The sequence below is a fragment of the Sinomonas cellulolyticus genome (assembly GCF_014656475.1).
In the GTDB taxonomy this organism is placed as follows: Bacteria; Actinomycetota; Actinomycetes; order Actinomycetales; family Micrococcaceae; genus Sinomonas; species Sinomonas cellulolyticus.
Map to the genome: position 1 here is coordinate 1 of NZ_BNCM01000015.1, position 91,169 is coordinate 91,169.

The window sequence follows — 91,169 nt, forward strand, 5'->3', positions numbered from 1 at the left end:
ACCCACCCGGACGTGGACGCCATCTCGTTCGTCGGCTCGACCCCGATCGCGAAGTACGTCCACGAGACCGCCACCGCGCACGGCAAGCGCGTCCAGGCCCTGGGCGGGGCGAAGAACCACGCGATCATCCTCCCGGACGCGGACATGGACAACGCCGCGGACCACCTCTCCGCGGCCGCGTTCGGCTCCGCGGGGGAGCGGTGCATGGCCATCTCGGTCGCCGTCGCGGTCGGGGAGGCCGCCGACGCGATCGTGGGCAGGGTCGCCGAGCGGGCGCAGGCGGTCAAGGTCGCCGAGGGCACCGACCCGGACGCGGAGATGGGCCCGATCATCACCGCCGCCTCCAAGGAGCGGATGAAGGGCATCGTGACCGCAGCCGCCGAGGCCGGGGCGGAGCTGGTCGTGGACGGGCGGGAGTTCACCGTGGCCGGGAAGGAGGGCGGGAACTGGTTCGGGCCCACCGTGATCGACCAGGTCGGCACCGGCATGGACGCCTACACCGAGGAGATCTTCGGCCCCGTCCTCTCCGTGGTCCGGGTCGAAACCGTGGAGGAGGCCATCGAGCTGATCAACTCCAACCCCTACGGCAACGGCACCGCGATCTTCACCTCCTCCGGCTCCAACGCGCGCAAGTTCCACCGCGGGGTGCACGTGGGCATGATCGGGGTCAACGTCCCCATCCCCGTCCCCGTCGCCTACCACTCCTTCGGCGGCTGGAAGAACTCCCTCTTCGGCGACAAGCACATCTACGGCGAAGAAGGCGTCGCGTTCTACACCCGCGCCAAGGTCATCACCCAGCGCTGGCCCGAACCCACCCACGCCTCCGGCGCCTCCTACAACTTCCCCTCCAACTGAGCGCAGCCACACGGAGCAGAGACATGACTGAGAACAAGCTCATCATCGGCACGGCCCCCGACTCGTGGGGCGTCTGGTTCGCCGACGACCCGAAGCAGACCCCGTGGGAGCGCTTCCTCGACGAGGTGGTCGAGTCGGGCTACAAGTGGATCGAGCTCGGCCCCTACGGCTACCTCCCCACCGACCCGTCCCGCCTCGCCGACGAGCTCGCGGCCCGTGACCTCAAGGTCTCGGCAGGCACGGTGTTCACCGCGTTCCACCGCGGCGGACGGCCGGGCGACGCGGCGTTCGAGGAGGCCTGGGAGCCGGCCCGGCGCGTGGCCGAGCTGACTGCGGCGATCGGTGGCGAGCACATCGTCGTCATCCCCGCCATGTGGCGCGACGACGTCACGGGGGAGGCCCTCGAGAACCAGGTCCTCTCCTCCGAGCAGTGGGACTCGCTCTTCACTGGCCATGACGAGCTGGGACGCCGGCTGTCGGAGCAGTTCGGGCTCGCGCAGCAGTTCCACTCGCACGCCGACTCGCACGTGCTCACGCAGGACGACATCGAGACGCTGCTGAAGAACACCGACCCGGCGCTGCTGAACCTGTGCCTCGACACGGGCCACGCCGAGTACGGCGGCGCGAGCAGCGTGGACCTCATCCGCAAGTATCCCGAGCGCATCGGCTACCTGCACCTCAAGCAGGTCGACCCGGGCGTCATGGAGCGCGTGCGCGCCGAGAACCTCACCTTCGCCGCCGCCAACACGGCCGGCGTCATGACCGAACCCCCCGGCGGCCTGCCGGACCTGCGCGAGGTCATCGAGGAGGTCGAGAAGCTCGCCCGCCCGATCTTCGGCATCGTCGAGCAGGACATGTACCCCGTCGCGTTCGACGTGCCGATGCCGATCGCCAAGCGCACCCGCAACTACCTCCTCTCGTGCGGCTCCCGCACGCGCGTCTCCTGACGCGAGCACTCCCGAAAGGAACCCTCCATGGCTGAGAACCTGCGCGTCGCCGTCATCGGCGCCGGCCGCATGGGCGCGGACCACATCCAGCGCCTCCACACGCGCATCCACGGCGCCGAGGTGGCCGCCGTCATCGACATCGACTTGGACCGGGCCAAGGCAGCGATCGCGGACATCCCCGGCGCTCAGGCGTTCGCGACCGCCGCCGAGGCCTACCGCGCCGGCGGCATCAACGCCGCCGTGATCGCGACCCCCGGCTTCCTCCACGAGCAGGCGCTCCTCGAGGCCCTCGAGCTCGACCTCCCGATCCTGTGCGAGAAGCCGCTCACTCCCGACGCGGCGTCGGCCTGGAAGGTCGTCGAGGCGGAGCAGAAGCTGGGCCGCAAGCGCATCCAGGTGGGGTTCATGCGCCGGTTCGACGCCGAGTATGCGCAGCTGGGCGGGCTGGTCCGTTCGGGCGAGCTCGGCGAGCTGCTCATGCTGCACTGCCGGCACCGCAATCCGGACACCCCAGCGGGCTTCACGAACGAGATGCTCATCAACGACTCCGTGGTCCACGAGTTCGACGTGATCCGTTACCTCACCGGCGAGGAGATCACCTCCGTACAGGTCCGCCTCGGCAAGGCCTCCTCGAAGGCCCCGGCGGGCCAGCACGATCCGCAGCACGTCCTCATCCAGACCGAGTCCGGGGTTCTCGCCGACGTGGAGATCTTCGTCAACGCGCAGTTCGGCTACGAGGTCGCGACGCAGGCGGCGTTCGAGGACGGCATTGTGGACATCGGCCGCGACGCCGGCGCCTACCTGCGGCGCGCCGGCCGGTGGGGGGGCGCCGTGACGCCGAGCTTCATCGAGCGCTTCGGCGCGGCGTACGACGTCGAGGTCCAGACCTGGGTCGACGCCGCCCTCCGCGGCGAGATCGGCGGCCCCTCGGCCTGGGACGGCTACGCGACGGCGGCGTGCTGCGAGGCCGGCGTCGAGGCGCAGAAGACCGGGGAGAAGGTCGCGGTGGCCCTGAACGAGAAGCCCGCACTGTACGGCGCTGCGGCCGGGGGAGCGGCACAGTGAAGCTCGCCCTGGACCCCACCCCGTTCCACTCGACCCACTCGCTGCTCGAGTTCCCGGCGCTCGCCGCGGAGCTCGGGTACGGGTACCTCCAGCTGACCCCGCACCGGGACATGATCCCGTTCTTCACGCACCCCAAGGCCGACGACGAGCTCGTGCGCGAGTTCCGCAAGGCGTGCGCGGACGCGGGAGTGGAGGTCGCCTCGGTGCTGCCCGTGCTCCGCTGGTCCGGGCCGGACGAGGCGGCCCGCGAGGCCGCCGTGCGGTACTGGAAGCGCGCCATCCAGATCACGGTGGACCTCGGCTGCGCCCAGATGAACACGGAGTTCTCGGGCAGGCCGGAGCAGCCGGAGGAGTCCGAGGCCTGCTTCTACAAGTCCATGGAGGAGCTCCTGCCGATCATCGAGCGCGAGGGCATCCACGTCGCGATCGATCCGCACCCCGACGACTTCGTCGAGGAGGGCCTCGCAGCGCTGCGGGTGATCCGCGGCCTCAACTCGCCCAATGTCGGCATGGTCTACGTCGCCTCGCACACCTTCCACATGAAGGACTCGCCGCTGGAGATCATGCGGGCCGCGGGGGAGCGGATCCGCGTGGTCCACGTCTCCGACACGATGGACCACCATGCCTCCCACGGGCTGCGGTACATCACCAACCCGCCCGGCAACGCCGTCCGCGTGCACCAGCACCTCAAGATCGGGGACGGCGACGTGAACTTCGACGAGTTCTTCGCCGGCCTCGGTGAGATCGGCTTCCTCGACCGCGACGACACCGTCATGGTCTCTTCGGTCTTCGCCGAGGATGAGAACGCGACCGAGGCCTCCCGCTACCAGCTCGAGCAGATGAAGGACCGTACCGAGAAGGTCCGGGGGGCGGCCGGCGCCTGAGCCGTCGCGGTTCCCCCGCCACACGACGTACACCGACGAGCCGCCAGACCTCACGGGTCTGGCGGCTCGCTGTGTTGCACCTTGGACACGGTGAGGACTGCTCCGGTTGGCCCGGCAGGGGGCGGGGTATGCCTCCGGGTGACGCAGCGCGCGTCGGACGGAGGATGAGATGGACACCAGGAAACTACTCGGCGTAGGTATGGCGGGAACCGCCGCACTTGTGCTGGCGGCGTGCTCGGGCGGCAGCAGTTCGCCGTCGGCGTCGCCCAGCGGCTCAGCGAGCGGATCGGCCAGCGCGAGCGCCAAGGTCTACTCGGACAATGACCTGCGCAGCATGGTCTCGGGCCTGAAGGACTCTGACGGCAACGAGCTGAAGCTGTACTCGAAGGAGCAGGTGAACCAGGGCAAGGACCTCGGCAAGATCCTGCTCGGCACGGCCACCGTGGACCCGAGCGACTGCAAGTCCATCGCGACGGCTGGGCTCGTGGACAGCGTGGACAGCGGCTCGGTGGCAGTGGCGATCTCGGACAGCCAGAAGCCGCGCACGGTCTCGGCGCAGTCAGGCTCCCAGGGCCCCGACTCACAGCAGGTCCTGAAGAACATCGAGAGCAAGATGAGCAGCTGCTCGAAGTTCACCGTCTCGGTGCTCGGGCAGAAGGTGACCGTGGAGAGCAAGCAGCTCCAGGCCAAGACCGATGCTGCCGAGACCTTCGGCACAACCAGCACCCGCGGCGGCAACAGCTCGGACATGCTCATGCAGGTCTCGGGTGCCCAGGGCCGCCTGCTCGTGGTGGCGACCAAGAGCGGCGGCAACCTCGGCGACAGCGACCAGTCCGAACTCGAGGGCCTCGTGAACGACGTGCTGCACAAGGCCAGCGGCTCCTCGTCCACGAGCACGTCCTCCGGGACCTCGAGCCCGTCGTCGACGTCCAGCTCCACGTCGTCGATGTCCAGCTCGACCTCGTCGAGCACTTCGGGCTCGTCCACCGGCTCGGGATCCTCGGGCATGTCCAGCTCGACCGCGTCGTCGAGCGCGAGCTCCTCGGGCTACTAGGCCGTGAAGGGCAGGCGTGGGTCGACCTGCTGGGAGTCCCACGTCGAACGGATCCAGCCGTGGTGCGGGTCGTCGCTGATCAGCCACTCCCGCACCCGGCCGGCCCCGGCCATGACGTTCAGGTAGTACAGGTCGTAGCCGGGGGCCGCCATGGCGGGGCCGTGCCAGCCATACGGTACGAGCACGACGTCGCCCGTGCGCACCTCGGCATTGACGTCGATGGGCCGGGTGTCCGAGGCGTATACCCGGGCGTACCCGACCGGGTCCTGGCCCGCGGGAGCCCCGGCCGCCTCGACCGGCGAGCCGGGCGCGAGCCGGGTCTCGAAGTAGTAGATCTCCTCGAGGGAGGTCTCGCCCTCCTTCTCCTCGTCGTGCTTGTGGGGCGGGTACGAGGACCAGTTGCCGGCGGGCGTGATGACCTCGCACACGATGAACCGGTCCGCCTCCAGCGCCGCCGGCGTGCCGAAGTTGTGCACCTGGCGCGAGCAGCTCCCCGCCCCCCGCAGCTCCACCGGGGTCTCCTCGGCCCGGACCAGCCGCGTGGGGTACGAGGCCTTGGCCGGGGCGAGGGCGACGGCGACCCGGCCGCCGTCGCGCGTGCGGATCTCCACCGCGTGGCCCATACCCGTGTACAGCACGTCGCTCGGGCCCGCGAAGACCGAGGCGCGGCCGCGCAGGGAGTGGGACTCGCCGTCGACCGTCACCTCGAAGGCGCCCTCCAGCGGGACGATGATGCGCTCCTCGTGCGCAGCGTCGAGCGAGACCGAGGCGCCCGGGGCGAGCTCGGCGACCTTGAGCCCCGTGTGCGCCCAGCCCTCGACCGCGAGGCTGCTGTCGTGCGCGCCGAGGGAGACCTGCCAGTCCCCGTCCTCGGCCGAACCGAGGGGGTAGACCCAATCCGTCATGCTATTCCTTTCGTCGGGGCGGTCAGCGCTGGCCGTGCCTAGCGCTGGACCAACGTCATCTCGAAGCTGTACGAGTCGGCGCGGTACACGTGCCGGCCGGTCTCGACGCTGCGGCCGGTATCGTCGACGGCCGTGCGCTCCATGGTCACGAGCGCCGACCCGGGCGCGACCCCGAGCAGGTCGGCCTGGTACTCGTCCGCCACCGCGGCGCCGATGCGCTGGTTGGCGAGACGGAAGTTGACCCCGGCGTCGCGCAGCATCTGGTACATTCCGTGCTCCTTCAGCCCGCCTTCGGTGAGCTCTGCGACGTCGTCGCGCACCCAGTTCTCCATGAGCGCGAGTGGCTTCTCGTCCACCGAGCGGAGGCGGGTAAAGTGGTAGATCCCGACGCCGGAAGGAAGCTGGAGCGTCTCCGCTATGTCCGGCTCGGCGGGGCCGTGACGGAAGTTGAGCACCTGGGTGGTCGGCTTCTTGCCGCCGCTCGCGAGGTCGTCGAAGAGGCTGGAGAGCTCGAGGTGACGGCGCACCTGGCTCGCCACCACCTGCGTGCCCACGCCTCGCTTGCGGACGAGCAGGCCCGCGCGGACGAGCTCGTCCATGGCCTTGCGCATGGTGGGTCGGGACAGGTTCAGCTGGGCGGCGAGGTCGATCTCGTTCTCGAGCTTCGAGCCGGGCTCGAGGGCGCCGCTGCGGATCATCGCCTCGATGCCCTGCACCACCTGGTGGTACAGGGGGACCGGGGACGAACGGTCGATCGCGATGTTGAGGGTTGCTGCCATGACCCCTCCTTGGGTCCAGGCTTCCGGGGCGCTGCGCGGGGCCCTGTCCGCATGTTTGTTTGATAGGACAAAATCTCCGTCTTGATCGTAGCACTGCCTGCCGCACGATGTCAGCCTTCTTCCGCGGCAGTCCGGTCCAAGGTGTATGTCATGGAGGCGTGACAAATAGCGCGTGCCGTCCGCAAGGTGCGAGGCAATTAGTGCTTATGTGTAGACAAACTATTGACATGTGTGAAGTGAATCACCCAAGATCAAGCCAAGGCCCACGAGCCGCGGCGGAACGTCAGCGGCAGGGCCACGGATCGAAGGAGATTCCCCGTGACGAAGTACTCGTGGCGCCGCGCAGCAGTCGCAGCGCTCGCCGTCCCGATGCTCGCCCTCGCCGCGTGCTCCGCCGGCGGCAAGCAGGCCACTGACACCAGCGCCGGCGGCGGCCAGGCTGTCTCGACGCCGAGAATCAAGGTTGCGCTCATCACCCACGCCGCGGCGGGCGACACGTTCTGGGACATCGTGCGCAAGGGCGCCGAGGAGGCCGCGGCCAAGGACAACGTCGACCTCCAGTACCTCAATGACCCCGAGGCCGGTCGTCAGGCCCAGCTCGTCCAGCAGGCCATCGACCAGAAGGTGGACGGCATCGCCGTCACGCTCGCGACGCCGGACGCCCTCAAGGACGTCGTCAAGAAGGCCACCGATGCGGGCATTCCGGTGGTGAGCCTCAATGCCGGCGAGGACGTCTCCGCTCAGCTGGGCGCCTTCACCCACTTCGGCTCCAACGAGAAGCTCGCCGGCGAGGCCGTCGGCTCCAAGCTCGCCTCGGGCGGCTTCAAGCACCCCATCTGCGTCATCCAGCAGCAGGGCCACGTTGGCCTCGAGAACCGCTGCGCGGGCGTCAAGGAGAAGGTCCCCGGCACCGAGGTGCTCTACGTCAACGGCCAGGACATGACCTCGGTGCAGTCGACCGCGACCGCCAAGCTGCAGGCCACCAAGGACGCCGACGTCATCATCGGCCTCGGCGCCCCGATCACGATCACGCTGCTCAAGTCGGTCTCCGATGCCGGCAGCGCCGCTAAGGTCGCGTCCTTCGACCTGAATGCCGAGCTCGCCCAGGACATCGTGGACGGCAAGGTCATCTTCACGGTCGACCAGCAGCCGTGGCTCCAGGGCTACATGTCCGTGGATGCGCTCTGGCAGAACAAGCGGGGTGGATTCAAGCTGGGTGGTGGGCAGCCCGTCCTGACGGGTCCGACCATCGTCGACAAGTCCAACGCGTCCGATGTCCTCAAGTTCGCCCAGCAGGGCGTTCGCTAGGCCGCAGCGGTACCGGGCCGCGCGGCGTCGCCCGCCGCGCGGCCCATCTACCAAGGAGCATTCCTCATGGCAACTGCAACATTGCCTTCGGCCCCGGCGCCGATCGCGGACGAGAGGGTCGGGCGTCGTGGTCCGTTCCAGAAGCTTCTCGGGCGTCCCGAGGTGGGCGCCCTTGTGGGCGCGATCGTCCTGTTCATCTTCTTCTCCGCCGTCTCGAGCACGTTCCTGCAGCCGAGCGCGTTCGCGACGGTGCTGTACGGGTCCTCGACCATCGGGATCATGGCGGTGGGCGTGTCCCTGCTGATGATCGGCGGGGAGTTCGACCTCTCCGCCGGTGTCGCGGTGATCTCCTCGGCCCTGAGCGCGTCCCTGTTCTCGTGGAACTTCGGCCTGAACGTCTGGGTCGGTGTCGTGCTGGCGCTGGCCGTCTCGCTCGGCATCGGGTTCGTCAACGGGTGGATCCAGGCCAAGACCAAGCTGCCCTCGTTCATCGTGACCCTCGCGACGTTCCTGATGCTCACGGGCCTGAACCTGGCCTTGACCCGTGCGATCGGGGGTGCGGTCTCCTCCCCGTCGATCGCGCAGATGGACGGCTTCGCCGCGGCGAAGGCCGTCTTCGCCTCCTCGGTGACCATCGCAGGGGTCGATGTGAAGATCACGGTCTTCTACTGGATCGTGCTGGTGGTGATCGCCTCGTGGATCCTGCTGCGCACTCGGGTAGGGAACTGGATCTTCTCTGTGGGCGGGGACGCCAACGCTGCCCGCGCCGTGGGCGTGCCGGTGACGGCCACGAAGATCGGGCTGTTCATGGGCGTCGGGTTCTGCGGCTGGCTGCTGGGCATGCACAACCTCTTCGCCTTCGACTCGGTCCAGTCGGGCGAGGGCGTGGGCAACGAGTTCCTCTACATCATCGCCGCGGTGATCGGCGGGTGCCTGCTCACCGGCGGGTACGGGTCCGCGGTGGGCGGGGCGATCGGCGCGTTCATCTTCGGCATGGCCAACAAGGGCATCGTGTACGCGCAGTGGAACCCGGACTGGTTCAAGTTCTTCCTGGGCCTGATGCTCCTGCTGGCCACGATCGTGAACCTCATCGTCAAGAAGCGCGCGGAACTGAAGTAGGGACGGGACGTGACCACCATGGCAGAAGTCGTCAGCAACAAGGACCTCCTGGCTGCGGCCGGGGAGACCGATCCCCTCACCGACCGGCCCGTGCACCTGCTGCGCCTGGACGGCGTGGGCAAGCACTACGGGAATGTCATCGCCCTGCGGGACGTGACCATGGCCGTGGACAACGGCCGCGTGACCTGCGTCCTGGGCGACAACGGCGCGGGCAAGTCGACGCTGATCAAGATCATCGCCGGCCTGCACCAGCACGATGCGGGAAAATTCACCATCCTGGGCGAGGAGCGGAAGCTGAGCAGCCCGCGGGAGGCCCTGGACGCGGGCATCGCCGCGGTCTACCAGGACCTCGCCGTCGTCTCGCTCATGCCCATCTGGCGCAACTTCTTCCTCGGCTCCGAGCTGACCACCGGGTGGGGCCCGTTCAAGCGCATGGACGTGGCCAGAATGAAGGAGATCACCAAGAAGGAGCTCGCCGACATGGGCATCGACCTGCGCGATGTCGAGCAGCCCATCGGCCAGCTCTCCGGCGGCGAGCGCCAGTGCGTGGCCATCGCCCGGGCGGTGTACTTCGGGGCCAAGGTCCTGATCCTGGATGAGCCCACCGCGGCCTTGGGCGTGAAGCAGTCCGGGGTTGTGCTGCGCTACATCCTCCAGGCCAGGGACCGCGGGCTGGGGGTCATCTTCATCACCCACAACCCGCACCACGCCTTCCCCGTCGGGGACCGGTTCCTGCTCCTGAAGCGGGGCCGCTCGATCGGCTACTACGACAAGAAGGACATCACCCTCGAGGAACTCACCGCCCAGATGGCCGGCGGCGCCGAGCTTGCCGAGCTTGCCCACGAGCTCGAACAGCTCGGCGGCCACAACCAGGCCCTCCAGGAGGTCAAGGCGGAAGCCGCCGCCGTCGAGGCGGAGGCCCCCAAGGCCTGACGTCACGTGTGAGGGACGCACGACGGCGCGGCGCGGCACCCGGCCGACCGCGCCGTCGTCGTGCGTCGCCCGGCCCGCCCCGCAGCCATCAGCGGTCAGGGCTTGACAGGACAAAGTGTGGACGCCTTAGATGGTCTGGACACTATCTTGGAACGTTCCACTACCCCGGAGAAGAGACTTCATGACCATCAGAGTGGGCGTCATCGGCGCCGGAATCATGGGCGCCGACCACGTGCGCAACCTTGCGGGCGCGGTCAGTGGCGCGGCCGTCTCGCTCGTCGCGGACCTCGACGCCGGCCGCGCGGCTGCCGCTGCCGGTCCCGCTGGCGCTCGCAGCACCACGGACCCGAAGGCGCTCATCAAGGACCGGGACGTCGACGCCGTCGTCATCGCCTCGCACGACTCGACCCATGCCGACCTGCTCCTCGCGTGCCTCGACGCGCGCAAGCCCGTCCTGTGCGAGAAGCCGCTCGCGCCGACGGTCGAGGAGGGGCGCACCGTCGTCCAGGCGGAGGAGGCCGTCGCCGAGGAACTCGGCCGCAGCCTCGTCTCGCTGGGCTTCATGCGCCGCTTCGATCCGGCCCACACGGAGCTCAAGCGGCGGCTCGAGGCCGGGGAATTCGGCGACGTCCTCACGGCGCACTGCGTGAGCCGCAACGTGCGCTCCGCCCCGGACGCGACCAACGTCTCCGCCATCACCAACTCCACTATCCACGAGCTCGACTCGATGCCGTGGCTCCTCGGTACCTCCGTGGCCGAGGTCGCGTGGGTCTCCGGGCGCAAGACGTCCGCGCTCGCGCCGGCCGGCCTCCAGGACCCCGCTTTCATGCTCCTGCGCATGGCGGACGGCACGCTCGTGACGCTCGAGCTGTTCCTCAACGCCGAGTACGGCTACTCGACGCGCCTCGAGGTCGTGGGGGAACGCGGGACTGCGAGCTTCACCGAGTCGCCGCTCCTCGAGGTCAACCTCGACCGGCGCCGCGCGACCGAGTACCCCGCGGACTGGCGCCCGCGCTTCGCCGACGCCTACCGGATCGAGCTCAAGGCGTGGATCGACTCCCTGGCGACCGGCGCGCCGTCGCCCCTCGCGACCGCCCGGGACGGCCTCCGTGCGTCCGAGATCGGCGCCGCGCTCGTGGCTTCGATCGACGCCGGCGGCGCGTTCGTGCCGGTGGTGCACGGGTGAGCGCGTTCCAGTTCCCGCAGACCCGCGTCCCCGACGCGGCCGAGGCGCCGAGCCTGCGGTGGGGGATCGCCGGGCCGGGCTGGATCGCCGAGCGGTTCGCGGACTCCCTCCGCCTCCACGGCACACAGCGCGTGACGGCCGTCGGCTCCCGCTCGACTGACCGCGCCGAGACCTTCGCCGCGCCTCGCGGGCTGCGCGCGCACGGCTCGTACGAGGCGCTCGCCTCGGACCCCGAGGTCGACGTCGTCTACGTCGCCACGCCCCACACGGCCCACCTCGAGGTGGCCCTCGCCGCCCTCGAGGCCGGCAAGCACGTGCTCGTCGAGAAGCCCCTCGGCGTCAGCGCCGCGGAGGCACAGAAGATCGCAGACGCCGCGGGGTCCCGGGGGCTGTTCGCCGCCGAGGCTCTCTGGACCGCCTTCCTGCCCTCGTACGACGTCGCGCGGCAGCTCATCCGCGGCGGGCACTTGGGCGAGCTGACCGCCGTCGTGGGCGACTACGGCGAGTACCTTCCGTCGAGCCACCGCGCGCACGACCCGGCGCTCGCCGGCGGCCCGCTCCTCGACCTCGGCGTCTACCTGCTCGCCCTCGCCACGGACATCCTCGGCGAGCCGGAGCGCGTCCTGGGGCTGGGGACGCCGCTGGGGAATGGCGTGAACGGGCAGCTGTCCGCCCTCCTCGGCTTCCCGGGTGGGGCGCAGGCCACCCTCACCACGACGATGCTCGGGTTCACGCCCGCGCGGCTCACCGTGGTCGGCACGGAGGCCGCCCTGACGTTTGACGGGCCGTTCAACGCGCCCGGCGGCTTGACGGTCCGCACGGCCGACGGCGGGACCCACCGCTGGGACGGCGCGCCCGGTTCGCACGTGGATGGGCTGCACTTCCAGGCCGCCGCCGCGGCTAGGGCCATCGCGGCGGGTCTGACGGAGGTGGCCGAGCGCCCGCTCGAGGCGAGCATCCTCGCGCTGGGCGTCGCGGACGAGCTGCGGCGGCAGGTCGGGATCGTGTACCCGGGGGAGTAGCGGCACCCCCGCGTCTGACCGTCAGACGGTGGGGGCGGATCGGCGGGGCGGGGCCGTCGAGCCCCGAACCACGAGGTCCGGCGCGAGGAGCTCGCGGAGCGGGGGAGCGTCGGGGGCGTCGAGCCGGTCCAGGAGCGCCCGCGCCGCCGCCGCCCCGACGTCTCGCGAGTGGCCGTCCACGCTCGTGAGGGCGAGGTACCGGTACGAGGCAAGCGGCGAGTCGTCGTGGCCCACCACGGAGACGTCGCCGGGCACGGACAGTCCCCGTTCCCGCAGCGCGGCGAGGGATCCCACTGCCATGACGTCGTTGCCCGCGACGATTCCCGTGACGTCGGGGTGCGCGTCGAGGAGGGCGCACGCGGCCGCGTACCCGTCGGCCTCCGATGTCCCTCCGCTGCCGGCCACGAGCGCCACGAGCCCGGCCTCCTCCATGGTGGCCTCGTATCCGCGGCGGCGTTCGGCGCCCGGCCCGCTGCCGCCGGCAAGGTGCCCGATCTTCCGGTGGCCCAGCCCGATCAGATGCTCGGTCGCGAGCCGCGACCCGAGCGCGTCGTCGCCTGCGACGACGTCGGCGGCCAATCCGCCGTCGGCCCCCGCGCCGCCCGCTGTGCCGAGATCCCGGGTGCCGGCGACGACGATCGGCGCGGCCACGCCGTCGAGCGTCCCGGGCGCGGGGTCCGCGGCGAGGACGAGGGCGTCGACGTGCATCGCGAGGAAGCCGTCCACGGGGTTGCGGCCCGAGGCGGACTCGAGTGCGAGGTCCGCGACACTCGCCGTGTACCCTGCCGGGTCGAGGACGGAGCGGAGGCCCGCGAGGAGTTCGACGAACCACGGGTTGTGGAAGTCGTCGATGAGGACGCCGACCGTGCGCGTCCGCTGGCTCGCGAGGACGCTCGCGGCCCGGGACGGCCGGTAGCCGAGCTCCTCGATCGCCGCAAGCACGGCCTCCCGGCGCGCATCGCTCACGTGCGGGGCGTCGCGCAGGACGAGGGAAACCAGGGACTTGGACACGCCGGCCCGCTGGGCCACGTCGTAGATCGTGGGGCGAGGGGCAGCATCGGTCGGCACGGGTCCATCATGGCACCAGCAGCCGCATTTCGACTGCCATTGACAGGACAAAGTATCCGGCCTTACGCTCTTTTGGAGCGCTCCAAATTGCGCTTCCACGGCTGCCGGCCGCGCTGGACCCCCTCGAAGGAGAGAGACATGAGCAAGCCCCTCGGCGTCGCCGTCATCGGCGCAGGCATGGCCGGCAAGGCCCACGCCGCCGCCTACCGCACCGCCAGCACCCTCTACAACCCCACCCTCCCCGAGATCCGCCTCGTCTCGATCGGGGACGTCAACGCCGAGTTCGGGCGCGCCGCCGCGACCCGCTTCAGCTACGAGCGCCACGACTCGAGCTGGCAGGCCATCGCCGAGGCGGACGACATCGACGTGGTCTCCGTGGTCATCGCGAACTCGCTCCACCGCGAGGTCGTCGAGGGCCTCCTGGCCGCCGGCAAGCACGTCCTGTGCGAGAAGCCGCTCTCCGACACCCTCGCCGACGCCCGCGCGATGGCCAGCGCCGCGCGCGCTGCCGAGGAGCGAGGCGTCCTCGGCCGCATCGGCTTCACGTACCGCCGCACGCCCGGCATTGCTGCGGTCCGCGAGCTCATCCAGGACGGCACCCTCGGCCGCCCGCTCCACTTCTCCGGCCGCTACTGGACCGACTACGGCTGCAGCGCGCAGGCGCCCATGAGCTGGCGCTACAAGGGCGGACCGGGCTCGGGCGCGCTCGCCGACGTCGGCTCCCACCTCGCCTACGTGGGCGAGTTCCTCTGCGGAGACATCCAGACCGTCTCGGGCGGGCAGCTCTCCACCGCAATCACGCAGCGCCCGCTCCCGCTCGGCGCCGTCATGGGCCATGACCACGCCGCTGTCTCGGACACCTTCGAGCCGGTGGAGAACGACGACGTTGCGTCCTTCTCGGCCGAGTTCTCCTCGTGCATCGGCTCGCTCTCGGTCTCCCGCGTCGCCGCCGGCCACGCAAACTCGCTCATGTTCGAGGTGTTCTGCGAGAACGGCGCGGCCGTCTTCGACCAGCGCCGCCCGTCCGAGATCGGCCTCTTCCTCAACGAGGGCCCCTCCGCGCAGAACGGCTACCGCCAGGTGATCCTCGGCCCCGACCACCCGTACATCGCAGGTGGCCTGGCCATGGACGCCCCCAGCGTCGGCTTCGGCCAGAACGACGCCTTCGGCTACCAGGCGCGCGCGTTCCTCGAGGAGGTCGCGGGCCTGTCCGAGGCCGAGTCCCTTCCGCGGAATGCGACGTTCGATGAGGGCGTGCGCAACATGGAGATCCTCGACGCCGTTGCCGCCTCGGCCGCCGCTTCCGGCCGCCGCGTCGAGGTGCCGTCCGCGCAGAAGCCCGCGCCCGCCGTCGTGCGCTGACCCAGCGCCCCCACGAGAACCCAAGGAGACCACCATGAAGCTCGGCGTCTACAACGCAATCCTGCACGACCGCCCCCTGCCCGAGGCCCTCGAGGTCATCGCCGGCCTCGGCCTGACGGGGATCGAGATCAACACCGGCGGCTTCCTGCCCGCCGTCCACGTCCCCACGTTTGACGACATCCTCGTCAGCGACGCCGCCCGCGACGACTACCTCGGGATCTTCGAAGGCACCGGGGTCGGCATCGCCGGCCTGAACTGCAACGGCAACCCGCTGCACCCCAAGGCCGAGATCGCGCAGAAGCACGCCGAGGACATCCGCCGCTCGATCCGCCTCGCCGAGCGCCTCGGCCAGAACCGCGTCGTGACCATGTCCGGTCTGCCCGGTGGAGAGCCCGGCGCGACCGTGACGAACTGGGTCGTCAACGCGTGGAACTCGGCGGCGCTGGACGTGCTGGACTACCAGTGGGGCATCGCCGCCGACTTCTGGCGCGAGACGGACCGGCTCGCCGCGGACCACGGCGTCAAGGTCGCGCTCGAGCTGCACCCGCAGAACATCGTGTTCAACACCGCGGACGTGTACAAGCTCGTCGAGCTGACGGGCGCCACGCACGTCGGTGTCGAGCTGGACGCGTCTCACCTGTTCTGGCAGCAGATGGACCCCGTCGCGGTGGTCCGCGAGCTCGGCCCGCTCGTGTTCCACGCCGCCGCGAAGGACGTGCGGGTCAACCCGGAGAACGCCAAGCTCTACGGCGTCCTGGACAACCGCTTCCGCCGGCTCTCCGCGGACGAGCCCCGCACCAACCTCGGCGGGGACGAGTGGGCCAACGAGTGGCCCAAGGACTCCGCGTGGGACTTCGTCGCGCTGGGCCGCGGGCACGACGCCGCCTACTGGGCCGAGTTCCTGTCCGCCCTGCGCGACGTGGACGCCGAGATGATGGTCAACATCGAGCACGAGGACGTCTCCCTCGGCCGGATCGAGGGACTCGAGGTCGCCGCCGGGGTCCTGCTCGAGGCCGCCCGGATGATCGGAGAGGACACTCCGGCGCGCGCCTGAGCTCCGTGCGCCGCCCGTACCCGAGGTCTGCCTACCTTCAGGCCAGGAAGCGCGCCGGCCAGTCGGGCCGGATCACCGCGGGCGGCGGCGCGGTGCTCGACCTCACCGTGAGCGACGGGGGGACCAAGACGTGCTCGTGCCGCCCCTCGAGTGCCTCGGCGGCCGCGCGGACCGCCGCCGCCGCGAGGGCGTCGGGGTCCTGGCGCACGCTCGTGAGGCCCACATGCGCAAGGGCCGCCAGATGGGAGTCGTCGTAGCCGACGACGGAGAGGTCCTCGGGCACGCGGAGGCCGGCGGCCCGCAGCACGTGGACGACGCCGAGCGCGCCCTCGTCGTTGAAGACGACGGCCGCGGTGGGTGCCTCGTGCCGGCGGGCGGCGGCGAGGGCGAGGAGCATCCTGGCCGCATGCATGCCGTCAGCGTCATGCGGCCCTCCCGGGACGACGATGGCGTCCCGGCCGGCCAGGAGTCGGAACGCGTCACGGCGCGCGGCGGCGCCCACGGCCGAGCCGCCGTCGATGTGCGCGATCCGGCCGTGCCCCAGGCCCCTGAGGTGCGCGACGGCGAGCTCGACGCCGGCGGACTCGTCCGTCGCGACGCTCGAGACGGTACGGGGCGCCTGCGGCTCGAGGAGAGAGACCACCGGGAGCGGGAGGGCCGAGAGCGCGTCTGGCGTGCTGTCCGGGGCCAGGACGAGGATGGCCTCGACGCCGAGATCCAGAAGGGACTGGAGCGCCTCGTCCTCAGAGCGCCGCGGCCCGCGCGCGGACAGGGCGAGATCGAACCCGGCCACGGCGGCCGCGGGGTAGAGGGCCTCAACGAGCTCGCCGTGGAACGCGCCGTCGAGCGCGAAGACGACGCCGAGCAGCCGGCTCCGTGCACTGCGCAGGAGGCGGGCGCGGGTGTCGGGTCGGTAGCCGAGGCGCTCCGCAGCGGCGAGGACACGTTCGCGGGTGGCATCGCTCGCGCCCGGGACGCCGCGGAAGACGATCGAGACGAGCGCACGGGAGACGCTGGCTTCGGCCGCGACGTCTGCCATGGTGGGGCGCTTGGCCACGGGTCCTCCTCTGCCGCCGGGATGCTTCCCCACACTGTACTAGATCGATCTAGACAGCGATGGGAAGTCATGCCACACTGGCCGGAACTAGATCGATCTAGATCACCGTTCTCAACCTTGGGAGGACCCCATGAGCTACCAGACCGTCGACTCGTCGCGGACCCCGCCCGTGCGCATCGGACTCATCGGCGCCGGCTGGATGGGGGCGTTCCACGCCCGCAGCCTCGCACAGTGGATCCCGGGGGCGACGCTCGCGGCGATCGCCGACCCCGCTGTTGAGGCCGCCACGAAGCTCGCGGCAGAGCTCGGCGTCGAGAAGGTCACCGCGGAGGCAGCCGACCTCTTCGCGGACCCCGAGATCGACGCAGTCGTCATCGCCGGCCCATCCGGTTCCACGCGCCGCTCTCGATTGCCGCCGCCCGCGCGGGCAAGCACGTGTTCTGCGAGAAGCCCGGTTCGACGACGCTCGAGGAGCTCGGAGAGGTCGAAGCCGCGGTCGCCGAGGCGGGCGTGCACTGGCAGATTGGCTTCAACCGCCGCTATGGCTCCGATTTCCTCGCCGCCCGCCGCGACCTCGCCGCCGGCGTCATCGGCACGCCCCAGCTCCTCCGGTCCCTCACGCGGGACCCGGGCACCGGCTCGATCCCGAACGCCGCCCGCGTCCCGCAGTGGACCATGTTCCTCGAAACGCTCATCCACGACTTCGACGCCCTCAACTGGATGAACCCCGGCGCCGAACCGCTCACCGTCCACGTCCTCGCGGATGCCCTCGTGGAGCCCTTGTTCAAGCCCGCGGGCTTCATCGACACGGCGGTCGTCACGATCCGGTACAGCAACGGAGCCATCGCCGTTGCCGAGGCCAGCTTCTCCGCGCTCTACGGCTACGACGTGCGCGGGGAGACCTTCGGCTCGGCCGGGATGGTCCAGGCAGGTCGTCCGACGGAGACCGCAGCCCGCCGCTACACCGCCGCGGGCTTGGGTGCCGAGACCCCGCGTTTGAACATCGAGCTCTTTGCCGACGCCTACCGCGACGAGCTCGCCGACTTTGCTGTCCACGTCGCCGCGCGTCGGGACGGCGCGGAGTCGCCCGACCACGGCGTGCCGCTCACGCCAGGCCTCGCCGACGCGAGGCGAGCACTCGCCGTCGCCCGCGCGTGCATCGAGTCGGTGCAGAGCGGGGCGCCGGCCGACGTGGTCGGTTCGACGCTCGACGCTGCGCCGGAAGGCGCGCAGGCCGTCGCCGGGGCGGCGCCGTGAGGCTCGCCGTCTGTGCCGAGATGGTCTTCACGGGCCTGCCGTTCGCCGAGCGGGTCCGGCGGATCCACGAGGCCGGGTTCGACGTCGAGATGTGGGACTCCCGTACCAAGGACATCGCGGAGCTCAAGGCCACCGGTGCCCGCTTCTCGTCGATGACGGGCTATGTGTCCGGGTCACTCGTGGAGCCGGACACCGCCGACCAGGTGGTGAGCACCGCGGAAGGCCTCATCCCCACGGCACTCCAGCTCGGCGTCGAACGCCTCGTGGTGCACCCAGCCGAGCTCGTGGACGGGCAGGCCGCGCGGCCCCACTGGCGCTCGGACGCGGCCATGTGGCTCACGGCCGCCAAGGCGCTCGAGCGGCTCGGCGAGCTCGGTGCGAGGCACGGCCTCACGTTCTGCCTCGAGAACCTCAACACCGTCCTCGACCACCCGGGCATCCCACTCGCGCGGGCCAAGGACACGCTCGCGCTCGTGAAGGCCGTGGACCACCCGAACGTGAGGCTCATGCTCGACCTCTACCATGCCCAGATCGGGGAGGGGAACCTCATCGAACTCGTGCGCGAGGCCCTGCCGTGGATCGGCGAGATCCAGGTCGCGGACGTGCCCGGCCGCTGCGAGCCAGGCACGGGTGAGATCAACTACGCGGCCGTGCACCGCGCGCTCGCGGGGGCCGGATATGACGGGACGGTCGGGATGGAGGCCTACGCCGCCGCTGATCCGGACGACGCCCTGAAGGCCTTCGGGACGGCGTTCGAGCGATAGGCCTGCCAGACTGCATAACTCGGCCCGCGACGCGGCCGGATTCGACCGATACGGGAGCTGAGTTGTGCAGTTCGGTGCACCACTCCCACGTCTGAGGGCCGGGCGGTCGACCCGGCCCGCGGTGGGTGGAAGACTGGCGGCATGACCCTGCACATCACAGGCGACGCCGACGCCGACCGCCTGCTCACCGAGGATCCCCTCGCGCTGCTGATCGGGATGCTCCTGGACCAACAGGTCCCCATGGAGACCGCGTTCGCGGGTCCGCTCAAGATCGCGGACCGGGCCGGCACCCTCGACGCGGCCGCCCTCGCGCACATGAACCCCGACGAGTTCGCGGCGCTGTTCAAGGAGACCCCCGCCGTGCACCGCTTCCCCGGCTCGATGGCGGCCCGGGTGCAAGCGCTGTGCGCAGCGGTCGAGGGGGAGTGGGGCGACGACGCGTCGGCGATCTGGACCCAGGGCGGCCCGGACGGGGCCGAGACGCTCAAGCGGCTCAAGAAGCTCCCGGGATTCGGCGAGCAGAAGGCCAAGATCTTCCTCGCGCTGCTCGGCAAGCAGTACGGCTACGAGGGCGCCGGCTGGCGGGAGGCCTGCGCCCCGTACGGCGAGGAGGGCTCGTACCGCAGCGTGGCGGACATCGTCTCGCCGGAGTCGCTCGGGAAGGTCCGTGAACACAAACGGGCCATGAAGGCGGCGGCGAAGGCGAAGTCCTCGTAGGACGCGCCCCACGGCCCCAGCACAGTACCGCGTGGCCGGCTCAGCCCCCGGCGTGCCCGGGGGCGCCCCCTCCTCCGGCCGCCCCGGCGTCCGCGTGCCGCGGGCTGGCCGGGTTGAGGAGCGAGTGCCGGCGTGAGTAGCCGAAGTAGATGGCAAGGCCGATCACGAGCCAGACCCCGAACCGCACCCAGGTCTCCCACGGCAGGGAGATGATGAGCCAGAGCGAGAAGAGGACGCCTACGGCTGGCACCACTGGCATCCACGGGGTCCTGAAGGAGCGGGGGATCTCGGGGCTGCGGTAGCGCAGCGCGATGACCGCGATGCACACCACCACGAAGGCGGAGAGGATGCCGATGTTGGTCAGCTCGGCGACCGTGTTGATGGGCAGCACGCCCGCCAGCAGGGCCGAGCCGATGCCGACGATCCATGTGACGCGGGTGGGGACGTGGCGCTTGGGGTCGGTCCTGGCGAACCACTTGGGGAGCAGCCCGTCGCGGCTCATGGAGAACCAGACGCGCGTCACGCCGAGCATGAACGTGAGCATGACCGTGAGGATCGAGATGATTGCCCCGACGGCGATGATGTCCGCGACCCCGCCGAGGCCCACCGAGGCGAACGCCGTTGCGAAGCCTGACTTGGGGTCGATCTGGGTGTAGTTCTGCATGCCCGTGAGCACGAGCGTGGCGAGGACGTACAGGGCCATCGCGATGACGAGCGAGTAGATGATCGCCTTGGGCATGTGCTTCGTGGCGTCCCTCGACTCCTCGGCGGCGGTGCTCATGGCGTCGTAGCCGAACACCGCGAAGAACACCGTGGCCGCGCCGGTCATGACCCCCCCGAACCCGAACGGGAAGTACGGGTGGTAGTTGGCGCTGTTGATGTGGAACACGCCGAGCACCACGATGACCACCACGAGGAGTACCTTCAGCGCCACGACGAACAGCTCGAACCGGCCCGTGCTCTGGATGCCACGCGTCAGGATCCAGGCCGTGAGCAGGCACAGGATGATCGCGAAGAGGTCGACGACGTGGCCCTCCCCGGTGCCGGGGGCGCCGAGCATCCACGCCGGCAGGTCGACGCCCAGCTGGCCCACCAGGAACCCGAAGTACCCGGAGATGCCGATTGCGACGACGGCGACGATGGCCGTGTACTCGAGCAGGAGGTCCCAGCCGATGAACCAGCCCACCACCTCGCCGAGAGACGCGTACCCGTAGGTGTAGGCGGAGCCAGCCTTGGGGATCATTCCGGCGAACTCGGCGTAGGAGAGCGCCGCGGCGGCACTCGCGACGCCCGCGATGAGGAAGGAGATGAGCACGGCGGGTCCGGCGGTCTTGTGGGCCACTGCGCCCGCGAGCGAGAAGATGCCCGCACCGATGATCCCGCCCACGCCGATCGCGGTCAGCTGCCACAGCCCCAGGGACTTGGAGAGATGGCCGATGCCCTGCTCCTCCTCGATCTCGCCGATTGGCTTGCGGCGGAGTATGGAATGGTTCGCCTGGCTCGATTCCGGCCGTTTGGATTCCGACATCGCGACGCTCCTCTTCGCGTGCTGTGGTGCTCGACCCTCCGCACGCTACTCCGGGTTCTGGGGCACGTCAGCGGTTGGCTGCGCGATCCGGTTGGTTCACGATGTCCGGCCCACGGCGTCGGGCGGCGGCGCCGTGCTGGTGCGCACCTTGAGCTCCGGCTCGAGGAGCACGACGGCGGGGGGAGCCGCCGCGCTCCCCGTTCCCTCCTCCGCCTGCGCCGGGCCTGCCGCGCGAACCCGTGGCCCACGGCCGACGCGCTCCGCGAGGAGCCGCGCCGCTACCCGTCCCGCCTCGCGGCTTGCGTTGTCCACGCTCGTGAGGCCGACGGCCCGCAGCCTCGAGGCCGGCGTGTCGTCGTAGCCCGCGAGCGAGAGGTCCCCGGGGACGCGGAGCCCGAGCTCCTCTGCCGCGGAGAGCGCACCGAAGGCGGCCATGTCGTTGACGGCGAACAGCGCCGTCGGCCGAGGACCTGTGCTGAGCGCGGCCAGGGCGGCCCGCCGGCCCGCCTCCTCGGTCAGGCCTGCCTGGACGGCGACTGCCTCGAGTCCGGCGAGTCGGGACTCGTCTTCGAATCCGGTCCGACGCGCCTCGCCCACGGCCGTGCCGGGGGCCGAGAGGTGCGCGATCCTGCGGTGCCCCAGCGCGGCGAGGTGGCGGACCACGCGGCGGGCGCCCTCGGCGTCGTCATTCGTCACCACGGAGGCGCCGGCGACCTGGGCGCTCGCGGCGCCGACCTGGATCACGGGGACGGTGCCGTGCTCGGGGAGGGCGACCGCGCCGTCGAGGGTCCCGACGAGGATCAGGCCCTCGACGCGCAGCTCGAGGAACCGCTCCGCGAGTGCCGCGCCCTCAAGCCGCCAGTCGCCCAGCAGCGGGCTGAGCCCAGCCTCGTGGAGGCCCTCCGAGAGCCCCTCGACGGCCGGGACGAACCAGGGGTTGCGGAGGTCGTCGAGGATGAGGCCTACGATTCCGCTGCGCGCCGAGCCCATGGCCCGCGCTGCGGCGTTGGGGCGGTAGCCGAGATCCGCCGCGGCCGCGAGGACGGCCTGCCGCTTGGCGTCGCTCACGTAGCCGGTGCCGCGCAGGGCCAGCGACGCCGCGGATTTCGAGACACCTGCCCGCGCGGCGACGTCCAGGATCGTGACCGACTTCGCCATCCGGCACCTCCATCTGGTCGACGACTTGTCAGGACAAACCTTGACCGGAAGTCCCGGTCCTGTGCATACTCTAGTGCAGGATATTGGAACGTTCCCATAGGCGTTCCGGAGCGACAAAGGAGTGTCCATGGCCCAGCCCACCACGCCCATCAGAACAGTGGCCCTCGGCCTCGTAGGAGTCGGCCGGATCGGAGTCATGCACGCGAGGAACATCGCCGCCCTCGTCCCGGCATTCGCCAAGCGTGGGATCGACCTGCGCCTCGCGCTCACGGACGTCGCCGAGGAGCACGCGCGCGGCGTGGCCGCCGAGGTCGGGGCGGAGTTCGTGCCGGGCGGGGCCCCGGGCCTGATTGCCCGCGGGGTCGACGGGCTCGTCATCGCCACCGGCACGCAGACCCACCCCGAGCTCATCCGGGCCGGCGTCGACGCCGGCGTCCCGGTGTTCTGCGAGAAGCCGGTGGCCGGGTCCGTGGCGGATTCGCTGCCGATCCTCGCGTACATCGTGGACAAGGGCGGAACGGTGCAGATCGGCCACCAGCGCCGCTTCGACGCCGGCTACCTCGAGGCCAAGCGGAGCTTCGACGCCGGCGAGATCGGCTGGATCCACTCCCTCCGCGCCATGACGGGAGACATGTTCCCGCCCTCGATCGAGTTCCTCGCGACTTCGGGCGGCCTCTTCCGTGACTGCTCGGTCCACGACTTCGACATCCTCCGGTGGCTCACGGGCCGCGAGATCGTGGAGGTCTATGCACGTGGCTCCAACAACGGCGACCCGGCCATCGGGGAGATCGGCGACGTCGACACGGCGCTCGCCGTCGTGACCTTCGACGACGGGACGGTCGGCACCGTGTCCGCGACCCGCTACAACGGCGCCGGGCACGACGTCCGCCTCGAGGTCCAGGGTTCGAAGTCCTCGGTGATGGTGGGCCTGGACGAGAAGACCGCGCTCCGGTCCACGGAGCCGGACGTGGCCTTTCCCGCGGGCGAAACGCACGAGACGTTCGCCGAGCGCTTCGACGCCGCCTACCGGGCCGAGCTCGGCGCGTTCGTCGAGCTCGTGCTGGGCGAGCGCGAGAACCCCTGCACTCCCGAGGACGCCGTCGCGGCCTCCCGCGTGGCCGACGCCGCGCAGGAGTCCCTCGAGACCGGAGCCCCGGTGAGGGTTGCGGTGGCCGCGCGCGCGTGAGCGCCGCAGCCGGCGACGACGACGTCGGCGGGCCGCCTCCCGAGAGGCGACCCGCCGGCGTCGTTGCTTCTTCTGGCGCTACTTGGAGCCGAGGAAGATCGGGTTCGTCAGCGCGGCCATCGGCCCGAGCGGGAGGTTCGGGCCCATCTCGGTGCCGCTGCCCGAGGTGCCGTCGCCCTTCGGGTGGCGGACCTCGACGCGGAGGTAGGCGGCCAGCTGCGGCGTCGTGACCCAGGTGACCGTACCCTGGCCCGAGGCGGGGAGCGTCACCTGCTGCGTCTGGCCCTCGTCGGTGATGAAGCGGACCACGCCGTTGGGGACCCCGCCGACCTTTGCCGTCACCGTGACCGGGGCGTCCGGGGCCACATCGAGGCGTTCGCCGATGCCTGCGGTCTTTCCGCCTGACTTCACGGTGAGGTCGAGGGTGATGTCCGCCGACTGCGCGATCCACGAGCGCCCGCTGCGGATCCCCTCCAGGATCGCGTCGTGCGAGAGTGCCGCGGCGTTGACCACGTTGTGCGGCCAGCCGATGACCTGCGGGGAGCTGTGCGCGTCGCTGTTGCCCATGGCCGGCAGCCAGCGGCCGTTGGTCCGGACGGAGTGGACGAGCATCGAGTCCCACGTGCTGATCGACATCTCGTCGTCGTGGGTCCAGGGGCCCGTCCAGACCTCGACGGCGTCGGCGTCGTCGTAGCCGAACTTCCACCGGCACGCGACGTAGGGGCAGTACGGGTGGGCCGGGACCACGAGCCCGCCCCGGGAGTGGATGAGCTGGGCGGCGTCCTCGAAGCCCTTGTCTCGGGCGCGGTAGCGCCAGTCGATCCAGTCCCCGGGCGGCAGCCCGAGCGCGAGGTAGTGGCCGTTGCGGGTGGTGACCTCCTCGCCGGTCAGGATGAGGAGGTCATTGCCGGCGAGCGGGCCCCACACCCCGTGGGAGGCGGGCGTGTTGTGGTCAGTGGAGATCATGAAGTCGAGCCGGGCGGCCCGGGCGCCGGCGGCCACCTCGTCCGGGGTCCGCTTGCCGTCCGAGTAGACGGTGTGCAGGTGGGCGTCGCCACGGTACCAGCCCGCGCCCTTGCCGGCCACAGCCTGCGCCGGGTACTTCGGCTGGAAGGGAGCGCCGTCCGGGCCGTAGTCGAGGGTGACGGTGACCGAGTAGTCGAGTCCGGCCTCGGCGACCTGGTACGGCCCGAGGGCGATGTTCCAGGTGCCCTTGCCGATCGGTCCGGGCAGGTAGCCAGGTGTGGCCTCTTCGGCGCTGATGAAGAACTCGGTCCGGAAGCCGCCGGACCAGCCGCGGAAGCCCTTGCCCTGGAGGCGCGTGCCCTGCTCATCGAAGATGCCGATGTCGCAGGAGTTGGAGAGCAGGCCCGGGGCCACCGCGGGCTTGCTGTAGGTGTAGGAGACGCTGATCTTGTTCACGCCCGCGGGGACTTCCACGGGCAGGTAGACGAAGTCGGCCGCGCCCGGATCCAGGTGGCCGGTGATCGTCTTGGTCTTCTGCGTTCCGCTGTCCGCGGCCGCGAAGCTCATGGGTGCCAGGGTCAGAGCCGCGCCGGTGAGCGCGGCCGCCAGGAAGCCCCGGCGTGAGGGGGACAGGAGGGCAGGGGTGTCGCCGCTGTGGGCCTTGCAGGGAGATGTCACCCGCGACATCGTGGTGGCCGCTACTTAACGGTAGGCAACGCTGGGAGGGCCGGGGCCTGAACGCCGTGGGTGGATAGTCTGGCCCCATGAACACCACGCCCGCCCTGAGTCCGATGCCTCGGACGCTCGAGGTCGAGTCGCTCGAGCACTTCGACGAGGTGGCGGCCCACGCGGACGGGACGATGGCCGGGTGGCACGTTCAGTCCGTGGACCTGACGGAGCGCTCCGCCGTGCTGAAGTCCCTCGACCCGTCCGGCGCCATGTTCCTCGGCTGCCTCCTCCAGGAGGGGATGGAGCAGTCCCTCCGCGTACGGGGTGCGCTCGTGTTCCCCATCATCCCCGGCCTGCCGTTCGACCCCTACCGGCCCACCCTCTACACCGGCCCTGAACTCTATGCGGGGGTCGAGGCGCGTCCCTATGAGCAGACCCCCGACGCCCTCATCTACGCCTGGACCAAGCGGCAGGGGCCATCGGGCGTCGAGTCGGCGATCAGCGTGGCCCTCCACGACCACCACATCGGGGAGGCGCTCCACGACACCCTCGAGGGGCCCTTCGCGGGACGGAGCATCGTCGGCGTCATGGGAGGCCATGCCGCCGGGCGCGGCACCGACGCGTATGACGACGCCGCGCGCCTCGGGCGCGGGATCGCGGCGGCCGGGCACGTGGTCGCCACCGGAGGCGGTCCGGGGGCGATGGAGGCGGCGAACCTCGGGGCCTACCTGTCGGCGTTCCGGGAGCGGGACTTCCAAGCGGCGCTGCGGGAGATCGCCGTCGTGCCCGGGTTCCGCCCGTCGGTGAGTGCATGGGCGCGGGCGGCGCTCGCGGTGCTGGGCCGGTTCCCGGGCGGCACCGAGAATCTCGGCGTGCCCACGTGGTTCTACGGACACGAGCCGCCGAACATGTTCGCGACGCACATCGCGAAGTACTTCGCGAACTCGGTACGGGAGGCGGTGCTGCTCGAGAAGTGCACCGGCGGGGTGGTGTTCCTCCCCGGCGCCGCGGGCACCGTCCAGGAGGTGTTCCAGGACGCGTGCGAGAACTACTACGGCGCCCCCGAGACGATCACCCCGATGGTGCTCGTGGGCGCGAGGTACTGGACGGAGCAGCTCCCGGCATGGCCGCTGCTGAAGGGCCTCGCCGAGGGGCGGGGGATGGCCAGCCGCCTCCGCCTTGTCGACTCGGTCGAGGAGGCCGTCGCGGTCCTCGGGTGACCCCACCCGGCGTTGAGGGGTCACTTCCCAAACGGTGAGGGGTCACCTCCCTGCCCGCACGCCGCCTCGCGCACGAGGGAAGTGACCCCTCACCCAGGATCCCGGGTGAGGGGTCACATCCCTGCGTTGAGGGGTCACTTCCCTGCGGTGAGGGGTCACTTCCTTGCCGTCGAAAAGGGTCAGTCGATCTCGCGGCGCGTGCCCTCGGACGTGGACATCACGGCCACGAGCGCCAGGCCCAGGATCGCGATCCAGAAGGCCGCCACCGGCCACAGCGCGCCGCCTGCGGCGAGGATGAGGCCCGTGATGATCATCGGGGTGAAGCCTGCGCCCAGCATCGACGCCGTGTGGTAGGCCAGCGAGGCGCCGGTGTAGCGGTGGCGCGTGGGGAACTGCTCGGCCACGTAAGCCGCGATCGGTCCGTACAGCACGCCCTGCACGAGGCCGTTGCCGATGAAGATCGCGAGGCCGAAACCCCAGAGGGTGCCGTTGGTCATGAGCAGGATCGTCGGGTACGCCGCGACGATGCCGAGGAGCGCGCCGAAGCCGAGCACGCGGCGTCGTCCGAGCCGGTCCGAGAGGCGCGCCGAGACGAAGCACATGATGAGCGTCAGGACGGCGGCACCGGCCTTGATGTTGAGGACGCCGTTCTTGTCGGCACCGGCTTCGACGGCCACAGAGACCCCCCACACGGTCGTCATGGCCTGGCAGACGTAGAACGCGGTCGTGGCGGCAAGGCCCAGCAGCACGGCTCGCTTGGAGTGCCGCAGCACGTCCACGATCGGCACGCGGCGCTTCTCGCTCGCGGCCTGGAGGCGCTGGAAGGCCGGAGTCTCCGAGACCTTGAGGCGGATCACGAGGCCCACAGCGATCAGGAGCGCCGAGAGCAGGAAGGGAACACGCCAGCCCCACACGAGGAACTGGCTGCCTGAGAGGGCCGCGAAGAGCGAGAGGGCCAGCGTGCCGAGGATGGCACCGGCGGGGCCGCCGGCGTTGGCGAAGGACGCCGCGAAGCCGCGGTGCTTCGTGGGGGCGTGCTCAATGGCCATGAGAGCTGCGCCGCCCCACTCGCCGCCCACCGCGACGCCCTGGAGGAGGCGAAGCAGCACGAGCGTGACGGGAGCGGCCATGCCGATCTGCGCCGTGGTCGGCAGGAGGCCGATCGCAATGGTGCCCGCGCCCATGACGACCATGGAGAGCACAAGCATCTTCTTGCGGCCAATCAGGTCGCCGAAGTGGCCGAAGACGAGGCCGCCGAGGGGGCGGGCCACGTAGCCGACCGCGAGCGTGACGAACGAGGCGAACAGGGCGAAGCCCGGGCCGAGGTTGGCGAAGAACACCTTGTCGAACACGAGCGACGCGGCAGTCGCGTACAGCATGAAGTCGTAGTACTCGATCGCGCTGCCGGCGAAGGACGAGGCCAGGATGCGGCGCATGTCCTTCGTGTTGAGCGTCTCGGCGTGCGCGGTCTGCTGGGCTGGCATGGTCTTTGACGTGGTCACAGTGCGGTCCTTTTCCAATGGTGGACTCAGGCGGGGCGGCTGTCAGCGCTGACGGCCGAAGGGGATGACATCAAGGTCGCGGGGGAGCACGAAGCGGCCCGTGAAGTTCTCGGCGGCTTCGGCCCAGACCGAGTCGGGCGCGTGGCCCGGGACGAGGTGGTGCAGGGCCAGGGTGGCGGCGCCTGCCGCCTCGGCGGCCTTGGCCGCCTCGCGGACGCTCGTGTGGGACTTGTAGTGGTGGTCCCGGGCGGCGCGCGAGGCTTCGTCGGTCTTGCTCGCGTAGAGGGATTCGACCCAGTCGAAGTCGATGGCCTCGTGCAGGAGCAGGTCGGTGCCCTGGGCGAGGGTGATGAGGTTGGGCGTGTAGCACGTGTCGCCGGAGATCGTCACGGAGCCCTCGGCGGTGTCGAAGCGGAAGGCGAACGCCGGGGCGACGGGCGGGTGCTCGACGAGGATCGCGGTCACGGTCACGAGCTCGTCGCGGTAGACCTCGAACGGGTCCATCTCGGGGGTCTGGTTGTCGTTGGGGTGGTAGCCGATTCCCGCGGGGATCTCGATGTCCTCGGCGCGGAACACGTCCAGCGGGCTGGGCTTGAGCGAGTCGAGGATGCGGTCGTTGAGGTCGGTGGCGTGTGCGGCCATGAGCGTCTCGAACATCTCGCGGGTGCCGGGGGTGAGGCTCTGCGGCGCGAGGGGCTCGGGACGCACGACGGCGCGGGGGGACACCGGGGGCAGCTCGCCGCGGTTGCCAGGTCCGATGATCCGCACGGGGTCGGTGCCGGCGCGGTCCTGCAGCGCGTAGAGGCCGAAGATGCCCAGGCCTGCGAGGTCGTAGACGTGGTCGGAGTGGAGGTGCGTGATGAAGAGGGCGCGGAGGTCCTTCAGGTCGAGGCCCGACTGGGCGATGCGGCGTCCGGCACCCTGGCCGAGGTCGACGAGGTAGAACGCGTCCCCGACCACCACGGCGGTCGCGATCCCGGTGCGTTCGCCGGAGTCGGCCGCCGCCCACCAGCGGGGGCCACCGGCGGTTCCGAGGGTGACGATGTGGGGCGCGAGATCTGCTGCCATCTTCAGCTGTGCTCCTTGTCCTGAGTGGTCCTGCAGTCCAGTGTGGTGCGGACCACAGCATTTGTATAATCAATCAATCTGTATGAATCGATAAGGAGCGCTGATGCCAGAGTTCACCCTCCGTCAGCTCGAATACTTCGTGGCCGTGCTCGACGCCGGCTCGGTCACTGACGCCGCCAGGCGCAGCAATGTCTCCCAGGCCGCGGCGTCGATGGCGATCGGCCAGCTCGAGCGGGCTCTCGGAGTCGACCTCTTCATCCGTTCGCGGTCCAAACGGCTCGTTCCCACCCAAGCGGGGGCCGCCTTGGGCGCCCGTGCCCGGCGGATCCTGGCCGACGCGGCGGAGGTCCCCGGCGCGGTGAGGTCCGGCTGGGAGGAGCTCAAGGGCAGCGTCCGGATCGGGTGCATGATCGCCATCAGTCCGCGGCTTATCCCACCGCTCCTGGCCGACATCGGCCGCAGGTGGCCGGAGATCGAGCTCTCGTTCGTCGAGGGGGCCGCCGAGGAGCTGCAGCGCGCGGTGATGGATGGCGAGCTCGACGCCGCGTTCGTCTACTCGCTCCAGACGATCCCCGGCGTCGACCCCGTGACCATCGCCGAGTCGCGGCCGCAGATCATGCTCGCCGAGTCGCATCCCCTCGCGCAGAGGAGCTCCCTCCGCTTCGCCGACCTCGCCGAGGAGGACGCCGTCCTCTTCGACGTTCCTCCGAGTGTGGAGCGCGTGCAGGCGATGTTCCAGTCCATCGGGGTCGAGCCGCGCGTGCGCTGGAAGAGCGTGGTCGCGGAGAACATCCGCGGGATCGTGTCCAGTGGCCGGGCGTATTCGGTGACCAACGTGTGGAAGGGCATGGAGGAGCATTTCGCCGCCGCCGGAGTGGTCACGGTCCCCGTCAGCGATCCGACGCCGCCCAACTACGTGGTCGCCGCCGTCCCACCGGGCCTGCGTCGGCCGCGGCGAGTGGAGGCCGTCCTCGACGCTGCCCGTTCGATCGCCACCGGCGCCCCCGACGACGTTCCCCCGGACGGCGGTCCTGTGGGACTCCCATGACCCGCCCGCGCTGAGCGGGCCTCCAGGGAAAAGGGGCGTCAGAGGTCCGGCCGGCAGGGCGCCGCGGAGATCTCGGCGAGGCCGGCACGGTCGCCGGGCCCGAGGTCGAGCTGCCCGGTGTTGCTCTCGGCCATCAGCTCCCCTGCAGCGCTCACGTGCCCCAGCCCCATCACGTGCCCGAACTCGTGCAGGACGATCGCTTCTGCGAGGGCCGCCCCGCCCGGACGGGCAAGAACCGAGCTGAGGTCCGGCGCGTCCAGGACGATGGCCCCGGTGACGAGCGCGGGCTCCGTCCCAGGCCGCTCGATGGCGGCGCTGCCGCCGAGCCCCGCCGTCTTGCCGGCGAGGCGAGGGGTCTGCTCGGGCGTCGAGAACCCGACGACGACCGGCGCCCAACGGTCCCCGTACCGCTTGGGCTGGTAGGCCGGCCGGTCGAACGACGCCGTCTCATCGGTCGGGCTGTCCCGGCGGAGCAGGAATCCGCTAGCAGCCGCGATCCGGGAGGCTGCCCGGTCCACGAGCTCGACGGCGCCCGGCGGAGCCCCCGCCGGGTTCACGGTGTAGTGGAGGGGCCTGCAGGGGGAATACCCCGCGGGGCCATCGTCGGAACGCGTCACCAGGAACGTGTGCGGACCATCCTCGCGGGGCATGGCCACCACCTGCACCGGCCTTGGGCCTTCCTCGAATCCGGGCGTCGGTCCATCGGGATGCACGCCCATCAGCGAGCCGATCGAGTCGCTGCCGATAGCCGGTGCGTGGCCCGGCAGGACCCAGCGGAGCCACAGCGAAGAGGACAGGAGCCCGGTGAGGACGGCCAGTACGACGACGGTCCTCGCCATGCCGCCGCGTCCGGCAATCAGCCTCCGCCTGCGCCTCGGGGGCTTGGCGGCTCGCACGAGGTCGCGGGGAAGGCCCCGGTCCAAGCCCGCGAGCACCCGACGGGCCTCCTCGTCGATGGCCCATTGCGGAATGTGCCCGTCACTGGCCCGCGGAAGCGGCCGGTCGTCGTCGTCCATCTGTCCCCCCTCGCCGCCGATGCACGGCGGATACGAGGGACAGCCTAGGCGAACGCGGCTTCGGCGCTGAGGCCGCACGCGGGAACAGGACGTGCAGTGCGGGCTCAGCCGCGCGGCGTCGTCCGCGGCCCGACCGGCTAGCCGAGGGAGACGCCGAACAGGTAGCCGAGCACGTACGTCACGGCGGCGGCGCCGAAGCCGATCGCGAGCTGGCGCAGCGCGCGCGTGAGCGGCGAGGCACCCGCGAGCAGCCCGACCACGGCGCCCGTGCCGAGCAGCGCGAGGCCGACGAGGGCACCCGCCACGATGAGCGCCGGGACGCCGATCATGCCGAACAGGAACGGGATGATCGGAATGATCGCCCCCGAGGCGAAGAAGCAGAAGCTCGCACCTGCGGCGCCCCAGGCGGAGCCGATGGCCTCGTGCTCGTCGGCCTCCTCCTCGATTTCGGGGTGGAGGGAGAGGCTCGGATCGCAGTCGCAGCTGAAATGCCCGAGCCGCTCGGCGGCGCGGTGCTCGGCGGCCTCCTGGCTCATCCCGCGTGCCTTGTACACGAGCACGAGCTCGTTCGCCGTGAGGTCCAAGTCCGGTGCGGCGGCGAGCGTGACCTGTGTGGGGCGCGACGCCGAGAGCAGCTCGCGCTGGGAGCGCACCGAGATGAACTCGCCCGCGCCCATCGAGAGCGCTCCTGCGAGGAGTCCGGCGACCCCGGAGAGCAGCACCACGTGGCTTGCCACGCCGGAGGCGGCCATGCCGGCCACGAGCGACAGGTTGCTCACGAGGCCGTCGTTGGCACCGAACACCGCAGCACGGAACATGCCCGAGAGGCGCGTGCGGCCGCGGATGGCAAGCCCGCGCACCACTTCCTCGTGGATGCGCTCGTCCGCCGCCATGGCCGGGGTTGCGAAGGGATCCGTCGCGTAGGGGGATCGGCTCTCGGCGCGCTGGGCCATCGCGAGGACGAACACGCTGCCGAAATGGCGGGCGAGGAACCCCAGCAGCTGGCTCCGCAGGGACGCTGGTCGGGGCTTGCCCGCGTGCTCTCCGAGCAGCGCCACCCAATGCGCCTCATGCCGGCGCTCGGCCTCGGCGAGCCCGAGGAGGATGTCCCGTTCCTCGCCCTCTCGCCGGGAGGCGAGGGCGCGGTAGATTGCAGCCTCGGCCTTCTCGTCGGCGAGGTACTGGCGCCAGCGGCGAAGGTCGGCGGGTGTGGGTTCCGGGTGTCCGGGCGAAGGGGAAAGGCTCTTCTGCATGTGTGGCTCCTGCGGCGATGGGTACGGTGCGCGGCCCCATCGCCCCGGCCACTGTAGACCTATTCGCGGCGCATTTTCGCCCGGCACACCCTCGCTCGAGAGTTAGGCGCGCCTGAATTCCGGTGCCTTCTTGGGCCTCACGTCGAGGTGCCTGCGGGTGTGAGCCGGGCATGCATGGGTCGTTTCACCGGGACGCTTCCAGAACTCTGCAAGGTGGTGTCTGGAAGGCAACAGCTGTTGTCCTTTAGGCTAAGTTGTGATGCTTCCAACAGATGCGGCGGCCGCCGCGATGGCGGTAGCCCGACGGAAAGAGGTCGCGTGAAAGCACTGCCCATCGAACCGAGCAACGCGCCGGTGGCGATCGGTTCGCGCATCCGCGCCGCCCGGCAGTCCCAGCGTATGACCATCGAGCAGGTGGCCGACGCCACCGGCCTCACCAAGGGCTTCCTCTCACGGGTCGAGCGGGACCTGACCTCACCCTCGGTTGCGTCACTCGTGACCCTGTGCCAAGTGCTCTCGATCGCCATCGGCGACCTCTTCGCCGTGCCGGAGACCTACCTCACGCGTGCCGGGGACGCCCCGCGCATCTCGCTCGGCGGCGAGGGGATCGTGGAGAGGCTCCTCACCTCCCGCTCCGAACGGCGGGTCCAGGTGCTCCAAGCGGACATCGCACCCCATGGGACGGGGGAGTCCGAGCTGTACGCGGTGGACTGCGATGTGGACGTGCTCCACGTGGTCCGAGGCCAGCTCACCCTCATCATGACCAACGAGCGCTACACCCTCCGCGCGGGGGACACGCTCACCTTCCCCGGGCGCGAGCCCCACTCCTGGGTCAACCCGTCCGCCGAGCCGACGACGGTCCTCTGGGTACTGGTGCCCGCTGCATCCCGCTGAGCCCGGGCCGCGGTGCGCCCCCTGGGTCGCAGCCCGGGTTCTCGCGGGGCTCAGCATGCCGCCGGCCCGTGCCGTCCCGCCCATGTCTCCCGGCTGAAGCCGCCGACGCGCCGGAAAGGAAGCTCCGCACCCGGAAGACGTGGGCGGGAACGTACGCTCGGTCTGCCAGCGACCCCTCAATTCTTCGGCACTCTGAGGCGCCCGGTCAGGACCGCCTCTACCTCCGAGGCGAGGCGATCAGGCTCGCGCCAGACGACCTCGGGCACGTATCGGAGCCGGGCGTACCCGAGGAGCGAGGCCGTGTTGTCCCTCGCCCGATCCCGCCGGACCGAGTCGCGGCTCGAGTGGAAGGCCACGCCGTCGATCTCGACGATCAGCCACCCTGCGACGAGGAAATCCACCCTCCCGAGGCCCGGGATCATCGCCTGGGCGACGACGGAGACGCCGAGCCGCCGGGCGAGCGCGAGGAGGATGACCCAGGCCTCGGCTTCCGGCTCGGACTCCACCAGAGTGTTCACGAGTCGGAATGCCTTGAGCGCGGGCCCCAGGCGGCGCGCCCTCAGTTCGTGCTCGATCTGCTCAGCGCTCAGTCCACGTGCCAAGGCAGAAGTGGCGATCGGCACGGACTGTGAGGCCGGCAGGCATATCAGCGCATGGATCACCGTGTCGGCGAGGGATGCGATGGGAAGTCTGGCCTGCGCCGGGAAGCGGAGCCCGCGGTGCCGGACCGCACTGCTGGGTTCATGGCCGTGGTTCGCCGCCAGATGGGGGACGGCGGGACTCATCCGCAGCCAGAGCCCGTACTCCTCTGCGGCCGAGGCGCAGGTCAGGACTGCGTTGGCCATGATGGCCTTGAAGTAGCCGGGATGGCAGCCCTCGGCGGCATAGACTCCTCGTTTCGGCTGCCGCACGCTGCTGGGGAACCGACGAAGCTCGCGCCGGGAAATGCCAGCATCCAGAAGCGCGCTCGTTCTGGCCACGCCGCCGAAGGACTGGAGGATATCGAGGGGATTCACCGTCCCAGCTGGCCACACGGGTCGGCGACGCCAGTCAGGGGGAGCGGCCCATGTGGATGACGCGCCCAGGCGGCGTCCTGTGGAGGACGACCGCCGCCTGATCGGGCCGGACGCTCCCGCCCGTTTCTGACCTCCGCCTCCGGCAGACGCGCCGGCGCGTGGGCGGTCGCCGCCTTAAAAGTGGGCAGGAGCGCACGGCGCGCCGCCGGCACCCCCAGAGGCACGCGCGCGCCAGTGAAGGGCAGCCCCAAGGCACGCCCAGCCTGGCTCAGCCGACGTGCACCCAGGGCCTCTCCGTGACCAGGGGCTCGGCCTCGCGGAGCACCTCGCGGGTTACGGGGGCAATCTCGCCCTCGCCGAAGAACAGGAACTTGGTGAGGTTCGTGACCGGGTTCCCCTCGGTCCACCGGAAGTAGATGTGGGGCATGAGCCCGGTGACGTTGCGCAGGTGCAGGAGCACGGCCGCGAGGGTGTTGGGCACGTTCGAGGAGTGCACCTCGAGGACCTTGAAGCCGTGCCGCCGGAATCCGCGGACGTCGAGCTCCTGCTCGAACTCGGAGGAGTCGTCCACCACCACCTCGATGAAGAAGATGTCGGCATCCTCCGGCAGGTGGTTGGCTGCCCGCGCGTGGTCCAGCTTGGCCCGGTACCGCTCGGAGTCGAGGCGCTTCGGCTCGTGGGCGATGAGCCTGATGGGCCCCTGCTCCACGTCGGTGAGGAACTCGAGCGCCTGCTCGTCGAGCCGGACGTGCGTGGCCCTCAGCTCGAAGGACCGGCGCACGCGCGAGGCGAACGAGACGACGATGATCCCCACGATGAACAGCGCGGCGATGCGGATGCCATCCGGCCGCTCCACCACGTTGGCTACGGTCGTGTACACGAACACGGCGCTCACGATCCCGAACGCCCACATCTTGAGGGTCTCTTTCTTGTGCCGCGCCGAAAGGGTCACGGCGACGGCGGCGGAGGTCATCAGCACGAGGACACCCGTGGCGTAGGCGCCACCCTGGGCGTCGACGCTGGCATTGAAGATCCACGTGATGAGGAAGCCGATGGCGGTGAAGACCAGGACGAGCGGCCGCACTGCCCGGGTCCAGGCCGGCGCCATGCCGTACCGCGGGAGGTACCGGGGCACGAGGTTGAGCAGGCCGGCCATCGCGGACGCCCCGGCGAACCACAGGATCGCGATGGTCGAGAGGTCGTAGACGGTCCCGAACCCGTCGCCGAAGAACTGGTGGGCGAGGTACGCGAGCGCGCGCCCGTTGGCCTTGCCGCCGTCCTCGAATTCGGCGGCGGGGATGAGCACCGTGGTGGCGAAGCTCGAGGTGATGAGGAACGCGGACATGATGAGCGCCGCCGTGGTCAGCAGGCGGTGCGTTCCGCGGATGCGGCCCGCGGGGTTCTCGTCGGTGTCGCTCGGGTCTCCCTTGACCTGCGGCATCACGGCCACACCGGTCTCGAATCCGGAGAGGCCGAGGGCGAGCTTCGGGAACACGAGGAGGGCGATGCCCACCATGATTGCCGGATTGCTGTGCTGGGTGGTGAGGGTGCTCCACCAGTCGGTCACCATCGACCCCTCGGTGGCCACGTGCACGATCGCGGTCACCACCACCACGGCGTTGAGGGCCAGGTACACGCCCACGAGCACCACGGCGACGTTGATGGCCTCCTTGAACCCGCGCAGGAAGACGATCGCAAGGGCCGCGATGAGCACGAGCGTGATCGTGATCTGCTGTCCCTGCAGTGCCGCGGGGGCGTAGGGGTTCTCGATCAGGTGGGCGCTCGCGTCGGCTGCCGAGAGGGTCATGGTGATCATGAAGTCGGTTGCGGCGAAGCCGAGGAGTGCGAGCACGAACAGTTTGCCGGTCCAGCGGCCCATGAGGCGTTCGAGCATGGCGATTGATCCCTCGCCGCGGTGGCTCTCCCGCGCCACTCTCCGGTAGACGGGAAGCGCGCCGGCGAGGGTCACGATCACGAGGATGATCGTGGCCATCGGTGCCAGCAGCCCCGCGGCGAGTGCGGCGATGGCGGGCTGGTAGCCGAGCGTGGAGAAGTAGTCGACGCCCGTGAGGCACATGACGCGCCACCAGGACGAGGGCTTGTGGTCCTCGTGGGGGACCCCGTGCGGGCCCTGCCGCTTGCCCGCCGGCTCGGGCATGCCCTCGAGGAGCCATTGGCGGAAGCCGCCGCGGGGTCGGTGGGGGTGCTTCCCCCGAGGGGAGGGCTCGGCCGGCGGCCGCGTGAGAGTGGTCATGGCTCCTGCTGTCTTCTCGTGTACAGCTTGGAGGGTAGGCCGGGGCGCGGGCGGCACCGGCCGCTTTTATGGAACCTTAACGCCGGTGTGACGCACGACGCCGCCCCGTCGCTCCCGCTTCCCGGGGTCACGATCCGCTCACGGTCACCCCAGTGAAGCCCGCCGGGTCACCGCTATATCTCTTTTCGATGGAGTTATCCTCTCGGCCCTATCGTGCCCCTTCCCCTGGTGGGACCGTGAGGAGGCGGGCAATCCCGCGATCCACCACGCCCCATCTATCGCACACACCGCACACACCCCAGGGACCAGTCATGACAACCACCGTCGTCTCCCCCCGACTCACGGCGCTCTCCTGCGCCGCACTCGCGCTCGGCCTGGCGCTCACTGGCTGCGGCTCGCCAGCCGCTCCGAATGCCGAGGCCAGCTCGCAGTCCGTCACCATGTCGCCTTCCGCGACAACGGCGTCGCCGTCCTCCGCATCGACGGCCTCCTCGACCTCGACGACCGCTCCGGCCGCCGACCTCGCAACCTTCGCGTTCACGAGCCAGAAGCTGTCCCTGCGCTATCCCAAGGCCTGGACGGTGAACCCCTCGTCCCACCCCGCCCAAGGGGGTGCGGTCGAGTCGGCGGCGTTCACGGACCCGTCGGGCAAGCTGCTCTTCACCGTGATCCTCAATTTCACGGGCTACGACGTCGGCACGCCGGTGCAGCGCACCGTCATCGAGTCGGGGCCTCTCCCCGGGCTTGCCAGCGGCGCGTGGACCCCGCCCTTGCAGTACGCGTTCTTTGCCGAGGTTCCGACGGGTGGGCCGGGCGCGACGGGTGCCGCTGGCGGCGCGGCGACCGCAGGAGCGATCTGCACGCTCAAGGTGGTCAACGAAGTGCCGCCGGATGGCCCCGGCACCCTGCGCGGGCTGCCTCCCCAGGGCCCGCCGCAGCCCGGCGTGCCCCCGACCGGCCCGTCCCAGTACGGCCCTGGCTGGAATGGCCCGTACTTCCTCTCCGTGGAGCTCGGGCCGCAGGTCGAAACGTGCGGGACGGCGGACGCCGCCCGGTCCTGGTGGGCTTCGCCGGAGGGCCAGCAGATCAAGGCGGCGGTGACGAGCCTCGCGGCAGGCTAGGGCGCGGGGGCACCTTCACGGCCACTGTTCACGTGGTGCTGCGCATGCGAGAGTGGTGCCCGGGCGTGCAGCACCCGTGAGCGCCCAGGGGGACGGCATTGATGCACCCAGCACCAGGTCCTAGGCGCCTGCGGCGTGCAGCGGGCCACACTGTCGTGGCGCTGCTCGCCGCGGGCGCTCTCGCCGCCTGCTCGGCCGCTGCGCCGGCGGATGAAGCGCAGCCGGAGCGGACGACGTCGGGCGCGGCCCCGCCGTCGTCCGCGGCAACCGGTTCCAGAGCACCGACGGCAACGGCGCCGGCCGCCCTGAAGATCCACCGGTTCACGACCCACACCCTCTCGTTCCGCTATCCGGCGGAATGGTCTGTCGGAGCCGAGGTGGTCCCGATGGGCGTGCAGGGCGTCCAGCGCGAGACCGCGACGGTCCGGGACCCCTCGGGCCGCGTGGTCCTGTCCGTGTTCGTGAACTGGTCGCCGCAGGATGTGGGGACGGCCGTCACGCGGGCGGTGCTCGACGCCGAGGCCATCCCGGGGCTCGGGTCGGCCGCCGTCAGCCCCGGCTACTACGCGTTCTACGCCGAGACGGCCGAGGGGAGCGGTGCGGTGTCCTACGCCATGACGATCACGCCCGGGCGCCCGGTCGACGGCCCGGGGCAGAGCAGGGGAGGCCCCTCGGATGCCGTGGTGCGCATCGGGGACCAGTATGCGGTCGCCGCGGACGTGAGCCCCGAGATCATGCAGTTCCCGCACCCCGTGGATGCGCGCACGTGGCTCGCGTCCGAGGAGGCGCAGAAGCTCAAGACGATCCTCCTGAGCCTGACCGTGTTCTGAGGCCGGGGCACCATCAGGTAAACAGGGGGTGCATGTGAGGCAACTTTTCCTGTAGTGTGGGTCACAGACAGCCCACACCTACGGAGGTCACCTTGCACGAGCTGCGCATCGAGGAGAACGGCAACCTCGGCCCCATCGATTCCTCGCGGATCCCGCGCTTCGCGGGGGCCGCGACCTACGCACGTCTGCCCCGCCTGGACCAGGTGGAGCGCGCGGACGTGAAGGTCGTCGGGGTCCCGTTCGACGCCGGTGTGTCCTACCGCCCCGGAGCCCGCTTCGGTGCGAACCACGTCCGCGAGGCCAGCCGGCTGCTGCGCCCCTACAACCCGGCCCTAGACGCCTCGCCGTTCGCGAACGCCCAGGTCGCAGACGCGGGGGACATGGCGGTGAACCCCTTCAACATCCACGAGGCCATCGAGACCATCCAGCAGAACGCGCTGGACCTCACGGCCGACGGCGCGCGCCTCCTCTCGATCGGCGGTGACCACACCATCGCCCTGCCGCTGCTCCGCGCGGCATCTGAGCGGGCAGGCGGCCCGGTGGCGCTGCTGCACTTCGACGCGCACCTGGACACGTGGGACACGTACTTCGGGGCCGAGTACACGCACGGCACCCCGTTCCGCCGCGCCTTCGAGGAGGGCATCCTCGACACGGACGCGCTCTCGCACGTTGGCACCCGCGGACCCCTCTACGGCAAGAGGGACCTCGAGGATGACCGCCGCTTCGGCTTCGGCATCGTGACCTCCTCGGACGTCTACTACCAGGGCGTGCGGGAGACTGTCGCGAAGCTGCGCGACCGCATCGGCACCCGGCCGCTCTACATCTCGGTGGACATCGACGTCCTCGACCCCGCGCACGCCCCGGGCACGGGAACGCCCGAGGCCGGCGGCATCACGAGCCGAGAGCTCCTCGAGATCCTCCGCGGGCTCCGCGGCGCGAACATCGTCGGCGCCGACGTTGTGGAGGTCTCCCCGGCCTACGACCACGCCGAGATCACCGGGGTTGCCGCGAGCCACGTCGCCTACGACCTCGTCACCCTCATGAGCGAGCTGCCCACCGCGCGCAGCGGGCGTGAGGACGCGGCGCGCACGACGGCGGGTGCCCAGTGAGCACGCCCGAGTCGCCATGGTCGGGGGACGCCGCAGCGGCGGGTGCCCAGACCGCCGTCGGACGTCCTGAGGCGCACCTGCGCAACGGCGGCGACCTCGTCGTCGAGACGCTCGAGGCCCTCGGCGCGAGGACCGTCTTCGGGATCCCAGGCCAGCACGCGCTCGGACTGTTCGACGCGATGGGCCGCGGGAACCTGCACTTCGTCTCGAGCCGGGTCGAGAACAACTCCGCCTTCGCCGCCGACGGCTACTCCCGGGCAACAGGGGAGGTCGGCGTCCTGTTCCTCTCCACGGGACCGGGCGCGCTGACCTCGCTCGCCGGCCTGCAGGAGGCGTACGCCACGGGTGTGCCGATGGTCGTGATCGCGAGCCAGATCCCCCTCGAGGGCCTCGGTGCACGGCGCAAGGGCATGCTCCACCAGCTCGACGACCAAAAGGCCTCCGCGGCGAACGTCACGAAGAGCCAGCGGCTCATCCAGCACGCCTCCGGCATTCCGAGCGCCATCCAGGACGCCTGGACGGACGCGATCTCCTCGCCGCAGGGGCCCGTGTGGGTGGAGATCCCGCAGAACGTGCTGCTGGAGCCCATCATGGTGCCCCCGGTCGAGGACGCGCTGGCCCAGGCTGCGGACAATCCGCCGCGTGTGGAGCTCGTGCGCGAGGCGGTGAAGTGGCTGCGCGACGCGAGGCGTCCCGCGATCATCGCCGGCGGCGGCACGCGCCGCGGCCGCGCAGAGAAGGCGCTCCTCCACCTCGCCGAGCAGCTGCGCGCCCCCGTGATCTGCACCCCCGGCGGCAACGGCGCGTTCCCGTGGGAGCACCCGCTCTCGCTGCAGTCCTGGATCGAGGACCGGCATATGACCGACCTCCTCGAGGACGCCGACGTGCTCGTGGTCATCGGGTCCTCGCTCGGCGAGGTCACCTCGAACTACTTCACCTTCGAGCCCCGCGGGCGGATCATCCAGATCGATGCCGAGCCGCGCGTCCTGGAGTCCAACAGGCCAGGCCTCGGCATCCGCGCCGACGCCGGGCAGGCGCTGGATGCGCTCAACGACGCCCTCGATGCCGCCCTCGCAGCGCAGGACGGCAGGCCCGCGCCGGACTGGCACGGCTCCTCGGCCGAGCAGACCGTGGCCGACGCGCTGCGGAAGGTCCGCGAACGGCTCGCCTCGCAGGATCTCGGCAAGGAGCTCGCGTTCATGGCGGACATCCGCGCCGCAGTGCCGGACGACATGCAGACCTTCTGGGACATGACCATCTCGGCGTACTGGGCGTGGAGCTGCTGGGACTCGCGGCAAGGCCAGTTCCACTCGGCCCAGGGTGCTGGCGGCCTCGGCTTCGGCTTCCCGGCCGCGATCGGCGGGGCCGTGGGGCTTGCGACCATGGGAAGGCCCTCGCGCGTGCTGGCCGTCTCCGGCGATGGCTCGGCCATGTACTCGATCTCCGAGCTCGCCACGGCGAAGCAGCACAACGTGCCGGTCACGTGGCTCATCGTGGACGACGGCGGGTACGGGATCCTCCGCGAGTACATGGTGGGCGCCTTCGGGAAGGCGACTGCGACCGAGCTCGCCCGCCCGGACTTCGTGGCGCTGGCCGAGGCCTTCGGCGTTCCGGCACGCCGCGTAGCCCCGGAGGATGTCCGGGAGGCGCTCGAGGAGAGCTTCGCCGCGGACGGGCCCAACGTCGTCGTGGTCGAGACGCTCCTGAAGATGTTCGCCCCGACCCACCTGGAGTAGGGACGTTCCTCCCGGGGGTTTGGCCCCCTCCGGGGTGGCGCGGCCGTCCGTCCCCGGAGGGCGTGGCGTTCGTCGGGGACATGACCGTCCCTCGAGTGCATGACCGTCGGACGGAGGCGACGGTCATTCCGCACCGCGACGGCCTCGCCCGGCAGCGAGCGTGAATCGCGCACGACGACGGCGCCCCGGCCTCTGTTGCCAAGGTCACCTAACGGATTAGTTTGCACAAGCAACTACTAGCTGTATAGTTGTTGCAAGCAATCAATTCAAGGGGGGCCATGCCTGTCGATCCCGGCACCGCACGCGAACTCATCCATGGCGTCTTCGACCTGCAGCGGGTGATCCGCTGCCTCTCCGCCACCGAGCTGAAGCACGGTGATCTGGGGGTCGCCTCCCAGGGCGTGCTGCGCATGATCGCCGAGCACGGCGGCCGCGCGGTCGACCTCGCGGGGCAGCTCGGCGTGAGCGCCCCGGTCCTCAGCCGGCACCTCGCCGAGCTCGAGGGGCTCGGCTTCGTCGCCCGCCACAGGGACCCCGACGACAGGCGAGCCCAGCGGGTCGCCCTCACGGACGCCGGCGCGACGGTGCTGAAGGAGATCGAGGAGCACCGTATCGGCCGGCTCCAGAGCTACCTGGCCGGCTGGGATGAGGAGCAGGCAGGCCAGGCGGTCCTCGCGATCGGCCAGCTCTCCGACGCCCTCCGCGTGGGCGCGTGTCGCATGCGCCCCGCCCCCGCGCCGGATCCCGCAGCAGCATCAGACCCTGCGCCGCCCCCAAGCGATGAATCACCCCAGAACCCCGCGCGCCACCACGGCGCCACCACCACCCCGCAGACCACCCCGATACAGGAGGAAGCCCTTGCAGCCCGCTGAGGCCGCGGCTCCGCAGATGAGCCACAAACAGATCCTGGAGGCCCTCACCGGCCTCCTTGCAGCATTCTTCACGGCGATCCTGTCCTCGACGATCGTCGCGAACGCGCTGCCCACCATCATGGCGGACCTCAAGGGCACCCAGACCGACTTCGCCTGGGTCATCACGGCGGCCCTCCTCGCGAACGCCGTCACCACCCCCATCTGGGGCAAGCTCTCGGACCTGTTCGACAAGAAGTTCCTCACCCAGCTGAACATCGTGGTGTTCGTGGCAGGCTCGGTCCTGGCCGGGTTCGCGCAGAACATCCCGTGGCTCATCGGCGCCCGCGTCATCCAGGGCGTGGCGATGGGCGGCCTCACGGCAATGGCCATGGCGATCATCGGCACGATGATCCCGCCCCGCGACCGGGGCAAGTACAACGGCTACATGGGCGCGGTCATGGCGGTCGGCACGGCCGGCGGCCCGCTCCTGGGCGGCTTCATCGTGGACTCGCCGCTGGGCTGGCGCTGGACGTTCTTCGTGTGCGTCCCGCTCGCCGTCGTGGCGCTGATCCTCATCCAGGTCACGCTGAAGATCAAGCACGTCAAGCGCGTGGCGAAGATCGACTGGCTCGGCTCGATCCTGCTCACCGCCTCCGTCTCCACGCTCCTCATCTGGGTCTCGTTCGCCGGCAAGGCGGACTACTACGACTGGTGGAGCTGGCAGACCGCCGCGATGGTGGGCGGTTCGGTCCTGGGCCTGATCCTCCTCGTCATCGTCGAGTCGCGGGTCGCGATGCCGATCATCCCGCTCAAGATCGTCGCCAACCGGACCACGGCTCTGAGCATCGTGGCGTCCGGCGCGGTCGGTGTGGCGATGTTCGCCTCGTCCTCCTACCTCGGCCAGTACTTCCAGGTGGCCCGCGGTGCGACCCCAACAGAGGCCGGGCTCCTGACCCTGCCGATGATCGCGGGCAACTTCCTCGGATCGGTCGTCTCGGGCCAGCTCATTTCCCGCTACGGCAAGTGGAAGCGGTTCCTGATCCTCGGCGCGGTCCTGACCATCGTGGGCCTGGGCATGCTCGGCACGATCGACCACTCCACCGACCTGTTGCTCGCGGGCGTGTACACGTTCGTGCTCGGCACGGGCCTCGGCATGACCATGCAGAACCTCGTGCTCGGCGTGCAGAACACGGTCCGCGCCTCTGACATCGGGACGGCCAGCTCCACTGTCGCGTTCTTCCGCTCGGTCTTCGGCGCGATCGGGGTCTCGGTGCTCGGCGCCGTCCTGAGCAACCGCTCGAGCGACCTCGTGGTGCAGGGCCTCGCCGACCACGGCATCAAGGCCCCCGCGGGGTCGGCCGGCGGCAGCATGGACCTCAAGGACATGCCGGCTCCGATTGCGGACATCGTCCGCGGCGCGTTCGGCGATGCGACGGCAGAGGTGTTCCTCATCGCCGCGGTGATCGCGGTGGCGTCGCTGCTGGCGGTCCTGTTCATCAAGGAGGTCCCACTGCGCCGCACGGTGGACATCGTCAAGCCCGCCCAGGAGGCGGCCGGCGCGGCTCCCGTTGCTGCGGCTCCTGCCGCTGTGGCGGCTCCCGTGGCCCAGCTCGCCGCGGAGCCTCCCGCGCACGACGGCGCGTCCTCGCCTGAGGCGAGCGGCTCGCCGTCGTCCGCTCCGAGTCAGGCAGCGCTGCGCCACGCGGCGATCCGCGAGGCCCTCGCCGGCCCTGAGCACGGTTCCGAGCTGGACAGCGAGCTCCAGCTGCTGCTGGCGGACGCCGAGTCCCGGCAGGCAGCCGCGCCGGTCGAGGCGCCCAGCCTCGCCGTCCTCCAGGAGACGCAGCGGCTCCTGGCCGCGCAGCAGGTCCAGCTGGGCCAGCTGTTCTCCCGGGTCGCCGACCAGCTCGAGGTGCAGCAGCGGATCGCCGCGGAGCAGAGCCGGACGGCCAAGGCCCAGGCTGAGACGGCCGCGGGACTCGCCGCGATCCAGGCCGAGCTCGCGGCGGAGCGGGAACTCCAGAAGGAGGCGGCGCTGTACCTCGCGACGCGCGGCCGCCACACCGCGAGCTGACTCCGGCGGGCGCCCCGGCGGCGCCCCGCCGGAACGACTGAGCGCACCTTCCGGGAGCCTGCGGACACAGCGTGTCCGCAGGCTCCCGATTAGTCCTCAAGACTGATGCCGCCCGCGGGGGCCCGGGCCTACGCTTGACACGGCCCTCCGGCATCCCGGGGGCCCAGGACGAAGGACTTCGATGCTCCTCACACTCATCAGGCGCTACAGCGCCCGCTACTGGCCATGGATCCTCGCCGTGGTCGTCTTCCAACTCGCCACCACCATCGCGACGCTGTACCTGCCGAGCATCAACGCCCAGATCATCGACCAGGGCGTCGCCAAGGGCGACACGGACTACATCTGGCGCCAGGGCGGCCTTATGCTCGGCATCGCCCTCCTCCAGGTGGCCACCGCGATCGCCGCCGTCTACTTCGGCTCGAAGACCGCGATGGCGTTCGGCCGGGACCTGCGCCAGGGCGTGTTCCGCAAGGTCACCTCGTTCTCCGCGCAGGACCTCCAGCGCTTCGGCGCCCCCACGCTCATCACGCGCGGCACCAATGACGTCCAGCAGGTCCAGATGGTCATGCTCATGGGCCTGAACTTCATGGTCTCCGCGCCCATCATGTGCGTGGGCGGCATCATCATGGCCCTCAACGAGGACGCCGGGCTCTCGTGGCTCGTCTGGGTCTCGGTGGGCGTGCTGTTCGCTGTGGTCGGCTTCCTCGTGTACCTGCTCATGCCGCTGTTCCGGAAGATGCAGGGCCGGATCGACAGCATCAACGGCGTGCTGCGCGAGCAGATCATCGGCATCCGCGTGGTCCGCGCGTTCGTGCGGGAGCACTTCGAAGAGGAGCGCTTCGCCGAGGCGAACAGGTCCCTCACGGACATCTCGCTGAAGGTCGGGCAGATCTTCGTGCTCATGTTCCCGATCATCATGCTCCTGCTGCAGGCCGCCACCGCCGCCGTGCTGTTCTTCGGCGGCCACCGCGTGGACAGCGGCGACATGCAGATCGGCTCCCTGACCGCCTTCATGCAGTACCTCCTGCAGATCCTCATGGCCGTCATGATGGGCACCTTCATGGCGATGATGATCCCGCGCGCGTCCGTGTGTGCCGACCGCATCGGCGAGGTGTTCGCGGCCGAGGACTCGATGCACGATACGGACCAGCCCGTGGTTCCCGAGAGGTCCGAGGGCGTCGTGGAGTTCCGCAACGTCTCCTTCGCCTACCCGGGCGCGGAGGAGCCGGTGCTCACCGGCATTTCGTTCACCGCGCGGCCTGGGCAGACGGTCGCGATCGTCGGCTCGACCGGGTCGGGCAAGACGACGCTGCTCAATCTCGTCCCGCGCCTCTACGATGCCGCGGAGGGCGAGGTGCTGCTCGACGGCGTGCCGGTCGCCCGGATGCCCCGGAGCGAGATCACCTCGCGCGTGTCCATGGTGCCCCAGCGCCCCTACCTGTTCTCCGGGACCGTGGCGCACAACCTCCGTTTCGGAGACGAGTCCGCGTCCGACTCCCGGCTGTGGCAGGCCCTCGAGGTCGCCCAGGGCGCCGAGTTCGTCCGCGCCAAGGAGGAGGGACTGGAATCGCCCATCTCGCAGGGCGGGACGAACGTCTCGGGCGGCCAGCGGCAGCGCCTCTGCATCGCGCGGGCCGTCGTCGCCGATCCGAAGGTGTACCTGTTCGATGATTCGTTCTCCGCACTCGATGTCGAGACCGAGGCGCGGCTCCGCCGCGCCCTCCGGGAGCACACGCGCGAGGCGACCGTGATCGTCGTCGCCCAGCGCGTCTCCACGATCATGGGCGCCGACCAGATCCTGGTCCTCGACGACGGCAAGATCGTGGACCGCGGCACCCATGCCGAACTCCTCGAGACCTCGCCGACCTACCAGGAGATCGTCCAGTCGCAGATCAGCGCCGAAGAGGTCGCCAGCGCCGCGGGCGCGGGAACGGGGGAGACGGCATGAGCCGGGACAAGGCACAGGCGGCGGACAAGGCACAGGCGGCGGACAAGGCACACGCACCCGCGGCTCCGGACGAGGAGGCCGAGGAGACCGAGACGCCCCGCTCGGGCGGCGGGTTCGGGCAGCAGATGCCTGCCCGGAAGGCGAAGAACTTCCGCGCGAGCGCGGTGCGGCTCGCCGGGCTGATCCGGCCCGAGATGGGCTGGATGGCTGTGGTCGTCGCGTTCATCATCGTCTCGGTGGTCCTGTCCGTGATCGCCCCGAAGATCATGGGCCGCGCGATGGACATCATCTTCGCGGGCGTGATCGGCAAGCAGATGCCGGCCGGCGTCACGAAGGACCAGGTCATCGCGGGCCTGCGCGCCCAGGGCCAGAACAACTTCGCGGACATGCTCTCGGCCATGAACCTCGTGCCCGGGCAGGGCATCGACTTCAACGAGCTGACGTTCATCATCGCCGTCATCCTCGTCATGTACTCCGTGGCGAGCCTGTTCATGTGGGCCCAGGGCTTCATCCTCAACCGCGTGGTCATGCGGGTCGTCTACGGTCTCCGGCGCGAGGTGGAGGAGAAGCTCAACCGGCTCCCTCTCGGCTACTTCGACACACGCCAGCGCGGGGACCTGCTCTCCCGGGTCACCAACGACGTGGACAACGTCCAGCAGGCCCTCCAGCAGGCGTTCTCCCAGCTGCTGTCCTCGATCCTGCAGGTGCTCGGCATCATCGTCATGATGTTCATCGTCTCGTGGGAGCTTGCCCTCATCGCGCTCGTCGCGCTGCCCCTCTCCGCGCTGGTGACCGGCGTGATCGGCGCCCGGAGCCAGAAGCTCTTCCAGGCGCAGTGGCGGGACACGGGCATCCTGAACGGTCACATCGAGGAGTCCTTCTCCGGGCACGAGCTCGCGATCCTCTTCGGCCGCCGTGAGGAGATGGTGGACGGCTTCGACCGCAAGAACGAGGAGCTCTACAAGGCCTCGTTCGGCGCCCAGTTCGTCTCGGGCATGATGTTCCCGATCATGAACTGGATCAGCTACCTGGCCTACGTGGGCATCGCGGTCGTCGGCGGGCTCCGCGTCGCCGGCGGCCAGATGACCCTCGGCGACGCGACCGCGTTCATCCAGTACTCGCGGCAGTTCACCCAGCCGCTGGGCCAGATTGCCGGCATGGCCAACATGCTCCAGTCCGGCGTCGCCTCTGCCGAGCGCGTGTTCGAGCTATTGGACGCCGACGAGCAGGAGCCCGAGACCGCCACGTCACACCTGCCGGCGGTCACGGACGGCCACGTTGACTTCGAGCATGTGACGTTCTCCTACTCCGAGGACAAGCCGCTCATCGAGGACCTGTCGCTCACGGCGGAGCCAGGCCAGACGGTCGCGATCGTGGGCCCGACCGGCGCCGGCAAGACGACGCTGGTGAACCTCGTGATGCGGTTCTACGAGATCCAGTCCGGGCGGATCCTCCTGGACGGCGTGGACATCCGCGACCTGTCGCGCGCCGAGCTGCGCTCGAAGGTGGGAATGGTCCTCCAGGACGCGTGGCTGTTCGGCGGGACGATCTACGACAACATCCGCTACGGCAACCTCGATGCGACCGAGGAGGAGGTCATGGCCGCGGCCAAGGCCACCTACGTGGACCGCTTTGTCCGCTCGCTCCCGGACGGCTACCAGACCGTCATCGACGAGGAGGGAACGAACATCGCCGCCGGCGAGAAGCAGCTCATCACCATCGCACGGGCGTTCGTCTCCAACCCCTCCCTGCTGATCCTCGACGAGGCGACCTCGTCCGTGGACACCCGGACCGAGCTGCTGGTGCAGAAGGCGATGGCCGCGCTGCGGACGGACCGGACCTCGTTCGTGATCGCCCACCGGCTTTCCACGATCCGGGACGCCGACACCATCCTGGTCATGGAGAACGGCCGGATCGTCGAGCAGGGCCAGCACGGCGACCTCCTCGAACGCGGCGGCGCCTACCACCGGCTCTACATGAGCCAGTTCGCGGGAGGCATCGACTTCGAGGCGGAGGAGGCGGCGGCCTCCGCCGGCGCGGCACCTCGCACCTAGGCCGCGGCCCTCGACGCGCTAGGGGGCCGCCACTCACCCTCCGTCGGAGCTATCCCTCGGGGGCGAGCTCCACGCGGATGCCGTCCAAGGCGGCGTCGTGCTCGATCTGGCACGAGAGGCGCGAGCCGCACTCGCGGAACCCCTCGGCGTCGGCCAAGAGCTCGGCCTCGTCCTCGCTGCGGTCGCCGAGCCCCGCGGCGACGGGCTCCTCGAGGAACACGTGGCACGTCGCGCACGAGGCGGTGCCCCCGCACGAGGCCAGGACTGGCAGGTCGTTGTCCCGGAGGACCTCCATGAGGGTCTGGTCCTCATCCCAGATCAGGGAGTGCTGGGTGCCGTCGCGGTCGACGGCGGTAATGGTCGTGGGCATGTCAGTGGCCTTTCGGTGTGTTCGGGAGGGGAGGGCGTGCCCGGGAAGGCGGCCGCTCAGAGGACGGGCTCGAGGGACTCCTCGGCGAGGACAGCGGCCTGGTCGAGGGGGAGGGCAGGGTCGGCGGCGAGGTTCGCGTCGAGGACGGCGCGCCGGGCCACGAGCCGCTTGCCGGCGTTGAAGTCGGCGAGCGAGCCGACTGTGTCGACGGCGGCGATCCGCCCCGCCCGCAGGTAGACGACCGAGAACTTCCCGCTCTCGGGGTCGCCTCGCAGGATCACCTCGTCGTCCGGGTGCCGGACGCCTGCGGTCTGCAGCCGGACGCCGTGCTGGACGGTCCAGAACCACGGCACCTCAGGCGCCGGCGGCTCGTGGCCGGTGATGTCCGCGGCGATGGCCTCGGCCTGGGCCCGCGCGTTCTGGATGCACTCGAGGCGCTGGCTCGCGCCGTCGTACAGGCTCGCGAACCGGGTGGCGTCGCCGGCTGCGTAGATGTCCGGGTCGGAGGTCCGGCCGGCGGTGTCGACGAGGATTCCGTCCGAGACCTCCAGCCCGGCCCCGGCCGCGAGACCCTGCTCGGGGACCACCCCGATCCCGGCGATGACGACGTCGGCGCGGTGCCGCGCGCCGTCGGCGGTCACGACCCACTCGACGCGGCCGGTGCCGTCGGAGGAAGTGGGGCCCTCGATCGCGGTGACGGCGGCTCCGAAGCGGAACTCGACGCCGGCCGCGCGATGCCGGTCCTCGAAGAAGCGCGAGACGGGCGCGCTCGTCACGCGGCTCATGACCCGGTCCTGGAACTCGAGCACCGTGACCGAGCAGCCGCGCTTCGCCGCCGCGGCGGCGACCTCGAGCCCGATGTACCCCGCGCCGATGACGACGACGTGCCGCGCCGCGGCCTCGGTGGCCGGGGCCGGCGCGAGCTCGGCCGCGAGGCGTCGGGCGTCCGGGAGGGTCTTGAGCATGAGGACGCCGTCGAGGTCGGAGCCGGGAACGGTGAGTCGGCGCGGCGTCGAGCCGGTGGCGAGGACGAGCTTCGCGTAGGGCAGCGCCCGGCCGTCCGCGAGCCGCACCTCGCGGCGGCCGCGGTCGATCGAGGCGGCGGTCCCCTGGACCCGCTCGATCCCGCGGGACTCGAACCACGAGGCCTTGCGCATCGGCACGGGCTCGGCCGGCGCGCCGGGAGCGAGGAGGTCTTTCGAGAGCGGCGGGCGCTCGTAGGGCAGCTGCCCCTCGGCGTCGACCAGGACGATTCTGCCTTCCCATCCGCGCGACCGCAGGCCCGCGGCGACGCCCACGCCGGCATGGCCGGATCCGACGATGACCACGGCGGGTCCTGTGGGCTGTGCGGTCTCACTCATGGTGTCCCTCCGGGGTGTTGCGGGCCGCGAGCGTCACGACGAGGCGCTCGGGTCCCGAGTTGGTCAGGTTGTTGCCGCGCACGTACTCGATCTCGTGCGCGGGGTCCAGCGCGGCGTGCGCGAGGCGGCGGCCCAGGAGCTCAGCTGTCACGCGCGTCTCGAGCCGCGCGAGCGGCGCGCCGAGGCACGCGTGCACGCCGTGGCCGAACCCGAGGTGGCCGGTGGTGTCGCGGTCGATGTCGAACACGCCGGGGTTCGGGTACTTCGCGGCGTCGTGGTTGGCGGCGGCGGGCATGAGGCGCACGATTGCGCCCTTCGGAAGGGTCACCCCCGCGACCTCGACCTCCTCGGTCGTGATCCGAGAGACCCGCTGCACGGTGCCGCGGTAGCGGGCAAGCTCCTCGACGAATGCCTCGGCGTCCGCGGGCTCGGCGTGGAGGCGGTCAAGGAGGTCCGGCTGCTCGGCGACGACGCGGAACGCGTTGGCGAGCAGGATCGTCGTCGTGTCGTGCCCGGCGATGAACACGAACGCGCACAGCTCCTTGGCCTCCTTCTCGGAGAGCTGCCCCTCCTTCCACATGCGTGCGATGTGCCCGCCCACGGACTCGTTGCCCTCCGCGTGGAGGCGCTCCATCGTGTCCTTGAGGTACGCGAAGAACGCGTGCGCGCTCTCCTCGTCCGTGCCGGTGCCCGGGGCGTTGCGCGCCAGACGGCCGAAGTAGCTGAACGTCTCGTCGGACCAGAACTTCATCTTCTCGAAGTCCTCGGCCGGCACGTCGAGCAGGGCGCTGATCGTGGACATGCTCAGCGGGATCGCGTAGTCCTCGACGACGTCCCCGCCGCCGCGCGCGATGAGCCCGTCGAGGAGCTGCTCCGCCGTTTCCCGGATGCGGCCCTCGAAGAGGCTGATCGCCTTGGGCGTGAACGCCTTCGCCACAATCTGGCGCAGCCGTCCGTGGTCCGGCGAGTCCATGAGCGTCAGGAACGTGAGCGGGACCGGCTTGACCACATCAGAGGAGAAGACCTTCGGCGCCCGGAGCGCCTTGCGGACGTCTTCGAAGCGGGAGATGAACCACACGTCGGAGACCGGCGACGCCGCCCGCAGCACCGGCGCGTTCTCGAGCATCCAGCGGTAATGCGCGTACGGGTCGCCCTGGCTGCCGTCATCGACGACCTTGAAGGGCTCGAGGCCCGCGGGCCACTCGAGCTCGTGGGAGTAGGGCGGCAGCTGGGGCGCTTCGGTGCGCACGACGCCGTTCTGGCCGCCAGCGCTGGGGGCGTCACCGGCGGCGTCGGCCGCCACTCCGGTGAAGGGGCAGGTTATGGTCATGATGACCTCCTTCCGGCCGCAGGCGTGCGGCATTGCACGCGGTGCGGTTTCAAGGGGACGTCGGGGGCGGCTGCTGCGCCGCCTCCCGTGACGCTGATCACGTCGTTGCATCGAGTCTGTCCTGACTTCGGACACGATCACAGGCACCCTTCCGGTAGTCGGAAGAATTGGTGGCCGGCACCGCGCGACGATCGCTCGACGAGCCACATCCGCAAGGTCGAGAAGTCACTGACGCAGGCGTGACTCCTCGGTGCGGCCGGGCTAAGGGATCGCCGGCTGGCCGGACGTGGCGCGGAGGGCGCGGGAGGCGCCGTGGGCCGCCGTCGTGAGGGCGACGACGACGCGCGGCACGAGGTCCGCGTCCGTGCGCGGGACGATCGCGTTGAGGGCGGCCGCGATCACGGGGCCCTCGGCCGTCCGGTCGGGACCGAACACGGGCACGGCCACGCCGATCCACTCGGTTCGCCCGATTCCGGGCGGAGCCGCGAACCCCTTCTGGCGGATGTCGGCCAGAGTGCGGCGCAGCGCGGCCGGGTCGGTGAGGGTCTCGGGCGTGATCTTCTCGAGCGGCCCCGCGAGGGCGCGGGCCTGGACTGCGGCCTCGGAGAACGCGAGGAGGACGAGCCCGCTCGATGACGCGTGCAGCTGCATGCGCTGGGCGATGTTGGCGGCGTCGAGCGGCGACTCGGGCGCGGAGAGCCGCTCGACGTACAGGGCGCTGCCGCGGTCGAGCACGGCGAGCGTGACGTGGTGGTGGACCGCCGCCTGCACGTCCTCCATGAACGGCAGGCAGGCCTCCCGCAGCGTCAGCGCGTGCGAGGCGCGGCTCGCGAGCTCCCACATGCGCAGACCGGGCCGGAGATCGCCCGCGGAGTCGCGCTCGAGCAGCCCGTGGCGGAGCAGCTCGTCGGCGAGCCGGTGCGTGGTGGTGAGCGGCAGCCCCGAGCGCCGGGCGAGACTGCTCAGGCTCAGCGCCGACGTGCTGCGGTCGAAGCAGCTGAGGATCCGCACCACCCGGCTGATGATGGAGTCACGGGTCGGCTCAGCCATGGTCCCTCGTATCAGACGGCGGTGTAGCCGCCGTCGACGGCGAGCACCGCGCCGACGACGAACGAGGCAGCGTCCGAGGCCAGGAAGGCGATGGCCTCGGCAACCTCCTCGGGCCGCGCGAGCCGCCCGATCGGCTGCCTCGCGGCCATCGTGGCCCGCACGTCCGCGGGGAGCCCCGCGACCAGAGGCGTGTCCGCATACCCGGGCGCGACGGCGTTGACCCGGATCCCGCTCGCGGCGTATGTCACGGCCGCGGACCGTGTCAGGTTCGCAACACCGGCCTTCGCCGCCGAGTAGGAGGAGCTGTTCGGCTGCCCGACTGTGCCGAGGATCGAGGAGACGTTGACGATCGCCCCGGAGCCGGCCGCGGACATGTGCCGCAGGGCATGCTTGCCGCACAGCGCCACGCCGGTCAGGTCGATCTCGATCACGCGGCGCCAGGCGGCGACGTCGAGCTCGTGCAGCGGCGCCTTCGGCTCGGCGATCCCGGCGTTGGCCACGAGCACGTCGAGCGAGCCGAACTCGGCGGCCGCGCGGTCCATGAGCGCGGCCACCGAGTCCTCGTCCGTCACGTCGGTGCGCACCCACAGCGCGCGGTGGCCAGCGCCGCGGAGGAAGCGTGCGACGTCGTCCGCGCCCTCCGCGACGTCCCCGATCACGACGGCGGCGCCCCGCTCGGCGAGCAGCCGCGCCGTCGCGGCGCCGATGCCCGACGCCGCTCCGGTCACGACTGCCGTCTTCCCGGCGAATGCTCCATCCACTCAGGCGTCCTGGCGGAGGTTGTTGCCGGCGGTCTCGCCGCCGTCGATCGCGAGGTTCGCCCCGGTCATGAAGCTCGACTCGTCCGAGGCGAGGAACACGATCAGGTCCGAGATCTCCTGTGTCTCGGCGTCGCGGCCGAGGGGGATCTGCCCGAAGCCGCGCTTCAGCCCGGCGGTCATGGGCGTCTTGACCGAGCCGGGATGCACCGAGTTGACCCGGATGTTGTACGGGCCGAGGTCCATGGCGCTCGTCTTGGTAAGTCCCTGGACTCCCCACTTCGCGGCCGCGTACGCCGCGCGGTTCTTGAACCCGACGAGCCCCGCGATGGAGGAGATGTTGATGATCGACCCGCCCGCGGCCTTCATGGCCGGCACGGCGGCCTTCATGCCGAGGAAGTTCCCGGTCAGGTCTATCTCGATCGTGCGGCGCCACTCGTCAACGTCCGCGTCCTCGACGCTGCCGCGCGTGAAGATTCCGGCATTGTTCACGAGGACGTCGAGCGTCCCGAAGCGCTCGACGGCGGCGCTCACCGCCGCGGTCCAGCTCTCGTAGTCGGTGACGTCCAGATGGACGAAGAGTGCGACGTCGCGGTCCGTTCCGTCGTTGAACTCGGCGTTGATCTTCTCCGCGAGGGCCCGCCCCTCGTCCTCGAGCAGGTCTGCGATGACGACGCTCGCGCCGTGCGCTGCGAGGACCTGCGCGTGCGAGGCGCCCATGCCCCGGGCCGCGCCCGAGATGAGGGCAACCTTGCCGCCGACCCGGTCCGATACCAGGCTCATCGTGCCGCCTCCTGCGTCACCTCGAGTGCCCGCTCCACACCCCGGGCCGCGGCCAGCCGCGCGATGTCGCGCCCCGCCCGATACCCGAACACGAGCGCCGCGCCGATGTGGGAGCCGTAGCCCGGGTAGCCGCCGCCGAACACGCTGCGCGCGGCGGCCCCGACAGCGAAGAGGCCGGGGATGGGGGTACCCTCCTCGGTCACCACCACGTTGTCGGAGTCGACGGCGATGCCCGCGAACGTGCCCAGATCGCCCATCTGGATCTTGGCCGCGTAGTACGGGCCCTTGTCCAGGGGAGCGAGGTTGGGGTTGGGCTTGTGCTCCATGTCGCCGCGGAAGTGGTTGTACTCGGTCGAGCCCCGACCGAACTCCGGGTCCACGCCGGCGCGCGCGCCCTCGTTGAACGCGGCCACCGTCTGCTTGAGGCCCGCGGCGTTGACGCCGATCTTGCCCGCGAGCTCCTCGAGCGTGTTCCCCTTGACCAGGTACCCCATCTTGTAGAAGTAGCCGCGCGGCATGGGCCACGGCTTGGCGTAGCCGATCCCGTACTTGTGCATCGTCTTCTCGTCCGCGATGACCCAGCCGAACGTCTTGTCCTCGCCGGCGTTGTGGGCGATCATCTGGCCGCCGAAGTCGTGGTAGCTCAGGGCCTCGTTGCCGAACCGCTTACCGTGGCGGTCCACCGCGATGAGGCCCGGCAGGCCGATCGCACGCAGGTGCGGGAAGAGGCGCTGGCGGCCGTCGCGGAAGCGGAACACGGTCACGGGCGCCCACGAGCCCACGGAGGAGACGGCGTCGTCGATCCGGCCACCCGCGGCGAGGGCCATCGTGGCGGCGTCGCCGCCGTGGCCCACGGTGGGAGTGAAGTGGTCGTCGCCTGCTGCGTCGTGCGGGAAGTACTTCCTGCGCAGCTCGGTGTTCCCCGAGAACCCCCCGGCGGCGAGGACGACGCCGAGCTTCGCCTCGACCCGCACCGCGTGCTCCCCGCCGAGGACCGCGCCGGTGACGGCGCCGTCGTCGCCCCTCGTGAGCTCGAGCACGGGCGAGGACTTCCACATCCGCACGCCGGCGTCGTAGGCGCTCTTGACCATGAGGGTCATGAGGGCGTTGCCGTTGGAGCGGAGCACGGGGCGGCGGTAGCGGGCGGCGTCGAACCACGTGCGCAGGAGCTTCTTCGCGACGTACACGAACGACTTCACGGACTGGTTCACGTGGAAGAACTCGTTGATGTCCGGGCCCACCTGGGGCATGTACCCGAAGACGGTGTAGGAGGACATGTACGGCTGCATGAGCAGGCGCTTGTCGCCGAGGATCCGGGCATCCGTGTCCTTGGGCAGGATGGCGCGGCCGCCGAGCCGCGCGCCCGGGAGGTCCATCTGGTAGTCGGGCGCCTTCTCGGGGTAGACGAACTCGACGTCGGTCTCCCGCTCGAAGAAGTCCAGCGCCTCGGGGACGGTGTCCAGGAACTGCGCCACGCCGTCGGCGTTGTACGTGTCGGGGGCGAGGTTCTTCAGGTAGGTCTCGATCTCCTCACGCGTGTCCCCGGCGGCCGCCCCCGCCTTGTTGCCGGGCACCCAAGCCCAGCCGGCGGAGATCGCCGTCGTGCCGCCGAAGTACTGCTCCTTCTCGGCGACGATCACGCTCAGGCCCTGGCTGGCGGCCTTGAGGGCGGCCGCCATGCCGGCGGCTCCGGACCCGACCACGAGGACGTCGCAGGCAATGGTCTTGTTCTGCTTCACAGTGCTGTCCGTTCCGTCTCAGTTGCCGCGGCTCGTCGCGGCCAGGTAGGGCTCGCCGAGCTCGTCGATGGGGGTGTGGGCGGTCTCCCGCGAGGTCAGGGCGGCGATCACCGCAGCGAGCGCGCAGGCCGCGCCGAAGACAGCCACCGGGACCCAGCCGGTGGGGCCCGAGGTCATGAGCAAGCCGCCGATCATCGGGCCGAAGCCCGCCACGAGGAGGCCGAGCTGGTTGCCCAGCGCCATGCCGGAGTAGCGGACCGGGGCCGCGAACAGTTCGGCGAAGAAGCCTGGCCAGACGCCGTTGAAGCCCGAGTAGAGCACGGTCATGAACGCGAAGCTCACGATGAACACGAGGACGAGGTTGCCCGTGCCGAGTGCCCAGAAGTACGCGAACAGTGCGGCGGTGCACCCGACCATGGCGGTGATCATGAGCGGCTTGCGGCCGATCCTGTCGGAGAGCGCGGCGACGGCGGGCATGACCAGCATCGACAGGCCGATCGTCACGGCGTTGATCGTGAGGATCGCGCCCTTGTCGAGGCCGCCATGGGCCGTCGCGTAGGAGAGGCCGAAGACCGTGAAGATGGTCTGCATGACCGAGAAGATCGACATGAACAGGACGCGCACCACGTCCGCGGCCTGGTAGCGCAGCACCTGGCCGAGGGGCAGCTTGCGAACCTCTCCTTCGTCCTTGGCCTCCTCGAAGACCGGCGTCTCCTCCAGATGGGTCCGGACCCAGTAGGCGATCGCGAGCACCACGATCGAGCACCAGAACGGGACGCGCCAGCCCCACGACATGAGGTCGGCCTTGGGCAGCGCCGTGATCGGGACGAACACGAGGGTCGCGAGCACCATGCCGGACGCATAGCCGGTCATGACGAACGAGGTGAAGAAGCCCCGGCGCCCCTCGGGCGAGTGCTCGAGCGTGAGTGTCGAGGCGCCTGCCGACTCAGCTCCCGCGGAGAAGCCCTGCAGGAGCCGGCCGAGGGTCAGGAGCACGGGCGCGAGGAGCCCCACTGCGTCGTACGTCGGGAGGAAGCCGATGCCGAGCGACGCCAGCCCCATGAGCGAGAGCGTCACGAGGAGCACGTTCCGCCGGCCGAGGCGGTCGCCGAAGTGGCCCATGACCATACCCCCGAGCGGGCGGGCCACGTACGCGACGCCGAACGTGGCGAACGCGGCCACGAGCCCCGCAGTGGGGTTGTCGGCCGGGAAGAACAGGGCCGGGAACACGAGTGCCGCTGCGGTTCCGTAGATGAAGAAGTCGTAGTACTCGAGCGTGGAGCCGAGGAACGAGGCGAGTGCGGCCTTGCGCGGCGTCTTGCGGTGGCCGTGGGCGCCTGAGGCGGCGGACGACGGCGCGTGGCCGGCCTGGGTGGTACGAGCGACGTTGCTCATGGGGTGTCCTTGGGGATCTCGAAGTCGACGGAGATGATCTGCTCGCTGTTGGGGAAGGAGTACTTCTTGAGCGGTTCATGGAGGGGATGGGTGTTGTACACCTCGATGTCGGCCACCGACTCGAAGTCCGCGACGATCGCGTAGTCGAAGGCCCGCTCGGACCGGATCACGTCCGGCCCGTGCGTGAGGGCGATGAGGCCGGGGATGTTGCCGCGCATGCGGTCCAGCCCGGCGGTCCAGGCCTCGCGCTGCTCTGCCGGGAAGTCCGGCTTGAACTTGAAGAGGACGGCGTGCCGGATCATCGCGCGGCTCCCGCGAGGTCGGCGAGGCCGGCCGCGGAGGAGGCCTCGCCGTCGTGCGCCGCGGCCTGCCCTGCGATGGTGCGGCCGGCGAGGTAGCCCATGGTCATGAGCGGCCCGAGGGTCGCGCCGGCGCCCGGGTACCCGGAGGCGTAGGCGCTCTCGGTCGCGTTGCCCACGGCGAAGAGGCCGGTGATGGGCGCGCCGTCGACGTCGAGCACCCGCGCCGTTCCGTCGGTCGCGATGCCGCCGTTCGTGCCGAAGGCGCCGTTGACGACCTCGAGGGCGTAGAACGGTCCCCGCTCGAGCGGGCCGAGGGACGGGTTCGGCCACGCGTTGGCGGCGTCGCCCCAGTACTTGTCGTAGGCGGTCTCGCCGCGGTGGAAGTCCGGATCCTCGCCCTTCTGCGCGAGGGCGTTGAAGCGCTCGACGGTCGCGACGAGATTCTCCGCATGCACGCCGATCTTCGCGGCCAGCTCCTCGAGCGTTGCGCCCTCGATGAGGTAGTCCGGCGTCGGCTCGCCCGCGCGGTGGGACAGGACCCCATACCGCTCGAGGTACGACTGGTCGAAGACCACGTGTGCCGGGGTGTTGAGCGTGGTGTTGTTGGGGGAGTCCCACGACTGGAGCGCACGTGCGAGGTCGTTGTAGTTCTGGGACTCGTTGGCGAAGCGCTTCCCGTGCCGGTTGACCATGATCGAGCCCGGGCCCTGGCGCTCGAACCGCAGGAGCGTGCCGATCGGCTGGCCGTCACGCGTGTCCCCGGTGATCGACATGGGAGCCCACCAGGCCTCTCGCGTCCCGCGCGTCTGCGCACCGATGCGCTGCGCCATGCGCAGGCCGTCGCCCTCGTTGGTGGGCGGGGAGCACATCGTGTAGAGGCGGCTCGCGAGCATGGAGTCGGCGAGCGTGTGGTCCCACTCGAACCCGCCGGTCGCGATCACCACGGCCTCCGTCGCGTCGATCCGCTCGCCGGACGCGAGCACGACGCCGGTGACGCGCCCGCCGTCGTCGGCCCCCTGACCGCTGTAGGCGAGGTGTTCGCCGCGTGCCTCGACTGCGACGTGCGCGCCCTCGCGGATCGCAGCAGCGAGCAGCATCGCAACGAGGGCGCGGCCCTTTGCGACGAGCCCGGCCTTGGCGCGGGCGTCAAGCTCGCCCCAGGGGAAGCGGGTGAATGCGCCCCAGTCCTCGTATTCCTGCATGGTGAACGGTGCGCGGCCGTCGGAGCGGACATGCTGGGCGAGGTCGCCGAGGAGCTGGTCGATGTTTGCCAGCTGCGGCTCGATGGTCCGGCCTCCGTCCACGGAGCCCGGGAGGTCCTGACGGTAGTCGGGAAAGTTGTCGAGGTAGATGAACCTGACACCGAGCTCCTGCTCGACGAAGCCGAGCATCGAGTCGCCGTGGTTCACGGCGGCCGCGAAGAGCTCTTCGCGGCCGCGGCCACGGGAGACGGCGCGGACGTACTCGAGCGCCTTGTCCACCGAGTCCTCGAAACCGGCGTGGCGCGCATGGTGGTTGGCGGCGATCCAGAGCATGCCGCCGGAGATGGCGCTCGTGCCGCCGAGGAGGGGCGCCTTCTCGAGGATGAGGACTGACTTGCCCGAGTGCGCCGCGGTGGCGGCGGCGGTGAGGGCTCCCGCGCCCGAGCCGAGGACGACGACGTCGTACGTGCTGCGCGGGGAACCGACGAGGTACTTCATGATGACTCTCCTTCGAGCCGGGTGAACTGGCTGGAATCGAGAGTCCCATCGGAGGGTGTCTTATGGATCACACTTTCCCGATGATCGGGAAGATCATCCTGTGCGCTACAGGCTCCTCCGCACCGCGTCGCGCAGCGTCCCGTCCCATCCGAGCGCACGGGAAACGCCTCGGGCCGCCGTCTGGAGGGCGGTGATGGACGTCTGCAGGGGGCCGCCCAAGCGGGGGATCACGACGCTGAGCGCGGCGATGGCCTTCCCGTCGGCATTGAATATCGGCACGGCGACACCGGTGGACTCCTGCACGATGGTGCCGGCCATGACGCTGTAGCCCATCCGGCGGACCTCGGCGAGTTCGCGCCGGAGCTCGTCCGGATCGGTGGTGGTGGTGTCGGTGTACCTCTTCAGGCGACGGCGCAGGAGGAGCTCCTGGTCCTCCGCCGGCCCCAAAGCGGTGAGGACCAGGCCCGTTGACGTGGCATGGATCGGAAGCCGCCCCGCGACCTTGGTGATGTTGATCGTCGACTCGTTCGAGCCGATGCGCTCGATGTAGAGCACCTCGTTCTTCTCGATGATCCCCAGGACCGTATGGTGCCCCACCACCGCCTGCACGTCTTCCATGAACGGGAGCGCAGCCTCGCGCAGGCCGAGCACTTTCGAGCTGCGCGAGACCAGCTCCCACAGGCGGGTGCCGAGACGGAGCAGCTGCCCGTCACGCTCGAGCACCGACTCGGCCAGGAGTTCCTCCACGATCCGGTACGCCGTGCTGCTCGGCAGCCCCGTGCGGCGCGCGAGCTCGGCCGCGCTCAGAGAGCGGTGCTCGCCGTCGAATGCCTCGATGACCCGGATGATCCGGTGCGCCATCGATTCACCCGAGGGCGAGTTCGCCACGTCTCAGTAGTCCCGTGCGGTGGTCTGCTCCGGCTCGGCGCCGAGCAGGAAGTGCCGGCCGGCGATCGAGGTGGGCACCAGCTCGACGTAGACGGTCTTCTCGGTGGGGATCCAGGTCTCGACGTTGGCGGCCTCCGCCGCGGCGATGTCCTCGGAGCTCTCGAGGACACGTGCAGTCCCCTTGACTACCACGCTCCACGCCTCGTCCTGCAGGATGCCGTCCGCCTCGAACGCCACCTGCGGGTGGATGGTGAGCTCCGCGAGCTTGGTGCCCGGGGTCGTCTTGAGGTACAGCTTGCTGCCCGAGGCCCTGAAGTTGATCGGCACGATGTCCAGCTCGCCCGCGGCGGCGGTGGCGAGCCGCCCGTGGCGGGCATTGTCCAGGAGCTCCCAGCTCTCGGCGTCGGTCAGGACGCGGATCGGCTCGTCGTTGTCGTGGTCGAACAGCATCGTGTTCCCCTCTCTTCCCGGCCCCTCGGCCGGAGATCTGGTCGTGGATCCGGTGTCAGGAGATGGCCCCGAGAACCTCGTTGAACGCCTCCGAGGAGGACGGGTGGGTGTACATGCGGTCCCGCAGCGCCGTGTACGGCAGCCCATGGTCCATGGCGAACGAGATGAGGTTGATGACCTCCTGCGAGTCGACGCAGAAGAGCGTCGTGCCGAGAATTGTCCCGCTCTTCTTGTCCACGACCACCTTGATGAGCCCGCGGGGATCGCGGACCGTCTTGGGCCGGGGCATCGCGGCGATCTTCGCGACCTCCTTGGACGCCACGCCGACGTCCCACCCGCGCTCGGCGGCCTGCTCGCGTGCCTGCTCCTCGGTGAGGCCCACCCGGGAGAACGGCGGCGTCACGAACGTGGTCGTCGGGATCGTCGTGCGGTCGGTGGTGGTGCGGTGGGGACCGCCCAGGACCTGCGCGAGGACGATCCTGTGGTCGTCGAGGGAGACGTAGGTGTGCTGCGGGCCGCCGTTCACGTCGCCGAGCGCCCACACGTCCGGTGCCGTCGTGCGGAGGTACTCGTCGACGACGACGGCGCCGCGCCCGTCTATTTCCACGCCTGCCTTGTCGAGGCCGAGGCCCTCGGTCGCGGGCGCGCGTCCCAAGGCGAGCAGCACGGCGTCCGCCTCCACCGTCGCGAGCTGCCCGGACGCGGAGGCGATCCTCACGCGCAGAGGCGACGGAGCGCCGTCGTGCGTCGCGGCGCCGCCCTCCGCGCCGGCCACGCGGGCTCCCTGGAGGAACCGCACGCCGTCGCCGGCGAGGACTGATGCGACGGCCTCCGCGACGTCGCGGTCCTCATGCCGCAGCGGGATGGGGGAGCGGTCCACCATGGTCACCTCGGAGCCGAACCCGGCGTACATCGAGGCGAACTCGTAGGCAATGTACCCGCCTCCGACGATCAGGAGCCTGCGCGGCAGGTTCCTCTCGGAGATGAGGTCCGTGGACACGTGGACGCGCGGGTCCAGGACCTGGCCACCCTCGGACAGGCCCGGGAGGTCGGGGACAACGGGCAGGGACCCCGTACTGATGTAGAAGCGCTCTGCGGTGAGCTCCTTCTCCTCGGAGCCGGCCGTGAGGCGCACGCGCTTGGGACCGACGAACTCGGCGCGGGCCGTGATCGCGGTGACGCTGTCGATGGAGTCGAGCATCGAGAAGTTGGTGCTGCGCAGGGCCGCGGTGAGCTCATCCTTGCGTTCGATCGAGTCGGTGTAGTGCGCGGCGTCGCCGCCGTCGTGGCTGAGGTGGGAGGCGTACACGAGGGCCTTGGTCGGCACGCAGCCGATGTTGATGCACGTCCCGCCGTACATGGCCTCGGACTGCTCGACCATCGCGACGCGTCGTCCCGCCCGGCCGAGGACCCCGGCGAGCGTCTTGCCGCCCTTGCCCCAGCCGATGAACACGTCGTCGAACTCGAGTACATCCATGGATGCCACCGTTTCCTTGAGGAGGTGATTCCATCCTAGCGACGCACTGGGACACTTCTGGACCCGTTCCCGGTGACTCCCTTTACCGCGATTAAACATCCGCGACACCGCGCTGCAAGGTCCTCTCCGTAGGCTCGGAGGTACCGGCGGGGTGGCGCCGGCGGGGCACGAAGCGCCCCGGGCGCCACCCGCGGCAGGTCTGTGGTAGACCCGTGGAGTGAGCACAGAGAGCAGGGCAGGCGAAGCGCCCGCGGCAGCGCACGACGGCGCGCGGCGGCTGCGCGTCAGTGTGCCGATGCGCTGGGGCGACATGGATGCGTACGGGCACGTGAACAACGTCCAGATCGTGCGCATGCTCGAGGAGGCGAGGATCGCCGCCTTCGGGCCTCCGGGCGGGACTGGCGCGGCCGGCGTCGAACCCCCGGTGGCGCTGTTCTCGGCCGTTCCGGACGGCATGCTCGCGCTCGTCGTGGAGCACCGCGTGCGGTATGTGCGTCCGCTCGACTACCGCAACGTGCCGGCAAAGGTCGACGTGTGGGTGAGCGGCCTCAAGGCCGCGGCCCTCACCCTCGACTACGTGGTCCACGACCCGGTGGACGGCTACGAATGCGTGCGGGCAACCACCCAGCTCGCCTTCGTGGACGAGCGCTCCGGGCGCCTCGTCCGGCTCACCGACGAGCAGCGCTCGCGGCTCGCGCCCTACGTCGGACCGGGGCTTTTCTCCAGGTAGGCGTGAGCGCCGTCTCCGACTGTGAGGCGGCACGCGCCCGTCGTGTGCCGGTAACCTCGTGTCAACCGGCAACGGGCAGAATGGACCGGTGGGATGTCCGGCGCGTCACACTCGGTCACCGAGAAGACGACCCGGCGAGTAACGGGCAAGCATGGACTGGGGCCGCAGGCTTGGCCCGGCTGAGAACGCAAGGAACAAGGGGTTGCAATGGCGAAGAACGCGAACACGGCAGAGAAGCTTGACCTCCGCCTCAAGGCGGTACTGGACGGGCTTGCTGGTGCAGCCCTGTCGGGGGAGACCGTGGATGCGCGCGCCGTCCTGACCGCCGCCGTGGACGCCGTGCCCTTCGACGAGCACGAGGCCTTCCTGCTCTCGGGCGGCATTCCCCGCGGGCACAAGGCCCTCACCACGGCCACGGCAAAGCTCGTCAAGGCCGGATGGATGGTCAAGGGCCGGTCCGGCTGGGCGATCACGGAAGAGGGGCTGCGCGCCACGGTGGCCTTCCCGACCGCGCAGGCGCTCGCCGAGGCCCTCGCGGCCGGCACCCCGGTGCCGGAGGGAACTCCGGTGCCGACCGAGCCCCCCGCCCAGAAGAAGACCCGCAAGGCGCCGGCGAAGAAGAAGGCTGCCGCGCAGCCGGTCGAGGCAGCCGAACCCGTGGTGGCGGAGGCGGCAGCGACCGAGACGTCACCGGGAGATTCGGCGGAGGCCGACTCCACGGCCCCCGGCGCCGTCGACCTGGGCCAGCCGGACAGCGTTGCGATTGCCGGCGACTTCGCGCAGCACCTCGGCGCCCACGACGACTGGGAGCCGCGGCCCGACGCGGTGCAGATGGGCCTCGATGCCACCTCGCGCCGCTGGGTCCGCACGGTCGACCTCCCCGCTGGCCACTACGCGTTCAAGATCGCGATCAACCGCTCGTGGGACGAGAACTACGGCGCGTTCGGCACCTTCAACGGTGCGAACCACGAGCTCGTGCACGACGGCGGTACGGTCACCATCGCGTACGACCACGACACCAAGGATGTGGCTTTCTCCTGACGGGCTGCGCTGACTGACTGGAAGCGCTGGCCGACTGGAAGCGCTGGCCGACTGGAAGCGCTGGCCGACTGGAAGCGCTGACTGACTGGAAGCGCTGGCAGGCCAGGTGAGCTGAGGGGCAATCGGCGGGCCTACGCCCGCTGGCTGCCCCTCAGCCATGCCCGCGCCTGTCCACCCGCACCTGTCCACATAGCGGTGGCGGGGACGGGAGATGTCGGCGCGGTGGCCTACGGTGAATCAGTAGGCCAACCGTTGAGGGGGAACACGTGATGCTGCAGCGGTCGTCCCGCGCGTACAGACGCCGGCGTGGGCGGTCCGGGGGAGTGGGGATCGTCGCGGTCGCGGGTCTCGCGGCCCTCACACTCGGGTGGCTAGTCGGGCTGATCCGTGTGCCGGGCATCGAGTCGCCGCTTCCCGCCGCGCAGGCAGGGATCGGTGGTGTCCCGTCGGCCCGGCTCGAGGCCGCGAAGGCCTCGCTCGCCTCGATCCCGGTCAAGGGCCGCGCGCCCAAGACCGGCTATGCGCGCACCCAGTTCGGGCAGGCGTGGGCGGACACGGACAGGAACGGGTGCGATACCCGCAACGACATCCTCGCCAGGGACCTCGCCGATCCCGCCTTCAAGCCAGGCACGGGGGACTGTGTAGTCCTCTCCGGAACCCTCCACGACCCGTACACGGGCAAGACCATCGACTTCCAGCGCGGCGGACGGTCCGCCGACGTCCAGATTGACCACGTGGTGCCGCTCTCCGATGCCTGGCAGAAGGGCGCGCAGCAGTGGACCGCGCAGAAGCGCCTCGAGTTCGCCAACGACCCAGCCAATCTCCGCGCGATGGACGGCCCCGCCAACCAGGAGAAGGGTGACGGAGACCTGGCCACGTGGCTGCCGCCCAACAAGCCCTTCCGGTGCGAGTACGCGGTGACCATAGTGGAGGTCAAGGCCTCCTACGGGCTCTGGATGACCGATGCCGAGCACGCGAAGGCGGCCGACCTGCTCTCCGCCTGCACGGCACAGTAGGGTAATACGAGGGTCATCGTAGGGTCATCGCGCAGCCGGTCGTGGCTGCTGGGTCCCAGCCCAGTGCATCACGAGGCTTTGAGGTACCTCTCCCTGGCACCCTTCGGCAGCTTCTCCACTGCATACCTCAGCGCGGCCCGCTGCATGCGCGGAGCGCAGAGGTCCAGGAAGGCTTCGAGATCGGCTGCGCCCGCCGTCCGGAGCGCCCAGCCGATGGCCTTCTGCACCGACTCGTCTGGATCCTCGGCGAGCAGCTCGGCGATCCGGAAGAGCTCGCCCGTGTCCCCGGTTCCCAGGAAATAGGTGCTCGCCACGACGGCCGTGCGGCGTTCGCAGGCCCCCGGCGACCGGGCCAGCGCGTAGAGCGGCTCGCGCGGCCCGTCTGCGAGGTAGCCGCCCACCACCGAGGCGGCGGCCGCATCCACAAGGTCCCAGACGTTGATCCGATCATGCCGGCGCAGGTACAGCTCGTAGAGTTCGCGGCGCTGCTCGGGCGTTGCGGTGTGCCTGCGTGCCTGAAGGTCCATGATGCTCACGGCGGCCATCCTGGCCTCGTGCCAAGGGCTCTCGAGCAGCCGTTCGACCTCGCCCAGGGGCATGTCCGCGGAGGCCCGGGCCAGATCGAGGACGGAGCCCATCCGGACGCCGAGGAACCGGTCCGTTCCACGCCGTGCCACGGGAAACGCACGCTTGTACTTCCGGAGCTCATCATCGGAGCTCAGGGACTCCAGCACCGCCAGGAACGCCCCGGCGGTCAGCGCACCCGCTGCCACGCGTACACTCCTCGACAGGCCCGCTAGACCTATGTCGAGGGTAGCCGAGAAACGCCGGAAACGCCCCTGCTCAGTCCGACGCCGGCCGCGTGCCGGTCTTCGCCTCGATCTCGGCGATGCGGGCGGTGAAGATGTCGCGGAGCAGGCCGTCCGGGACGGGGTGGTCGGCGGTGAACCGCAGGGTTCCCTTGGCCCAGTCGAAGTCCCCGAGCCGGTCGGCGAACTGCGCCAGCACCTGGCCGCTGAACGGGAACAGCGAGAGGTGCTTCTTGGCCGCCATCACGGCCGCGTAGCCCTTGCCGTGCAGGAGCAGCGCCGGCATGGCGTAGCTGCGTCCCTCGGTCGCGTCCGGCGCGACCTCGCGGGCCACGCTGTACACGTGCCGCGCCGCCTCGGCGTCGGGTCCGCCAAGTGTCGCCAGATAGTCGGTGACCTCGCCCATGGGCGCTATCCTCGCACAGGCTCCTCGAGGTAGGGAGCCACGGCGGCGACGAGTTGGTCGCGGACGAGCACGGACGCCACGGACAGGTCAACGGTCGCCGCGCCGAGGCGGTGCCCGGAGGAGACGAAGGATTCCGCGAGGGCAGTCCCCGTGGAGGGGTAGAGCAGGAGGCCTCCCGCCCGCAGCGACGCCGGGTCCGTGGACGATTCCTGCTCGCGCACATACGTGTAGAGCTCGAAGAGGTGGCCCGAGCTGAGGGTCTCCCGGGCGAACCGGCCGGTCCGCAGTGCGGGGGCGAACTTGGTGTCCACGATGAGCCTCCGGCCCTGCGCCGGTTCGCGTGCGGGAACGTCGATCCAGACGTCCGTGACCATGTGCGGCAGGACGGCGGCCATCCCGAGCGTGGCCCCAGTGGTCTTCCAGCCGACCTTGCGGCCGCGCTGCACCGTCCACCCGCGCGGACGCCCGTGCACCGAGTAGAAACCGCCCACCGCTCGTTCGAACAGGTTGCGGAACTGCCGCTCGTCGAGGCTTCCGCGTCCATGCCCCGGATTGGTGCGGCCGAAGGGGAGGGACAGCTGCAGCGCCAGCCGGGCCGCGAGCAGCACCGACCGGTCGCGCTGGTCGTTCCGGGTCAGCCGCAGCCCGGCGAGCAGCGACTGGTCCCGCTGGCCGGCCCTCAGGTCGAGCAGGCCGACGCCGAGCCGGGCGAGCCTCTGCGACTGGCCCTGGCAGCGGCGCATGAGGTCCTCGTCCCCGCACAGCCGGGCGATGGAATCCAGCGCGGTGCGGACCAGGCGGTTGCGCGGCGTGTCCACGGTGAGCTCTTCGAACCGGCACGCCACGAGCCCGCGCGAGAGCAGCTGGTGGGACTCGGTGCGCAGGGTGTCGATGCCGCCGCGGACCCGCGAGAGATCGCGCGACGTCTTTGCGAATGAGGGCGTGAGCGGCCTGCGCAGGCGGTCCTCGGTGCTCGCCACGAGCAGCTCGGCGAGCAGCTCGGGGAGCTTCTCGGGGTACTCCTCGACCCCGTCGAACGCCTCCGGCCCCGACTGGTAGAACTCCGAGGCGTACAGCAGCAGAAGCCACACGTTGCGGACCGGGATGGTCACCCCGCCCGCAACGACGACGGATCCGTCCGCCGCCGCTGGAGGCGCCGAGCCCGCCGTCGTGCTCTCCGTGCTGCGCTCGGGACGGGCGTCCGTCACTCGAGGCCTTCGAGGAGGGCCGACGACGCCGCCTCGGCCTTCGCCGCGTCGTCGAACCAGTACTCCTCGAGGGTCGGCACGATCTCGGTGTCCACGACGCCGCGGAACCAGTCCGCGAACGAGGAGACGCGCTCCTCCGCCGGCGGCGTGACGAACGAGTGCCCGAGGCGGAACTCGGAGCCGAGCGCCGGGTCGTCGGCGATGCGGTCGTTGAGGGCCTCGAAGTGGAATCGCACGAGCTCGAGCTCCTTCTCGTCCACGCCGTGGCGCGTGGACATCCACGACTGCCATGCGTCGTTGACGCTCGGCTCGAGCGAGACGAACGCGAAGCGCCGCCGGAACGCGAGGTCCATGATCGCGAGGGAGCGGTCGGCGAGGTTCATGGTGCCGATGATGTAGAGGTTGCTCGGCACGTGCACGCTCTCAGTGCCCGAGCGCGGGTAGGCGAGCTGCAGGGACTCGCGCGGGGACCGCTTGCCGGCCTCGATGAGGGTCAGCAGCTCTCCGAAGACCTGGACCGGGTTGCCGCGGTTGATCTCCTCGATGAGCATCACGTGCGGGACGTCAGGGTTGGCGTTGGCCCGCTCGACCATCTCGAGGAACGGGCCGTCCACGAGCGTGAGCTTCCCGTCCGAGCCCGGGCGCCAGCCGCGCACGAAGTCCTCGTAGCTGGAGTTCGGGTGGAACTGGGTGGCGCGCAGGGCCGACTTGTTGTCCCTGGTGCCGATGAGCGCGTAGGCGAGGCGACGCGCGAGCCAGGTCTTGCCCGTGCCGGGAGGGCCTTGGAGGATGAGGTTCTTCTTGGACCGCCACCGGGCCAGGTACGAGTTGAGGTCGGACTCGTCGATGAAGCAGCCGTCGGTGACGATGTCGTGCACCGTGTAGCTGGCCTGCGGCGAGACGGGGGTCGGATCGTCCTCCGGCTCGGGGGCCTCGTCCGTGGTGCCCTGGGCGTGCGCGCCCTGGCCGTACCGCTCGAGGTAGGCGGTCCAGGACAGCTCGGGGAAGGAGTGGACCGCGAACTGGGGATCCTCGAACTTCGACGCGAGGGTGTCGAGCAGCGTCACGTACGCGGCGCCGTCGGCCGTGAAGAAGTCCTGGTCGAGCATGAGCTCGGTCTTCAGGTAGGTCCGCGAGCGGCCGTCCAGGGGCAGGAAGTTCCACGGACGCACCCAGAACAGGCCCATCGTGAGCTTCGTGCCGACGCGGTAGATGTCGCGGGCCCGGTCATAGGCGGCGGCCAGCCGGAACCGTTCGTGGTCCTCACTCGAGTCGGCCGTGGCGAGGGCCGCCTCGAAGACGTCCCAGAGGCTGTCGATGTCGTCCCGCTGGCGGGTCCCTGCCGGCGGGAAGAACCACGAGTTCTGGTTGTTCAGGAGGGGGATGCCGTCGAAGGCCGTGGGCGCCGGGACCTTGACGCCGAGGAAGGCCGCCCAGTCGGCGGCGATCTCGGTGCGCTTGGCGGGCGTGGTGCCGCGGTTGAACGTGCCCATGACGGTGAAGGGGCAGATGTCCTTCAGCGGCACCGGGTTGTCCCGCCAGTCGCGGTCCATGAGGAATCCGAGCTCCTCGTGGCGCTCCTGCATGGCGCGGAGGTGGGCGAGAAGCTCGGGGCGCCGGTTGCGGAACCTCAGGAGGGCCGTTGCCATCGCCTCGTAGAAGGCCGTCCACTCGAAGCGCTGCTCGGGCTTCGGGTCGTGGTCGCCGAACCGCTTGGCCCACGCCGGATCGTTGCGGAACCGGTCCGTGTCCTGGGCGTCGCCCCAGAAGGTGAAGCGGAGGAGTTCCTCGCGCATCCAGTGGCCGGGCGTGACCTTCCAGATGGTGTGCCGGCCGGTGTAGAGGTACCACTCCCGCGGCGAGTCCACGCGGGTCCAGTCGACGGCGATCTTGCGGCCGTCGCCGGGGTTGGCGGTGATGACGCCCACGGCCTTGATCGCCATGACGGGGACGGCGTGCCCGCGGGGATCGAACGGGAGGCCCTTGCGGCGGACGTAGGTCGACTTCAGGGCGATCTGGTCGCCCACCTTCATCGACTTCACGGTGTCGAGGTAACGGTCCTCGAACCCGTTCTCCCAGATGTGCTGCGAGATGAACCGTTCGGTCTGGTCCTGCGGTTCCTGGTCTGCGTAGTACGCCCCGACAAACCAGTACTGACCTTCGGGAACGCCCGCTTCCACCATTGATGTCCTGCCTTCTCCGCCTGCGCCGCGACCCACGGCACCCAAAGCATTAGATCATGTTCTGATGAACGCTGCGCCGATGCGAAGGACGGCCGCGGGGCACCCGCGGCGGGTCGCGGCGGTGGCCGGGGCGGCCCCCCATTGTCGCCGTCCCGGACACCGCCGTCCCCCCTTCCAGAATGCTGCATCCTGCCCCGATGCAGCACTCACAGGAGACCAGAGGGGTCCGACATTTCTTCCCGTGTCAGGAGGCCGGGCACGGCACGAGGAGGTGGAACACCTCGTCCCGGACGCCGATCCGCACCGCTTCGTGTTCGGGCAGTCCGCTCATGACGTCGTTCCCCACCGCCAGAGTGCCTGAGCGCCGTTCGTTGCTGCGCGGACTCCACAGCACGGACCGCTCGGTTCCGCCCACGGACACCGTCACCACGGTGGGCACGATCGGGAACGCCGTCAGGGCGCTCCCCGGGATCCGCAGCACCTCGGAGTTGCGGTCGGACTCGGTCACCGGCTGGGAAGTGACCACCTGCGCGTATTCGTTGTCCCACGTGTGCATCCTCAAGCCGTATCACGGCCAGCAGGATCCTCGCGTGAGCGACACCGCGGGGGCGGTCACACCGGGAGCGGCACTCCGCTCAGCCGCTCGAGGGCAGCCACGAGCCCGGCAGCGGCCGCCGGATCGAGGGCCGATGGCCGAGGGGTGTGCCTCGTGGGCCGCCCGCTCAGCTGGAACGGGCCCGACGGTCCCCAGTAGTCGCCGTTGGCCACGGCAGGACCAGCGGCACCGGCAACGAGCACGGCCGCCGCGCGGTCCTTGCCCTGCCCGATCAGCCGCAGTAGGGGCCGCAGGCCCGGGAAGGCCTCGGGCTGGTTGACGGCGACGCCGTCCCGGGCCGGGGCGAGAGCGTCCATGGCCGTCCCGGGGTGGACCACTACCGATGAGGCGGCTGTGCCCTTGAGCCGCCGCGCGAGCTCGAACCCGAGCGACATCACGGCGAGCTTGGACTGGGCGTACTTGGCCAGGTCGGAGAGCGGCTCGGCCGGGTCCGGCACGGCGTCCGCCGGTGCCCTGGCCACGGCGTGGCTGATGCTCCCCACGGTCACGAGCCGGCCGCCGCACTCGACGAGCCGCGTCAGGGCACCCGCCACGAGCGCATACGTGCCCAACGCGTTGGTTCCCCAGAACAGCTCGAAGCCGTCGTCCGTCGTCCGCGGGCGCGGACCCCGGTCCGCGCGCGGCTTCACGTGGTCGGGAAGACCCACAGCCCCCGCGTTGGCGACCACCGCGTCGAGGCGGGGCAGCGACGCCAGGAGGGCGGCGGCGTCGTGCGCCGAGGCGAGGCTCGCCAGGTCCAGGGCCACCGTGCGCACGACGGCGCCCGGCACCTGCGCCCGGATGCTCGCATCAGCGGCGGCGCCCCGCTGCGGCGAGCTGCTCCGCCGCGAAGTAGCCGATCCCGGCCGTGGCACCCGTGACCACCACCGTTGCACCGTCGAGACGGGGCAGCGCAGGCGGGGTTCGGAGCACGGGGGTCCCGGGTCAGGAGCCGACGGTCTTGACGATGTGCACGTCGCAGGGGGCGGAGTGGGCCACGGAGTTTGCGACGCTCCCGAGGAACCTGCCGATGCCCTGCATGCCGCGGTTGCCCACAACGATCATCCGCGCCCCCATGCGCTCCGCCTCGGCGATGATCGCCTCGGCCGGCTTGCCGCGCGCCGCGCCGTACGTGATGGTCAGGCCGGGCGTCGCGAGGTCTGCTGCGACCTTCTTGGCGGTGGCGACCGTGGAGTCCGCGTCCGAGACGATCCACGTGTCGCTGCCGCTGTGGATGACCTCGGTCCGGTCGGTATCGAAGGCTGAGACCACGTGGAGGGGCGCGCCGAGGGCCACGGCGAGATTGCGGGCTTCCAGGGCGGCGTGGTGGGCGGTCTCGCTGCCGTCCACGCCGACGACGATGGGTCCAGTCATGATGCGCTCCTGAGTGCGTCGTGGGGCTGATGGGGCCAGAGTACCGGGAGCCTCCCGCGGTTGCCCGGCGGCGCGGCGCGCGGAGGCACCGGCGTCCCGGGAGGCGTCGGTCGGGCTCGCGGCCCCTCCGGTCAGAGGGAGGCGAGGGCCTCGTCGATCGGTGTGTCGCCCTGGTTGAAGCCCACGAACTGGTGCACGGTGCGCGGCTCGCGCAGCGCGGCCGCCACCACAGCGGCGACGTCCGCCCGGCTGACGCTGCGGGCGTCCTCGGGGCCCGCGAGGGCGATCCTGCCGGTTCCGGGGTCGAGGGTGAGGGCGGAGGGGCCGAGGATGGTCCAGTCCAGGCTCGTGCCGCGCAGGTGCTCGTCCGCGGCGGCCTTGGCCTCGGCGTAGTGGAAGAACGGGTTCGACTCGGGCACGCCGTGGTCGGGGCGCGCGCCGAGGTAGGAGACCATGAGGTACCGGGGCACCTGGGCGTCGGCGGCCGCCTTCATCGAGCGGATGGCGGCATCCCGGTCCACGGCCATGGTGCGTGCAGGGTTGCCTCCTCCGGCTCCGGCGGACCACACGACGGCGTCGTGCCCGGCAAGGATCTCCGCGAGGGCGGCCTCGTCGAGGGTCTCGACGTCTGCCACGACAGGGGCAGCGCCGGTGGCCTCAACCTCCGCCGCATGGTCGGGGTTGCGGATGATCGAGGTGACCTCGTCGCCGCGCTCCACGAGCAGCGGGGCGAGGAGGAGGGCCACCTTCCCGTGGCCTCCGATGATGGCGATGCGTGACATGCTGGCTCCTTCTGATCGGCGGCGTGGTGCGGGACCAGTCCCACCCTGCCACGCGCGTGCCCTCGTGCCCACTCATCCCGGCGCTGAACCGAGCCACGCCGAGGCTGCCGAGCTCAAGCGGCGGACAACTGGGCGGGACTGCACGCCTCAGGCTCGCCTCTCGCGCTCCCACTCGTCCAGAAGCTGCGGCATGCGCTCGGCGATGAACCGGTAGAAGTGAGCCATGTCCTCGACCCGGGCCTGTGCCTTGGAGCCTGGGGCAAGCTCACCGGCGAGGGCCGTGGACAGCGACCCGAGCCGCTGGTACACCGGGTTCTGCCTCAGGGTGGCCACGTACCAGAGGTCGTCGGGCAGGGCGTACCGGTCGCGCCGGCTCCCCGGCTGGGATACGCGGTGCACGAAGCCGACCGTCTGCAGGTACCGCACCGCCCCAGAGACCGCGGCCGCGCTCACGCCGAGCACCTCCGCCAGCTCGGCCGCGGTCAGGGCCCCGTCCTCGGCGACGACCAGCGCCAGGAGCGCGCGCGCCGGGATGCGGGGGAAGCCCGCGGCGATCATGACCGCCGCCGAGGCCTCGGCCGCATCCGGGAGCCCGGGCGCCTCGGAAGGAGTGTCCGGCTCGGCGCTCATGCCGACCCCACTTCACGGCGCCGCATGAGGGCCAACGCGAGGGCTGCCGTGCCCGCGCTGATGGCGAGCATCCAGAATCCGCCGGCCCAGTCGGTTCCGCCCGGGCCGGGGACCGGGGTGTGCGAGAACGGGGAGAGGTCCTGGACGGACTTGTCGACGCCGATGAGGCCGCCGAAGACGCCCAGCAGGACCGCGACGCCCAGGATCGTCCAGCCCGCGGGGATGGTTGCGCGCGGCCAGACCACGAAGACGAGAGCGGGGACGGCGAGGAAGATGAGGGCCGCAGGAACCTGGTCGAGGGCGGTCAGCCAGACGTCGCCCACGGCGGCGGAGGTGTCTCCCGAGGCAGTGAGCGAGGCCCACGCACCCACAGCGGTCAGGAACAGGACGGCGACGATGGTCAGTGCGCCGAGGCCGAGATAGTCCGCGAACCAGCGCATACGGCCCAGCGGCTGCGACACGAGCCAGGGACCGGTCCCGGCGGCCTCCTCCTGCCGCGCCCGGATCACGGCCTGCAGGGCGCACGCCGCCGCGAGGACGCCGGCCAGCAGGAAGAAGACGGAGACGAGCAGCTGGGACGTCGAGGTGCCCTGGGCGTTGAGCATCTTGCGCAGCGCGGCCGTCGTGTCTTGGTTGGCAGAGGTGATCGCGTCGATGGCCGAGCCCAGGGCGCCCGTCAGGAGGCCTGTTGCGAGGCCGCCGATGCACCATCCGATGATGGATCCCATCTGGAGCCGGGCAGAGAGGGCGAACGAGCCGTTCAGCGTCGGGCGTGCGTCGGGCCGCCCGGTGCGTCCGGCGAGGAGGGCGGCGCCCACGTCGCGGCGGTCCATGATGAGGGCCGTCGCTGCGGTGCACGCGGTGCCGAGTGCCAGCGGGAGGAGCAGCGGCCACCAGCGGTCGCCCGTGTAGGCGAAGGTCTGCTGCCCCCACCCGATCGGCGAGAGCCAGCTCGGCCAGCCGGCGGTCATGGTCATGCCGTCGGCCCCGGGGGTGCCGGCGGCATCGCCGAAGCCGCGCAGGAGGTAGGCGACGAGCACGAGGGAGGCGGAGACGGCGTTCGCTCCCCGGGACGTGCTCATGAACTCCCCGGCCAGCAGGCCGACCCCGAGGAAGGCGATGCCGACGGCGCCGGTGGCCGCACCGGCCAGCACGGACCCGGCAGGGTCGAGGTTCCCGGCCATGAAGCACACGGCCACGACGATCGCGGCCAGGATGTTGGCCACGACGCCGTGCAGCACCGTGGCGAGCAGCGGCAGCATCCGCCCCGCCGGGGTCGCGGCCGTCATTTCCGCCCTGCCGCTCTCCTCCTCCGCACGGGAGTGGCGCACCGCCATGAAGGTGCTCATCCACCCCGCCAGCAGCGCGAGGAAGGTGAAGATCTCGAAGAACGTGAAGGCCCCGAGCCCCGGCCCGCGGGCGAGGCCGCGGAACACGAGGATCGCGGGGGTCGCGAGGGCGACCTTGAGGATCTCGGACTGGGTGGTGACGTCGCCGTAGGTCTTGGCCACGGCCGCGGAGGCAAACAGCGTCATGGCGCCGATGCCGACGATCCAGCCGGCGAGCTGCCAACGGTCCCGCCGGAGGCGCTGCCTGTAGAGGGAGACGAAGGTGCCCATCTCAGGCTCCCGCGCTCGTGGTGCCGGCCTGTGCCGGGACCTCCTCCGGCGACCGGTGACGGCGGTGGCGCCGCCCGCCGTCGTCCGTGCCCTCAACGCCTCCGTTCCCGCGCTCTTCCGCCGGGACCGTGTCGCCGTAGTGGCGCAGGAAGAGCTCCTCGAGCGACGCGGGGGAGACGAGCAGGCCCTTCACTCCGAGAGCGCCGAGGAGCGGCAGGACCTCGTGGACGCGGTCGGAATCGGCGCCGAACTTCACGCGGCCCTCCGCGACCGTGAGGTCGTGGACTTCGGTGCGGGCAGCAAGCGCGGCGGTGTCGACGTGGTCGGCGGCGAAGGAGATCTCGGTCCGGGTGAGGTGCCGCAGGGAGTCGAGCGTGCCCCCGTCGACGATCCGGCCCGACCGGATGATGCTCACCCGGTCGGCGAGCCGCTCGACCTCGGAGAGGATGTGGCTCGAGAGGAGCACGGTGGCACCGTTCTCCGAGAGGCGGCGAACCTCGCGCGTGAACACGGCTTCCATGAGCGGGTCGAGGCCGCTCGTGGGCTCGTCGAAGAGGTACAGCTCGGCGGGGGTGGCGAAGGCTGCGATGAGGGCGACCTTCTGCCGGTTGCCCTTCGAGTAGGCGCGGCCCTTCTTCGTCGGGTCGAAGTCGAAGAGCTCGCAGAGTTCCTTCTTGCGGGCCTTGTAGCGGGAGTGGTCCGTGGTGCCGCCCCGGAGGCGGGAAATGAGGTCGATGGCCTCGCCGCCCGAGAGGTTGGGCCAGATGCTCACATCTCCCGGGATGCTTGCCACACGGCGGTGCAGCTCGACCGCGTCTCCCCACGGATCCCTGTCCAGGACGGTGACGGTGCCCGAGGTGGCGCGGGCGAGGCCGAGGAGGATGCGCAGCGTGGTCGACTTGCCTGCGCCGTTCGGGCCGAGGAAGCCATGGACCTCGCCCTGGGCCACCTCAAGGGTCAGGCCGTCGAGCGCGTGCACACGGCCGAAGTGCTTGTGGAGGTCCACTGTCTGGATGACCGTTGTCATGCAGATGAAGCTACGCCTGTTTCACAAGATTCTGAATATTCAGAAGCATAAGGATTCCGTCAAGAATCGTCCGCGCCGTGGCCGGTCGCCGCCGTGCGAGAGTGGACCCCATGACGGCCGCCCTCACCCTCCCCACAGCCGAGCTGCACCTGCACATCGAGGGCACCCTCGAGCCCGAGCTCGCGTTAAAGCTCGCCGGCCGGAACGGTGTGGAGCTGCCCTTCGCGTCCGTCGAGGAGCTGCGGGCCGCCTACCGGTTCACGGACCTGCAGTCCTTCCTCGACCTCTACTACGCGTGCATGGCCGTGCTGCGCACCCGCGCGGACTTCCGGGACCTCGCCGCCGCCTACCTGACACGTGCCGCGGCCGAGGGGGTGCGCCACGCCGAGATCTTCTTCGACGCCCAGGCTCACACCGCCCGGGGCGTGCCGTACAAGGATGTGGTGGGCGGGCTGCAGGACGCGCTCGACGGCGCGGCGCGCCTGGGCATGACCGGCGGCCTCATCCTGTGCTTCCTCCGCGACGCGCCGGTCGAGGAAGCCGAGGCGGTGTGGGCGGAGGCGAGGCGCCAGCCCGAGGCGCTGCTCGGCGTCGGCCTCGACTCCGCCGAGGTGGGGAATCCCGCCACGCCGTTCGCCCACCTCTACGCCGAGGCCCGGGCGCTCGGCCTCCACGCGGTCGCGCACGCGGGGGAGGAAGGCGGCCCCGAGTACGTCTGGGAGGCGCTGCGCGAGCTCCGCGCCGAGCGGATCGACCACGGCATCCGCTCCCTCGAGGACCCCCAGCTCGTGCGGCATCTCGCCGAGCACCGCATCCCGCTCACCGTGTGTCCGTTCTCCAATGTGCGGCTGCGCGCCGTCCCCTCCCTCGCCGAGCATCCGCTGCCGGCGATGCTCGCCGCGGGCCTGCGCGTGACCGTGAACTCCGACGACCCGGCCTACTTCGGCGGCTACGCCGGGCAGAACCTCGCCGCGGTGGCCGAGCAGTTCGGCCTCGACCGCTCGAGCCTTGCGGAGCTGGCCCGGAACTCCGTGACAGCGAGCTTCGCGCCGGATGGACGCCAGGCCGAGCTGCTCGGGGAGATCGACGCGTGGGAGGCGGGGGCATGAACCCCCAGCCCGTCACGGCCCGCGCCCTGCTGCTGGACATGGACGGCACGAGTCGCGCGCGCACGACGGCGCGGCGCGGCTCACGCTCGCGGGCTGAGGCCGCGCCGGGCCGCAGACTACTTGGCGGGCAGCGACCGCGCGTACTCGACGCCGACCGTGACCCAGCGGCGGAGATCGTCGTCCGAGTCGATCGCGTCCTCGTCCACGCGGAGCCAGCCGTCCATGGAGCGACCGCGCATCACGGCGCGCTCCACCCCGGGGTGTGCGCACAGCTCATCGCTCGCCGCCGGGTCGGCACGCAGGAGCATCCCACCGCTGCCCGACGCGCTCACGGCCATGTTGCCGCCGATGAGGAACGCGAGGCCGCCGAACATCTTCTTCTCGGTGAATTCCGCGGTGCCTGACAGGAGGGCGCGGATGCGATCGGCGAGCACTGTGTCGTAGGCCACGCGGACATCCTCCCAAGAATGCAGCGGATCCGGCACCCCTGGGTCTCCTGGGCGCGAGGAGCCGCCCTTGAGGTGGGCGCCGGGGCGAACTAGCGTGGGGCGGGGCTCGGGCCGAGCAGGCCGAGCCTGACCAGCAGGCATCGACAGGAGCAGCAATGGGAACGTCGACGGGCAGAACAGCAGCAGTGCTCGGAACGGGCATCATGGGCGCGGGCATGGCCAAGAACCTCGCCAAGGCGGGCTTCGACGTCACCGTCTGGAACCGCAGCCACGAGAGGGCCGCGGCGCTCGCTGACGCCGTCTCGAAGGTCGCGGACACGCCAGCGGATGCCGTCTCGGGTGCCGACGTCGTGGTGACGATGCTCTTCGACGAGGCCGCGATCGCCCAGGTCATGGGTGAGGCGCTGCCGGCGATGAAGGACGGCGCGGTGTGGGTGCAGAGCGCAACCGTCGGCGTCGAGGGCGCGCAGCGGCTCGCCGAGCAGGCCTCTGCTGCAGGAGTTGCTTTCGTGGACGCCCCGGTCATGGGCACCCGGCAGCCCGCCGAGGAGGGGAAGCTCATCGTGGTGGCAGGCTGCCCGGCCGGTCTCCGGGAGACCGTGGACCCGGTCTTCGACGCTGTCGGAGCGAAGACGGTCTGGGTCGGCGACCGCCCCGGCGACGGGCAGCGGCTCAAGCTCGTGCTGAACTCGTGGGTGCTGACGCTCGTGGGAGGCACGGCACAGGCGATCGACCTTGCGCGCGGCCTCGGGCTCGACGGCCAGCTCTTCCTCGACTCGATCGCCGGCGGCGGGACGGACAGCCCCTACGCCCAGCTGAAGGGCAAGGCGATGATCGCGGGCGAGTACCCACCGGCGTTCCCACTCGAGGGCGCCGCGAAGGACGCCGGGCTCATCGCCGACGCCCTGCGCTCCGCCGGGGTGAGCTCCGTGCTCATGGACGCGCTGCGCAGCAGGTTCGACGCGGCGGTCGAGGCCGGTCACCGGGGCGAGGACATGGCCTCCGTCGTCGAGGCGTTCAAGGACTAGGACCGCGCGCGGCGGTAGGAGTGCTCCCGCAGGCGGCGGGTCCACGCGTAGGTGCCCGCGGTGGGCAGCGGGCTGAGCAGGGGGTCGAACCGCAGGCTGGTGTCCTGGATGGTGCCGTCCGGCCCAAGCGCAGGCCTGAGGCGCAGGGAGCCGAAGCGGTGCCAGGCGCCCAGCGGCGTGGCCCAGAAGAGCTCAAGGTGCCAGTCCGCGTTCGGGGAGATGCGGCCCGGCGCGCCCGGATCGGCGCCGCGGGTCCGCGCTCCGAGGATGACGGGGCCGCGCGGCCCCCGGTAGGGCATGAGGGAGGTCAGCCGGGCCGCCCCCGCCGTGCGGTGCATGGTCAGGCAGAAGCGGCCCGGCACCCGCCACCCAGTGGACGCCAGAAGGACGTCCGCCGTGCGGCCCTCAGCGGGGAATCTCACGGCGAGGCCGATGATGTCCGGCCACTGCACCGGAAGGCCGATCGACCGCGAGAGTCGTGCGGTCACGGCCTCCTTGGAGGCGGCGTCGAGGAAGGGGATGCCGGAGCCGCCGCCGCTGATCTCCAGCGTGCCCGTCAGGAGGACACCCTGCGGGTGGATCGGGCGGTCTGGCCGCACCGCCTTCACCGCGCCGAAGCCGGCGGCGAACAGGCGCCCGAAGAAGCTGGTGGGGTGGCGGGCCATGGAACCTCCGTGTCGGGCTTTTGGGGCCAGCGGGACGAGGGGCGGCCCCGCAGCCGCATGGCTATTACCCAGCCGACCTGCTTGACTGCCATCAGCACACCCGGCTGCCGAAGGAGTCCCCATGTCCGCCACCCGCACCATTCGCGGCGCAGTCCTGAACACGATGGGTGCCCCCACGCCGTACGCGAGCAGCCGTCCCCTCACCGTCGAGGACCTCGAGCTGGCCGGCCCGGGCCCGGGCGAGCTGCTCGTGCGGATCGAGGCCGCCGGCCTGTGCCACTCCGACCTGTCCGTGGTCAACGGGTCCAGGCCCCGGCCGCTGCCCATGCTGCTCGGGCACGAGGCTGCCGGCATCGTCGAGGAGGTGGGCGACGGCGTCGCCTCCGTGGAGCCCGGACAGCGCGTGGTCATGACGTTCCTGCCGCGCTGCGGCGAGTGCGCCGCGTGCGCGACCGAGGGCCGGCTGCCGTGCGAGCGGGGCAGCGCCGCCAACGCCGCCGGAACCCTGCTCACCGGCACCCGGCACCTTTCGCGCCCGGGCACTGGCGAGGTGGTGCAGCACCACCTCGGCGTCTCCGGCTTCGCGACCTATGCCGTGGTCGACGAGCGTTCCGTCGTGCCCGTCGGCGGCGATGTCCCGCCGCCTATCGCCGCGCTCCTCGGCTGCGCCGTGCTCACCGGTGGTGGCGCCCTGCTGAACGCGGGGCGCATCACGCCCGAGACCAGCGTGGCGGTCGTGGGCCTGGGCGGCGTGGGCATGGCGGGTCTGCTCACGGCGGTGGGGACCGGCTGCCGGGTCATCGCCGTTGATGCCCAGGAGTCCAAGCTGGCCACAGCGCTCGAGTGGGGTGCCGCTGAGGCCATGACCCCGGCGCAGGCCCTTGAGCGGAAGGCGGAGGCCAGCGTTGTGCTCGAGGCCGTGGGGCACCCGCGCGCCTTCGAGACGGCGTTCCGGCTGCTCGGGCTGGGCGGGACGCTCGTGACCGTGGGGCTGCCGGCGCCGGGGGCGCTCGCGGAGATCGAGCCGCTGCAGCTCACGGCGAAGGCGCAGACGGTGGTGGGCAGCTACCTCGGCTCGGCTGTTCCGAAGCGGGACGTGCCCGCCTTCGAGGCCCTGTGGCGCGAGGGGCGCCTGCCGCTCGAGCGGCTCGTGTCCCGCACCATTGCGCTCGAGGACATCAACGAGGGCATGGACGCTCTCGCCTCGGGTGAGGTGATCCGGCAGGTCGTGGCGTTCGACGGCGCGCCTGTCACCACTGCTTGACGAACCTCGCCCACTCCTTGGCGAACCTCGCGCGCGACTCGGCGGCGCGCTGCTGCTCGAGCGCGTGCAGCCGGCCGTAGGTGAAGGCGCTCTCGGTGTCTGCCTCGGCCTCGGCCGCGAGGCGGCGCAGGTGCTCGCGGGTCACCACGCTGTCCTGGAGGCCCCCGAGCGTCTCCTGGAGCTCTTCGGCCGCCTCGGCGAGCTGCTTGGCCTGCTTCCCGAGCACGGGACGGGCCGCCTCGGCGGCGTAGCGGAGGCGCTTGGCCGCCTTGCGCACCTCGTGGAGGGCCGCGTCGAGCTCGTGCTCGGGCACGCCGGCCTCCTCGGCTTCCTCGGCACGCTCCACCGCAGCGCGGATCCGCTTCACATTCTTGCGCAGGCGGCGCTCTGCGGCCGGCGCGGCTTTCTTCTCGGCCTTCTCGCTGAGCGGGGGATCGGTGAGGAAGTCCTCGAGTGAGTCCATGAGGTGGAAGTAGCGCTCGCTGTCCAAGGCGACCACCCCGACGTCGTGCGCCTGCCGGTAGCGCGACGACGAATCCCCCTCGAGGCGCCTTGCGACCGGTCCCACGACCAGCTCGGGCGGCTCGGCTGTGACCAGCCCTGCGAGGTGGTCGCGCATTACCTCGACGTCGCGCGCCTGGCCCACGGTCTTGCCGAGCCAGGAGAGCTCGCCGCGGAGCCGGTTCGCGGCCTCGGCGTCCACGAACGGCCGGAACGTGGCCAGCGCGGACCGCATCCGGCGCGCGCTCACGCGCAACTGGTGGACGGCGTCCGGCGCGTCGAGCCGCACGGCGGGGTCGTGGGCCGCGAGCGCGTCGGCCTGTTCGCGTAGGTAGGCCAGAAGCACGACGGCGGCAGGCCCCTTCCGCTTGGGGGTGGCCGCAGGCTCCTGCCGTGGGACCGCGTCGCCGAGCGCGCGTGCGAGCTTCGAGGGGAGTTCGGCGGGGTTGACATCTAGGGACGCCAGGAGGGTGTCCGCCGCGGCCAGCAGGTCCTCCGGGCCGGTGACGAGCTCGAGCTCCCACTCGCGCCATGTCTGCACAGGGCCGGTCCCGGGGGGCGCCTGCGCCTCCACGCGGTCGTCGCTGAACTCCGCCAGGACCGCACCGCCGGGGGCGAGCAGGTCGGTGGCGGCGCGGCGCGTGCTCACCCGCGCCACGGGCACGAGGGCGCCGCCGCGGGTGTGGAGGGCTACGAGGCCCGCGAGCCGCGCCGGGACAGCGGAGGCGTCTACGCCGAGCGGCTCGGAGATCTCGTGCCGTGCGGCCGCCTCGGCCGGGACCTTGAGGTGCCACCCGGCGTCGTGGCCGCCGATCCGCCGCCGCAGCGTGATCCGGTGGGCCGCGAGGGCCAGACCGGGAGTGTCGAAGTAGACGGCCTCGAGGCGGTCAAACCGGGTGGGCGCGAGGGCGGCCACCCCTGGCAGCTCCGCGAGGGGCGGCAGGGGAGTGCCCTCCTCGACGCTGTACTTGCGCTCTACCTCGAGGGAGTCCGCGGCCATGGAGCAAGCCTACGGGCGGTGCCGGGCGGTGCCCAGAGGCGGCGGGGCAGTCGCAGCAGCGCAATCCCCACCGCGGCGACAGCCTGCCGCGCTCTCTACTCCTCGTCCGCCAGGTGCAGGGAGGCGGCCTGGAGGACCGCGGCGACGTCGGCCTCCGGGACGTCGTCCCGGTAGGCGTCTGCGACGGCCTTGAACCCGATCGCCATACCGAGCACGAGTCGCGTGTAGTCCGGCGCGAGGGCCTCGATGACCTTTCGGATCACCTCCGGCAGGATGTCGCGGAGAGCCGCGGCCTGTTCTGCGGAGCCGCCGGAGAAGGTGACGGAGATGTCGTCGTCCACGCGCGCCAGGGTCTTGAGGGACTCCTTGAACATCTCGGCCGCCGCCGGGTCGTCGGGCTCCCACGTGAGGGCCGCGGTCAGGATGCCGATGCCGCGCTGGATCATCTCCGTGTCATCGCTCATGGTCCCATCCTGCATCGGCTCGGCTCAGAGTGCGTGCCGATGGGTTCCGTTCTGCGCGCCTCCGAAGCCTAGGATCCGTCCCCGGCTCAGCCGGCGAGTTCCGTTGCGAGCTGCGTCAGCGACGTGACCGTCACCTCCGGGCGGGCGAAGTAGGACGGGTAGGGAGCCCCTGAACGGTTCACCCAGGCGGTGCGCAGGCCGGCTTGGGCGGCGCCGTGGATGTCCCACGGATGGACGGCAACGAGCATCATGTCCTCTTCCCGGGCACCGCACTGCTGCGCGGCGTAGTGGTAGGAGGACGGATGCGGTTTCCAGGCGGGGGCGTCCTCGACTGAGAGCAGTGCCTCGAACTCGTCCCGGATGCCGGCGGCGTCGAAGAGCTTCTGGGCGACCTGGGCGGAGCCATTGGTCAGGGTCACGAGGCGGAGACCGGCTGCGCGGAGGGTGCTCACCGCCTCCGGGACGTCGGGATGCAGGGGGAGATCTGCCACCGAGGAGGCGAGACGGCGCGCCGTGGCCTGGGGCTCGTGCACGCCGGCTCCATCGAGGAGGCCTGTGAGGAGTTCAGTGCCGATCTCGGCGAAGGGCGCCGCGTCGCCAGCGGCCGCGAGCGCGAAGCCCTCCCGCAGGAGGGTCGCAAACCACAGTGTGGCCAGGTGCTCCGGAGCGCCGGCCTCGGCGAACCGCGCTCGCAGGGGGGACATGTCGGAGAGGGTCTCGTTGACGTCGAAGACGATCACTTCGGGTGCTGCGGCCATGGCGGGTCCTTCCAGGATCAGGCGGGGGTGCTGGTGGGGGAGGAGTACCCCGGCGGGCAAGGGTCACACTGCGCGGCAGGAGAGGTGTGGGACATAGCCGCGCTATCCTCGTCCCCTAGCCTGTCCCGGAGGAAAGGAAACCCATGATCTTCATCAGCGCGAAATTCCCCGTCAAGCCCGAACACGCCGACGCCTGGCCCGAGATCTCCCGTGATTTCACCGAGGCCACCAACGCCGAGGACGGCTGCCTCTTCTTCGAGTGGTCCCGGTCCCTGACGGACCCGAACACCTATGTGCTGCTCGAGGCGTTCCGCGACGACGAGGCGGGCGGCGAGCATGTGAAGACCGCCCACTTCAAGAAGGCCACCGAGGAACTGCCCGCGTACCTGTCCCGGACGCCGGACATCATCAACGTGAAGGTGGACGGTTGGTCCGAGCTGGGGGAGCTCGCGGTCAAGTAGGGGGGGCCGTTTGGGGGAGCGGACGACGGCGGGAGCTCACCCGCCGTCGTCCGGCCCATCTCGTTGGGTGTCTGTGAACCCTCTGCGTAGGATTCGGACAGGACTTGAACGTCGTGGGGGGACGGCAATGGGGGATGAGGTTCGGGCTCTCGCCTTCTCGGGCGTGAGGCCCATGGATTGGTCGTGGTACCGAAATTTCGGTGGCGGCCCGAATTACGTCACTGCAGAACTGCGGTCGGCGAATCGGATGGTCGCTTGGCGTGCGGCACTTCGCAGCGTTGGCTGCGTCTTCATCCTGCTCGGCGGCTTGACGGCGGTGTCGCTTGTCGCCTTGGCGACGGGCACCCGCACTTCGTCCGGATGGGTGTCCGTTATTTTCGGGGTCCTCATCTTTGCTCTGGTCCGGTTCGTGCGGATCCTTGCGGCGGCCGCCGGGCAGCGGTCTGGTAACCGTGAAGCCGCGAAGTCAGCCGCTCGCGTTGGGCGGGTCTTCGGCGACCCGGGAGGGATTCGCGCTGCCGCGCCACGGTTCGGGGCGGCGCAGACCGAGGCAGGTGCCGTGGGGGAGGAGGCCACCGCGCTGCTCCTGGACCTCGTCCTAAGCATCCCCGGTACGTCGGTCTTCCACGGGATGCAGTTCCCGTATGACGACGTCGCTGACGTCGACCATGCGGTGGCGCGCGGGAATCTCGTGTTCCTCATCGACTCGAAGCTGTACCGGTGGGGCACCTACGAGTGGCATGTACGTCGTGATCGGGACCTCATCGTCCGTGCAGACGGGTACGGACCACCGCGGCACAACGCCATGCATGTAGCGGCAGAAGGATACCGAAGGCTGCTGGGCGCCAAGACCGAGGTCGTCCCTCTGGTCCTTATCCACGGGACGAATGTCGCCGTGGGGCAGAGGTCGATTTCGGCCCATGGCGTCCATATGGCCACAGCGGATCAGGCTATGGAACGGATCGGGAACGCTTTGGCAGCAACCGTCGGTCTTTGGCCGGACAACCCCGCTGTACGCGCTGCGCTCATCGGGAAGCTCAAGGTGCCGCCGCCGGCTGACCCAGGCCCGGGATAGCGAAGCCGACCTTCCCGAGCTCTGCCCGTGTGAGTGCTTGTGAGTCTCGCTGCCGCCACGTCTAGCGACGCCCGGCCGGCACGCACGACGGCGGGTTCCCGGCCGCCGTCGTGCGCCTCCTGTGTCTGGTGAGGCCGAGGGGCATACTGGGCTCCATGCCGATTCCGAGCGATTCGCGTGATTGGTTCCACAAGGCCGTCGTCTACCAGGTCTACCCGCGCAGCTTCGCCGACTCGGACGGGGACGGGATCGGGGACCTCAAGGGGATCATCGGCAAGCTCGACTACCTGGAGCACCTCGGCGTGGACGCCGTCTGGCTCTCGCCGGTGTACCGCTCGCCGCAGGACGACAACGGCTACGACATCAGCGACTACCGCGACATCGACCCGATCTTCGGCACGCTCGAGGACCTGGACGAGCTCATCAAGGGTCTCCACGGGCGCGGCATGAAGCTCGTCATGGACCTCGTGGTCAACCACACCTCGGACGAGCACCCATGGTTCGCCGAGTCCCGGGCCTCGCTCGACTCTCCGAAGCGCGACTGGTACTGGTGGCGCCCGGCCCGTCCCGGCCACGAGCCCGGGATGCCGGGCGCCGAACCCAACAACTGGGCTTCGTTCTTCTCCGGCCCGGCGTGGCAGTACGACGCCTACACGGGCCAGTACTACCTGCACCTGTTCTCGAGGAAGCAGCCGGACCTGAACTGGGAGAACCCCGAGGTGCGTCGCGCTGTGTACGCCATGATGAACTGGTGGCTGGACCGCGGTGTCGACGGGTTCCGCATGGACGTGGTCAATTTCCTCTCGAAGGACACCGCGCTGCCGGACAAGCCCCTGGCCGAGGGTGAGCTGTACAGCCATGACCGCAGCGGCTACGTGTGCGGTCCACGCATCCACGAGTTCCTGCAGGAGATGCACTTCGAGGTGTTCGCCGCCCGCGGCCCGGGGCTGCTGACGGTGGGGGAGATGCCGAGCGTGACGCTCGAGGAGGCGGTCCTGTTCACGGACCCGTCCCGGGCCGAGCTGGACATGGTCTTCCAGTTCGAGCACGTGACCCTGGACTGGGACGGCTACAAGTGGCGGCGGAAGCCCCTCCGCCTCACCGACCTCAAGGCGTCCCTCGGCCGCTGGCAGGCGGGACTCCAGGAGCGCGGCTGGAACAGCCTCTACTGGGGCAACCACGATCAGCCGCGCGCCGTCTCCCGCTTCGGCGACGACGGCGCCTACCGCGAGGCGTCGGCGAAGATGCTGGCCGGGGTCCTGCACCTGCACCGCGGCACGCCGTACATCTACCAGGGGGACGAGCTCGGCATGACCAACATGCCGTTCGCCACCATCGCCGAGCACCGCGACATCGAGGTGCTCAACCACTACCGGGAGGCCACGGATACGCTCGGGCTCGATCCGGCCGCGGTCCTGGCCAGCGTTGCCCCGCTCAACCGCGACAATGCCCGCACCCCAGTCCAGTGGGACGGGAGCCCGCACGCCGGCTTCACCACCGGCACCCCGTGGATCGGGGTCAACCCGAACGCCGCGGAGGTCAACGCCGCCGAGCAGCTGGGCCGCCCCGACTCGGTCCTGAACTTCCATCGCGAGCTCATCCGGCTCCGCCACGAGCTGCCCGTCGTCGCCGACGGCGACTTCACCATGCTCCTGCCGGACCACGAATCCGTGTACGCCTTCGTCCGGCGACTCGGGGGCGAGGAACTGCTCGTGCTCGGAAACTTCTCGGGCGAGCCGCAGGCCGTGGACCTCGGGGACTCCGACTGGGCCGGTGCCGACGTGCTGCTCGGCAACTATCCGAAGAGCGAGGGCCTGGACCTGCGGCCCTGGGAGTTCGCCTGCCGCCTTCGCACGGTGGGTGCATAGCCGGCGTCGTCCTGGGGTATAGCGAGGGAGGCCAACCCCTTCGACGAAAGGTGTCACCATGCGAGCCGTCTAGATCCCTGCCCCCGGCGAGGCCTTCGAAACCGTCGACCGTGAGGTCCCCGAGGTCCCGCACGGCCACGTCCTCGTGCGCGTTGCGGCGTGCGGCGTCTGCCATTCCGACACCATGCCCGGCGCCGGCATGGCCTCCTCCTACCCGCGCATCCCGGGCCACGAGGTGGCCGGGACTGTCGAGACAGTCGGCGAGGGCGTCGAGCAGTGGACGCCCGACCAGCGCGTGGGTGTCGGCTGGTTCGGCGGTGCCTGCTTCGTGTGCGATGCGTGCCGCGACGGCGACTTCATCTCCTGCCGCGTCGGCAACGTCACCGGCCTGACCTTCGACGGCGGGTACGCCGAGTTCGTCGTGGCCCCGGCTGATGCGCTTGCGGCTATCCCGGACGAGCTCAGCGACGCTGAGGCCGCCCCGCTCATGTGCGCGGGCGTGACCACCTTCAACGGCCTCCGGCAGAGCGGCGCCCGCGCCGGCGACGTCGTGGCGGTCCTCGGACTCGGCGGCCTCGGCCACCTCGGCGTGCAGTTCGCGGCCCGCATGGGCTTCGAGACCGTCGCGATCGCGCGGGGTGCCGAGAAGGAGCAGTTTGCACGGGAGCTCGGGGCGCACCACTACATCGACAGCACCGCGGACGACGTCGCGGCCTCGCTTGCCGCGCTCGGCGGTGCGAAGGCTGTGCTCGCCACGGTGACCGATGCCGATGCGATGACGGCGGCCATCGGCGGCCTGGCGCCGCGCGGGAAGCTCGTGGTCCTCGGCGTCCCGCACGAGCCCTTGTCCGTCAATGCCGGGGCAATCGTCGGCGGGAGCCAGTCGGTGGCGGGACATGCGTCCGGGACCGCGAAGGACTCCCAGGACACGCTGCGCTTCGCGGCGCTCACCGGCGTGCGCCCGCTCATCGAGGAGTACCCGCTCCAGAAGGCCGCGGACGGGTTCGACCGCATGATGTCGGGCAAGGCCCGCTTCCGGGTGGTCCTCACCGTCGATTGACGGGTGGCCTCGCCAGCACTGGAGGCGGCACTCCTGCGGGGGTGCCGCCTCCAGGTGCGTGGTGTTCCCCAGCGGTCTGAGGAGGCAGGCCCTTGCCGCACGGGATCCGTGCGGGCATAATCTATCTCGACAACCGAAATACTTGGTTGTCGAGAATATCGCAGAGTGTCACTGTCTGATGTAGCAGAAGCCCCGGCCCTTGTGCCCTTGCCCTTTGGAGAAGACCCATGCGTACTCGCCGCTTCCTTGCCGCCGCCGCGTCCGCCGCAGCACTTGCCTCGACCGTCCTCCTTGCACCCGCGGCCACTGCCGACGCGGGCATGGGAACCGCCCCGCGCAGCCCCAAGGCGACGACAGTGGTGCTGAACCCCGAACTCGTGCCCGTTCTGGTCAACACCCTCGACGTCAGAGCGCTCGCGCCGGCCCGACTGACGGCGCCGGGCGGCATGCCCCAAGTGTCGTTCCCCATCACGAGCATCGGCCAAGGCGTCATCGGGCACGTCGGCGGCCTCGACTTCACCCCGATTGGCGGCGGCGACCTCCGTCTGACCAACTTCGACATCAACCTCGGCACCGGCCTCCTCGATGCCAAGGCCCAGCTGAACGGCAAGCGGCTTCAGGGTCGCGTTGACCTCTTCGCCCTCGGCCCGGTCCAGCCCATCAACGGTTCCGTCCCCTCGTGCACGGGCACGCCCGCGGGCCTGACCCTCACCCCCGCGGCTGCCGCCGCCCTCGGCGCCCCCTCGTTCGCGGGGGCGTTCATCGGCGACGCCTGCGTGGTCGCGGGGAACTGAGGCTTCCGACTCCTCCAGACCGCGGGTGTCATTCCTGGCAGAGGCGCCCGCGGTCTGGGGGTCACGCCACCGGGTGGCCGGCCCCGTCCTGCCTCTCCAGACGGCAAACCGTCAGGAAAGCTGAACAGTAGTGTTCAGTAAGAGTTGCTTTACGTGACGGGACGGTTCTTCCAATACTGGTGCGGGAGCTGTGGTCCACGTCACGTCGCGTGAGGCTGCGCTCTTGGGAGGGCCCGGACCGCGGGTCCGAAGCACAGGTGGGAGTTCTCGATGATTGGGCAGGACCTGCGTTCGGTGTGGCGGCGGAAGCCGTTGGAGGAAATGGAGGACGAGACCGTCAAGAGCGGTCTGTTCAGGAGCCTCGGGCTATGGCAGCTCACGGCGATCGGTGTGGGAGGAATCGTCGGCGTCGGCATCTTCTCGCTCGCCGGGCTCGTCGCGCACGGCGATTCGGCCAACCCGGGGGTGGGTCCGGCCGTCCTCATCTCGTTCCTGGTGGCGGGGCTCGCCTCGGCCGCGGCGGCCCTCTCCTACGCGGAGTTCGCGGGCATGATCCCGCGCGCCGGCTCCGCCTACACGTACGGGTACGTGGCGCTCGGGGAGATCACCGGCTGGTTCATCGGATGGGACCTGCTGCTCGAGTACATCGCGATCGTCGCCGTCGTCGCCATCGGCATCTCCGGCTACCTGGACGCGTTCCTCAGCGGCTTCGGCGTCCATCTCCCGGCTTGGATGGCCTCCACGGTGGACGAGGGCAAGGGCGGCGTCATCAACCTGCCGGCCATCCTGATCTGCCTGCTCGTCACGCTCATCCTCAGCCGCGGGACCAAGGCCTTCGGCCGGTTCGAGCTCGCGGTCGTGGCCATCAAGGTGGTCCTGATCCTGTTCATCGTGGGCCTCGGCATCTTCTACATCAACACCAGCAACTACACGCCGTTCATGCCCAGCGGCTTCGGCCCGGTGATGAGTGGCGCCGCCACGGTGTTCTTCGCGGTCTTCGGCTACGACGCGATGAGCACGGCCGCCGAGGAGGCCACCGAGGGCAAGAAGCACATGCCCAAGGCCATCGTCCTGTCCCTCATCATCGCGATGCTCCTCTACGTTGCCGCGACCCTCGTCCTCACCGGGATGCAGAACTACAAGGACATCGACCCGAAGGCCGGCTTCGCCTCCGCCTTCGCCGGCGTGGGCCTGCCGGTGATCGCGAGCATCATCTCCGTGTTCGCGGTGCTCTCCATCCTCACCGTCATGCTGACCTTCCTCCTCGGCGTGACCCGCGTGTGGTTCTCGATGAGCCGTGACGGACTGCTGCCGAAGTGGTTCTCAAAGGTGGACCGCGGCGGCACCCCGCAGCGCGTCACGTGGATCGCGGGCCTCGGCTCGGCGTTCCTCGCCGGGGTGTTCCCGATCCGCGCCGTGGCCGACCTGACCAACATCGGCATCCTCGCCGCGTTCGTGGTGGTCTGCGTCTCGGTCATCGTGTTCCGCCGCACCAAGCCGAACGCGCCGCGCACCTTCCGCCTGCCGTTCATGCCGGTGGTCCCCGCGTTCGGCGTCCTCGCCTCGCTGTTCCTGATCTCCCAGCTGCACTGGGAGACCTGGCTCCGCTTCGTGGTCTGGCTCGTGATCGGCCTGGCCATCTACTTCGGCTACGGGCGCAGGCACTCGCTCATGAACCCGGACAGCCCGCGCCGGGTGCAGGAGGCGAGCCTGCGGGGCTGACCCAAGGCTCCGCAGAGCGCACGACGGCGGGTGAGAGCCCGGCGTCGTGCGCGGCCACCTGGGCCGCCGAGCAGTTGGTTCCGGAGCTGCTGGGATCGGAGTCCGCGGCGGGCGTAAAGCCGGCTAAATCATTCCCGTGGAAACCAGAAGGGCCGCTCATCCAGCAACCGCACTGATGAGGCGCTGCGATGTCACAGGGTAGGGTTGCCTCATGTTGGCACCCAAGGGGCTTTTTACGGCAGTTCGCCGCGCATTGGACAACCTCAAGCCGGAACGCGACCCACTACTCCCTCGTGGTCGTGAAACGGGGTGGAGGGGGATGGAATTTGCTGAGGCGCAGAGATTTCGGCCCTTTGATTTGCTTCCTGCAGCTGGGCAATTCTTCGCGTCTTCAGGAGAGAGTCCCGCGACACGCCACTACATCGACACCGTGCCGCGAGCCCCTTTCCTCACGATCGAGCTAAGTTCTGAAGGCGACCCCGGTGCGTGGGAGGCAGGCATCTCAACCCCACGGGGAACCGTACGAGCCGACTACGATGTTTCGGAGAACCAGGTTCGCCTGTTCCTCTCCACAGTCCATTCTGAGCGTCTACTTGGAAAACGCGTTGTTGCCGCGGGTCCCGCGCGGGTGGCGCTGACGTTCACGGAGAACACCGTGTGTCTCTGGAGCAGGGATGGCGGGGATTGGTCCGTTCTTGTGGTCTGCCGTCTGAGTCCTGCCGATGGAATCGATTTACGGCAGGCCGATTGCCTGTCCGCCTCCCGACTCTTCTGGCGAGGCAGCTTCGCGCGCGCCCGCGCAGGGTATTTCGGCTATGTCGGGCTTCGCGACCCGCAGCTTATTCGCTCGCCAGACGGAGAGCCCATCCGCGACGGGGGAAGGCTCTGGATGACCGCCACGTGTGCTGGACCTGGATTCTTCCATGCAGCCCACTGGGCCGTGTTCTCGTTTCCTGAGAATAGTCCAGAGGAATTGCGCTTGGAGAGCCACTTGTTCTTCAATCGAGACGGCCGGCTGCTGGGTGACCATGCTGGGTTCATACTTCGCGGGGAGGATGGGTTCCTCGTCGGAGTCAGCTCGTGGGGTGATTTCGACAACAATGCCCACGTACGCTCTGCGGCTTCACAGGCAGACATTCTCACTGGAGTTCACGTGCTTGAGTCGCGGCCTTGGCCGCTTCCCACCGAATATGACGCCTGGGACCCATCGCTGATTCGTCATGAAGGAGCTTGGTGGCTGGCGTTCGTCGAATGCACGAGGTATTCGCCGAGGTTCACCTTCAGGCCCGTTCTCGCGAAGACTTCTCCAGGAGCTGAGTGGGACGGCCAGTTGGAACGTGTAGGAGCAGACACAATACATCAGCAGACTGAAGGGACTTTGCTGACAATTCTCGACGGCAACCTCTACGTCCTTGCCAGCGACGGTGATGCTCGGGATTATCCGATATACGACCTTGCCATGCATCGTATCGACACGCTGAACGCGCCATATCCGACAAACATTCCCCATCCATTGGTCGTCAATCCGAATGACGACCCTTTCATCCTCACTTTCGACGGCACGCCTCACAACGAGTCAGAACTTGGGTATGGCACGCACGGCGACATTGTCGTCCTACGGGGCAGGCGCCAAACGGCCTGACCGCCGTGGGGTGCAGCGCAGTGCACCCAAGAGTTTCAACCATGTTGGCTTTTCCCCTAACAGCACGGACATGATTGTCCCCAGGGAGATAGTCCTGCGGCAGAACGGCGGGCACGCGCCGTCGTGCGCGAACGGTGTTAGCTCTGGGTTGCCTCCCACGCCCGGCCGGCCTCGACGAGGATGCGTCCCATCGCGGCCCCGGCGGGAGAGGGCCGCTCGCCCCCACGGCGGGCGAGCACGATGCTGCGCGCCGGCGGCGTGGGCGAGACCGCGGTGATCACCGAGATGTCGTCGCGGAGGCTGTAGAGGGAGAGTTGCGGTTCGAGGGCAATCCCCATGCCGACGGCGACCATGGCCTGTGCCTCCTGGTAGCTTCGGGCTTCGAACGAGACGGTCGGGGCGAAGCCCGCCGCTTCGCACGCGTCCTCGAGGACGGCCAGGACGTTGGG

At 70.4% G+C, this 91,169-nt stretch carries 83 protein-coding genes and 1 pseudogene; 40 read left to right on the top strand and 44 right to left on the bottom strand.

Translation table 11 applies throughout. From position 1 onward, the window contains the following. From IE231_RS15575 to IE231_RS15595, 5 genes are all read left to right on the top strand, one after another. Nucleotides 1–855: aldehyde dehydrogenase family protein (locus tag IE231_RS15575; RefSeq protein WP_189694916.1), on the top strand; the 855-nt coding region annotated here is incomplete at its 5' end. A 23-nt stretch (nucleotides 856–878) separates the two neighbouring features. Continuing rightward, complete coding sequence (locus IE231_RS15580; RefSeq protein ID WP_189694917.1) at nucleotides 879–1,802, top strand: sugar phosphate isomerase/epimerase family protein; 924 nt, start codon at nucleotides 879–881, stop codon at nucleotides 1,800–1,802. A 27-nt stretch (nucleotides 1,803–1,829) separates the two neighbouring features. After that, nucleotides 1,830–2,867 carry a Gfo/Idh/MocA family protein gene (locus tag IE231_RS15585; protein ID WP_189694918.1) on the top strand — a complete coding sequence of 346 codons (1,038 nt, stop codon included), beginning with the start codon at nucleotides 1,830–1,832 and terminating at the stop codon, nucleotides 2,865–2,867. Continuing rightward, a complete protein-coding gene (locus IE231_RS15590; protein ID WP_189694919.1) occupies nucleotides 2,864–3,751 on the top strand; it encodes a sugar phosphate isomerase/epimerase family protein in 888 nt (295 codons plus the stop codon). The genes IE231_RS15585 and IE231_RS15590 overlap by 4 nt, the downstream gene beginning before the upstream one ends. Before the next feature lie 169 nt (nucleotides 3,752–3,920). Continuing rightward, a complete protein-coding gene (locus IE231_RS15595; protein WP_229867219.1) occupies nucleotides 3,921–4,805 on the top strand; it encodes a hypothetical protein in 885 nt (294 codons plus the stop codon). On the opposite strand, the gene iolB is transcribed toward IE231_RS15595, so the two are convergent. Next, a complete protein-coding gene (gene iolB, locus IE231_RS15600) occupies nucleotides 4,802–5,710 on the bottom strand; it encodes a 5-deoxy-glucuronate isomerase (RefSeq protein ID WP_189694920.1) in 909 nt (302 codons plus the stop codon). The genes IE231_RS15595 and iolB overlap by 4 nt on opposite strands. Nucleotides 5,711–5,748: 38 nt before the next feature. Then, nucleotides 5,749–6,489: a GntR family transcriptional regulator gene (locus IE231_RS15605; protein ID WP_189694921.1), complete on the bottom strand. Its 741-nt coding sequence runs from the start codon at nucleotides 6,487–6,489 to the stop codon at nucleotides 5,749–5,751. A gap of 318 nt (nucleotides 6,490–6,807) precedes the next feature. Between IE231_RS15605 and IE231_RS15610 the strand changes: the two genes are divergently transcribed. From IE231_RS15610 to IE231_RS15630, 5 genes are all read left to right on the top strand, one after another. Then, on the top strand, nucleotides 6,808–7,797 hold the full coding sequence (locus IE231_RS15610; RefSeq protein ID WP_189694922.1) for a substrate-binding domain-containing protein: 990 nt from the start codon (nucleotides 6,808–6,810) through the stop codon (nucleotides 7,795–7,797). Nucleotides 7,798–7,863: 66 nt separating this feature from the next. After that, nucleotides 7,864–8,916 carry an ABC transporter permease gene (locus IE231_RS15615; protein ID WP_189694923.1) on the top strand — a complete coding sequence of 351 codons (1,053 nt, stop codon included), beginning with the start codon at nucleotides 7,864–7,866 and terminating at the stop codon, nucleotides 8,914–8,916. Between the two features lie 18 nt (nucleotides 8,917–8,934). Continuing rightward, nucleotides 8,935–9,849 (top strand): ATP-binding cassette domain-containing protein, encoded by a 915-nt coding sequence (locus IE231_RS15620; protein WP_189694987.1) that lies wholly within the window; start codon nucleotides 8,935–8,937, stop codon nucleotides 9,847–9,849. A 181-nt stretch (nucleotides 9,850–10,030) separates the two neighbouring features. Then, on the top strand, nucleotides 10,031–11,035 hold the full coding sequence (locus IE231_RS15625; RefSeq protein WP_189694924.1) for a Gfo/Idh/MocA family oxidoreductase: 1,005 nt from the start codon (nucleotides 10,031–10,033) through the stop codon (nucleotides 11,033–11,035). After that, on the top strand, nucleotides 11,032–12,057 hold the full coding sequence (locus IE231_RS15630; RefSeq protein WP_189694925.1) for a Gfo/Idh/MocA family protein: 1,026 nt from the start codon (nucleotides 11,032–11,034) through the stop codon (nucleotides 12,055–12,057). Before IE231_RS15625 ends, IE231_RS15630 begins: the two co-directional genes overlap by 4 nt. A 21-nt stretch (nucleotides 12,058–12,078) precedes the next feature. On the opposite strand, the gene IE231_RS15635 is transcribed toward IE231_RS15630, so the two are convergent. Next, entirely contained in the window at nucleotides 12,079–13,125 is a 1,047-nt protein-coding gene (locus tag IE231_RS15635; RefSeq protein WP_189694926.1) for a LacI family DNA-binding transcriptional regulator, read from the bottom strand. A 138-nt stretch (nucleotides 13,126–13,263) separates the two neighbouring features. Here IE231_RS15635 and IE231_RS15640 point away from each other — a divergent pair, with 138 nt between their 5' ends. Further along, nucleotides 13,264–14,487, top strand: a complete 1,224-nt coding sequence (locus tag IE231_RS15640) for a Gfo/Idh/MocA family protein (RefSeq protein ID WP_189694927.1) — start codon at nucleotides 13,264–13,266, stop codon at nucleotides 14,485–14,487. Between the two features lie 34 nt (nucleotides 14,488–14,521). After that, nucleotides 14,522–15,541, top strand: coding sequence for a sugar phosphate isomerase/epimerase family protein (locus IE231_RS15645; protein ID WP_189694928.1), 1,020 nt, complete (start codon nucleotides 14,522–14,524; stop codon nucleotides 15,539–15,541). A 37-nt stretch (nucleotides 15,542–15,578) separates the two neighbouring features. On the opposite strand, the gene IE231_RS15650 is transcribed toward IE231_RS15645, so the two are convergent. After that, nucleotides 15,579–16,598, bottom strand: a complete 1,020-nt coding sequence (locus tag IE231_RS15650) for a LacI family DNA-binding transcriptional regulator (RefSeq protein WP_229867221.1) — start codon at nucleotides 16,596–16,598, stop codon at nucleotides 15,579–15,581. Between the two features lie 130 nt (nucleotides 16,599–16,728). Here IE231_RS15650 and IE231_RS15655 point away from each other — a divergent pair. The 3 genes and pseudogenes from IE231_RS15655 (at nucleotide 16,729) to IE231_RS15665 (ending at nucleotide 19,336) form a co-directional block, all read left to right on the top strand. Beyond that, nucleotides 16,729–17,855 (top strand): annotated as a pseudogene (locus tag IE231_RS15655) (Gfo/Idh/MocA family oxidoreductase). After that, complete coding sequence (locus IE231_RS15660; RefSeq protein WP_229867223.1) at nucleotides 17,852–18,619, top strand: TIM barrel protein; 768 nt, start codon at nucleotides 17,852–17,854, stop codon at nucleotides 18,617–18,619. The pseudogene IE231_RS15655 and the gene IE231_RS15660 overlap by 4 nt, the downstream one beginning before the upstream one ends. A gap of 141 nt (nucleotides 18,620–18,760) precedes the next feature. Continuing rightward, a complete protein-coding gene (locus tag IE231_RS15665; RefSeq protein ID WP_189694929.1) occupies nucleotides 18,761–19,336 on the top strand; it encodes an HhH-GPD-type base excision DNA repair protein in 576 nt (191 codons plus the stop codon). 40 nt (nucleotides 19,337–19,376) lie between these two features. On the opposite strand, the gene IE231_RS15670 is transcribed toward IE231_RS15665, so the two are convergent. Beyond that, nucleotides 19,377–20,864: an amino acid permease gene (locus tag IE231_RS15670; RefSeq protein ID WP_189694930.1), complete on the bottom strand. Its 1,488-nt coding sequence runs from the start codon at nucleotides 20,862–20,864 to the stop codon at nucleotides 19,377–19,379. 96 nt (nucleotides 20,865–20,960) lie between these two features. Beyond that, complete coding sequence (locus IE231_RS15675) at nucleotides 20,961–22,022, bottom strand: LacI family DNA-binding transcriptional regulator (protein ID WP_189694931.1); 1,062 nt, start codon at nucleotides 22,020–22,022, stop codon at nucleotides 20,961–20,963. A 127-nt stretch (nucleotides 22,023–22,149) separates the two neighbouring features. Here IE231_RS15675 and IE231_RS15680 point away from each other — a divergent pair, with 127 nt between their 5' ends. Next, on the top strand, nucleotides 22,150–23,208 hold the full coding sequence (locus tag IE231_RS15680; RefSeq protein ID WP_189694932.1) for a Gfo/Idh/MocA family oxidoreductase: 1,059 nt from the start codon (nucleotides 22,150–22,152) through the stop codon (nucleotides 23,206–23,208). Nucleotides 23,209–23,286: 78 nt separating this feature from the next. Here the strand turns inward: IE231_RS15680 and IE231_RS15685 are convergent, their stop codons facing one another. Next, nucleotides 23,287–24,852: a CehA/McbA family metallohydrolase gene (locus IE231_RS15685; RefSeq protein WP_201896864.1), complete on the bottom strand. Its 1,566-nt coding sequence runs from the start codon at nucleotides 24,850–24,852 to the stop codon at nucleotides 23,287–23,289. Between the two features lie 86 nt (nucleotides 24,853–24,938). Between IE231_RS15685 and IE231_RS15690 the strand changes: the two genes are divergently transcribed. After that, nucleotides 24,939–26,063 carry an LOG family protein gene (locus IE231_RS15690; protein ID WP_189694934.1) on the top strand — a complete coding sequence of 375 codons (1,125 nt, stop codon included), beginning with the start codon at nucleotides 24,939–24,941 and terminating at the stop codon, nucleotides 26,061–26,063. Nucleotides 26,064–26,242: 179 nt separating this feature from the next. On the opposite strand, the gene IE231_RS15695 is transcribed toward IE231_RS15690, so the two are convergent. Both IE231_RS15695 and IE231_RS15700 read right to left on the bottom strand, forming a co-directional pair. Further along, nucleotides 26,243–27,565, bottom strand: a complete 1,323-nt coding sequence (locus IE231_RS15695; protein ID WP_229867226.1) for an MFS transporter — start codon at nucleotides 27,563–27,565, stop codon at nucleotides 26,243–26,245. Nucleotides 27,566–27,607: 42 nt separating this feature from the next. Then, nucleotides 27,608–28,633 (bottom strand): MBL fold metallo-hydrolase, encoded by a 1,026-nt coding sequence (locus tag IE231_RS15700; RefSeq protein ID WP_189694935.1) that lies wholly within the window; start codon nucleotides 28,631–28,633, stop codon nucleotides 27,608–27,610. A gap of 103 nt (nucleotides 28,634–28,736) precedes the next feature. Here IE231_RS15700 and IE231_RS15705 point away from each other — a divergent pair, with 103 nt between their 5' ends. Continuing rightward, nucleotides 28,737–29,681 carry a LysR family transcriptional regulator gene (locus IE231_RS15705; RefSeq protein ID WP_189694936.1) on the top strand — a complete coding sequence of 315 codons (945 nt, stop codon included), beginning with the start codon at nucleotides 28,737–28,739 and terminating at the stop codon, nucleotides 29,679–29,681. A gap of 38 nt (nucleotides 29,682–29,719) precedes the next feature. On the opposite strand, the gene IE231_RS15710 is transcribed toward IE231_RS15705, so the two are convergent. Both IE231_RS15710 and IE231_RS15715 read right to left on the bottom strand, forming a co-directional pair. Further along, nucleotides 29,720–30,697, bottom strand: a complete 978-nt coding sequence (locus IE231_RS15710) for a zinc metalloprotease (protein ID WP_189694937.1) — start codon at nucleotides 30,695–30,697, stop codon at nucleotides 29,720–29,722. A gap of 137 nt (nucleotides 30,698–30,834) precedes the next feature. Then, nucleotides 30,835–31,950: a VIT1/CCC1 transporter family protein gene (locus tag IE231_RS15715; RefSeq protein WP_189694938.1), complete on the bottom strand. Its 1,116-nt coding sequence runs from the start codon at nucleotides 31,948–31,950 to the stop codon at nucleotides 30,835–30,837. Nucleotides 31,951–32,268: 318 nt separating this feature from the next. On the opposite strand from IE231_RS15715, the gene IE231_RS15720 reads away from it, so the two are divergent. Next, the gene (locus IE231_RS15720) at nucleotides 32,269–32,844 is read left to right on the top strand and encodes a cupin domain-containing protein (RefSeq protein WP_189694939.1); all 576 of its coding nucleotides are present in this window, start codon (nucleotides 32,269–32,271) and stop codon (nucleotides 32,842–32,844) included. Between the two features lie 176 nt (nucleotides 32,845–33,020). Here the strand turns inward: IE231_RS15720 and IE231_RS15725 are convergent, their stop codons facing one another. After that, nucleotides 33,021–33,860 (bottom strand): endonuclease domain-containing protein, encoded by an 840-nt coding sequence (locus IE231_RS15725; RefSeq protein WP_189694940.1) that lies wholly within the window; start codon nucleotides 33,858–33,860, stop codon nucleotides 33,021–33,023. A gap of 268 nt (nucleotides 33,861–34,128) precedes the next feature. After that, nucleotides 34,129–36,114, bottom strand: a complete 1,986-nt coding sequence (locus tag IE231_RS15730) for an APC family permease (protein WP_189694941.1) — start codon at nucleotides 36,112–36,114, stop codon at nucleotides 34,129–34,131. A gap of 311 nt (nucleotides 36,115–36,425) precedes the next feature. On the opposite strand from IE231_RS15730, the gene IE231_RS15735 reads away from it, so the two are divergent. The 8 genes from IE231_RS15735 to IE231_RS15770 all read left to right on the top strand — a co-directional run bounded on the left by IE231_RS15735 (nucleotide 36,426) and on the right by IE231_RS15770 (nucleotide 47,837). Then, nucleotides 36,426–37,235: a hypothetical protein gene (locus IE231_RS15735; protein WP_189694942.1), complete on the top strand. Its 810-nt coding sequence runs from the start codon at nucleotides 36,426–36,428 to the stop codon at nucleotides 37,233–37,235. A 155-nt stretch (nucleotides 37,236–37,390) separates the two neighbouring features. Then, nucleotides 37,391–38,065, top strand: coding sequence for a hypothetical protein (locus IE231_RS15740; RefSeq protein ID WP_189694943.1), 675 nt, complete (start codon nucleotides 37,391–37,393; stop codon nucleotides 38,063–38,065). 92 nt (nucleotides 38,066–38,157) lie between these two features. Further along, nucleotides 38,158–39,174 carry an agmatinase gene (speB, locus tag IE231_RS15745; protein WP_189694944.1) on the top strand — a complete coding sequence of 339 codons (1,017 nt, stop codon included), beginning with the start codon at nucleotides 38,158–38,160 and terminating at the stop codon, nucleotides 39,172–39,174. Between the two features lie 77 nt (nucleotides 39,175–39,251). Then, nucleotides 39,252–40,910 (top strand): thiamine pyrophosphate-binding protein, encoded by a 1,659-nt coding sequence (locus IE231_RS15750; protein ID WP_189694991.1) that lies wholly within the window; start codon nucleotides 39,252–39,254, stop codon nucleotides 40,908–40,910. 278 nt (nucleotides 40,911–41,188) lie between these two features. After that, a complete protein-coding gene (locus IE231_RS15755; RefSeq protein ID WP_189694945.1) occupies nucleotides 41,189–41,782 on the top strand; it encodes a MarR family winged helix-turn-helix transcriptional regulator in 594 nt (197 codons plus the stop codon). A gap of 16 nt (nucleotides 41,783–41,798) precedes the next feature. Then, on the top strand, nucleotides 41,799–43,835 hold the full coding sequence (locus tag IE231_RS15760) for an MDR family MFS transporter (protein ID WP_189694946.1): 2,037 nt from the start codon (nucleotides 41,799–41,801) through the stop codon (nucleotides 43,833–43,835). A gap of 181 nt (nucleotides 43,836–44,016) precedes the next feature. Continuing rightward, entirely contained in the window at nucleotides 44,017–45,783 is a 1,767-nt protein-coding gene (locus tag IE231_RS15765; protein WP_189694947.1) for an ABC transporter ATP-binding protein, read from the top strand. After that, nucleotides 45,780–47,837 carry an ABC transporter ATP-binding protein gene (locus tag IE231_RS15770; protein WP_189694948.1) on the top strand — a complete coding sequence of 686 codons (2,058 nt, stop codon included), beginning with the start codon at nucleotides 45,780–45,782 and terminating at the stop codon, nucleotides 47,835–47,837. The genes IE231_RS15765 and IE231_RS15770 overlap by 4 nt, the downstream gene beginning before the upstream one ends. Nucleotides 47,838–47,886: 49 nt before the next feature. Here the strand turns inward: IE231_RS15770 and IE231_RS15775 are convergent, their stop codons facing one another. The 13 genes from IE231_RS15775 to IE231_RS15835 form a co-directional block, all read right to left on the bottom strand. Then, entirely contained in the window at nucleotides 47,887–48,207 is a 321-nt protein-coding gene (locus IE231_RS15775; RefSeq protein ID WP_189694949.1) for a 2Fe-2S iron-sulfur cluster-binding protein, read from the bottom strand. A gap of 56 nt (nucleotides 48,208–48,263) precedes the next feature. Further along, nucleotides 48,264–49,568, bottom strand: coding sequence for an NAD(P)/FAD-dependent oxidoreductase (locus IE231_RS15780; protein ID WP_189694950.1), 1,305 nt, complete (start codon nucleotides 49,566–49,568; stop codon nucleotides 48,264–48,266). Further along, entirely contained in the window at nucleotides 49,561–50,898 is a 1,338-nt protein-coding gene (locus IE231_RS15785) for a cytochrome P450 (protein ID WP_201896865.1), read from the bottom strand. The genes IE231_RS15780 and IE231_RS15785 overlap by 8 nt, the downstream gene beginning before the upstream one ends. Nucleotides 50,899–51,159: 261 nt before the next feature. Beyond that, entirely contained in the window at nucleotides 51,160–51,948 is a 789-nt protein-coding gene (locus IE231_RS15790; protein ID WP_189694952.1) for an IclR family transcriptional regulator, read from the bottom strand. Between the two features lie 11 nt (nucleotides 51,949–51,959). Then, nucleotides 51,960–52,709 carry a cis-4-hydroxycyclohexanecarboxylate dehydrogenase gene (gene chcB2 / locus IE231_RS15795; RefSeq protein WP_189694953.1) on the bottom strand — a complete coding sequence of 250 codons (750 nt, stop codon included), beginning with the start codon at nucleotides 52,707–52,709 and terminating at the stop codon, nucleotides 51,960–51,962. Continuing rightward, complete coding sequence (gene chcB1, locus IE231_RS15800; RefSeq protein WP_189694954.1) at nucleotides 52,710–53,489, bottom strand: trans-4-hydroxycyclohexanecarboxylate dehydrogenase; 780 nt, start codon at nucleotides 53,487–53,489, stop codon at nucleotides 52,710–52,712. Then, nucleotides 53,486–55,228 (bottom strand): 4-oxocyclohex-2-ene-1-carboxylate 5-dehydrogenase, encoded by a 1,743-nt coding sequence (gene chcC2, locus IE231_RS15805; protein ID WP_229867233.1) that lies wholly within the window; start codon nucleotides 55,226–55,228, stop codon nucleotides 53,486–53,488. Before chcC2 ends, chcB1 begins: the two co-directional genes overlap by 4 nt. Nucleotides 55,229–55,246: 18 nt before the next feature. After that, nucleotides 55,247–56,623, bottom strand: coding sequence for an MFS transporter (locus tag IE231_RS15810; RefSeq protein WP_189694955.1), 1,377 nt, complete (start codon nucleotides 56,621–56,623; stop codon nucleotides 55,247–55,249). Continuing rightward, nucleotides 56,620–56,925 carry a Dabb family protein gene (locus IE231_RS15815; protein WP_189694956.1) on the bottom strand — a complete coding sequence of 102 codons (306 nt, stop codon included), beginning with the start codon at nucleotides 56,923–56,925 and terminating at the stop codon, nucleotides 56,620–56,622. The genes IE231_RS15810 and IE231_RS15815 overlap by 4 nt, the downstream gene beginning before the upstream one ends. Further along, nucleotides 56,922–58,625 carry a 4-oxocyclohexanecarboxylate 2-dehydrogenase gene (gene chcC1 / locus IE231_RS15820; RefSeq protein ID WP_189694957.1) on the bottom strand — a complete coding sequence of 568 codons (1,704 nt, stop codon included), beginning with the start codon at nucleotides 58,623–58,625 and terminating at the stop codon, nucleotides 56,922–56,924. Before chcC1 ends, IE231_RS15815 begins: the two co-directional genes overlap by 4 nt. A 105-nt stretch (nucleotides 58,626–58,730) precedes the next feature. Beyond that, nucleotides 58,731–59,486 carry an IclR family transcriptional regulator gene (locus IE231_RS15825; protein ID WP_229867235.1) on the bottom strand — a complete coding sequence of 252 codons (756 nt, stop codon included), beginning with the start codon at nucleotides 59,484–59,486 and terminating at the stop codon, nucleotides 58,731–58,733. 30 nt (nucleotides 59,487–59,516) lie between these two features. After that, the gene (locus IE231_RS15830; protein ID WP_189694959.1) at nucleotides 59,517–59,963 is read right to left on the bottom strand and encodes a pyridoxamine 5'-phosphate oxidase family protein; all 447 of its coding nucleotides are present in this window, start codon (nucleotides 59,961–59,963) and stop codon (nucleotides 59,517–59,519) included. 55 nt (nucleotides 59,964–60,018) lie between these two features. After that, nucleotides 60,019–61,440, bottom strand: coding sequence for an FAD-dependent oxidoreductase (locus IE231_RS15835; protein WP_189694960.1), 1,422 nt, complete (start codon nucleotides 61,438–61,440; stop codon nucleotides 60,019–60,021). Between the two features lie 295 nt (nucleotides 61,441–61,735). On the opposite strand from IE231_RS15835, the gene IE231_RS15840 reads away from it, so the two are divergent. From IE231_RS15840 to IE231_RS15850, 3 genes are all read left to right on the top strand, one after another. Further along, nucleotides 61,736–62,170 (top strand): acyl-CoA thioesterase, encoded by a 435-nt coding sequence (locus IE231_RS15840; protein WP_189694993.1) that lies wholly within the window; start codon nucleotides 61,736–61,738, stop codon nucleotides 62,168–62,170. 207 nt (nucleotides 62,171–62,377) lie between these two features. Next, the gene (locus IE231_RS15845) at nucleotides 62,378–63,211 is read left to right on the top strand and encodes a pullulanase X25 domain-containing protein (RefSeq protein ID WP_189694961.1); all 834 of its coding nucleotides are present in this window, start codon (nucleotides 62,378–62,380) and stop codon (nucleotides 63,209–63,211) included. A gap of 269 nt (nucleotides 63,212–63,480) precedes the next feature. Continuing rightward, nucleotides 63,481–64,227, top strand: a complete 747-nt coding sequence (locus IE231_RS15850; RefSeq protein WP_189694994.1) for an HNH endonuclease family protein — start codon at nucleotides 63,481–63,483, stop codon at nucleotides 64,225–64,227. 68 nt (nucleotides 64,228–64,295) lie between these two features. Here the strand turns inward: IE231_RS15850 and IE231_RS15855 are convergent, their stop codons facing one another. The 12 genes from IE231_RS15855 to IE231_RS15905 form a co-directional block, all read right to left on the bottom strand. After that, nucleotides 64,296–65,000 carry a DNA alkylation repair protein gene (locus tag IE231_RS15855; protein WP_189694962.1) on the bottom strand — a complete coding sequence of 235 codons (705 nt, stop codon included), beginning with the start codon at nucleotides 64,998–65,000 and terminating at the stop codon, nucleotides 64,296–64,298. A 70-nt stretch (nucleotides 65,001–65,070) separates the two neighbouring features. After that, complete coding sequence (locus tag IE231_RS15860; RefSeq protein ID WP_189694963.1) at nucleotides 65,071–65,442, bottom strand: iron chaperone; 372 nt, start codon at nucleotides 65,440–65,442, stop codon at nucleotides 65,071–65,073. A gap of 5 nt (nucleotides 65,443–65,447) precedes the next feature. Then, on the bottom strand, nucleotides 65,448–66,650 hold the full coding sequence (locus IE231_RS15865; protein WP_189694964.1) for a 5-methylcytosine restriction system specificity protein McrC: 1,203 nt from the start codon (nucleotides 66,648–66,650) through the stop codon (nucleotides 65,448–65,450). Further along, complete coding sequence (locus IE231_RS15870) at nucleotides 66,647–68,833, bottom strand: McrB family protein (RefSeq protein ID WP_189694965.1); 2,187 nt, start codon at nucleotides 68,831–68,833, stop codon at nucleotides 66,647–66,649. Before IE231_RS15870 ends, IE231_RS15865 begins: the two co-directional genes overlap by 4 nt. Before the next feature lie 244 nt (nucleotides 68,834–69,077). Beyond that, nucleotides 69,078–69,389, bottom strand: coding sequence for a hypothetical protein (locus IE231_RS15875; RefSeq protein WP_189694966.1), 312 nt, complete (start codon nucleotides 69,387–69,389; stop codon nucleotides 69,078–69,080). Between the two features lie 56 nt (nucleotides 69,390–69,445). Continuing rightward, nucleotides 69,446–70,219, bottom strand: a complete 774-nt coding sequence (locus IE231_RS15880) for a Rossmann-fold NAD(P)-binding domain-containing protein (RefSeq protein ID WP_229867242.1) — start codon at nucleotides 70,217–70,219, stop codon at nucleotides 69,446–69,448. A gap of 19 nt (nucleotides 70,220–70,238) precedes the next feature. Then, complete coding sequence (locus tag IE231_RS18445) at nucleotides 70,239–70,361, bottom strand: hypothetical protein (protein ID WP_255430224.1); 123 nt, start codon at nucleotides 70,359–70,361, stop codon at nucleotides 70,239–70,241. A 12-nt stretch (nucleotides 70,362–70,373) separates the two neighbouring features. Next, nucleotides 70,374–70,802: a universal stress protein gene (locus IE231_RS15885; protein WP_189694968.1), complete on the bottom strand. Its 429-nt coding sequence runs from the start codon at nucleotides 70,800–70,802 to the stop codon at nucleotides 70,374–70,376. 131 nt (nucleotides 70,803–70,933) lie between these two features. Beyond that, nucleotides 70,934–71,584 (bottom strand): NAD(P)-dependent oxidoreductase, encoded by a 651-nt coding sequence (locus IE231_RS15890; protein ID WP_189694969.1) that lies wholly within the window; start codon nucleotides 71,582–71,584, stop codon nucleotides 70,934–70,936. Between the two features lie 147 nt (nucleotides 71,585–71,731). Beyond that, nucleotides 71,732–72,214 (bottom strand): GbsR/MarR family transcriptional regulator, encoded by a 483-nt coding sequence (locus IE231_RS15895; RefSeq protein WP_189694970.1) that lies wholly within the window; start codon nucleotides 72,212–72,214, stop codon nucleotides 71,732–71,734. Beyond that, nucleotides 72,211–73,833 (bottom strand): ABC transporter permease, encoded by a 1,623-nt coding sequence (locus IE231_RS15900; protein WP_189694971.1) that lies wholly within the window; start codon nucleotides 73,831–73,833, stop codon nucleotides 72,211–72,213. The genes IE231_RS15895 and IE231_RS15900 overlap by 4 nt, the downstream gene beginning before the upstream one ends. 1 nt (nucleotide 73,834) lies before the next feature. After that, entirely contained in the window at nucleotides 73,835–74,860 is a 1,026-nt protein-coding gene (locus tag IE231_RS15905) for an ABC transporter ATP-binding protein (protein WP_189694972.1), read from the bottom strand. Nucleotides 74,861–74,970: 110 nt separating this feature from the next. Between IE231_RS15905 and IE231_RS15910 the strand changes: the two genes are divergently transcribed. Beyond that, a complete protein-coding gene (locus tag IE231_RS15910) occupies nucleotides 74,971–75,969 on the top strand; it encodes an adenosine deaminase (protein WP_189694973.1) in 999 nt (332 codons plus the stop codon). A 116-nt stretch (nucleotides 75,970–76,085) separates the two neighbouring features. Here IE231_RS15910 and IE231_RS15915 read toward each other — a convergent pair whose 3' ends face one another. Then, entirely contained in the window at nucleotides 76,086–76,418 is a 333-nt protein-coding gene (locus tag IE231_RS15915) for a TfoX/Sxy family protein (RefSeq protein WP_189694974.1), read from the bottom strand. A gap of 155 nt (nucleotides 76,419–76,573) precedes the next feature. Here IE231_RS15915 and IE231_RS15920 point away from each other — a divergent pair, with 155 nt between their 5' ends. After that, entirely contained in the window at nucleotides 76,574–77,446 is an 873-nt protein-coding gene (locus IE231_RS15920; RefSeq protein ID WP_189694975.1) for an NAD(P)-dependent oxidoreductase, read from the top strand. Here IE231_RS15920 and IE231_RS15925 read toward each other — a convergent pair. After that, the gene (locus IE231_RS15925) at nucleotides 77,443–78,111 is read right to left on the bottom strand and encodes a hypothetical protein (protein ID WP_229867244.1); all 669 of its coding nucleotides are present in this window, start codon (nucleotides 78,109–78,111) and stop codon (nucleotides 77,443–77,445) included. The genes IE231_RS15920 and IE231_RS15925 overlap by 4 nt on opposite strands. A 121-nt stretch (nucleotides 78,112–78,232) precedes the next feature. Here IE231_RS15925 and IE231_RS15930 point away from each other — a divergent pair, with 121 nt between their 5' ends. Then, complete coding sequence (locus tag IE231_RS15930; RefSeq protein ID WP_189694976.1) at nucleotides 78,233–79,375, top strand: alcohol dehydrogenase catalytic domain-containing protein; 1,143 nt, start codon at nucleotides 78,233–78,235, stop codon at nucleotides 79,373–79,375. Here IE231_RS15930 and IE231_RS15935 read toward each other — a convergent pair. The 3 genes from IE231_RS15935 to IE231_RS15945 all read right to left on the bottom strand — a co-directional run bounded on the left by IE231_RS15935 (nucleotide 79,362) and on the right by IE231_RS15945 (nucleotide 82,098). Then, complete coding sequence (locus IE231_RS15935; RefSeq protein ID WP_189694977.1) at nucleotides 79,362–80,876, bottom strand: CYTH and CHAD domain-containing protein; 1,515 nt, start codon at nucleotides 80,874–80,876, stop codon at nucleotides 79,362–79,364. The two genes, IE231_RS15930 and IE231_RS15935, sit on opposite strands and share 14 nt — an antisense overlap. A gap of 95 nt (nucleotides 80,877–80,971) precedes the next feature. After that, on the bottom strand, nucleotides 80,972–81,340 hold the full coding sequence (locus IE231_RS15940; protein ID WP_189694978.1) for a hypothetical protein: 369 nt from the start codon (nucleotides 81,338–81,340) through the stop codon (nucleotides 80,972–80,974). Nucleotides 81,341–81,426: 86 nt separating this feature from the next. Beyond that, nucleotides 81,427–82,098: a haloacid dehalogenase type II gene (locus IE231_RS15945; RefSeq protein WP_189694979.1), complete on the bottom strand. Its 672-nt coding sequence runs from the start codon at nucleotides 82,096–82,098 to the stop codon at nucleotides 81,427–81,429. A gap of 143 nt (nucleotides 82,099–82,241) precedes the next feature. Between IE231_RS15945 and IE231_RS15950 the strand changes: the two genes are divergently transcribed. The 7 genes from IE231_RS15950 (at nucleotide 82,242) to IE231_RS15980 (ending at nucleotide 90,720) form a co-directional block, all read left to right on the top strand. Then, complete coding sequence (locus tag IE231_RS15950; protein WP_189694980.1) at nucleotides 82,242–82,559, top strand: putative quinol monooxygenase; 318 nt, start codon at nucleotides 82,242–82,244, stop codon at nucleotides 82,557–82,559. A 127-nt stretch (nucleotides 82,560–82,686) separates the two neighbouring features. Further along, complete coding sequence (locus IE231_RS15955) at nucleotides 82,687–83,634, top strand: nuclease-related domain-containing protein (RefSeq protein ID WP_189694981.1); 948 nt, start codon at nucleotides 82,687–82,689, stop codon at nucleotides 83,632–83,634. A gap of 155 nt (nucleotides 83,635–83,789) precedes the next feature. Further along, nucleotides 83,790–85,502, top strand: coding sequence for a glycoside hydrolase family 13 protein (locus tag IE231_RS15960; protein ID WP_189694982.1), 1,713 nt, complete (start codon nucleotides 83,790–83,792; stop codon nucleotides 85,500–85,502). Between the two features lie 73 nt (nucleotides 85,503–85,575). Further along, nucleotides 85,576–86,562 (top strand): alcohol dehydrogenase catalytic domain-containing protein, encoded by a 987-nt coding sequence (locus IE231_RS15965; RefSeq protein ID WP_374189467.1) that lies wholly within the window; start codon nucleotides 85,576–85,578, stop codon nucleotides 86,560–86,562. Between the two features lie 227 nt (nucleotides 86,563–86,789). Further along, nucleotides 86,790–87,356, top strand: coding sequence for a hypothetical protein (locus tag IE231_RS15970; RefSeq protein ID WP_189694983.1), 567 nt, complete (start codon nucleotides 86,790–86,792; stop codon nucleotides 87,354–87,356). Nucleotides 87,357–87,626: 270 nt separating this feature from the next. Then, entirely contained in the window at nucleotides 87,627–89,078 is a 1,452-nt protein-coding gene (locus tag IE231_RS15975) for an amino acid permease (protein WP_189694984.1), read from the top strand. 211 nt (nucleotides 89,079–89,289) lie between these two features. Beyond that, nucleotides 89,290–90,720 carry a hypothetical protein gene (locus IE231_RS15980; protein ID WP_189694985.1) on the top strand — a complete coding sequence of 477 codons (1,431 nt, stop codon included), beginning with the start codon at nucleotides 89,290–89,292 and terminating at the stop codon, nucleotides 90,718–90,720. 137 nt (nucleotides 90,721–90,857) lie between these two features. Here the strand turns inward: IE231_RS15980 and IE231_RS15985 are convergent. Then, the coding region (locus tag IE231_RS15985) for a LysR substrate-binding domain-containing protein (protein ID WP_229867247.1) at nucleotides 90,858–91,169 on the bottom strand (312 nt) is incomplete at its 5' end.

Excerpts from the sequence above, each read along its gene's own strand:
- IE231_RS15580 (WP_189694917.1), top strand. The coding sequence starts at position 879 with ATGACTGAGAACAAGCTCATCATCGGCACGGCCCCCGACTCGTGGGGC.
- IE231_RS15585 (WP_189694918.1), top strand. The coding sequence starts at position 1,830 with ATGGCTGAGAACCTGCGCGTCGCCGTCATCGGCGCCGGCCGCATGGGC.
- IE231_RS15595 (WP_229867219.1), top strand. The coding sequence starts at position 3,921 with ATGGACACCAGGAAACTACTCGGCGTAGGTATGGCGGGAACCGCCGCA.
- iolB (WP_189694920.1), bottom strand. The coding sequence starts at position 5,710 with ATGACGGATTGGGTCTACCCCCTCGGTTCGGCCGAGGACGGGGACTGG.
- IE231_RS15605 (WP_189694921.1), bottom strand. The coding sequence starts at position 6,489 with ATGGCAGCAACCCTCAACATCGCGATCGACCGTTCGTCCCCGGTCCCC.
- IE231_RS15615 (WP_189694923.1), top strand. The coding sequence starts at position 7,864 with ATGGCAACTGCAACATTGCCTTCGGCCCCGGCGCCGATCGCGGACGAG.
- IE231_RS15620 (WP_189694987.1), top strand. The coding sequence starts at position 8,935 with ATGGCAGAAGTCGTCAGCAACAAGGACCTCCTGGCTGCGGCCGGGGAG.
- IE231_RS15625 (WP_189694924.1), top strand. The coding sequence starts at position 10,031 with ATGACCATCAGAGTGGGCGTCATCGGCGCCGGAATCATGGGCGCCGAC.
- IE231_RS15640 (WP_189694927.1), top strand. The coding sequence starts at position 13,264 with ATGAGCAAGCCCCTCGGCGTCGCCGTCATCGGCGCAGGCATGGCCGGC.
- IE231_RS15645 (WP_189694928.1), top strand. The coding sequence starts at position 14,522 with ATGAAGCTCGGCGTCTACAACGCAATCCTGCACGACCGCCCCCTGCCC.
- IE231_RS15665 (WP_189694929.1), top strand. The coding sequence starts at position 18,761 with ATGACCCTGCACATCACAGGCGACGCCGACGCCGACCGCCTGCTCACC.
- IE231_RS15670 (WP_189694930.1), bottom strand. The coding sequence starts at position 20,864 with ATGTCGGAATCCAAACGGCCGGAATCGAGCCAGGCGAACCATTCCATA.
- IE231_RS15675 (WP_189694931.1), bottom strand. The coding sequence starts at position 22,022 with ATGGCGAAGTCGGTCACGATCCTGGACGTCGCCGCGCGGGCAGGTGTC.
- IE231_RS15680 (WP_189694932.1), top strand. The coding sequence starts at position 22,150 with ATGGCCCAGCCCACCACGCCCATCAGAACAGTGGCCCTCGGCCTCGTA.
- IE231_RS15690 (WP_189694934.1), top strand. The coding sequence starts at position 24,939 with ATGAACACCACGCCCGCCCTGAGTCCGATGCCTCGGACGCTCGAGGTC.
- IE231_RS15700 (WP_189694935.1), bottom strand. The coding sequence starts at position 28,633 with ATGGCAGCAGATCTCGCGCCCCACATCGTCACCCTCGGAACCGCCGGT.
- IE231_RS15705 (WP_189694936.1), top strand. The coding sequence starts at position 28,737 with ATGCCAGAGTTCACCCTCCGTCAGCTCGAATACTTCGTGGCCGTGCTC.
- IE231_RS15710 (WP_189694937.1), bottom strand. The coding sequence starts at position 30,697 with ATGGACGACGACGACCGGCCGCTTCCGCGGGCCAGTGACGGGCACATT.
- IE231_RS15715 (WP_189694938.1), bottom strand. The coding sequence starts at position 31,950 with ATGCAGAAGAGCCTTTCCCCTTCGCCCGGACACCCGGAACCCACACCC.
- IE231_RS15730 (WP_189694941.1), bottom strand. The coding sequence starts at position 36,114 with ATGACCACTCTCACGCGGCCGCCGGCCGAGCCCTCCCCTCGGGGGAAG.
- IE231_RS15735 (WP_189694942.1), top strand. The coding sequence starts at position 36,426 with ATGACAACCACCGTCGTCTCCCCCCGACTCACGGCGCTCTCCTGCGCC.
- IE231_RS15755 (WP_189694945.1), top strand. The coding sequence starts at position 41,189 with ATGCCTGTCGATCCCGGCACCGCACGCGAACTCATCCATGGCGTCTTC.
- IE231_RS15760 (WP_189694946.1), top strand. The coding sequence starts at position 41,799 with ATGAGCCACAAACAGATCCTGGAGGCCCTCACCGGCCTCCTTGCAGCA.
- IE231_RS15765 (WP_189694947.1), top strand. The coding sequence starts at position 44,017 with ATGCTCCTCACACTCATCAGGCGCTACAGCGCCCGCTACTGGCCATGG.
- IE231_RS15770 (WP_189694948.1), top strand. The coding sequence starts at position 45,780 with ATGAGCCGGGACAAGGCACAGGCGGCGGACAAGGCACAGGCGGCGGAC.
- IE231_RS15775 (WP_189694949.1), bottom strand. The coding sequence starts at position 48,207 with ATGCCCACGACCATTACCGCCGTCGACCGCGACGGCACCCAGCACTCC.
- IE231_RS15780 (WP_189694950.1), bottom strand. The coding sequence starts at position 49,568 with ATGAGTGAGACCGCACAGCCCACAGGACCCGCCGTGGTCATCGTCGGA.
- IE231_RS15785 (WP_201896865.1), bottom strand. The coding sequence starts at position 50,898 with ATGACCATAACCTGCCCCTTCACCGGAGTGGCGGCCGACGCCGCCGGT.
- IE231_RS15790 (WP_189694952.1), bottom strand. The coding sequence starts at position 51,948 with ATGGCTGAGCCGACCCGTGACTCCATCATCAGCCGGGTGGTGCGGATC.
- chcB1 (WP_189694954.1), bottom strand. The coding sequence starts at position 53,489 with ATGAGCCTGGTATCGGACCGGGTCGGCGGCAAGGTTGCCCTCATCTCG.
- IE231_RS15810 (WP_189694955.1), bottom strand. The coding sequence starts at position 56,623 with ATGAGCAACGTCGCTCGTACCACCCAGGCCGGCCACGCGCCGTCGTCC.
- IE231_RS15815 (WP_189694956.1), bottom strand. The coding sequence starts at position 56,925 with ATGATCCGGCACGCCGTCCTCTTCAAGTTCAAGCCGGACTTCCCGGCA.
- chcC1 (WP_189694957.1), bottom strand. The coding sequence starts at position 58,625 with ATGAAGTACCTCGTCGGTTCCCCGCGCAGCACGTACGACGTCGTCGTC.
- IE231_RS15825 (WP_229867235.1), bottom strand. The coding sequence starts at position 59,486 with ATGGCGCACCGGATCATCCGGGTCATCGAGGCATTCGACGGCGAGCAC.
- IE231_RS15830 (WP_189694959.1), bottom strand. The coding sequence starts at position 59,963 with ATGCTGTTCGACCACGACAACGACGAGCCGATCCGCGTCCTGACCGAC.
- IE231_RS15835 (WP_189694960.1), bottom strand. The coding sequence starts at position 61,440 with ATGGATGTACTCGAGTTCGACGACGTGTTCATCGGCTGGGGCAAGGGC.
- IE231_RS15840 (WP_189694993.1), top strand. The coding sequence starts at position 61,736 with ATGCGCTGGGGCGACATGGATGCGTACGGGCACGTGAACAACGTCCAG.
- IE231_RS15845 (WP_189694961.1), top strand. The coding sequence starts at position 62,378 with ATGGCGAAGAACGCGAACACGGCAGAGAAGCTTGACCTCCGCCTCAAG.
- IE231_RS15850 (WP_189694994.1), top strand. The coding sequence starts at position 63,481 with ATGCTGCAGCGGTCGTCCCGCGCGTACAGACGCCGGCGTGGGCGGTCC.
- IE231_RS15860 (WP_189694963.1), bottom strand. The coding sequence starts at position 65,442 with ATGGGCGAGGTCACCGACTATCTGGCGACACTTGGCGGACCCGACGCC.
- IE231_RS15870 (WP_189694965.1), bottom strand. The coding sequence starts at position 68,833 with ATGGTGGAAGCGGGCGTTCCCGAAGGTCAGTACTGGTTTGTCGGGGCG.
- IE231_RS15875 (WP_189694966.1), bottom strand. The coding sequence starts at position 69,389 with ATGCACACGTGGGACAACGAATACGCGCAGGTGGTCACTTCCCAGCCG.
- IE231_RS15885 (WP_189694968.1), bottom strand. The coding sequence starts at position 70,802 with ATGACTGGACCCATCGTCGTCGGCGTGGACGGCAGCGAGACCGCCCAC.
- IE231_RS15890 (WP_189694969.1), bottom strand. The coding sequence starts at position 71,584 with ATGTCACGCATCGCCATCATCGGAGGCCACGGGAAGGTGGCCCTCCTC.
- IE231_RS15895 (WP_189694970.1), bottom strand. The coding sequence starts at position 72,214 with ATGAGCGCCGAGCCGGACACTCCTTCCGAGGCGCCCGGGCTCCCGGAT.
- IE231_RS15900 (WP_189694971.1), bottom strand. The coding sequence starts at position 73,833 with ATGGGCACCTTCGTCTCCCTCTACAGGCAGCGCCTCCGGCGGGACCGT.
- IE231_RS15905 (WP_189694972.1), bottom strand. The coding sequence starts at position 74,860 with ATGACAACGGTCATCCAGACAGTGGACCTCCACAAGCACTTCGGCCGT.
- IE231_RS15910 (WP_189694973.1), top strand. The coding sequence starts at position 74,971 with ATGACGGCCGCCCTCACCCTCCCCACAGCCGAGCTGCACCTGCACATC.
- IE231_RS15920 (WP_189694975.1), top strand. The coding sequence starts at position 76,574 with ATGGGAACGTCGACGGGCAGAACAGCAGCAGTGCTCGGAACGGGCATC.
- IE231_RS15925 (WP_229867244.1), bottom strand. The coding sequence starts at position 78,111 with ATGGCCCGCCACCCCACCAGCTTCTTCGGGCGCCTGTTCGCCGCCGGC.
- IE231_RS15930 (WP_189694976.1), top strand. The coding sequence starts at position 78,233 with ATGTCCGCCACCCGCACCATTCGCGGCGCAGTCCTGAACACGATGGGT.
- IE231_RS15935 (WP_189694977.1), bottom strand. The coding sequence starts at position 80,876 with ATGGCCGCGGACTCCCTCGAGGTAGAGCGCAAGTACAGCGTCGAGGAG.
- IE231_RS15940 (WP_189694978.1), bottom strand. The coding sequence starts at position 81,340 with ATGAGCGATGACACGGAGATGATCCAGCGCGGCATCGGCATCCTGACC.
- IE231_RS15945 (WP_189694979.1), bottom strand. The coding sequence starts at position 82,098 with ATGGCCGCAGCACCCGAAGTGATCGTCTTCGACGTCAACGAGACCCTC.
- IE231_RS15950 (WP_189694980.1), top strand. The coding sequence starts at position 82,242 with ATGATCTTCATCAGCGCGAAATTCCCCGTCAAGCCCGAACACGCCGAC.
- IE231_RS15955 (WP_189694981.1), top strand. The coding sequence starts at position 82,687 with ATGGGGGATGAGGTTCGGGCTCTCGCCTTCTCGGGCGTGAGGCCCATG.
- IE231_RS15960 (WP_189694982.1), top strand. The coding sequence starts at position 83,790 with ATGCCGATTCCGAGCGATTCGCGTGATTGGTTCCACAAGGCCGTCGTC.
- IE231_RS15970 (WP_189694983.1), top strand. The coding sequence starts at position 86,790 with ATGCGTACTCGCCGCTTCCTTGCCGCCGCCGCGTCCGCCGCAGCACTT.
- IE231_RS15975 (WP_189694984.1), top strand. The coding sequence starts at position 87,627 with ATGATTGGGCAGGACCTGCGTTCGGTGTGGCGGCGGAAGCCGTTGGAG.
- IE231_RS15980 (WP_189694985.1), top strand. The coding sequence starts at position 89,290 with ATGTTGGCACCCAAGGGGCTTTTTACGGCAGTTCGCCGCGCATTGGAC.